Origin of the sequence: Streptomyces sp. NPDC048254 (assembly GCF_043201895.1) — a bacterium.
In the GTDB taxonomy this organism is placed as follows: domain Bacteria; phylum Actinomycetota; class Actinomycetes; order Streptomycetales; family Streptomycetaceae; genus Streptomyces.
Genome location: NZ_JBICZJ010000016.1, coordinates 157997 through 270962, shown reverse-complemented (window position 1 = coordinate 270962; position 112966 = coordinate 157997). Strand labels below are relative to the sequence as shown.

90 protein-coding genes and 5 pseudogenes are annotated in these 112966 nt (G+C 69.1%); 59 read left to right on the top strand and 36 right to left on the bottom strand.

Features of this window, described 5'->3' with window-relative positions; genetic code table 11:
• The coding region (locus ACGFZQ_RS37080; RefSeq protein ID WP_393844062.1) for a helicase associated domain-containing protein at positions 1-443 on the top strand (443 nt) is incomplete at its 5' end.
• Between the two features lie 611 nt (positions 444-1054).
• On the top strand, positions 1055-1579 hold the full coding sequence (locus ACGFZQ_RS37075) for a hypothetical protein (protein WP_393844061.1): 525 nt from the start codon (positions 1055-1057) through the stop codon (positions 1577-1579).
• 177 nt (positions 1580-1756) lie between these two features.
• On the opposite strand, the gene ACGFZQ_RS37070 is transcribed toward ACGFZQ_RS37075, so the two are convergent.
• A complete protein-coding gene (locus ACGFZQ_RS37070; RefSeq protein WP_393844060.1) occupies positions 1757-2086 on the bottom strand; it encodes a hypothetical protein in 330 nt (109 codons plus the stop codon).
• Between the two features lie 264 nt (positions 2087-2350).
• On the opposite strand from ACGFZQ_RS37070, the gene phoU reads away from it, so the two are divergent.
• On the top strand, positions 2351-3022 hold the full coding sequence (phoU, locus tag ACGFZQ_RS37065; RefSeq protein ID WP_393844059.1) for a phosphate signaling complex protein PhoU: 672 nt from the start codon (positions 2351-2353) through the stop codon (positions 3020-3022).
• 48 nt (positions 3023-3070) lie between these two features.
• On the opposite strand, the gene ACGFZQ_RS37060 is transcribed toward phoU, so the two are convergent.
• Positions 3071-3415, bottom strand: a complete 345-nt coding sequence (locus tag ACGFZQ_RS37060) for an ANTAR domain-containing protein (RefSeq protein WP_393844073.1) — start codon at positions 3413-3415, stop codon at positions 3071-3073.
• 268 nt (positions 3416-3683) lie between these two features.
• On the opposite strand from ACGFZQ_RS37060, the pseudogene ACGFZQ_RS37055 reads away from it, so the two are divergent.
• A pseudogene (locus ACGFZQ_RS37055) lies at positions 3684-4421 on the top strand (transposase); the annotation flags it as partial.
• Between the two features lie 473 nt (positions 4422-4894).
• On the opposite strand, the gene ACGFZQ_RS37050 reads toward ACGFZQ_RS37055, so the two are convergent.
• Entirely contained in the window at positions 4895-5083 is a 189-nt protein-coding gene (locus tag ACGFZQ_RS37050; RefSeq protein WP_393844058.1) for a hypothetical protein, read from the bottom strand.
• Between the two features lie 140 nt (positions 5084-5223).
• Between ACGFZQ_RS37050 and ACGFZQ_RS37045 the strand changes: the two genes are divergently transcribed.
• The 4 genes from ACGFZQ_RS37045 (at position 5224) to ACGFZQ_RS37030 (ending at position 7603) form a co-directional block, all read left to right on the top strand.
• Complete coding sequence (locus ACGFZQ_RS37045; RefSeq protein WP_393844057.1) at positions 5224-5409, top strand: hypothetical protein; 186 nt, start codon at positions 5224-5226, stop codon at positions 5407-5409.
• 440 nt (positions 5410-5849) lie between these two features.
• Positions 5850-6251 carry a hypothetical protein gene (locus tag ACGFZQ_RS37040; RefSeq protein WP_393844056.1) on the top strand — a complete coding sequence of 134 codons (402 nt, stop codon included), beginning with the start codon at positions 5850-5852 and terminating at the stop codon, positions 6249-6251.
• A 102-nt stretch (positions 6252-6353) separates the two neighbouring features.
• Positions 6354-7208, top strand: a complete 855-nt coding sequence (locus ACGFZQ_RS37035; protein ID WP_393844055.1) for an IS5 family transposase — start codon at positions 6354-6356, stop codon at positions 7206-7208.
• Positions 7205-7603 (top strand): hypothetical protein, encoded by a 399-nt coding sequence (locus tag ACGFZQ_RS37030; RefSeq protein WP_393844054.1) that lies wholly within the window; start codon positions 7205-7207, stop codon positions 7601-7603. Before ACGFZQ_RS37035 ends, ACGFZQ_RS37030 begins: the two co-directional genes overlap by 4 nt.
• Positions 7604-8113: 510 nt before the next feature.
• On the opposite strand, the gene ACGFZQ_RS37025 is transcribed toward ACGFZQ_RS37030, so the two are convergent.
• Entirely contained in the window at positions 8114-9319 is a 1206-nt protein-coding gene (locus ACGFZQ_RS37025) for a DUF4241 domain-containing protein (RefSeq protein ID WP_393844053.1), read from the bottom strand.
• Between the two features lie 489 nt (positions 9320-9808).
• Between ACGFZQ_RS37025 and ACGFZQ_RS37020 the strand changes: the two genes are divergently transcribed.
• Together ACGFZQ_RS37020 and ACGFZQ_RS37015 are read left to right on the top strand one after the other, a co-directional pair.
• Positions 9809-10453 (top strand): recombinase family protein, encoded by a 645-nt coding sequence (locus tag ACGFZQ_RS37020; RefSeq protein ID WP_393844052.1) that lies wholly within the window; start codon positions 9809-9811, stop codon positions 10451-10453.
• A gap of 161 nt (positions 10454-10614) precedes the next feature.
• A complete protein-coding gene (locus ACGFZQ_RS37015; protein ID WP_393844051.1) occupies positions 10615-10986 on the top strand; it encodes a hypothetical protein in 372 nt (123 codons plus the stop codon).
• Between the two features lie 102 nt (positions 10987-11088).
• Here ACGFZQ_RS37015 and ACGFZQ_RS37010 read toward each other — a convergent pair.
• A pseudogene (locus ACGFZQ_RS37010) lies at positions 11089-11694 on the bottom strand (PucR family transcriptional regulator); the annotation flags it as partial.
• Between the two features lie 88 nt (positions 11695-11782).
• Positions 11783-14908, bottom strand: coding sequence for a discoidin domain-containing protein (locus tag ACGFZQ_RS37005; RefSeq protein WP_393844050.1), 3126 nt, complete (start codon positions 14906-14908; stop codon positions 11783-11785).
• 488 nt (positions 14909-15396) lie between these two features.
• On the opposite strand from ACGFZQ_RS37005, the gene ACGFZQ_RS37000 reads away from it, so the two are divergent.
• Genes ACGFZQ_RS37000 through ACGFZQ_RS36980 form a run of 5 tightly spaced genes read left to right on the top strand, consistent with a single transcriptional unit; the run spans position 15397 to position 21303 of the window.
• Complete coding sequence (locus ACGFZQ_RS37000; RefSeq protein ID WP_393844049.1) at positions 15397-16728, top strand: ABC transporter substrate-binding protein; 1332 nt, start codon at positions 15397-15399, stop codon at positions 16726-16728.
• Positions 16725-17675, top strand: coding sequence for a carbohydrate ABC transporter permease (locus tag ACGFZQ_RS36995; protein ID WP_393844048.1), 951 nt, complete (start codon positions 16725-16727; stop codon positions 17673-17675). The genes ACGFZQ_RS37000 and ACGFZQ_RS36995 overlap by 4 nt, the downstream gene beginning before the upstream one ends.
• Complete coding sequence (locus ACGFZQ_RS36990; RefSeq protein WP_393844047.1) at positions 17675-18547, top strand: carbohydrate ABC transporter permease; 873 nt, start codon at positions 17675-17677, stop codon at positions 18545-18547. The genes ACGFZQ_RS36995 and ACGFZQ_RS36990 overlap by 1 nt, the downstream gene beginning before the upstream one ends.
• Positions 18548-18550: 3 nt before the next feature.
• Positions 18551-19162: a hypothetical protein gene (locus tag ACGFZQ_RS36985; RefSeq protein WP_393844046.1), complete on the top strand. Its 612-nt coding sequence runs from the start codon at positions 18551-18553 to the stop codon at positions 19160-19162.
• An 8-nt stretch (positions 19163-19170) separates the two neighbouring features.
• Complete coding sequence (locus ACGFZQ_RS36980; protein WP_393844045.1) at positions 19171-21303, top strand: hypothetical protein; 2133 nt, start codon at positions 19171-19173, stop codon at positions 21301-21303.
• Positions 21304-21655: 352 nt separating this feature from the next.
• Here the strand turns inward: ACGFZQ_RS36980 and ACGFZQ_RS36975 are convergent, their stop codons facing one another.
• Both ACGFZQ_RS36975 and ACGFZQ_RS36970 read right to left on the bottom strand, forming a co-directional pair.
• Complete coding sequence (locus ACGFZQ_RS36975; RefSeq protein ID WP_393844044.1) at positions 21656-23212, bottom strand: hypothetical protein; 1557 nt, start codon at positions 23210-23212, stop codon at positions 21656-21658.
• A gap of 101 nt (positions 23213-23313) precedes the next feature.
• The gene (locus ACGFZQ_RS36970; RefSeq protein ID WP_393844043.1) at positions 23314-24693 is read right to left on the bottom strand and encodes a glycoside hydrolase family 125 protein; all 1380 of its coding nucleotides are present in this window, start codon (positions 24691-24693) and stop codon (positions 23314-23316) included.
• Between the two features lie 151 nt (positions 24694-24844).
• On the opposite strand from ACGFZQ_RS36970, the gene ACGFZQ_RS36965 reads away from it, so the two are divergent.
• The 4 genes from ACGFZQ_RS36965 (at position 24845) to ACGFZQ_RS36950 (ending at position 29223) form a co-directional block, all read left to right on the top strand.
• Positions 24845-25852 (top strand): carbohydrate ABC transporter permease, encoded by a 1008-nt coding sequence (locus ACGFZQ_RS36965; RefSeq protein ID WP_393844042.1) that lies wholly within the window; start codon positions 24845-24847, stop codon positions 25850-25852.
• Positions 25836-26747, top strand: a complete 912-nt coding sequence (locus tag ACGFZQ_RS36960) for a carbohydrate ABC transporter permease (protein ID WP_266428836.1) — start codon at positions 25836-25838, stop codon at positions 26745-26747. The genes ACGFZQ_RS36965 and ACGFZQ_RS36960 overlap by 17 nt, the downstream gene beginning before the upstream one ends.
• A gap of 55 nt (positions 26748-26802) precedes the next feature.
• Positions 26803-28098 carry an ABC transporter substrate-binding protein gene (locus ACGFZQ_RS36955; protein WP_393844041.1) on the top strand — a complete coding sequence of 432 codons (1296 nt, stop codon included), beginning with the start codon at positions 26803-26805 and terminating at the stop codon, positions 28096-28098.
• A 93-nt stretch (positions 28099-28191) separates the two neighbouring features.
• Positions 28192-29223, top strand: coding sequence for a LacI family DNA-binding transcriptional regulator (locus ACGFZQ_RS36950; RefSeq protein WP_393844040.1), 1032 nt, complete (start codon positions 28192-28194; stop codon positions 29221-29223).
• Here the strand turns inward: ACGFZQ_RS36950 and ACGFZQ_RS36945 are convergent, their stop codons facing one another.
• On the bottom strand, positions 29224-30393 hold the full coding sequence (locus tag ACGFZQ_RS36945) for a glycoside hydrolase family 76 protein (protein ID WP_393844039.1): 1170 nt from the start codon (positions 30391-30393) through the stop codon (positions 29224-29226). It abuts the gene before it with no gap.
• Positions 30394-30635: 242 nt separating this feature from the next.
• Here ACGFZQ_RS36945 and ACGFZQ_RS36940 point away from each other — a divergent pair, with 242 nt between their 5' ends.
• The 4 genes from ACGFZQ_RS36940 to ACGFZQ_RS36925 all read left to right on the top strand — a co-directional run bounded on the left by ACGFZQ_RS36940 (position 30636) and on the right by ACGFZQ_RS36925 (position 36778).
• Positions 30636-32249, top strand: a complete 1614-nt coding sequence (locus ACGFZQ_RS36940) for a glycoside hydrolase family 27 protein (protein ID WP_393844038.1) — start codon at positions 30636-30638, stop codon at positions 32247-32249.
• Positions 32250-32269: 20 nt separating this feature from the next.
• Positions 32270-33748 (top strand): glycoside hydrolase family 76 protein, encoded by a 1479-nt coding sequence (locus tag ACGFZQ_RS36935; protein WP_393844037.1) that lies wholly within the window; start codon positions 32270-32272, stop codon positions 33746-33748.
• Positions 33749-33786: 38 nt separating this feature from the next.
• Positions 33787-35385 (top strand): FG-GAP-like repeat-containing protein, encoded by a 1599-nt coding sequence (locus ACGFZQ_RS36930; RefSeq protein ID WP_393844036.1) that lies wholly within the window; start codon positions 33787-33789, stop codon positions 35383-35385.
• 226 nt (positions 35386-35611) lie between these two features.
• Positions 35612-36778, top strand: coding sequence for a glycoside hydrolase family 64 protein (locus ACGFZQ_RS36925; protein ID WP_393844035.1), 1167 nt, complete (start codon positions 35612-35614; stop codon positions 36776-36778).
• 445 nt (positions 36779-37223) lie between these two features.
• Here the strand turns inward: ACGFZQ_RS36925 and ACGFZQ_RS36920 are convergent, their stop codons facing one another.
• Positions 37224-38192, bottom strand: coding sequence for a PDR/VanB family oxidoreductase (locus tag ACGFZQ_RS36920; protein ID WP_393844034.1), 969 nt, complete (start codon positions 38190-38192; stop codon positions 37224-37226).
• Positions 38193-38864: 672 nt separating this feature from the next.
• Between ACGFZQ_RS36920 and ACGFZQ_RS36915 the strand changes: the two genes are divergently transcribed.
• From ACGFZQ_RS36915 to ACGFZQ_RS36905, 3 genes are all read left to right on the top strand, one after another.
• Entirely contained in the window at positions 38865-39218 is a 354-nt protein-coding gene (locus ACGFZQ_RS36915; RefSeq protein WP_393844033.1) for a hypothetical protein, read from the top strand.
• A 762-nt stretch (positions 39219-39980) separates the two neighbouring features.
• The gene (locus ACGFZQ_RS36910) at positions 39981-40265 is read left to right on the top strand and encodes a DUF1778 domain-containing protein (protein ID WP_097227967.1); all 285 of its coding nucleotides are present in this window, start codon (positions 39981-39983) and stop codon (positions 40263-40265) included.
• Positions 40262-40666, top strand: coding sequence for a fic family toxin-antitoxin system, toxin component (locus ACGFZQ_RS36905; RefSeq protein WP_393844032.1), 405 nt, complete (start codon positions 40262-40264; stop codon positions 40664-40666). The genes ACGFZQ_RS36910 and ACGFZQ_RS36905 overlap by 4 nt, the downstream gene beginning before the upstream one ends.
• Before the next feature lie 98 nt (positions 40667-40764).
• Here ACGFZQ_RS36905 and ACGFZQ_RS36900 read toward each other — a convergent pair whose 3' ends face one another.
• Entirely contained in the window at positions 40765-41307 is a 543-nt protein-coding gene (locus ACGFZQ_RS36900) for an acetamidase/formamidase family protein (protein WP_393844031.1), read from the bottom strand.
• A 409-nt stretch (positions 41308-41716) separates the two neighbouring features.
• Here ACGFZQ_RS36900 and ACGFZQ_RS36895 point away from each other — a divergent pair, with 409 nt between their 5' ends.
• The 9 genes and pseudogenes from ACGFZQ_RS36895 to ACGFZQ_RS36855 all read left to right on the top strand — a co-directional run bounded on the left by ACGFZQ_RS36895 (position 41717) and on the right by ACGFZQ_RS36855 (position 55465).
• Positions 41717-44998: a S8 family serine peptidase gene (locus ACGFZQ_RS36895; protein ID WP_393844030.1), complete on the top strand. Its 3282-nt coding sequence runs from the start codon at positions 41717-41719 to the stop codon at positions 44996-44998.
• A gap of 354 nt (positions 44999-45352) precedes the next feature.
• The gene (locus ACGFZQ_RS36890; RefSeq protein WP_393844029.1) at positions 45353-45580 is read left to right on the top strand and encodes a hypothetical protein; all 228 of its coding nucleotides are present in this window, start codon (positions 45353-45355) and stop codon (positions 45578-45580) included.
• A gap of 21 nt (positions 45581-45601) precedes the next feature.
• Positions 45602-46099: pseudogene (locus tag ACGFZQ_RS36885) on the top strand (transposase); the annotation flags it as partial.
• 28 nt (positions 46100-46127) lie between these two features.
• The gene (locus ACGFZQ_RS36880) at positions 46128-46481 is read left to right on the top strand and encodes a winged helix-turn-helix transcriptional regulator (protein ID WP_393844028.1); all 354 of its coding nucleotides are present in this window, start codon (positions 46128-46130) and stop codon (positions 46479-46481) included.
• 449 nt (positions 46482-46930) lie between these two features.
• Positions 46931-47257, top strand: coding sequence for a WhiB family transcriptional regulator (locus tag ACGFZQ_RS36875; protein ID WP_393844027.1), 327 nt, complete (start codon positions 46931-46933; stop codon positions 47255-47257).
• Positions 47258-47777: 520 nt separating this feature from the next.
• Entirely contained in the window at positions 47778-50720 is a 2943-nt protein-coding gene (locus ACGFZQ_RS36870; protein WP_393844026.1) for a helix-turn-helix transcriptional regulator, read from the top strand.
• A 110-nt stretch (positions 50721-50830) separates the two neighbouring features.
• Positions 50831-51004 (top strand): hypothetical protein, encoded by a 174-nt coding sequence (locus ACGFZQ_RS36865; protein ID WP_393844025.1) that lies wholly within the window; start codon positions 50831-50833, stop codon positions 51002-51004.
• Between the two features lie 229 nt (positions 51005-51233).
• Positions 51234-54824, top strand: coding sequence for a S8 family serine peptidase (locus ACGFZQ_RS36860; protein ID WP_393844024.1), 3591 nt, complete (start codon positions 51234-51236; stop codon positions 54822-54824).
• A complete protein-coding gene (locus ACGFZQ_RS36855) occupies positions 54824-55465 on the top strand; it encodes a hypothetical protein (RefSeq protein WP_393844023.1) in 642 nt (213 codons plus the stop codon). Before ACGFZQ_RS36860 ends, ACGFZQ_RS36855 begins: the two co-directional genes overlap by 1 nt.
• A 557-nt stretch (positions 55466-56022) precedes the next feature.
• Here the strand turns inward: ACGFZQ_RS36855 and ACGFZQ_RS36850 are convergent.
• Positions 56023-56385: a hypothetical protein gene (locus tag ACGFZQ_RS36850; RefSeq protein ID WP_393844022.1), complete on the bottom strand. Its 363-nt coding sequence runs from the start codon at positions 56383-56385 to the stop codon at positions 56023-56025.
• 417 nt (positions 56386-56802) lie between these two features.
• Here ACGFZQ_RS36850 and ACGFZQ_RS36845 point away from each other — a divergent pair, with 417 nt between their 5' ends.
• From ACGFZQ_RS36845 to ACGFZQ_RS36830, 4 genes are all read left to right on the top strand, one after another.
• A complete protein-coding gene (locus ACGFZQ_RS36845) occupies positions 56803-58002 on the top strand; it encodes a cytochrome P450 (RefSeq protein WP_393844021.1) in 1200 nt (399 codons plus the stop codon).
• Between the two features lie 89 nt (positions 58003-58091).
• Positions 58092-58298: a ferredoxin gene (locus tag ACGFZQ_RS36840; RefSeq protein ID WP_393844020.1), complete on the top strand. Its 207-nt coding sequence runs from the start codon at positions 58092-58094 to the stop codon at positions 58296-58298.
• Complete coding sequence (locus tag ACGFZQ_RS36835) at positions 58295-59449, top strand: NAD(P)/FAD-dependent oxidoreductase (RefSeq protein ID WP_393844019.1); 1155 nt, start codon at positions 58295-58297, stop codon at positions 59447-59449. Before ACGFZQ_RS36840 ends, ACGFZQ_RS36835 begins: the two co-directional genes overlap by 4 nt.
• A 581-nt stretch (positions 59450-60030) precedes the next feature.
• Positions 60031-60624: a hypothetical protein gene (locus ACGFZQ_RS36830; protein ID WP_393844018.1), complete on the top strand. Its 594-nt coding sequence runs from the start codon at positions 60031-60033 to the stop codon at positions 60622-60624.
• 29 nt (positions 60625-60653) lie between these two features.
• Here the strand turns inward: ACGFZQ_RS36830 and ACGFZQ_RS36825 are convergent, their stop codons facing one another.
• Together ACGFZQ_RS36825 and ACGFZQ_RS36820 are read right to left on the bottom strand one after the other, a co-directional pair.
• Positions 60654-61031, bottom strand: coding sequence for a fic family toxin-antitoxin system, toxin component (locus ACGFZQ_RS36825; RefSeq protein ID WP_393844017.1), 378 nt, complete (start codon positions 61029-61031; stop codon positions 60654-60656).
• Positions 61031-61270 (bottom strand): hypothetical protein, encoded by a 240-nt coding sequence (locus tag ACGFZQ_RS36820; protein WP_393844016.1) that lies wholly within the window; start codon positions 61268-61270, stop codon positions 61031-61033. The genes ACGFZQ_RS36825 and ACGFZQ_RS36820 overlap by 1 nt, the downstream gene beginning before the upstream one ends.
• A gap of 16 nt (positions 61271-61286) precedes the next feature.
• On the opposite strand from ACGFZQ_RS36820, the gene ACGFZQ_RS36815 reads away from it, so the two are divergent.
• Positions 61287-61793 carry a hypothetical protein gene (locus ACGFZQ_RS36815; protein ID WP_393844015.1) on the top strand — a complete coding sequence of 169 codons (507 nt, stop codon included), beginning with the start codon at positions 61287-61289 and terminating at the stop codon, positions 61791-61793.
• Between the two features lie 125 nt (positions 61794-61918).
• On the opposite strand, the gene ACGFZQ_RS36810 is transcribed toward ACGFZQ_RS36815, so the two are convergent.
• The 3 genes from ACGFZQ_RS36810 to ACGFZQ_RS36800 form a co-directional block, all read right to left on the bottom strand.
• Positions 61919-62494 carry a hypothetical protein gene (locus tag ACGFZQ_RS36810; RefSeq protein WP_393844014.1) on the bottom strand — a complete coding sequence of 192 codons (576 nt, stop codon included), beginning with the start codon at positions 62492-62494 and terminating at the stop codon, positions 61919-61921.
• A 61-nt stretch (positions 62495-62555) separates the two neighbouring features.
• Entirely contained in the window at positions 62556-63965 is a 1410-nt protein-coding gene (locus tag ACGFZQ_RS36805) for a S8 family serine peptidase (protein WP_393844013.1), read from the bottom strand.
• A gap of 849 nt (positions 63966-64814) precedes the next feature.
• Positions 64815-65237, bottom strand: a complete 423-nt coding sequence (locus tag ACGFZQ_RS36800) for a hypothetical protein (protein WP_393844075.1) — start codon at positions 65235-65237, stop codon at positions 64815-64817.
• Here ACGFZQ_RS36800 and ACGFZQ_RS36795 point away from each other — a divergent pair.
• From ACGFZQ_RS36795 to ACGFZQ_RS36775, 5 genes are all read left to right on the top strand, one after another.
• Positions 65137-65478, top strand: coding sequence for a ricin-type beta-trefoil lectin domain protein (locus tag ACGFZQ_RS36795; protein ID WP_393844072.1), 342 nt, complete (start codon positions 65137-65139; stop codon positions 65476-65478). The two genes, ACGFZQ_RS36800 and ACGFZQ_RS36795, sit on opposite strands and share 101 nt — an antisense overlap.
• Positions 65479-65604: 126 nt before the next feature.
• Positions 65605-66141 carry a hypothetical protein gene (locus ACGFZQ_RS36790; protein WP_393844012.1) on the top strand — a complete coding sequence of 179 codons (537 nt, stop codon included), beginning with the start codon at positions 65605-65607 and terminating at the stop codon, positions 66139-66141.
• A gap of 470 nt (positions 66142-66611) precedes the next feature.
• Complete coding sequence (locus tag ACGFZQ_RS36785; RefSeq protein ID WP_393844011.1) at positions 66612-68051, top strand: dihydrolipoyl dehydrogenase family protein; 1440 nt, start codon at positions 66612-66614, stop codon at positions 68049-68051.
• 452 nt (positions 68052-68503) lie between these two features.
• Positions 68504-69544: a helix-turn-helix domain-containing protein gene (locus ACGFZQ_RS36780; protein ID WP_393844010.1), complete on the top strand. Its 1041-nt coding sequence runs from the start codon at positions 68504-68506 to the stop codon at positions 69542-69544.
• Between the two features lie 735 nt (positions 69545-70279).
• Positions 70280-74425: a carboxypeptidase regulatory-like domain-containing protein gene (locus tag ACGFZQ_RS36775; RefSeq protein WP_393844009.1), complete on the top strand. Its 4146-nt coding sequence runs from the start codon at positions 70280-70282 to the stop codon at positions 74423-74425.
• 96 nt (positions 74426-74521) lie between these two features.
• On the opposite strand, the gene ACGFZQ_RS36770 is transcribed toward ACGFZQ_RS36775, so the two are convergent.
• Together ACGFZQ_RS36770 and ACGFZQ_RS36765 are read right to left on the bottom strand one after the other, a co-directional pair.
• A complete protein-coding gene (locus tag ACGFZQ_RS36770) occupies positions 74522-74980 on the bottom strand; it encodes an acyl-CoA thioesterase (RefSeq protein ID WP_393844008.1) in 459 nt (152 codons plus the stop codon).
• A 402-nt stretch (positions 74981-75382) separates the two neighbouring features.
• Positions 75383-76363: a D-cysteine desulfhydrase family protein gene (locus ACGFZQ_RS36765; protein WP_393844007.1), complete on the bottom strand. Its 981-nt coding sequence runs from the start codon at positions 76361-76363 to the stop codon at positions 75383-75385.
• Between the two features lie 238 nt (positions 76364-76601).
• Here ACGFZQ_RS36765 and ACGFZQ_RS36760 point away from each other — a divergent pair, with 238 nt between their 5' ends.
• Positions 76602-77336, top strand: a complete 735-nt coding sequence (locus ACGFZQ_RS36760; protein WP_393844006.1) for a lysophospholipid acyltransferase family protein — start codon at positions 76602-76604, stop codon at positions 77334-77336.
• Between the two features lie 36 nt (positions 77337-77372).
• Here the strand turns inward: ACGFZQ_RS36760 and ACGFZQ_RS36755 are convergent, their stop codons facing one another.
• The 3 genes from ACGFZQ_RS36755 to ACGFZQ_RS36745 form a co-directional block, all read right to left on the bottom strand.
• Complete coding sequence (locus tag ACGFZQ_RS36755) at positions 77373-77801, bottom strand: hypothetical protein (RefSeq protein WP_393844005.1); 429 nt, start codon at positions 77799-77801, stop codon at positions 77373-77375.
• Positions 77798-78043: a hypothetical protein gene (locus tag ACGFZQ_RS36750; RefSeq protein ID WP_393844004.1), complete on the bottom strand. Its 246-nt coding sequence runs from the start codon at positions 78041-78043 to the stop codon at positions 77798-77800. Before ACGFZQ_RS36750 ends, ACGFZQ_RS36755 begins: the two co-directional genes overlap by 4 nt.
• A gap of 251 nt (positions 78044-78294) precedes the next feature.
• Complete coding sequence (locus ACGFZQ_RS36745) at positions 78295-79899, bottom strand: ABC transporter substrate-binding protein (protein WP_393844003.1); 1605 nt, start codon at positions 79897-79899, stop codon at positions 78295-78297.
• Between the two features lie 436 nt (positions 79900-80335).
• Here ACGFZQ_RS36745 and ACGFZQ_RS36740 point away from each other — a divergent pair, with 436 nt between their 5' ends.
• Positions 80336-82630, top strand: coding sequence for an FUSC family protein (locus ACGFZQ_RS36740; RefSeq protein ID WP_393844002.1), 2295 nt, complete (start codon positions 80336-80338; stop codon positions 82628-82630).
• Between the two features lie 285 nt (positions 82631-82915).
• Here ACGFZQ_RS36740 and ACGFZQ_RS36735 read toward each other — a convergent pair whose 3' ends face one another.
• The gene (locus tag ACGFZQ_RS36735) at positions 82916-83881 is read right to left on the bottom strand and encodes an alpha/beta hydrolase (RefSeq protein ID WP_393844001.1); all 966 of its coding nucleotides are present in this window, start codon (positions 83879-83881) and stop codon (positions 82916-82918) included.
• Between the two features lie 903 nt (positions 83882-84784).
• Between ACGFZQ_RS36735 and ACGFZQ_RS36730 the strand changes: the two genes are divergently transcribed.
• Entirely contained in the window at positions 84785-86107 is a 1323-nt protein-coding gene (locus tag ACGFZQ_RS36730) for an epoxide hydrolase family protein (RefSeq protein WP_393844000.1), read from the top strand.
• Positions 86108-86304: 197 nt separating this feature from the next.
• Here ACGFZQ_RS36730 and ACGFZQ_RS36725 read toward each other — a convergent pair whose 3' ends face one another.
• The gene (locus ACGFZQ_RS36725; protein WP_393843999.1) at positions 86305-88257 is read right to left on the bottom strand and encodes a LamG-like jellyroll fold domain-containing protein; all 1953 of its coding nucleotides are present in this window, start codon (positions 88255-88257) and stop codon (positions 86305-86307) included.
• Between the two features lie 330 nt (positions 88258-88587).
• On the opposite strand from ACGFZQ_RS36725, the gene ACGFZQ_RS36720 reads away from it, so the two are divergent.
• Entirely contained in the window at positions 88588-90585 is a 1998-nt protein-coding gene (locus ACGFZQ_RS36720) for a DUF5010 domain-containing protein (protein WP_393843998.1), read from the top strand.
• A 414-nt stretch (positions 90586-90999) separates the two neighbouring features.
• The gene (locus ACGFZQ_RS36715) at positions 91000-91155 is read left to right on the top strand and encodes a hypothetical protein (protein WP_393843997.1); all 156 of its coding nucleotides are present in this window, start codon (positions 91000-91002) and stop codon (positions 91153-91155) included.
• A 158-nt stretch (positions 91156-91313) separates the two neighbouring features.
• Here ACGFZQ_RS36715 and ACGFZQ_RS36710 read toward each other — a convergent pair whose 3' ends face one another.
• The 8 genes from ACGFZQ_RS36710 to ACGFZQ_RS36675 all read right to left on the bottom strand — a co-directional run bounded on the left by ACGFZQ_RS36710 (position 91314) and on the right by ACGFZQ_RS36675 (position 99176).
• A complete protein-coding gene (locus tag ACGFZQ_RS36710; RefSeq protein WP_393843996.1) occupies positions 91314-92450 on the bottom strand; it encodes a glycosyltransferase in 1137 nt (378 codons plus the stop codon).
• A gap of 62 nt (positions 92451-92512) precedes the next feature.
• Positions 92513-93058, bottom strand: coding sequence for a hypothetical protein (locus ACGFZQ_RS36705; RefSeq protein ID WP_393843995.1), 546 nt, complete (start codon positions 93056-93058; stop codon positions 92513-92515).
• Positions 93059-93144: 86 nt separating this feature from the next.
• Positions 93145-93978 carry a Bax inhibitor-1/YccA family protein gene (locus tag ACGFZQ_RS36700; RefSeq protein WP_393843994.1) on the bottom strand — a complete coding sequence of 278 codons (834 nt, stop codon included), beginning with the start codon at positions 93976-93978 and terminating at the stop codon, positions 93145-93147.
• 327 nt (positions 93979-94305) lie between these two features.
• Positions 94306-95163, bottom strand: coding sequence for a prephenate dehydratase (locus ACGFZQ_RS36695; RefSeq protein ID WP_294002365.1), 858 nt, complete (start codon positions 95161-95163; stop codon positions 94306-94308).
• On the bottom strand, positions 95160-96086 hold the full coding sequence (locus ACGFZQ_RS36690; RefSeq protein WP_393843993.1) for a hypothetical protein: 927 nt from the start codon (positions 96084-96086) through the stop codon (positions 95160-95162). The genes ACGFZQ_RS36695 and ACGFZQ_RS36690 overlap by 4 nt, the downstream gene beginning before the upstream one ends.
• 181 nt (positions 96087-96267) lie before the next feature.
• Positions 96268-97341, bottom strand: a complete 1074-nt coding sequence (locus ACGFZQ_RS36685; RefSeq protein WP_393843992.1) for a CU044_5270 family protein — start codon at positions 97339-97341, stop codon at positions 96268-96270.
• Entirely contained in the window at positions 97338-97958 is a 621-nt protein-coding gene (locus ACGFZQ_RS36680) for an RNA polymerase sigma factor (RefSeq protein ID WP_393844071.1), read from the bottom strand. The genes ACGFZQ_RS36685 and ACGFZQ_RS36680 overlap by 4 nt, the downstream gene beginning before the upstream one ends.
• A 249-nt stretch (positions 97959-98207) precedes the next feature.
• Positions 98208-99176, bottom strand: a complete 969-nt coding sequence (locus ACGFZQ_RS36675; protein ID WP_393843991.1) for a zinc-binding alcohol dehydrogenase — start codon at positions 99174-99176, stop codon at positions 98208-98210.
• A gap of 264 nt (positions 99177-99440) precedes the next feature.
• Between ACGFZQ_RS36675 and ACGFZQ_RS36670 the strand changes: the two genes are divergently transcribed.
• The 8 genes and pseudogenes from ACGFZQ_RS36670 to ACGFZQ_RS36635 all read left to right on the top strand — a co-directional run bounded on the left by ACGFZQ_RS36670 (position 99441) and on the right by ACGFZQ_RS36635 (position 104247).
• Positions 99441-100262 (top strand): Bax inhibitor-1/YccA family protein, encoded by an 822-nt coding sequence (locus ACGFZQ_RS36670; RefSeq protein ID WP_294002371.1) that lies wholly within the window; start codon positions 99441-99443, stop codon positions 100260-100262.
• 191 nt (positions 100263-100453) lie between these two features.
• Positions 100454-100678 (top strand): annotated as a pseudogene (locus ACGFZQ_RS36665) (AMP-binding protein); the annotation flags it as partial.
• Between the two features lie 8 nt (positions 100679-100686).
• Positions 100687-100761: pseudogene (locus tag ACGFZQ_RS36660) on the top strand (hypothetical protein); the annotation flags it as partial.
• A 56-nt stretch (positions 100762-100817) separates the two neighbouring features.
• Positions 100818-101447 carry an AMP-binding protein gene (locus ACGFZQ_RS36655; RefSeq protein ID WP_393843990.1) on the top strand — a complete coding sequence of 210 codons (630 nt, stop codon included), beginning with the start codon at positions 100818-100820 and terminating at the stop codon, positions 101445-101447.
• On the top strand, positions 101437-101628 hold the full coding sequence (locus ACGFZQ_RS36650) for an AMP-binding protein (RefSeq protein ID WP_393843989.1): 192 nt from the start codon (positions 101437-101439) through the stop codon (positions 101626-101628). Before ACGFZQ_RS36655 ends, ACGFZQ_RS36650 begins: the two co-directional genes overlap by 11 nt.
• A 273-nt stretch (positions 101629-101901) precedes the next feature.
• On the top strand, positions 101902-102831 hold the full coding sequence (locus ACGFZQ_RS36645; RefSeq protein WP_393844070.1) for a 2-hydroxyacid dehydrogenase: 930 nt from the start codon (positions 101902-101904) through the stop codon (positions 102829-102831).
• A gap of 213 nt (positions 102832-103044) precedes the next feature.
• Entirely contained in the window at positions 103045-103542 is a 498-nt protein-coding gene (locus ACGFZQ_RS36640; RefSeq protein WP_294002383.1) for a hypothetical protein, read from the top strand.
• Positions 103543-103791: 249 nt separating this feature from the next.
• Positions 103792-104247: a MarR family winged helix-turn-helix transcriptional regulator gene (locus tag ACGFZQ_RS36635; protein ID WP_294002385.1), complete on the top strand. Its 456-nt coding sequence runs from the start codon at positions 103792-103794 to the stop codon at positions 104245-104247.
• A gap of 27 nt (positions 104248-104274) precedes the next feature.
• Here ACGFZQ_RS36635 and ACGFZQ_RS36630 read toward each other — a convergent pair whose 3' ends face one another.
• The 4 genes from ACGFZQ_RS36630 to ACGFZQ_RS36615 form a co-directional block, all read right to left on the bottom strand.
• A complete protein-coding gene (locus ACGFZQ_RS36630) occupies positions 104275-104472 on the bottom strand; it encodes a nucleotide disphospho-sugar-binding domain-containing protein (RefSeq protein ID WP_393843988.1) in 198 nt (65 codons plus the stop codon).
• Positions 104473-104481: 9 nt separating this feature from the next.
• Complete coding sequence (locus ACGFZQ_RS36625) at positions 104482-105291, bottom strand: glycosyltransferase (RefSeq protein WP_393843987.1); 810 nt, start codon at positions 105289-105291, stop codon at positions 104482-104484.
• 323 nt (positions 105292-105614) lie between these two features.
• Positions 105615-109361 carry a S8 family serine peptidase gene (locus ACGFZQ_RS36620; protein ID WP_393843986.1) on the bottom strand — a complete coding sequence of 1249 codons (3747 nt, stop codon included), beginning with the start codon at positions 109359-109361 and terminating at the stop codon, positions 105615-105617.
• 495 nt (positions 109362-109856) lie between these two features.
• The gene (locus ACGFZQ_RS36615) at positions 109857-110339 is read right to left on the bottom strand and encodes an Lrp/AsnC family transcriptional regulator (RefSeq protein WP_294002395.1); all 483 of its coding nucleotides are present in this window, start codon (positions 110337-110339) and stop codon (positions 109857-109859) included.
• 173 nt (positions 110340-110512) lie between these two features.
• Here ACGFZQ_RS36615 and ACGFZQ_RS36610 point away from each other — a divergent pair, with 173 nt between their 5' ends.
• The gene (locus ACGFZQ_RS36610) at positions 110513-112840 is read left to right on the top strand and encodes a pyruvate dehydrogenase (protein WP_393844069.1); all 2328 of its coding nucleotides are present in this window, start codon (positions 110513-110515) and stop codon (positions 112838-112840) included.
• The last annotated feature ends 126 nt before the right edge of the window (positions 112841-112966 follow it).

Sequence of the window (112966 nt, the reverse complement as noted above, 5' to 3'; positions counted from 1 at the left end):
GGGAGATCGGATGGCAGCGCGCGTATCGGCTCACGCTCGCGCACGTGAAAGCAGGCGGCTCCATCCCGGCCCGCCCCGGTGAACTCATCGTCCAGGGCGAGGACCTGGGCGTGTGGGCGGCCGGGCAGCGGGCCGGATGGGAGCGGCTGATGCCCGCGCAGCAGTGGCTCCTGGAGACGGTCGGCATCGAGCCCCCGGCGGGGGGCGAGCCGGTGCAGGGTGCACCGCGGTCGCAGGATGCCCGGTGGGCCGCGAACCTCGCCGCCGCCCGCCAGTTCCACGCGCGGGAGGGACACCTGACCGTGCCCCGCAAGGCGGTGGAGATCGTGGACGGCATCGAGCACAAGCTGGGGGCGTTCCTCGACAACACCCGCCGCCGCGCCGCCAAACTCAGCCCGCAACGCCGCGCCGAACTCGACCAGCTCGGAATGCGCTGGTCCTAGAACGCACGCGGACGGCCCGCCCCGTGAGATCAGGGGGCGGGTCGTCGACGTGCGCGTGGTTGTGAAGGGCGGTCGCCTACGCGGCGAAAGGCTCCATAAGGCTTCAGCCGAACGATCATCCTCATGGGCAATAAGTGAGGCCCGGGGACACTGTCCCCTCCACAACCACACCTCCTCCAACACGGCGGGACGCCCAGGCATTCCCTCAGGCACGCGAGCACGAAGCAGACCTAACCACGTTCGGCGCCACGACCCCCAGCGTTCAGCGGAACACCTCCGCAAGCGCGGAACGGACACGAAGAACCCGCTGCCGGGGAACGGCTCGTACGGGACACCTCCGCGAGCGCAGAGCGGACATCGCGCTCGTGCCGATCGTCGCCCTGCCGCACGGGACACCTCCGCGAGCGCGGAGCGGACCGGGCCGCGCTTTTTCAGCGTCGCCACGGTGGCGGGACACCTCCGCGCGAGGGGAGGTGTCCCGGAGCTGATCCGCACCCGGCAGCCCGCCTGGGAGTCGGCTCCGCGCGAGCGGAGGTGTCCGCCAGGTCTCCTGTAGACAGAGGATGGCGGGCGACGGGGATCATGGGGCACCGGTCACATAAGGAGCGCGGGTGCGGCTGACGATCGACACCGAGACGGATACCTACGAGCGGGCGATAGCCGCCGTCCAGGCCGCGTTCGGGCTGCGCCCGGGCGTCTCTGTCGCCTGGCCGGACGCACCGGCCGCAGAGCCGCGTCCCGGCCCGCAAGACCTCGCCGACAACGACCTCGTCGACGGCTGGACGGACCAGCTGCTGTTCCACATGATCGCCTCTCTGGCGCCCGGGGCCCGGGCGGTCCTGCGCCGGATCACCGAGCTGGGCGGCACCGCCTCCTACGAGGACGTGCAGCACCACTTCGCCGACCACCCGACGAACCCGATCCCGCCGTCGAAGATCGGCGGCACTCTGACCAGCATCAAGGCGGTGCAGCGCCGCGTCGGCCCGGACGGCGCCGACCCGCTCCTCCAACGAGACGAACGAGCACGGCACTACCGCATCGACGTCGTGCTCGTGACCGGCCTCCAACGGGCCTTCGCCCTGGCCGACACCCGCCCCGACCTGCTGCGCGGTGAACCGTCCGGGCCGACGACCTGACCGGCCGCGTCCACCGGATCACCAGCATGCTCCGATGCCACGGACGGATCGTGGGGTTCGGGGCAGCGGCACGGCACCGGATCCGGTCCAGCGGATGCTGGCCGTGGCGATGGATCCGGTGCCGTTGAGGAGATGGTCTGGGACGGGTCGAGGTGTACGGCCCGCGGTGACCTTCGGTCAGCCGCGGCGCAGCAGGGTGATCTTCTGCCGGGCGGTGGAGATGGCCTGGGCCAGTTCGGCGCGGGCGGCTTCCTGCTTCATGGCTTGGACGAGCTGGGCCTCGTGGTCCTGGAAGGACACCTTGAGCGCAGGGGTCTGCGGGGGCAGGGCCGTGTTCAGGTAGTCGTCGACGCGTTCGACGACCTTGGCCAGCTCGGTACGGATGGCCTCGGTGTGGTCGGCGACGCCTCGGCGCCCCCGGGATCCGGAGGTCCGGTCCGCAAAAGTGCGTAACAGCCGCCGTAGTCCGAACGGGTGAAGCACCTGCGTGGCGACGGCGGCGACCACACATGGCTGTGGCCCGCACCGCGAAAGCACGGGACGGGCCACAGCCGGGTGAAGCGGCGCGGAGGACGCCATGGGCACATCACGTTCCGGACGTCCTCCGCCCGCGGAGCGTACGCCGCTCGCGGGGGCCGGCCCCGGCTGGTAACGGATCGGCGCGCCGGTGTGTGTCGTGGTCCATGCCGTTGGAATGCTCGGATTCGGGTGTGCGTGGTTGTGGGAGTCTTGCGGATGCAGACGGCGGACAACTGGAGAGTGAGGGCTGGAATGCGGGACGCGTATCACGCGGAACTGGACTCGATCGGCGAGGGCCTGGTCGGCATCGCGAACCTGGTCGGTTCTGCCATGGCACGGGCCACCAGTGCTCTGCTGGACGCGGATCTCGACCTCGCGGAGAGTGTGCTCGGTGCTCACGGCCGTGTCGAGGACCTGCAACGAAACCTGGAGGACCGGGCCATCGCCGTCCTGGCACGCCAGCAGCCGGTCGCGACCGATCTGCGGTTGGTGGTCACCTCGCTGCGCATGAGCGCGGACCTGGAACGCTGTTCGGTCCTGGCCCAGCATGTCGCCAAGGTGGCCCGGCGGCGGTATCCCGAACAGGCCGTGCCACAGGATCTGCGCCGCACCATTTTGGAGATGAGCCAGCTCGCCCAGCGCCTGATGGCACAGGCCGCCGACGTCCTCGTCACCCGCGATGTGGAAGCGGCAGCACAGATGGAGCAGGACGACGACCGCATTGACGAGCTGCACCGCGGGATCTTCCAGCACCTGATGGACGACCGCTGGAGCCACGGAGTGGAGACCGCGGTCGACGTCACGCTGCTCGGCCGCTACTACGAACGCTTCGCCGACCACGCCGTCTCCATCGCCCGCCGCGTGGTCTACCTCGTCACCGGCGAACACGCCGACACCGTGGCCGCCCCGCCCGCAACACCGTGAAGGCGCCCGGCTGCCCGGGCGCCCACGGGGTATGAGACGTGCCGCCCGTCAGGGGGCGCGTACATCCGTCAGGGCCTGTTCCAGCGCTTTGTGAAGGGCATCGGGAAGCGGCCCGCCGCCCGGCCAGTTCACAATCAGCCCGGCGACTTTCCGGAGCTTGGTGTTGGTGTGCCGGGAGACCATCCGCAGCACCTCGAACCCCTCCTCGGGAGAGAGTTTGCCCAGCGAGATGACCACACCGATGGCCTGGTCGACGACTGCGTGCGAGACAACCGCTTCCTGCAGCTGGTCAATCTCCTGCTTCAGCTGAGCCAACTGCCGGACAAGGTCCGCCTGCCGGACCGGACCCGGCACATCACCGGGCACGGGACGCCCGTCCCCCGAGTACTCCATCGCGATCACAACTCCGAGGGTTCTCCCCTGCCCAGGCAGCCGACGCCGCCAGGCAAATACATGCAGGACGACAACCATTTACCCCGGCAACCCGCAGGTCATCAATCCGTCCCCAGCCGCACGCAGTGACCCTCGCCACTGCGAGACGGGCCGCGTCACGCTCCGCGCAGCAGCCGGCAGGCCGCGCGGCGGATCGCGATGCAGCGGGCGAGGCCGGGTGCGGCGCACGCGGTGACGACCGGGATGGCCACGGCAGCGAGGGTGGCGAGCGGGCCTACCGAAGCAGCACCGGCGGGGCAGATCGACGCTGATTCGCACCGACTCGGCCGGAGGCACCCACGAGTTCCTGGACTGGCTCACCGCACGTGGCCGGTGGCTGTCCTACTCGGTCGGGATGACGATCACCGACGCCGTCCACCACGCCGTGCTGCAGATCCCGGCCTCGGCCTGGACGGCGGCGGTCGAACCCGGTGGGCAAGTCCGCGACGGCGCCTGGGTCGCCGAACTGGCCGGGGACGTCCTGAAGGGCTGGCCTGCGGGGATGCGCTTGATCGTGCGGAAGGTACGGCCGCATCCGGGTGCGCAGTTGCGCTTCACCGACGCCGACGGAATGCGGCTGACCTGCCTGGCCACCAACACCACCAGGACTCCGATCGCCGCCCTGGAACTGCGGCACCGCCAACGAGCCCGCGCCGAGGACCGCATCCGTCATGCGCGCGACACCGGCCTGCGCAACCTCCCCCTGCACCACACGGCGAGCAACCAGCTCTGGCTGGAGATCATCCAGCTCGCCCTGGACCCGCTGGCCTGGATGCCGATGCTCGCTCTGACCGGTCAAGCCCGTCGCTGGGAACCCAAAAAGCTCCGCCTGCGACTGTTCTCCGCCGCCGCCCGCCTGGTCACCACCGGCCGCCGACGCATCCTCCGCCTCGCCCGCCACTGGCCATGGACCCACGTGATCACCAGCGCCTTCACCGGGCTGCAAGCCCTGCCGAACCCCGGCTGACCAGCCGAACCCCCCATCCCGACGAGCACCCGAACGCTTCCGGAACCGTGGAACCCGGCGCCCACCTGACACGACAGTCGGGCCCTCGGCCTGCCCACCACCACTCAGACAAGCCGAAACGCCCACCAGGCAAATCGACGAACCATCACGAAAGATCGTGGTTAACCCCCACCCTGAAAGGGAAGCGGTGGGCTAATTCAGGTCATCCGGATGAGCTTTCTTTGTCGCTCCCCTGCTGAGAACTAACCCCGCGCTTTCATGAAGCGCGTTGTCCGACGGGTGGTCAGGTAAGCGAACGGCCTTGGGCATGTTTCTCCGCTGGAGGTAGTAGCCCTCCCCGATCCGCAGAACGTCGATGGACTTCCACGGCACGACCCGTGGATCTCCAAAGCCTTCGGCGTCGGCAGGTTGCTCAGATCCTCGTCCGAGATGGGCACGACCTGTATCTGCGTCAGCTCAAAGCCCTTGCCGCTCTAGTCCGAGCGGACCTCGCGGTCCTCGACCTCGCAGAACGTCCGCACCGTCACTCGGCTCATGTCCTCCACGTGGTAGTGGTGGAAGTGCACCGCATGGCCCTCGGTCGCACTCGATGCGGTGCGCTGCCGACACCAGCGCAGGGTGATCCACATCTCACCCAGATCGATGAACCTGGGGTTCCTCACACAGCGTTCCCACATTGAAGCGATCACTCGGTGATCAACGGCTTCAGGGCGCTGCGCTTTCGACCCGTGCAGTCTGGGTGGGGGTTTTCACCAATTGCCGTTGCCCGAAGCCATAAATTTCTCAGAACTCTGGAGTTTCAATGAAGTTCGGCAAGGCGCTTGCCGCCCTGGGGCTTGCCGCGGGTGCGCTGACGGCCACGGCCGCCGCGCCGGCGGTGGCAGACAGCACACCCACCACGCAGGGATGCAACACGGGCTCGATCTGGTACTCCCACGTTGAGATCCAGGTCGACAACTGCCCGGGCAGCGGCCAGAGCTGGGCCTGACTCTACACCCACCAGGGCGGCGCCGCTCCCTGGGCCGACACCGGCACGCTTTACGTCACCTTCAATGACGGCACCGGCGCCAATATCACCGCGAGCGTGGGCGAGAGCAATTCTGCGACGTACGGCAAGAAGATCTCGAAGATTCAGATCTGTGAGTGGGCCTGGGACGGCTGGACCCCGCTCTACCACTGCTCCAAGCAGGTTGGGATCTGACTCGTAGATCTGGCATACCTCGTGACTCGCGCCTGACAGTTGGGCACGAGTTCACGACTGGGCCTGATTGGGCCGGGAGCGGCTGGGAGCGGTCGGGCCACCGTTCCCAGGTCAGCCGAAGTGACCGACATCTCACATGGACTGCTGAACAAAAGTAATGCCGCGCTTCGTCCTTGCCTCGGAAGTGATCACTTTCGATGAAATTTTTACGCAGGTGGGAAGGCGGCATGAAGACTCTGCTCCGCAAGGCTCTGAAGGCAAGTACGGTTCTGGCGTTGGCTGTCGGTGCACTGACGGCCGGTACGGCCGCACCGGCCATGGCCGATGACGCAAGCACGGCCTCATGCACCCAGTACTTCGGATGGAGCGGCACACAGGTCCAGATCGACCAGTGCCCCGGAAACGGCGCACGCACCTGGACCTGGATATGGACAGACAGCAGTAACACCGCAGCCGTCCTGTACCTCAAGATCAACGGCCAGGAAACCTCCATCGGTACGAACTCCAACCTGAGTGCCTCGGCAAGCTGGGGAGTACGCGTCGATGAGATCAAGGTGTGCAACTACTTCACGGTCGGGAGCTTCCCTCCCATGCCGGGCTACTCCTGCACTGCGTGGAAAGACGTCTGAGTGGACGTTAAGTCCGATCTTCCTGGGTTCGTGATCGCTCGATCGTGGGACTGGTCGTCTCGCGGGCCGCATGCTGGGCATGTCCATGTTGAGATGCGGGGCATGGAGCGAGAGCCGTACCCCAGCGACTTATCGGACGAGCAGTGGCTGTTGATCGAGCCGATGATCACGGCCTGGAAGCGGGAGAGGGTGGCGCGGTCGGCGACCGGGGACCCCGGGTCCTGCGACCTGCGGGAGGTGGTGAACGCGATCTTCTATCAGAACCGGACGGGCTGCCAGTGGCGGTATCTGCCCCATGACCTACCTGCCTGGTCGGCGGTGTTCTACTACTTCGGCCTGTGGCGCGAGGACGGCCTTGACCAGCGGATCCAGGAGCTCTTGCGCTGCCAAGTACGGGAGAGGGCCCGGCGATTAGAGGGCCCGTCCCTAGTGATCATCGACACCCAGTCCGTCCGCGCGGCGGCGGGTGTCCCGAAGATCACGACGGGACTGGACGTGAACAAGAAGGTCTCGGGCCGCAAGTGGGGGCTGGCCGTGGATGTTCTGGGGCTGATCATCGGGGTTGTCGTGCTGGCCGCCTCCGCGCATGACAACGCCGCCGGCACCGCCCTGCTCGACCAGGCCGCCGAGAAATGCGGGATGCGCCTGGAGAAGGCCCTGGTCGACCAGGGCTTCAAGGACCAAGTCGTCATCCACGGTGCCCTGTTGGACATCGACGTCGAGGTCGTCCGCCGCAACCCTGCTGACCAGGGCAAAGGCTTCGTCCCACAGCCGAAAAGGTGGATCGTGGAGCAGGTCAACGGCACGTTGATGCTGCACCGCCGCCCGGCCCGCGAGTACGACCACCGCCCCGACGCCTCGGCTTCGCGCGTCTACTGGGCGTCCATCGCGAACATGACCCGCCGCCTCACCACGCCGAGTCCGGCCTGGCGCGACACCCTCGGACTGGCAGCGTGAACATCATCGAGCTCCTGGCAGACCTCCAGGCCCCGCACGACCAGACCGCAGCACGAGCCGGTGAACTACGCGACCAGATCGAGCACTTGACCGCCACCCTGCCCGAGACCGAAGCACGACTCGCGGACCTGGTCACTACCCGGAAGGTCATCGCCGAACTCACCCCGGCCAGAGATGAACCCGAGCAGCCCGAAACGAACTCCGCCTACCAGGCCATCGTGAACGCCTTCAACCAACACCCCGACCAGGAGTTCCGAGCCCGTGAGCTGCACGAACTCCTCGGCATGCCCACCGACGAGGCATCGGTCAACGTCACCCGTGCTCGCCTCGGACGCCTCACCCGCCAAGGCTTCCTCACCCAACCCGGGCGAGGCCGCTACCAGAAACGGACTTGACGTCCACTCAGACGAGCGCAGCCGTGACCGTGTTACGAGCTCGTAGTTCAGAGAACACGTCAACACACTGCTGATGCAGCAGGTCCTCGCCGACCCGAAGTGGGCCGACACCCTCCACGACGCGGACCGGCGCGCGCTCCCCACTGTTCTGGACGCACGTGAATCCGTACGGACGGTTCGAGCTGGATATGAACCGCCGCCTGGATCTGGACCTGGTCACCCGCGCCGTACCGAGCCCGCGGACTCTCCAGGAGGAAGGGGCTGCCGTGCCGGGGTGAGGTATGGGCCAGGTCCAGATGCGGGCCGCAAGGCAACCAGGGAGCCGTTGTAGGGCACGGCTACGTCGATGCGTAGTACCGCTGGCGAGCCCTGACGTCCTCCGGGAAGGCGTCCACCAGGCCGAAGTCGGTGATCGAGTTGTCGAGCTTCTCAATCGCCGTCTGTAATCTGGAGGTTCGCCGTGGTCCCAGTCTCGGGCAGCGCGGCCTCGCGCCGATGGTGGGCGGCTCCTCACTCTCCCCCGTCGGCGGAATGAAGCTGGAAGTCAACGACGACGCAACCAACCTGCCCGTCATCGGTGCGGCCGATCCAGACGGGGTAGGCCCCGTCGCCCCGGCCGGCACGGAAGGCGATAAGGTTCGGCTCGGTCTCCGTGCTGGGCAGTTCGACGCTGAAATGGCTGTCGAGGGGTATGAACAGGTCCTCGTCCAGATGGTCTTCGGTCACCGTCCGAGTCGCATCCATGAAAGCCGCTGTGCCGGTATCCACGCCAACCCCGTAGAACTGGCCCTCGCCGAGCACCCCCAAATCCTCGTCGGGCCTGAGGGCCATTTTCCAGTCGCGGGGAGGGGTGTCCAGGAACGTCACCCTGGCCGCGGCGACACCGGCCCCGCGTGTCGTGCGCAAAAGCGACAGCGTGACCGGGAACTCGCCCGGTGGCACGGCGACGATCCGCGGCGTCTCTCCGATCGAGCCGGGGTCCGAGACCGCCAGCTGCCCTGAGGTAATCCGCAGCAGGCCGGCGTCGACGGGCTCGACCACGGCCGGCCCATCCGAAGTGTCGCGCGTGCTCGGACTGAACAGTTGCTCGATACCGGTGGCGCGCAGCGGTCCCGATCCTTCGTCCACCGACGCGTCGCGCAGGATTACGGTCGTGGCGGGCTCGTGGCCCTGCTGGGCGAGGAACGGCGCGAACACCTGCCAGTCGCCGAATTCCGGTGCGGGGCAGAGGAAGTCCTCGACGGGCGCCGGGAACCGCCGCACGGGGTCGCTCGACGGGCCGGATGTCCGAGCGTGCAGTGGCTCTGTCGACGCTCCCCTCGGCCCGGCGAACTCGGACTTCACCTCGACCTGCCCGTCGGCCGAGACGGTCGTGGTCTCCTGGACAGTCCACTTCCTGGACGCGTACTCCTGCTCGTTGGAAAACTGCCATCGCGTGTTCCAGCGAACCAGCAACATCCCCGTGTGGTGCGGCGTGAGGTCGGTCATCTGCATGCGCCAGGACCTGTCGTCGAACAGATACACACGCCACTTCCCGCGCGGCCAGCGTTCGACCAGTGCCAGCGGTCGCTCGCGCGCGGACAGCAGAACCGCGTACTCCATCCCGGCAGCATGTCTGCGCTCCGCAACCGCGCGCGACAGCGGTTCCGGATGGGTCATTACCCGATAGGAACCCCACATCTCGCCGTAAGACACATCAAGACTGTCGAAGATCACAGCCGCACATCTCCCCCGTGGCACCAGCCACCCCCGAGCAGTGGCGCTCGACGGGTGACCCCTGCCGCAACGCCCTGCCCTTCCGAAGCTTCGTCGTGCCGCCAGTCTGCCACTGGGGTGTGACACAGAGGATTGTGGGAGGCCCGCAACCTGGGGTTACCGACGAAATGGGCCGCCCCAGATGACGAAACACAGTCGGTTCGGCGGGCCCCATCGGTGATGTGTGCGTTCGCGTCAGCGCCGACGCTCAGGGGCGGGGACGTGGGCACTCCTGCGCGGGAATCCAACCCGGCGGAAGCCACGTTACGACTGGTCAACGAATTCCGTCGGTTGCTCACAGAGGCGGAGCGACTGACCGCCTGGCTCGCAGGCATCCGCGTCCCCGCCGTCTACACATCACCCGCGATGAAATCCTGAACCCCATGGCCTACCGCAGCCGCCACCGCCTGTCGGTAAACGTAGGAATGACGACAGGCGCCGCGGCGTCCAATGAACCCGTACTTTCCGGGGCCTCACGAAGGCGCGGATCTAATCAGATCCGATGACGGCTGGCGACAGGGTTTTCAGAACCTCGTCCTGGACGAGGCTGACATCGAGGAGCCGGTGGTCTTTGAGGAAGAGGGTGGCACCTCCAGCCGCCTTCACCCGCTGGAGCGCCCGAAGTTCGGCGACCTGCTGACGTACGCGCGGCCGGGCGACACCGTGCACATCTCTGAGATGTTCCGCCTTGTACGCGGCACCCAGCACATCCTCGACGTGCTCGACGTCCTGCACCGCGACCGCCTCGCCCTGCGCATCCACGACGGCGCGTTCTCCGCCATGGATCTCACGGCCCGCCACCCGCGCACCGGAGAGCTCCTGTCCACCGTGAAGTTCATGGTGCAGACCCTCGCTGCTGCTGGCGAACTCCAGCGCGACCTCCAGCGCGAGCTGACGTACGACGGACTACGGGCTGCCGAGGCGAAGGGCAACAAGGGCGGACGCCGCCCGGCAGTCACGGCCGGAAAGACCGAGGGCGTGCGCGCCGCATACCTGGAAGGCCAGTCCATCGCCGCCCTCGCCCGCGATCAGGAGGGGCCTCCAGGCAGCCGAGCCGCGAATCCGACACGTCAGAGCGTATCGAACGATACGTAGCCACAGTATCGATCGATACGCCCCAGGGCAGGCAGCTCGTGCGCGCCAGCAGCCCGCATCATTGCCGGGGCGACGGCCCGCACCCACGGCGCGGTCATCCCTTGGAGGGGCACCCTCCGATCCCGCCCCGCACACTCCCCGCCGGCCTCTACGGTCGGCCCATGACGAACCATCGCCAGCGCGCGGCCCTGGACCTCCTGAACATCTGGACCGGCGAGGGGGCCGAAGACGGCTACGAACCGCTCGCTTGGACGGTCGACACGGACGGCCACGTCCAGGGCGAACTCCCGCCCGCGGACCGGTCCGACGCCGACCAGGCCGCCCTGCTCGGCGCATGGGCCCGCAATCTCAACGTCAGGCTCCAGCAGGACCCGGTCGGCTCCCTGCACGGGACGACGACGTACGACATGGGCGAGGCAGCCGTGAACGTCTCGCTGATCTCACACGCCTTCCGTCCAGCAGGCGTGCCGCCGCAGGGTTCGGCGACCGTGCGGGCCGCCGCAGCCGCAGCCCTTGTCGAGCAGTGCGGATAGCAGCAGCCACCGCCTGGCTACCGGTGCCGCCCGGGCGAGCGCCACCGGCCCGGCCCCAGGGGCAGGTTGTCCTGGGACACCGAACCTTGATCGCGTGTCACTCTCACGGATACGCTGCAGCCGGTAGCGCAGGGTGCTGCGGTGGACCGTCAGCGCGGCGGCCGCATCGTCGTAGTTGCCTCCGCAGTCGAAGTAGCGCGAGAGCGTCTCCACCAACTCCGTGTCGTGCCGTGCGTCGTAGTCGATCAGCTGGCCGAGCCACTCTCGCACGAAGCCTTCGAGCTCCCGGAGATCGTTGCCGGGCCTCAGGATCCGGTACAGCCCGAGATCGTCGAAGAATGTCGTCCCGCTGCGCTGGCGGGAGTTCTGACGCGCCTCCAGGGCCCGTAGTGCCTCGAGATAGCAGCGGGGAACGCCGCCCGGGGAGTCGCAGCGGGTGCTCACCCCGATCGCTCCGTCGGGCGTCCCCAGCTCATGGGCCAGCGCCGCGTGCACGGCATTGTCGTCGGGCCTCGCTTCGGTCAGCACGACCACCCGGTCGCCGCGACGGGTGATCAGCGGACGGGTCGCGGTGGTGGCCGTCACTTGCTCGACGGCACGGGTGAAGGAGTCGTCTGCGGCGTTGCCCGGCCAGTGCACCACGACCACGTAATCGGTACGTTGCAGGTCGTGGCCGACGGCTTCGGCCCGGGCGTACGCGCTCGTCTCTCGGACGGCGTACCGCAGCGACTACAGCCAGACCGTTCCTTCTGGTCTCCTTCCTGGCATCCCACTCCTCAGGGGAGCGCTCCTCAGGTCATGAGGTGATGTTGAGGGACGTGAGTGCGGTGTGGCCTCCGGCCGGGGCGGTGACTCGGAGTGCCACATAGCGGGCCGTGCTGTCGGTGCGCAGCACTCCCCGCCCCGTCAGCCGTGCCGCTCCGGTATATGTACGGCCGTCCCTGCTGAACTCGGCCTGGGTTGCCGGGATGTGCCCGCCCCGCCACTGAGTGCGGATCTCCGTGATGTGCTGCTCGGCACCCAGGTCGACGACCATCCGACCGTCCGGGCCGGGGGTCCACGCGGTGCCTTCGTCTCCGTCGACCGCGGCGTTCGGGTCCGTCATGCCGGGCGGCAACGGTGCGGTCGGGAAGGTGGGGCGGCCGAGTGCGAGATCGGCAAGCGGGTACGCCGTGGCGCGCGGCACGGTGACCGTGGTCGTACGGCCCGCACGGACCGTGGCGTCGAGGCTCTTGCCCTGAGCGGAGACATTGACGTGGCAGGAGGGCCCGCCGAGTCGCACCGTGCGGCCGTCGACCACCTCGGCGCGCAGACCGACGGGAACGCGCTCCCCGGAGAGGACGAAGCGCGCAGGCAACAGCACGGCGGAAGCGGCGGACAGTTCGGCTTGATAGGCCGTGCCCGATTCGGTGACGGTCTGCACACCCTCGTACAGGCGGATTCCGTCGGAGCGTGAACCCGCGATCGTCACTGTGGTGGTCACCGGATCCGAGGAGAGGTTGAACAGGCTCAGGTAGTCGTCGGTGAGAGCGGCCTTCACCTGGGCGGACTGCACCGAGGGGCTCTTCCGGGCGGCTGCGGCGCGCAGCCGCTCAGGCGTCGCGCCCGGGAGTCCCTCGACCAGAAGGCCCTCGGCCGGTCCGTCGGAGAGGACGACCGTGTCGCCGTACACCGAGATCGGGTTGGTACCGCCGCGCACGACGAGACCGGCACGGCCGTCTATGTCCAGCCAGCCGGCGCGGCTGGTGAGGTCCGCCTGCGGCCAGGCGACCAGGTCGGCCCACTTCTGCCCGTCGAGCGATCCCTGCATCCGGTACGCGCGGCCTGCCGCGGTCTCCCAGCGCAGCGTCACCCGGTCCACGTCCAGGGCCGCGCCCAGGTCGACGGTGATCCAACTGTCCACGCGGGGACGGTCCGCACGGGACACCGCCCAGCGGGTCGAGCCGTCGCCGTCGACCGCGAGTGCGGGCTCCTTGCCCGGGTCGAAGGAGGACGCGGAGGCCGTCGCCGCGGCGCCGCGCGCCAGGTCGGCGCCCGTGGCCCCGTCGCGTATCTCGAAGGCGTACAGCGAATAGCCGTACGAGGGGTCGGGGCGTGCCCCGAGCATCCGCAGATGGCGGAACCGGCCGCGAGGAAAGGTGAGTTCGTCGACCCGGGGACCGGCGGGGGGCGAGGTGTCGGCCTGTGCCGCGATCGCCGTACTTCCCTCGGCCGTCCGGTACGTGCGGCTTCCGTCCAGCCCCGGCATTCCGGGCATGTCCAGGTTGTGCACCTCCAGGTGGCCTTCCCCGGCGGCCGTACCGGAGGTCGCGTACACGACGGCGCCGGACGGCAGAGTGGTGAAGCCCGCGTACCCGGCGTCCAGCCTGAGCAGGCTCGCGCTGCCGTCGAACCCGTCCCGCAGCCGGGAGTACGCGACGACCGACCGTCCGGTGACCTCGGCCCCGGAACGCGGCAGGAACATCGGCGTCGTACCGCTGAGCGCGAACAGCCAGTCATCATGGGCCGGTTGCCAGGCGAACTTCACGAAACCGGCCTTGCTGACCACACCGGCCCACGCACCCGGCGACTGATGGGAGACGAGGCCGGGACCCGAGCCGTAGTCGGTGACGCCGCTCGCCTGCTCGAAGAGCTCGCGCTGTGACAGGGGACGCACGCGTGCTCGCCCCGACCGGGCCCGCCACTCGTGGAGCAGATAGCTGATGGCCAGTTCCGCGCGCGCCTCAGGTTCGTACTTGGGCTCGCCCGAGAACTTCGCCAGACGGTACTGCGGCGGGTACGCCTGGTAGGCCTCCAGCCGCTCGGCCAGGGCGAGTTCGCAGCGGGCCGCGGCGCGATCTCCGACCACCTGCGCGAGGAAGGCGAGCGGGATGACGTCGCGGCCGTAGAGGTGTTCGCGGTCGGCGACCATCGGCATCAGGGGCTCTCCCGCATCGCTCATCACCCCGAGCAGGGTGCGCCACAAGGGCGCGGCATTCGGCTGCTCCGTGAGCACCTCGGGCAGGGCGCGGCCCGCGACGAGGAAGTGGGCGCTGTTGCGTCCCGAAGTTCGCCAGAGTTCTTCCTGGTAGTGCGGGCCGAAGGAGCCGTGGTTCTCGACGATGAACGTGTCGTACAGGTTCTGCGCGGTGTTCGCGCTGACGGCGATCCCGTCCACGCGGGCCGGGTTGGCGAGGTCGGCGGCCGGCAGGCCCGCCTCGTTGCGGCTCCACCGGCCGAAGGCGGCGCGCCATGCCTCGTAGCGGGGATCGTCGCCCGCCCAGGCCAGGCCGGGGGCCAGTGACTGGGCGTAGACCCCCATCTCCTCCAGCTTGGTGTCGCCTTCGAAGCCCCCGCCCAGGCCGTGCGGAGTCCAGCCGCCGGAGTCGGGGTCGTCGGCCGTGCCCAACTGCGCGGTGTACTGCGCCTGTTCGCGGGCGATGGTGTCGACGTTGCGGCGCGTCACCTCGTCGAGGTCGTCCCACATCAGGCGGGCCGCCAGGACGAAGTAGGACTGGAAGGTGGTGTCGAAGAACAGCTTGCGTCCCCACTGGGTGCCGCCGGTCAGCCGGTTGGATGCCGCGAAGTGCTTCAGGGTGGCTAGGGTGCGGGCGCGCAGGGTGTCCTTGTCGACTCCGGCGCGCTCGGCGTCGTACGGGCCCCGGGTCAGCAGGACTGCGTTGCCGAGCACGACCGCGAAGCCGAAGTCCTGGTCGGTGTAGTGGCCTTGGGCCGCATCCCACTGCTGTTCCGACCAGCGGGTGTGGGTGAGGAGGACGCGGTAGTACGTGTCGGAGACAGGGTCCGCTCCTGGAGTGGAGGTGGTTGTCGCGGCCGAGGCCCGGCCCGAACCCAGGGCGAGCGGGAAGGCGGCCATGGTGCCGGTGGCGCCGATCAGTTGTATGGCCTGACGGCGGGTGAACCTCACGACGTGCTGCGACATCGGCGATACCCTTCGACAACGTTGTCAGAGTGTGCGGTCATTCTGTGGCGGCACTGTGTGCACGTCAAGGCTCTGGGGCCCCTTGTGGCACTTGTCGGATCACGCGTGACGATCGAATGCGCCTGTTCACCTGGTCCGATCAGGCATTTCCTGCAGCCCCATTGACCGACTGGTCGAACGCCGCTTAGGTTCCCCGGAGGCGAAAGCGCTTGCTGTCACCTACCGTTCACCCCGTGCAGCCCCATCGGCTACCTTCCCGCACCTGGCCTGACCCGCCTGATGGAGAACTCCTCGCGATGATGCGCACACTCCGATCTTCCTCCCGGCGTCCGCTCGTCGTGATGGCAACGTTGTCATCACGTTCGGTCGACGACCACCGTCAACGGCGGTTCGTGGGCTCTTGGTTGCATACCTCGCACCCTCGGCCGGAGGACCACCCTCCTGAGTTCTGACAACGATGTCGACACCACGCCCCAGGGGGCACCGCCATGACACGACCCAGCATCCGCCGGAGGCGAGGCAGGCTCGGCGCCGCCGCAGGCACCGTACTCGCCCTGCTCCTCGCGGGCCTCACCAGCTGCTCCAGCGGCAACGGCCAGAGCACGGAAGCGGGCGGGAAAGTCACGCTCACCTTCACCTGGTGGGGCAACGAGGACCGCGCGCAACGCACCAACGAAGCCGTGGACCTCTTCGAGAAGAGACACCCGGGCGTCACGGTTCGCACCTCCTTCGCGGGCTACGAGGCCTATGTGCAGAAGCTCGCCACACAGGCGGCGGGCGGCGACCTGCCCGACGTGGCGCAGCTCGACTACCGGCAGATCTCCCAGTACGCGGGCAGCGGCACACTCCTGAACCTCGGCCCCTACATCAGGAGCCGCACGCTACGGACTGCCGACTTCGACAACGGCCTGACCCGCACCGGTGCCTACGAGGGCCGGCAGTACGCGCTCCCCATGGGCCGGGGATCGACCGGATTCGCCTACGACTCCGCTGTGTTCAGGAAGGCCGGAGTCGCGACGCCCCGGCCCGGCTGGACCTGGGACGACTGGGTCGAGGCAGGCAAGAAGGTCAGCGCGCTCGGAATGAAGGGCCCGGGCGGCCACGCCTACACCGGCCTCACCGACATCGGCGTGAACGAGGACGCCTTCGAGAACTGGCTGCGCGGCAAGGGCAAGAAGCTCTACGCCTCCCAGCACCGGATCGGTTTCACCGCCGACGACCTGGCCGGGTTCTGGACCTTCACCGACAACCTGCGCCGCCGGGGCATCGCCTCGCAGGCCAAGGACACCGCCCAGATAAGCGGCGCCGTCGAGGACAGCCCGATGGGCCGAGGGCTGGCGGCGACCGACTTCAACTGGGACGGCCCGTTCCTCGGATATCCGCCGCTGCTCGGTGAGAACGTCCACTTCGCGCCCGTGCCCACGACCGACGGCAGGGCCGGCCAGTACTTCAAACCGACCATGCTCGTCGGCGTGGGCGCGGCGACCCACCATCCCAAGGAGGCCGCCGAGTTGATCGACTTCTTGCTCAACGACCCCGCTGCGGGCACGATCCTCGGCGTCACCCGCTCCACCCCTCCCAACCAGAAGATCGCCGCAGCGATCGGCAAGGGCCTCACAGGGGCGGAGAAGGAGGTCTACGACTACGGGCGCAAGACAGCCGCCTACGGCACGGAAGCGCCGCCCATGGCACCGCCCCGTGGCGACGTCGTCCTCCAGGTCTCCTTCACCCGCACCTACCAGCGGGTGATGTACGAGATGCAGAGCCCGCGGCATGCCGCCGACGAGTTCGTGGCCGAGGCGAAGAGGGAGCTGCGATGACCACCACTGCCGCCCCGCCCGTTACCGCACCTGCCTCCGCGTCATCGCGAAAACGGCCTGGGCGCGGTGAACGACACGGGTCCGCCTACGTCTTCCTCTCCCCGTGGATCCTCGGGGTCGTCCTCCTGACGCTCGCGCCCATGGCCGTGTCCTTGTACCTGTCGTTCACCGACTACAACCTCTTCGACGCCCCCAGGTGGGTGGGGCTGCGCAACTACACCGACATGTTCACCGCGGACCCGCGCTATGGGCGGTCGGTGGGCACCACGCTTCTGTACGTCGTGGTCGCCGTCCCGCTCAAACTGGCTCTTGCGCTGGGCGTCGCGCTGCTGCTCAGGAGCACGCACAGGGCCAAGGGTTTCTACCGCTCGGCCTTCTACGCCCCCTCACTGCTCGGCGCGAGCATGTCGATCGCGCTGGTGTGGCGAGCGCTCTACAACGACGGCGGCACCGTGGACGAGGTGCTGTCCTCCATCGGCATCCACACGGGCGGCTGGGTCGCCGACCCCCACCTCGCGGTGTTCGTCGTCGCACTGCTCTCCGCCTGGCAGTTCGGCGCCCCGATGGTCATTTTCCTGGCCGGGCTGCAGCAGATCCCGTCCGACCTGTACGAGGCTGCGGCACTCGACGGCGCGGGATGGTGGCGGCGGTTCGTGTCCGTGACGCTGCCCATGCTCTCCCCGGTGCTCTTCTTCAACCTCGTCCTGGAGACCATCCAGTCCTTCCAGGTCTTCACACCCGCTTTCGCGATCAGCGGCGGCAAGGGCGGCCCGGCCGACTCGACCATGTTCTACACGCTCTACCTCTACGAACGTGGCTTCTCGGCCTCACACATGGGCTACGCCTCCGCCATGGCGTGGGTCCTGCTCCTGGCCATCGGCGCGGTGACGCTCGTCCTTTTCAGGACCTCGCGCTCCTGGGTCTTCTACACCAACGAGGGGGCCTGATGACCACGACCGCACCCAGCCTCAAGAACCACGACCGGCGGGCTCGTACCGGGACCGTGGTGAAGCACATCGGACTGCTGGCCGTGCTGCTCGTCCTGCTCTACCCGCTGATCTGGCTGCTCGCCACCTCTCTCAAGCCGGCGGACGAAGTCCTCACCAGCCTGAAGCTGCTGCCGAGCCGCTTCGCGTGGGCGAACTACACCACTGCCCTGGATGGTGTCAGCGGTGTCACCGTGTCCCGGCTCCTGATCAATTCCCTGCTGATCAGCGTGGGTTCGGTCATCGGGAACGTCGTGTCCTGCTCCCTCGCGGCCTATGCCTTCGCCCGGCTGCGTTTCCGCATGCGTGGCGTGATGTTCGGCTTCATGATCGCGACGATGATGCTGCCGCACCACGCCGTGCTGATCCCGCAGTACATCATCTTCAACAGGCTCGGCATGGTGGACACCTACTGGCCGCTGATCCTGCCCAAGTTCCTGGCCACGGAGGCGTTCTTCGTCTTCCTCATCGTCCAGTTCATGCGCGGCCTGCCACGTGAGCTGGACGAGGCCGCCCGCATCGACGGGTGCGGGCCGTTCCGGATCTTCTGGTCGGTCGTCCTCCCGCTGACCCGGCCCGCGCTGATCACCACCGCGATCTTCACCTTCATCTGGAGCTGGAACGACTTCTTCACCCAGCTGATCTACCTCTTCGACCCGGAGAAGTTCACGATCACACTGGCCCTGCGTAACTTCGTCGACCAGTCCAGCAGTTCCGCGTACGGCCCGATGTTCGCGATGTCGGTGATCTCGCTCCTGCCGATCGTCCTGTTCTTCTTCGCCTTCCAGCGCTATCTGGTGCAGGGCATGGCGACGTCCGGGCTGAAGGGGTGAGCCGTGCGTTCTCTCGTGCACGAACGCCGGGAGCCGGGTGAGCTGTTCGGACCGCGCTTCTCGCTCTTCGCCGACATGCTCGCCGTCGGCCTGGCCGCAGCGGTCGCTTCCCTTCCGATCATCACGGCTCCGGTGGCGCTGGCCGCGGCCGGCGCCGTCCTGCGGCGCGCGATCCGCGAGGAGCGTCCGGTGACGCTGGGGGAATACGTCGCCGAGTTCCGCGCCTACGGACTCCTGCGTTCCCTGCTGGCGGGCGTGACGGTCTTCGCGGCTCTGACCCTGATCGTCCTCGACCTGATGCTCGCCAGAGCCGGCCTTCCGGGCGCCCGCCCGGTGTCGTGGGCACTGACCGCTCTCGCGGCAGCCGGACTCGTCCTCGCCCTGCGCACCGCCGTGGATCCGGAGGCGGCGCACGGCTGGCGTCCGGCCCTGCGCCGAGCGGTGACACGCTGTGTTGCCGATCCGGCGGGTTGCGCCCTGATCGCGGCCGCCGTCGGACTGTGTGTCGCGTTCCTGTGGATGCTCCCGCTGCTCGCCCCCCTCCTGCCCGGGCCGCTGGCCTTCGCCATCACGGCCGTTGAACTCCGTAACGAGCCTCCCTTCGACGAAAGGTGATCTCCGCCATGCCCCCTGTGAGCCGCCGTCTCTTCCTCGGCGCGACCTCGGCCGCCTTCCTTGCCGCAGGTGCCGGACCCGCCGCCGCGGTGTCGGACACCATTCGGCACAGATCCAGGAACTGGACCTTCGAGAACGACTCCCTGCGTGCCACCGTGGCCTACCGGAACGGCGGGATCCACCTCACGCGGATCCTCAACAAGCGTGCGGGAAGCGACTACCTGAGTGGCCCCTCGTTGCTCTTCGCCCATGAACTCGACGGTCGCGAAACCGTCCGCGCGGACGACGGAGGCTGGCGTCTGGGCGAGGCCACTACGGAGCCCATCACCGTGCGTACGAAGGAGAAGACGTCGAGGGCCGGGGAGCGAGTCCGTATTCCCCTGCGCCGAACTGAGCCGCGCCCCTTCCGCGTCACCCTTGTCTTCGAGATCTACGACGGCTCTGCGGGCCTGCGCTACTTCACGCTCGTACGAAACGAGGACCCAGCCCGCGAACTCACCCTCACCCGCTCCACCGTGATCGACCTGCGGCTGCCGGACGAGCCGCACACCCTCCACTACGTCCCGAACATGAAGTGGTTCAGCACCCGGGGGTCGTTGAGCACCGAACCCGTCGGCAGGTCCTGGCCGAAGAAGGCCCTCACCGTGTACGACGCCGGGCACGGCTGGAGCGTGAGTCCCGAGCTCAACTGGAAGACGCAGCGTGGCAACGGCAACTACCCGACCGACTACATGCTGCCGCCGTTCGCCGGCATCAACGCCTGGCACGAGCAGGACACCGTCTCCGTGGACACGCACCCCGAATCGCTGCAACTGACGCTGCTGCCCGGGGAGGAGTTCGAGTACCTCGCGGTGAACCTCACGGTCTTCAAGGGCGACGTCGTCGACGGCAAGATGGCCGACGAACTGCACTTCCGCAAGCGCTTCAAGTACCACCACACCACCACGCTCTTCCACCAGAACGACTGGGACTACCGCGGCGGCCCGGGCCACGAACTGCCCGCCGGCTACTACTACGACACCGTCATCCCGCAGACCAGGCGGGCGGGCCTCGACATGGTGATGCTCGACGACTACTGGAACACCACGCGCGACTCCATCGAACCCAGCGACTCCATGACGAAGTCCATCACCAGCCTGGCCACGCTCTCCAGGACCCTCAAGGACAACGGACTCGGCTTCGGCCTCTGGTTCTCCCTGACGGGAGACGGCCACCTCAAGGGCCGCGACCTCGCCGACCCGGTCCAACTCGCCTACAAGAGAGGCCAGATCGAGACGCTGCTCAACGACTACGGCGTCACCCAGCACATGATCGACCTCACCGAGTACTGGCAGAACGAGCAGACGACCGCCTACTCGCACCCGAGTGACAACGTCTACCGCAAGGCCGTCCTCACCCGGACCATGCTCAACGACCTGGTGACGAAGAACCCTCAGTACCTGCCCAAGCTCACCAGCGAACTCGACATCGCCCCCACCCAGGGAGACCGCAACAACGGCCTGCTGCACATCGCGTACAACGGCTGGAACACCTCCAACGGAGGCATCACCGGAGAGGACCTGTCGCTGCGCACGGCGCTCACCGCGTTCGGACACCTGCCGATGGGCGCCACCTACATGAACGGCGGCAAGATGACCGGCCGCATGGAGGACTACTACTCCTATATGGCCGTCCGGGCGGTCAAGTTCGGCCAGGATCCGGGCGACCCGAGCAAGTGGCCGGAGGCGGCGGTGAAGCTGATGGGCGTCTTCAACGCCTGGCGCAGGCGGCCCGAGGTCACCGCGCTGACGGACGGTCAGTTCCTGCCCGTCCACCTGGGCCAGGGCTGGGACACGACGGAGTGGGACAGCAGCAAGGGCCCGTACGTGTGGATGTGGACGGACGCCCCGTGCCGCACCGCCCTCCTGATCGCGACCGCGGCCGGAACACCCCAGACCACCGTCGACGCGAAGGTGCGCTGGCTGAAGGGCCGTACGACCTATGCCGTCACCGACATCACGATCGATGACGACGGCAGCCAGGCCCACGCCGCGAAGGGGGAGTTCACGGGCGAGCAGCTGCGCACCGAGGGGCTCCGGGTCGACCTTTCCGAGAACACCTCGAAGGGCAAGGCATTTTGGTTGGAGGCGGTGGTGCGGTGAGGCGTGGGGACCAGGGTCGAGCGAAAGTCCAGGAGCAGCAGGATCAGGGCCAGGCCGACGACCACTCCTGGGTAGGGGATCAGGGCGGCGTTGAGCTCGTCGGACATGTCGATGTTCAGGGCGGTCGTGCTGGTGACACTCGATTCGGCGCCGGTGTCGTCCTTCAGGGCGAGGCCCCGGTCGCGGATCTCGGTGACCAGGTCTACGGTGGCCTGCCTGCTGGGGGAGCTGTTCGGCACGACGGAGAGCAGGGCCACGTCGCCGCTCTGGTTGAACACCGCGGGCATACGGCGGCAACGTCGGACATCTTGCCCAGCAGGGTGACCGCGTCCTCCGCCGCGGTCTCGCGCACTCATACCGGCAGGGGCGTCGCTCCCCAGGCTTCGGCCCAGTCGTAGACGAGGGTCTCCGCACCGGCCCGCCAGCGACGAGGAGCCGTGGTGGACAGCCAGTCGAGGGGTTCGACGCCACCGGGTGTCCCGCCGTCCAGCGCGATACTGATGGCTGCGGCAAGGTCGGTGTCCGTGCGGTCTGTGCGGGCGGCGGGGTCCACCGAGACGAACAGGGCGGTACCGGAGCGCGCCACGAGGTCCAGGAACTGCCGGTTGAGATTCCAGTCCGTCTGCGGTGTGCAGGGCACGCAGTCCGCGTCCACGGTGAAGAACCTGTTGTGCTGGGCCAGCCGGAAGGCGAGTGTGTTCACGCCCATGCGCCGGGTCCGCTCCCAGCTGCGGCCCGAGGTGTCGTCACCGGACCGTTGTACCCGCACCAGGCCCGCGGAGAGATGGCCGACCGTATTGCAGCCGATCACCACCGTGTCCCCGGCGGCCTCGGCGATCGTGCGATACAGGCGGACCAGGATCTCGGCGCTCGTCAAGGACCGGTCGGCCAACGACCAGCCTGGCGAGGCGAGTTCGGCCGGGGATCCGGCGGCGAAGCGGCCGAACACGTCGTACGTGGAGAAGTCGTGCTTGATGAGTTCGTACCCCCATCGCCGGAACCGGGTCACGTCCCCGGCGACCGTCTCAAGTGCCACGTCCAGTGACGGGTCGAGGGGGAAACCGGCATCCCTCCGTATGCCGGGCCGGACGGCGGCGGTCTCGGTCCGGGAGAGCAGCGGTCGGAACCACAGGCCCGGCCGGGCACCGGTCTCCGTGATCCGGGTGGCCATGTCCTCCATGTCGTCGAACACGCCCGGCAGCCCGGTGTCCCAGGGGCCGCCGGGCGCGGATCCGCCGCCCTCGGTCCAGCCGTCGTCGATCACGCAGTACGGGCGAACGGGATGCCCGTCGGCGTACTCCACGACCGTCCGCGCGTCCCTCAGTACCGCGTCGGGGCCGAAGCCACGTCCGTAGGCGTAGTACCAGTTGTTGCTGCCCACGACGGGGCCTGTGGAAGGCAGTGGGTCCGGGCTCATGACGGTACTGAGCGCTTCGTGTGCGGCGAACGGTGTCGGGGCCGTAGCGGTCACCACCGTGGCCACGTCCAGTACTCGCTCACCCGACAGCACCGGCAGACCGCCACTGCGCACATCCGCCCAGAGGGTGATGCCGTCCTCGGCGACCGTCCAGGAGCACAGGGCGCCGGCTCTGGTCCGCACCCCCCACCCGGTCGTCGTTCCTCCGGACGCACCGGCGATCAGGACGTACCAGGGCAGCGCGCGATCCGGCTGAAGAGTCCGCCACTGAAGATCGCCGTACCCGCGCTCCCAGGCATCTCCGAGAATCCGTGCGCCTTCGGGTGTGTTGTGCCTCCATCGCAGCACGATCCGCGACAGGCCCTCGGCGCCCGCGCGGGCGCATACCCGCAGGCCGTCGGCCGTCCGCTCGGCGGTGACCTGGGTGCCGCGCACCGTCCAGACACCTTCGGTGGCCGGAGCCGCCGTGTGCGGCCGGGTGTCGTCGGTCATGACGTGGACGGTGTGGGGGAGGCACAACACAGCGGGCTCCTCGGGGTGGTTGCGGTGACGGCGCCGGTCCCGGCGGTCGCCGTCTCGGTCACTGACGCAGGTCAGGCGGGTCTGCTGCCCGCGCTCGGCGCAGCGGGCAGGGTCCGCGGGTGCACGGGAAACAGGTGCCGCACGCCGCCCCCGCACAGGTCGAGGGCGAGTTCGCAGAACATGGCGTTGGCCCAGCCGAACCAGTCCCGGGTGAACCGGCCTGGGTCGTCGACATGGAAGCTCTCGTGCATCAGGCCGGTGCCGGCGGTCGTGGCCGCCAGTGTGTCCAGGGCCTGCGCGGCGGCGTTCGCGTCGCCGGTCAGGCCGGCGGTGGCGATCGCCAGCGGCCAGACGTGACTGTCCGGCGTATGCGTACTGCCGAGGCCGGACGCGTAACGGCCGCTGAAGAACGATGGGTTCGCCGTGGAGAGCGCAAGACGCCTGGTCGCCTGATAGAGCGGGTCCTCCGGTGCGCACCAGCCGCTCAGGGGGAGGCTCAGCAGACTCGGGAGGTTGGCGTCGTCGCCGAGCAGCGCCGTCCCGAGGCCGTCGACCTCGTAGGCCAGGACGGATGCGCCGTCGACCTCGACCACCGCGTGCGCCAGGATTCCGGCGTCAATCTCGCCGGCCAACTTCCGGGACTCGCCGGCGAGTTCCGCGTCGCGGAGGGGGGTCGCGGCCAGTTCGGCCAGCCCGTGCAGGCTCGCCGACGCCAGCGCGTTGGCCGGGACGAGGTAGCCGTGCCGGCAGGGATCGTCGCTCGGCCGGAAGCCCGACCACGTCATACCGGTCCGCCGGACACTGGCTCCGCGTCCGCCCTGGGGAAGGCTGTCAGCGGCGAAGGGGCCGGACGGCCGGACGAACCAGTAGGGCGAGTGCGTGTGGGACTGCTCCGCGCGCCACAGCCGTACGATCGTCCAGGCGGCGCGGTGAAAGGCGTCGTCGAGGTGGTCCTCGCGACCGGTCGCCCGCCGGATCGCGTACGCCAACTGCAATGGCGCGCAGAGGGAGTCGAGTTCGTACTTGCGCTCCCACACCCATGCCCCGGGCGTGGGCCGGTCGACGGGCTCGCCGTGCGCGCCGGTGGGGCCGTCGTTGAAGGCGTTGGCGTACGGGTCCAGCAGGACGCAGCGGATCTGACGGCGCGATACGCCGACCAGGACGTCGCCGACCTCCGGATCCGTGGCCACGGCGAGGTAGGGCCGGACCTGGGCCGTACTGTCACGCAACCACATCGCCGGGATGTCTCCGGTCTTGACGAAGACTTCCGGGGCGTCTGATGGCGGAGTGCCCCAACTCATCGATGTGGTCCACGTGTTGGTCAGGCAACTCTCAACGATGTCCGCTGCCGGGCTGCCCCGCAGTTCGGTGGTCAGTCGTCGTCCGAGTGTCCTCAGCGACTCCGGAGCCGCCCACAGTGTTCCGGATGTTGATCCGGGAAACGTTACCATCGCGCCTCTTGACTCCCTCATGTGGCGTGCGCCACCGTGTGATCGCCAGGGAATGGAAACGTTACCTTGAGCGGGCCGACGACCACCAGACGGTCGGGTCGGCCCCGGTCCAGGTCCTCGCCAACTCCTCGGAGGAAGAAGGTGAGCGCGTGTGACAGCCGCTCCGCACCAAGAGACGCGAACCGCCGTACCGCCCGTGGCCCTGCCGCCCGACCGGGGGAGCCCGGGGCTTCTCGGACGACCCTGGCGACGGCGACGGAAGAGGTCCTCGGACACTCTGGCCGCCTACGTCTTCCTGGCACCGGCTCTCATCGGCTTCACGGCGTTCGTCGTCTATCCACTGATCCGGTCGGCCTACTTCGCGCTGACCAGCTACAACGGCTTGTCGGATCCGAAGTTCATCGGCTTCGACAACTTCCGCAGGATGTTCAGCACCGACCCGTCCTTCTGGCCCTCGGTGCGCGCCACGCTGCTGCTCGTCGTCCTGTATGTGCCGTTGTCGCTGGTCATCGGGCTGGCCCTGGCCGTGTTCTGCAACCAGCGGATGCGGGGTGTCAGCCTGCTGCGCACCCTGTGCTACCTGCCGGTCGTCCTGCCCGTGGTGGCCACGATCACGCTCTGGAAGTTCGTTTTCAACCCCCAAGTCGGCCTGGCCAACCAGGTGTTGAACTGGCTCCACCTGCCCACCAGCGAATGGCTGTCCGGGGCGGACTCGGCCATGCCCTCGATCGTGATCGTCATGCTGTGGAGCGTCGGCTCCACGATGATCATCTTCCTCGCCGCGCTCCAGGCGGTCCCCACCGAGCTCTACGAAGCGGCCAGGCTCGACGGCGCCGGCCCCCGCACGGTGTTCTTCAGGATCACCCTGCCACTGATCAGCCCGATCATGATTCTGCAGGTGGTGCTGCAGATGGTGACGGCCCTTCAGGCGTTCAACCAGCCGAAGATCCTCTCGCCGGACAACCAGGGCGGTCCCGGGTTCAGCACCCGGACGATGATGCTGTCGATCTACAACAACGGCTTCCCCAAACTCGGGCAGGTCTCCCAGTTCGGCTACGCCTCCGCCCAGGTGTGGGTGCTGTTCCTCGTCATCGTCGTCGTGATCGCCGCCACCGCCCGCTTCTCGTCGATTTGGACCTACAGTGACCACGTCTCCTGACGTCACGAGGGCGCCGACGACGGCGCCGACGACAGCCCCGGCAGCCAAGCCGCGCGGCAAGGCCGTACGGACGGCGTCCTGGTACGCCGTCGCGCTGCTGATCAGCTCGGTGATGATCCTGCCCATCCTGTGGATGCTCACCGTCGCGCTGAAGGGCCCCTCGGCGGTCTTCGAGGTCCCGCCTCGACTCCTGCCCCACCAGTTCCACTTCGAGAACTTCGTCAATGGGCCGAAGGTCATCCACTTCCCGCGCCTGCTGCTGAACTCCGTCGTCATCACCGGCCTGTCGGTGATCGGCGGCGTGATGACCTCGATGATGGCCGGATACGCCCTGGCCCGGCTGCGCTTCCCCGGCCGGAAGGTGTGGTTCTACGTCTTCGTCGGCAGCATGCTGCTGCCACCGGTGGTCGGCATCATCCCGCTGTTCCAACTGTTCAAGGACATCGGCTGGTACGACACCTGGCTGCCGCTGATCGTCCCGGCCTTCCTGGGCGGCAATCCGCTCTTCATCTTCCTCGCCCGCCAGTACTTCCTGTCGATCCCGCACTCCATCGACGAAGCGGCCAAGGTCGACGGCGCGGGACACGTCCGCATCTTCGTCAGCGTCATGCTTCCGATCACCAAGCCGGCCTGGATAACGATGTCAATCCTGGCCTTCCAGATGTCCTGGAACGACTACCTCAACCCGCTCATCTACCTGTACTCGTCGCAGAAGTGGCCGCTGAGCGTCGGCATGGCCTCCTTCGTCACCCAGTTCGCCGGCCAGACCCCGGACTGGAACCTCTACATGGCCACCAACCTGCTCTACATGCTCCCGCCACTGGCCGTGTTCTTCGTCGCCCAGCGCTACTTCATCCAAGGCTTGAGCGCCCTGGGCACCGTCAACCAGCGCTGATCCGTACCCCGACCCACCTACGAGCCGTGTACCAGCCAGGTATCAGGAGGCCATGATGAAACGATTGATCCGGCTCGCCGGAGCGTTGCTGACGGCGGGGGGACTGCTCGCGACGGCGGCCTGCGGCGGCTCGTCCGGGAAACAGTCGGACGGCAAGGCCACGGTCACCCTCATGACCTGGGAGTCCGCCGCCACCAACAAGGCCATCGACCAGGCCCTGACCGGCTTCCACGACCCGAACATCACGGTCAAGCGCGTCGACAGCCCCAACGGCAACTACAGCGACAAGCTCGCGGCCCTGACCCAGGCCAAGAAGCTGCCCGACCTGTTCTGGTGCGGCAACGACACCGAGCAGCAGTACACCAGCCAGGGCCTGCTCACCGACTGGGCCTCCCGGCTCTCCGGCTCCAGCGACTTCGGCGCGAGCAGCTTCGTCTCCTCCACCATGAAGAACTGGAAGACCGCCGACGGAAAGATCGGCGGTGTTCCCTCGCTGATCAACACCTACGGCATCTGGTACGACATCGACGCCTTCAAGGCCGCCGGCATCACCGTGCCGGCCGCCGGGTGGACCTGGGACCAGATGTTCGACGCCGCCGCCGAACTGCATGCGAAGGGCGCCAAGTACGGCCTGGTCGCCGACGCGATGACCTCCACGGACGGCCCCTTCTCCCTGAGCACGTACTCGCTGTCCGCGGGGGGCGCGCCCTTCGCCGACTCCATGCACCAGCCCACCAAGGCGACCATCGACGCGACGTACACCGAAGGCGTCCGCAAGGTCGCGGCCGGCATCAAGAGCGGTGCCATCGCACCGCCCGGATACGACATCAGCAACCAGCAGGGGCTGTTCGCCGCCGGACAGATCCCGATGCTGTGGAGCGGCCAGTGGCTGGCCGCCGCCTTCCTCACCGACAAGCCGAAGATCAAGTACGGCTTCGCACCCCTTCCCCAGGTGAACAAGCCGGCCACCCTGTACGACGCCGTGGGCATCTGCACCCCGTCGTACACCCAGAACGCGGACGCCACCTTCAAGGTCCTCAAGTACCTCGACTCCACCGTGTGGACCAAGGTGCTGCCCGACTCCCCGGTGGCCGCCCCGGCCTATCTCTCCGCCCAGAGCACCTACTTCGGCGCCCTCGACAAGGCCGGCCAGACGACCGTCGCGTCCACCGTCAAGGCGGGACTGAACACGTCGTCCACCATCGGCGTGCGCTTCACCACCCAGTGGGCCAGCCAGTCGAACGACCTGATCACCGCCTACTGGCCGGACATCCTCAACGGCAAGAAGCCGCTCTCCGACCTCCAGACGATGACCGACAAGATCAACGACGTGATCAAGAGCAACAGTTAGCCACCCGGGCCGAACGGCGGGCCGGGACCCGAAACGTATCCTGAGGGCGGTCCCGGCCCCCGGCACGCGATGGAAGGTTGGTCTTCGACTCACGTGAGCAGTCGTCCCCCGCACCACCAGAACGCCAGGCCCACGATGCGCGATGTCGCGGAGCGGGCCGGAGTCGCCGTCGTCACCGTCTCCCGCGTCGTCAACGGCATCGGAACGGTTCGTGAGGAGACGGCCGAGCGTGTGATGGCGGCGATCAACGCCATCGGGTACCAGCGCAACGAGATCGCGCGCTCGCTCCGACCCGGGCAGAACTCCATGACCATCGGGCTGCTGCTCGGCGACCTGACCAACCCGTTCTACGCGTCCCTGGCCAAGGCCGCCGTCGAAGTGGCCAACCGGGCCGGCTACGCAGTGCTCCTCAGCACGGCCGACGAGGACCCGGAGGTCGAACGCCGCGCCGTGGGCGAGCTCATCGGACGACGCGTCGCCGGGCTCATCATCGTCCCCGACCAGGGTGACCACGCCTTCCTCAACGAGATCAACGGCCACGACCACGTACCCATCGTCTTCGTCGACCGGCCGGCCACCGGCGCCGAGGCCGACGTCGTCCTCGTCGACAACGAGGACGGCGGACGCAAGGCCACCCAACACCTCATCGACCAGGGCCACCGCCGGATCGCCATCCTCGTCGCCCCCTCCTACTACAGCACCGGCCGACGGCTGCGCGGCTACCGCAAGGCCCTCCGCCGCAGCGGCATCACCCCCGACAACGACCTGGTCGTCACCCTGCGCCGCGGCACCACCGAGGAAGCCTCCGCCGCCACCCACACCCTGCTCACCTCCGAGCAGCCGCCCACCGCGGTCTTCTCCACCACGGGCTTCCTCACCGAGGGTGTCCTGCGGGCCTGTCGTGAGCTCCAGGCCTCCGTTGCGGTCGTCGGCTTCGACGACTTCAAACTGGCCGACATGCTCCCCACCCCGGTCACCGTGGTCACCTCCGACACCGAGGAACTCGGCCGCCGGGCCGCCCACATCCTGCTGGACCGCATCAACGGCGACGACGCCCCCTCCCGCCGCACCGTCCTCCCGGTCCGCCTGATCGCGCGCGGCACGGGAGAGATCGGGCACCCGTAGTCAGTAGAGCGTCCGCCACTTGGCGCGGGGCCACGCGAGCACGGCGTAGATCTGGGCGAATGCCGCCTGCTGGATCGCTTCCGTACCGCCGGCCGCATTGAAGTGCACGAGGCCGGTGGCGGGATCGCGCATCGTGGACCACACCTGGTCGGCGTAGTCGGCCATCGCCTGATGGTACTTGTCCTTCTTGGTCGCGGACTCCAGGAGCAGCAGGTTCTTGAAGAAGATCGAGTTGAAGTACACGGGCTGCGTGAACAGCCGCCTCCGGGTGACGTAGTGGTCGTACGCCGCCTCGGCTATCCGCTCGGCCCGGCGTAGATAGGTGCGGTCCCGGGTGACCTCGTAGAGGAGAACGTTGACGCCGACCGGCACGCCCTGGTTGTAGGACCAGAAGGTCTTCTCGACGGTGCCCTGCAGGTCGAGGTGGTCCCAGAACAGGCCGCCGGGGCTCTGCAGATGTGTGTTCGTCCAGTCGTAGAAACGTCTCGCCCAGCCCAGATAGTCGGCCTCGCCGGTGATCTGATGGAGGCGCAGGGCGAGTTGGGCGCCAGGCATGTTCGAGACGGTGTTGCGGTCCCGGCTCCAGCCGGCCTGGGTCCAGAAGACGCCGCCGGGGGCGGCGTGGCTCGCGTCGGTGTCCCAGCCGGACCTGACCAGGGCGAAGATCTCCTTCGCGCGTGCCAGGGCGGCGGGGTCCCCGGTCTGCAGATGGCGCTGGACCTTCGCCAGGCCGACCCATTCGTTGTCGTCGTAGAACATGTCGCCGCCCGAGCCGTACGGGGCGACGGGGTAGGAGTCGTATCCGGGAAGCCCGGTCGTGCCTCCGCCGGTGTTCCAGAAGTGCTCCTGCGCCGTTGCCCTGTGGGCCAGATCCGACTCGTACGTCGCGTCCACGGCCGTGAGGTCGAGAGCGGCGATGTGCACCTGTGAGAAGGGCCATTCGTACGAGTACGCCTTGTCGTCGTCGGCCGCCGGTACTTGCTCGCGGACCAGCCCGGAACCGTCGTTCGTATCGAAGTGTCTCTCGAGCGCGGAGTACGCGGCGACGGCGCGCGACAACGCCCGGGCCGGGCTGGAGCGTTCCGCTGCGGCCGCCGGTGTGGTGGCCACCGCTGTCATCGCGGCCAGGCCGGAACCGACCATCACTCGCCGAGAGGGATACATGGGCATGGGAGGGCCTCCGGGGATGGGGTGATGGAAACGTTCCCACTGAGCCGTGGGATCGTCAACGCTCCCCGCAGGCATGGGTACTCAAGCCCGACGGCAATCTGGTACGGACCATTGACGCCTGAACCTGGCTGATGGGATGTTCTCGATGGTTACGTTTCCAAGATGCTCCGCCCCCCGACTGGACAACGTTGTCCGGCATGTGAGTTCGTCCGGCCCCGCACGGCGAAACAGGAGACATCGACATGACTGTCCCGTCACCCCTCATGAGACGCCTGAGCGCCGCCCTCACGATGGTGCTTCTGCTGGCCCTCGCCCCGGCTCTGCTGGTGCTCCGCGCCGCACCGCCCGCGCAGGCCCTCGAAAACGGTCTGGCCAGGACGCCCCCGATGGGCTGGAACGACTGGAACGCCTTCGGCTGCAACGTCACCGAGCAGCTGGTCAAGCAGACCGCCGACTACCTCGTCTCCTCCGGTCTGAAAGACGCCGGGTACCAGTACGTCAACATCGACGACTGCTGGATGACCTCGGCCCGCAACTCCGCAGGCCAACTGGTGCCCGACCCGGTCAAGTTCCCCGACGGCATCAGCGGAACCGCCGCCTACGTCCACAGCAAGGGCCTCAAGCTCGGCATCTACGAGAGCGCCGGCACCGCCACCTGCCAGGGCTACCCCGGCAGCCTCGGCCATGAGCAGTCGGACGCCAACAGCTTCGCCGCCTGGGGCGTGGACTACCTCAAGTACGACAACTGCAACCACCAGAACGTGCCCGACCAGCAGCGCTACACCGCCATGCGCGACGCCCTCGCCAACACCGGCCGCCCGATCGTCTACAGCTTGTGCAACTGGGGCCTCGCCGACGTGTGGACGTGGGGCGCGGGGGTCGGCAACAGCTGGCGCACCACCGACGACATCAACGTCAACTTCTCCACGGTGGTGTCGATCTACAAGGCCAACGTCAAGCTCGCCCCGTACGCCAGGCCCGGCGCCTGGAACGACCCCGACATGCTCGAAGTCGGCAACGGCATGTCGTTCACCGAGGACCGTTCCCACTTCAGTCTCTGGTCGGAGATGGCCGCGCCGCTGATCGCCGGGAACGACATGCCCAAGGCCTCCGCCGCCGCCCTCTCCCTCTACGGCAACAAGGACGTCATCGCCGTGGACCAGGACTCCCTGGGCAAGCAGGGCACCGAGATCTCCTCGTCAGGCGGTCTGCACGTGATGACCAAACCCCTCGCGAACGGTGACGTGTCGGTGGTCCTGTTCAACGAGAACTCGAGCGCGGCCACGATCACCACCTCGGCCTCCGCGGTGGGCCTCCCGGCTGCCTCGACGTACCGGATCGACAACCTCTGGACGCACGTGATCAGCAGCACGAGCGGCAGCATCGCGGCCAACGTCCCGGGGCACGGCTCGGTCATGTACCGGGTGTCCGTCGGCAGCGGAACCAGCGTCGGGACGACGCACCCGCTGATCGGCGCCTCCTCCAACCGCTGCCTCGACGCCTACGACGGCCAGACCACGCCCGGCACCAAGATCGAGATCTGGGACTGCGGGGGCGGCACCAACCAGGCCGTGACCCTCACCGCTGCCGGTGAACTGCGCCTCTACGGCGGTACCCAGTGCCTGGACGTCAACGGCAGCGGGACCACCGCCGGCACGAAAGTGCAGCTCTGGACCTGCACCGGTGGCGCCAACCAGCAGTGGCGCTTCAACGGCAACGGCACCATCACCGGCACCCAGTCGGGCCTCTGCCTCGACGTCACGGGCGGCGACCAGGCCTCCGGCAACGTCAACGGCACCGCGCTCGAACTCTGGACCTGCAACGGCGGCGCCAACCAGCAGTGGCGCCTGGGCTGACCGACCTCGACGGAGCTGACATGCAGTCAAAGGTGGCAAGAACACGTGTGCTTGGGACCGGCCTGCTCGCGACCGCGGTGTCCCTGGCACTCCTGATCCCGGTATCCAAAAGCGCCGAAGCAGCGACCACGGCAGTCCAGGCGACCGTCTGCAACAAGTACTGCGACGCGCGGGACCCGGCCCTCAGCGGCCAGGACCGCAAACCCGTCACCGCCACGCTCTTCTCGCGCACGTTCGTGCTGCACCTCGACGACGCCGACGCCATGGGCTGGGCGTCCATAGGCAACGGCAGCCCCGGGGACGAGGTGTGGATGGACCGCTCGTTCGACGGCGGGCGCACCTGGTCCTCGGGCAGCAGGATCGGCGCCACCACGATCCCGGCGGGCCAGACCGGCTGGCGGACCATGATGTACAACGTCGACGACTGGGCGAACCACGGCGTCGGCGCCCTGCGCGCCTGCGGCAAGGCCGCCGACCGCACCGACATCGTCTGCACGCCCTGGGCCCGCTCCACCTGGAACGCCGCCGACCGGCGCACCGCGGCGGCCACCGCGCAGATGCAGTTCTACGACTACGGCACCGGCCTGTTCGACACCACCGGCTGGTGGAACTCCGCCAACGCGCTGCACGCCGTCATCGACAACGCCCGGGTGACCGGCATGCAGAGCTACACCTACGCCATCGGCCGCACCTACGACCTGCAGGTCAACGCCCAGGCGGGGCAGTTCCGCAACGACTACATCGACGACACCGGATGGTGGGGCCTGACCTGGATCGCGGCCTACGACCTGACCGGCGACAGCCGCTACCTGGCCACAGCCCGGGCCGACGCGGACTACATGGCCTCCTACTGGGACGGCACCTGCGGCGGCGGGGTGTGGTGGAGCACCGCGAAAACGGTGAAGAACGCCATCCCCAACTCCCTCTACATCGAGCTCAACGCCGCCCTGCACAACCGCATCCCGGGCGATACGGCCTACCTTCAGCGCGCGAAGGCGGACTGGACCTGGTTCCAGGGCACCGGCATGGTCAACTCCGACCAGACGGTGGGCGACGGCATCAGCCTGAGCACCTGCAAGAACGGCAACGCCACCGTGTGGTCGTACAACCAGGGCCAGCTGGTCGGCGGTCTGACCGAGCTGTACAAGGCCACCAGCGACTCCTCCGTACTGACTGCCGCCCGCCGGATCGCCGACGCCAACACCACCTCAAGCAGGCTCAACACCTCGGCGGGCATCCTCAAGGACCCCTGCGAGAGCGGTGACTGCGGTGCCGACGGACCCTCTTTCAAGGGCGCCGACGTACGCGGCCTGGCGAAGCTCAACACGGTCCTGTCCGACCGCCCCTACACGGCGTACCTCAGCAAGCAGGCGGCACAGGCCTACGCGTCCGACCGCAACGCGCTCGACCAGTACGGCGTGCATTGGTACGGCCCACTGGACACGACCGATGCCGCCCGCCAGCAGAGTGCCCTCGATCTGATGAACGCCGCCTCCTGACCCCCACCCAGCCGCCCGCGCGGCAGAGGAGAAGCTCCATGGCCATTCGCCGCAGAGGCTCACCCGTGCACCCCGAGACGCGAATACGGTGCCTGAAGCGGCGGGCGGCCGCCGCAGCCCTCGCCGCCGCCGGCGCGGTCCTCCTGGCGCTCGTGCCGGCAGGACCGGTCTCCGCTCAGACACCCGTCCCTCAGTTAAGGGTCATGCCCCTGGGCGACTCGATCACCTGGGGCGTGGGCAGCGCCACCACGTCGTCGTACCGGACGCCCCTCGCGAGTCTGGTGGCCGGCCAGGCCGCGTACACCGTGCAGTTCGTCGGCTCGGAGAGCTCCGGCACGCTGGCCGACCAGTCCAACGAGGGCCACAGCGGATACGTCATCTCCCAGATCCGCGACGGCGTCGACGGCTGGATGTCCGCGGCCCGCCCCGACGTGGTGATCCTGCACATCGGCATCAACGACCTCGACCGGGGCGTCGACGTCGCGAACGCTCCCGCCCGGCTGACCGACCTGGTCGACCGTATCTACGCCGACCGGCCGGGCACCAGCGTCATCATGCTGGGCCTCATCCCGACCACCCCGGACCTGGGCTCGCAGGTGGCGACGTACAACGCTGCGGCCAAGCAGTTGCAGAGCACCGAGCAGGCCGCCGGGAAGAAGTTCCTCTACGTCGACCCGCCCGCCCTGACCTCCGCCCAGTTCGCCGACGACCTGCACCCGAACGACGCCGGCTACCAGCGCATGGCACAGGCCCTCTCTCCTGCCCTCACCGACGTGTTCGACGCCGGATGGGCCGCCGGAAGGGGGCAGTTGGACGCGGGCACCGAGTCCGGAACCACCGGCAACGTGCGGTGGGCGGACTTCGACGGCGACGGCCGGAGCGACTACGTCCTGCTCAGCTCCAGCGGTGCGGTGTCGGTGTGGCTCAACCGGGGCGGTGACGGCCGCGGCGGCTGGTCGCCACTGGGGCAGGTCGCCTCGGGCCTGACGGCCGACGCGGGCCGGGTCCGTATCGCCGACTTCGACGGCGACGGACGAGCCGACTACATCGTCCTCGGCTCCACCGGCACGGTGACGGTCTACCTCAACCGCGGTGGTGACGGCCACGGCGGCTGGTCCGTCCTCGGTCAGATCGCCACCGTTCAGACCACCGACCCCACCCAGGTGAAGTTCGCCGACATCGACGGCGACGGCCGGACCGACTACGTCCTGCTCAGCTCCACCGGCGCGGTGTCGGCGTGGCTCAACCGGGGCGGTGACGGCCACGGCGGCTGGTCGCCACTGGGCCAGATCGCCTCGGGCCTGACGGCCGACGCCTCCAAGGTGCGCTTCGCGGACCTCGACGGGGACGACCGCGCCGACTACACGTGGCTGAGTTCCACCGGCGCGGTCTCGGCCTACCTCAACCGGGGCGGCGACGGCCGCGGCGGCTGGCTGGGGCTGGGGCAGGTTGCCTCCGGGCTCACGGCTGACGCCACCCGCGTGTCCACGGCCGACTTCACCGGCGACGGCAACGCCGACTACGTCCTCGGGGACAACACCACCAACGCCGCCACCGTCTATGCCTGGCAGGGCGGGGACGGCCACGGCGCCTGGAACGACCTCGGGCGCGTCGCCGGCGGCGCCACCATCGGCTGACCGCTCGCCTGCCCCGCCTTCCTCCCTACTTGCTTCCGTCCAGAATCCGCACGGCACGAGCGGGCCACAGCCCGGGAGCCGTCCCTGGCGACGCCGCCCGGGCCAGGGACGGACCGGAATCCCGATCTGGTCCACGCCGCCGGTCCGTCCTCTCCCCTCACATCTCTGTACCAGGAACAAGGAGAACAATGTGTCCATCTCTGTGACGTGAAGGACGCTGGCCGCCGTGCTGGCGGCTCTGGACATCGGCCTGGGTACCACTTTGGCGGGCACCGGCAGCCAGGCCCAGGCCGCCGTGCCCAGCACCATCCCGCCGACCATCAGCAACAACTCGGGGCGTGGTGACCAGGTCTACGTCTACAACATCGGCACCCTGCTCAGCACCGGCCAGCAGGGCTGGGCCGACGCGAACGGCACGTTCCACGCCTGGCCCGCCGGCGGCAACCCGCCGACCGACGCGCCCGACGCGTCGATCGCGGGACCGGCGAGCGGCCAGACCATGACGCTCCAGATGCCGAAGTTCTCCGGCCGGGTCTACTTCTCCTACGGCCAGAAGCTCGTCTTCAAGCTGACCACCGGCGGACTCGTACAGCCCGCGGTGCAGAACCCGTCCGACCCCAACAGGAACATCCTGTTCAACTGGACCGAGTACACCCTCAACGACTCCGGCCTGTGGATCAACAGCACCCAGGTCGACATGTTCTCCGCACCGTACGCGGTCGGCGTGAAGGCCGGCGACGGCTCTGTGAAGAACACCGGCCACCTGGAGCCCGGCGGCTACAACGGCTTCTTCAGTGCGCTGCGCGGCCAGCCGGGCGGCTGGGCGAACCTCATCCAGACCCGTTCCGACGGCACGGTCCTGCGGGCCCTGGCACCGGGGCACGACATCGAGGCGGGCGCGCTGCCGGCGAATGTGCTGGACGACTACATCAACCGCGTGTGGCAGAAGTACAGCACCTCGACCCTGACGGTCACGCCCTTCGGCGATCAGCCGAACACCAAGTACTACGGACGGGTCTCCGGCAACGTCCTGAACTTCACCAACACCTCCGGCGCTGTCGTCACGACCTTCCAGAAGCCCGACGCCGACAACATCTTCGGCTGCTACAAGCTCCTGGACGGACCGAACGACCTGGTACGCGGCCCGATCTCCCGCACCTGTGCGCAGGCTTCAACCGCTGCGACGCTGCTGCCGAACCCCACCCAGCCCGACACCAGCAGCTCCGGCTTCCACGCGGACGTCGTCACCAACCACTACGCCCGCAAGATCCACGCGCAGATGGCCGGCGGCATGGCGTACGCCTTCGCGTTCGACGACGTGGGCAACCACGAGTCGCTCGTGCACGACGGGGATCCGCAGCCGGCGTACATCACCCTCGACCCCTGCAACTGACCCCGGGATCGCGGGTCCTGTCCGGCGGCGCGCGCGAGAGTGACGGCCTCGCGCAGCCGCTCCGGGTCGGGCACCCCACCCTGCCCCGGCAGGATCGGTACAGGCAGCGGGCGCGCCCCCACGAGCCGGGCCTGCGCCGCGTAGCTGACCCAGCTCGGTACGGGCACGACCACGTCGCCGCCGATGGCGAGCAGCAGCGCGAGCAGCAGCGGCTTGCTGTCCGGGCCCGCCACGACGAGTCCGGGGCCGAGTAGTCGTACGTCGACGCGGTGGGCATCATGCCCTTGTCGCGGTCGCGGGGAGCAAGAACACCGACAGCCGCCGATGCTTCCTCGAATGTGGGAACCAGGGCCGCGGCCACGTCGCCGATGTCGGGGGGCGGGGGCGGCCGACAGGTAGAGGGTGTTGACCAGTTCACAGATGACCAGGGCCTCGGGCACGGTCTTCACAGGTCGAGAACCAGTCGGCGCGAGCGAGAACGGGAGACGCACGGAAATATGACGTCTGCGGCGGCCTGCTCCTGCTCGCTGAGCAAGGTGTCGCGGTGGTCCGGCTTTCCCGCGAGGACAGCGGTCTCACAGGTTCCGCAGGTGCCTTCTCTGCAGGAGGACAGCACGTTCACGCCGGCTTCCTGCAGGACATCGAGGAGGGAGCGGTCCGCCGGAACGCTCAACGTCCGGTCCGAACGGGCCAGTTCCACCGTGAACTCGCTCGCACCTGGTGTGCCGACCCGTTCCTTCGGTGCGAAGCGCTCGACGTGCAAGGCACCACTGGGCCATGAGGCACACGCCTGCTCCACTGCGTCGAGCAGAGGCGCAGGACCGCAGCAGTACACGGCTGTGTCCGTACGCGGGGTGCCCAGCCATGTCCGCAGGTCGATGATGCCGGTCTCGCCCTGCGGGCAGAGCTCGACCTGGCGTGGATGGGCGTGCGCCAGTTGGCCGGCGAACGCCATCGTGGCTCGGCTGCGCCCGCCGTAGACCAGCCTCCAGTCGGCTCCGCGCCGCTCGGCGTCGGCGATCATCGGGAGGATGGGCGTGATGCCGATACCCCCCGCGATGAACAGATATCGGGGCGCGTCGATGAGCACGAAGTGATTCCGCGGGCCGCGTACTTCGACCGTGTCGCCCTCCGCGAGCGTGTCGTGCACGTAGCGGGACCCGCCGCGACCCTCCGCCTCCTTCAGCACGGCGACTTGCAGGGCGGTGTTGTCCGTCACGTCGCCGCACAACGAGTACTGGCGCACCAGGTCCTCGGCCAGAACGAGGTCGATGTGGGCGCCAGGATGCCACCCCGGAAGCCAAGCGGCGTGGTCGTCCTGCCACTGCTTCGTCGGCCGTATCACGGTCGCCGCCGACAGTCCCGCCTCCCGGCAGCCCCTCGTGGACCGCCTGGACAGTCCACGAGGCGTCATGCTGACGCTGCGGATCCCCCGCCCTGCTGACCCGGTATCCCCTACGCCACCGTTACTGCGGCAGGCGTGGCGTCACCTATGCCGGTTGACACGACGGCCGGACAGCGACGCTGATGTGCACCTCTGTCTGGCGTCCGTGATGTTGGCCATGGATGTCACATGGTCTTCTGATCCGTAACGTCGATGCGGAGCATCGCTGACGACGTACGCCACACCGCCCAAAAAACCCACGACGCCCTGCAGTGCCGTATCAGGTGCGGTGTCGGTCATATCTCTTTCGGAGCGGCGGTGAGTAGTACGGGACGTCAGAAGGCCGGGTCCTCCCCCTGCCGGTCATCGTCTACTGACCAGGGTCCGGCGGCAAAGGACGGGCAGGTGGGCAGGGCGGTTCGGCAGCTGCCGCCGAGGCCGGGGGCGATCGCGAACAGGCACGGCCGGTCCACGACGGCAGACGGGTGGGCCGGTTGACATGGCACAATACTTGCAGACGCCTGTTAACCGTTTCCACTGATAGATTGCGTATGCATATTTTTGGGGGCCTTGCCCTCGCGCCCCTCCGAAGGCGGCGTAGCGCAGCGGCAAGGGCGCCGCGGGTGACGCGAAGGCCACGAGCCGTCGTGCACTCATATCCGGAACCTGGTTCCGATTGCAGTCGTGGCAAGGGGAGTCGGGTTGACGGGCGACGAGGGGGACACGGCGCGGCCCCGTCGACTCCTGCGAGCCGACGCGCTGCGCAACGAGGACCGGCTGTTGGAGGCAGCGGCAGCCGCCCTCGCCCGCGAGGGTGCGGGCGCCTCGGTCAAGGACATCGCCCGAGCGGCCGGTGTCGGTGTCGGCGCGCTCGGCGAACTCGACCGCGGCACCGCCGGGGCCGCTGAGCAGCGCCATCCGGACACCGACGAGTGGCCGTCCGCGACCTCGGTCACACCGCCGGCAATCTGCCGGCGGATCCCTTCGGGCCCTGCTCGACCGATTGCCTTGGTTCCGAAGGGCGGTGAGGAATCGGGCCGCCATCACGATCGCTGACGGACGGCGGGTATGAGCCCTCATCGAGAAGCCCGTAGTCGCGCCAGCCCTGTAATCGGGTCGGGTCCCGGTTACAGCTCCGGCCAGGAATTTGTGCCGGTGGTGTGCGGTGCCCGCCGGGCACCGGCGAGAACACGGCGGCGAGCGCCACCACCACCCGCTGGCCGGGGCCTCTCCGCCGCGACGGATGTTCACAGGACGGACCGAGACCCCACGGTCTCGTCGGCACCGGTGATCCCGCCGAGGAGGATGGTCGTCGGCGAGCGACTTCCGCTGCCCCTGGTGACGAGCTGTCGGAGGCACACGTCTCGGTGACATGCGCGGCGAACCCCTTCCAGCTGACGATGTGCCCGTGGCGGACGTAACGCGCCGTGGTGTCGTAGGGAGAGACGACTGCCGAGGCGGAGGGCGGTAGCCCGCCGTCGTCGGCGATGCGCCAGCGCAGGCAGCCTGCCGTGTCGCGGGAGTAGTTCTGCACGACGATCTGCCGCAGCGCCTCGGCCTGTGGCCCAGGCCTGCAACCCGGTCCGTGCCGGTGGAGGCATTCGGCACGGCCGACAGCGACCGAAGCGACTGGCCGTCCTGGTGAACGGCGTCGCCGGTGCGCCGGTGGCGACCGGGATGAGCCTTGCGGTCGGGATCGGGGCGACGTTCACGGGCACGGCCGACCGGTTCCGCGTCGGCGGGCGGCCCGAACGGATGCTGGACACAGGGTGTGGTACCGCCGGTATCATCGGTGCCATGTCAGTAGAACCGAAGGCGATGAACCTCCGCTTCCCCGACCCCGAGCAGCGGACCGCGATCGCGGCTGCGGCGCGGCAGGAGGGGGTCAGCATGCAGGAGTACATCCTCTCGGCCGCGTACACCCGGGCGACCGCCGTGGAGCGGCGGTTCCTGGAAGGGTTCAGGGAGTCGATGGCCCGAAGCGGTGCGGCTTTCGCGGCGGAGCTCAGCACGCTGGATCCGGACCCCGAGCAGCGGGCGGCCGAGATCCAGGCACGACAGGAACTGGAAGGGCTGGCGCCGGGGCGGGGAAACGCCGCGTGAGCCGGTCGGCGCCGCACCCGCTCGACGTCACGTTTCTCCTCCATGCTGCCGAACTGCTCGAAGGTGACCCCCAGGTCGACGACCTGGGGCCGCTCTACGCAGCCGTGGCCCGCGTCAACGCGCGCGCGATGGAGCGTGACATCTACGGGTCCCTCCATCTGAAGGCGGCCGCGCTTTTGCAGACTCTGGCGAAACTGCCCTGCCTGGAGCACTCCGGCGAGGCCTTCGCCTGGCACGCCACCGAGGCGTACCTGCTGCTCAACGGGGAACAGCTCGACTATCCGCCCAAGGCGGCCGTCGCACTGGTGCGGGACGCCGTCTCGGGTGCGCTCGGCGTGGCCCGCATCGCCCGGCAGCTCCGGGACTGGGCCGTGGACCAGGAGGGGACCGGGGGAGACTAGGGGGGCCTCTCCTGGATCAGGTCGGCGGACAGCGGCGGTGCTGTGTGGGCAACCCGCTCGCCGGCGCCGATACAGGCGTCCGAGAGCGCTGACGTAGGTCAGCTGAAGATTCCGCGTGGCAGGGTCATGGAGACGAGCCACTTCGGGAGGTCCACCGTCTCGTTGATCTTCAGATCTCCGGCCACGCTGCACAGGGCGTACGCCTCGTGCAGGCTGACCCGCTGGTCCTGGACGAGCCAGTCCACCATCTCCCGTACGGCCGTCTTGGCGTTCTCCATCAGATCGGGCCCGGTGCCGGTGGTCTGGTAGTAGCCCTGCTCCAGCATCTGGGCGGGCATGGCCAGTTGGGTGGGGTCCGCGGCGGGTACGACGGCTCGGGTGGAGGCGATCACGGTGTGCCTGTGCAGGGCGAACCGCAGGGTGACGGACATGAGCGTTTCGACGGCTGTCCCGGTCACCTCGCCGTCGCCCTGCGCCATGTGCCCGTCCCCGGCGGAGAACATGGCTCCCGGCACGTACACGGGCAGCTGTACCCGTGCTCCCTTGACGAGCTGCCGGATGTCGGTGTTGCCGCCCATGCCTCCGCTGACGTCGGGCGGGAAGGTGCGGTACATCCCCCTGCGCAGCGGAGCGACGCCCATGATGCCCTTTCATCACTCGCGGATCAGTGGAGTACCCAACCTGGCCGGGTCCGCCTCCAGCTCACTGCGCGAACTCCGCCTGGGCCTCCTCCGCCTAGCAGGTGAACCACGCACCGCACACGCACCGCACACGAGTGGCCGTTCGTGACGTTGTCTCTCCAGCGAACCAGGTAACACCTGGTTCACGCCGCTCAGAGGCAGTCTTACATGATCAGAGTCACACCGATCTTCTTGAAGTGTCCCGCATGACAGGGAACTCGGGCGCGGCTGCGGCCAGGTAAAGGCGAGGCCGCATCCAGGCGGCCCGTTCTCGGAAGGACTCCGCATGCGGGTCGGAAAACGGTGGCGTCGGACAACGGTAGCCGTCGCTGCCGCGTTCGGCGTGAGCGCGGCCATAGGAGCCGCTGACATGGCCCACGCGGGGCAGTCGCAGGCCAGCACCGCAACGGATACCCCGGCTTCGGCCGCGCGGATCTCTGATTCGGTCACACTGATCACCGGTGACAAGGTGAGCCTCGACGCCGCGGGCCATGTGGTTCGGGTGGCGGCCGCCAAGGGCCGTGCGGGCATGAACTTCCAGGTGCAGCAGACTCATGGTCACACCTATGTGATGCCGTGGGACGCGGAGGCGCTGGTCAGCCGTGGCACCTTGGACCGGCGGTTGTTCGATGTCGGGGAGCTGGTCGCGGACGGGTACAGCGACGCCAGGCGTGCCGACTTGCCGCTGATCGTGTCGTACGCCGCAGCCGAGCGCTCCGCGGCGCGGCCCCAGGTTCTGTCGCAGGCTCGGGCGGGGCGGAGTCTGCCGAGCATCGGCGGCGATGTCCTGTACGCGCGGAAGTCCGGCGGCAGCGCGCTGTGGGACACCCTCACCGAGCGCGGCGGAGCGTCGGCGGCACGCGGCGCGGCACCGGGGATCGCTCATGTCTGGCTCGACTCGAAGGTCCGGGTGGCGCTGGACCGGAGTGTCCCGCAGATCGGTGCCCCGGCGGCGTGGAAGGCGGGTTATGACGGCAAGGGGGTCAAGGTCGCCGTCCTGGACACCGGTGCGGACGACACCCATCCGGATCTGAAGGACCGTGTCGTCGCGGAGAAGAACTTCAGCGACTCCAAGGACACCGTCGACCGTTTCGGTCACGGCACCCACGTGGCGTCCATCGTGGCAGGCTCCGGCGCGAAGTCGGGTGGCCTGTACAAAGGTGTGGCGCCGGGGGCCGACCTGCTGATCGGGAAGGTACTCGGTGATGACGGCGCCGGAGACTACGCCTCGATCATCGCCGGAATGCAGTGGGCCGTCGGGGAAAGCGCACGTGTCGTCAACATGAGCCTGGGGCAGGACGACAGCCCGGGCATCGACCCCGTCGAGGAGGCGGTGAACACGCTGTCCGAGCAGTCGGGCACCCTGTTCGTCGTCGCTGCCGGCAACTCCGGCCCCGGTGAGGGCACCATCGGCACACCCGGCAGCGCGCAGGCGGCGCTGACCGTGGGAGCGGTCGACAAGCAGGACGTCATCGCGTCCTTCTCCAGTCGTGGACCGACGGCCGACGGCGACCTCAAACCGGACATCACCGCGCCGGGGGTGGACATCGTCGCCGCCAAGGCGGCCCAGGGGGGCATCGGCACTCCGGTCGCCGACGGCTATGTGTCTTTGAGCGGGACCTCCATGGCCACACCGCATGTGACCGGCGCGGCGGCGCTGCTTGCCGAGCAGCACCCGGACTGGACCGGTGCACGTATCAAGGCCCAGCTCACCGCCTCGGCCAAGGCGGCTCCCGATCTGTCGGCGTTCGTGCAGGGCACCGGACGGGTGGACGTGTCCAGGGCCCTGGACCAGAACATCACCACCGGCCCGACCTCGCTCGGGTTCGGCATCCAGCGTTATCCGCACAGCGACGACCAGCCGGTGACCAAGCAGGTCATGTACCACAACAGCGGGGACACCCCGGTGACGCTGGACCTGTCGGTGGAGGCGTTCGGTTCCGACGGCAAGCCTGCCGCCGCCGGTATGTTCACCGTCTCGCCCGCCAGGTTGACCGTGCCGGCGGGAGGAGAGGCGAGCACCTCGGTGACCGTCGACACCCGCGCCGGCTCCGCCGACGGCACCTTCGGCGGTTCCCTGGTGGCAACCACGGCCGACGGAAACACCAGCGTGCGCACCGCGGTCGGCGTACAGCGCGAAGTGCCGTCCTTCGACCTGACCCTCCGTCACCTCGACCTGAAGGGCAGGACCGCCAAAGACGCCATGACCTACGTCTACGGCCTCGACAACAGCCTGCTGGACGGCGTCTCCGGCTCCGACGCGGGTGCCGACGGCACGGTGACGATCAGGCTGCCCAAGGGGCGGTACGGGCTGCAGAGCCAGATCGGCGCGGACCGCAAGAACATCCTGCTGCAGCCGGAGCTCACCCTCGACCATGACACGACAGTGGACCTGGATGCCCGCCGAACGCACCCGGTGGACATCACGGTGCCTGACAAGGCGGCGAAGAACAACGACGCCGTAATCTTCTACCGCAACACTGCCGGGACCGTGCCGCAGCACACCACGTTCGGGTACGACGACTACCGCGGCGTCCGCGTGGGCATGCTGGGCAAGCCGGTCCCGGCCGCCAAGGCCACCGCCTACTACACCGGCACCTGGACCGACTCGTCCAGGAAGGGCCACCCCGTCAACTACCGGCTCGGCTGGCCGCGCACCGGTGACCTGTCGGGCTTCACCGCACACCTCACCGCGCGGCAGCTGGTCAGGGTTCCCGTGACCATCGGCTCCCCCGCGCCCGGCAAGAAGGCCACCGTGTCCGTGAGTCCACTGCTGCCCGACGGCAACTGGTACGACGGAGCCCCCGACGATGTGAAACTGCCTGAGACCGCCACCGACTACTTCCTGCCCAACGACCTCAAGTGGCACTACACCGTCTACCAGACCACCGGTGACGCCTCGGAGACGACCGAGGCGGAGTTCGAGTCCAAGCCGCTGTCCTTCGCCGCTCACCGAAACCACAGCCTTCGGTTCGACGTGGGTGTCTTCGGGCCGTCGCTGCCCGCCGGCAGCCCCTGGCCGGGCGCCGGCCAGCCTGTCGGAGCCGGTGCCACCCGTGCCGGTGACACCCTGCGCGCGTATCTGCCCCTGTTCGGTGACGCCGCCGACCACCTGGGCACCTCCGAGTACACCAAGGCCCGCAGCACCCTGTCGGCGGACGGCAGGCAGATCTTCGCCACGGACACTCCCCTCGTCGGCTCCGCGTATGCCCTGCCCGCGAAGAGCGCCCTGTACCACCTGACCACCGACGTCACACGCGCCCGCGGGGTGTCCGCCGTGTCCACCCGCGTCACCGCGGAATGGACCTTCCACTCGGCGCACGTCGACGGGGACGCGTCCGCACGTCTGCCACTGTCGGTGGTCCGTTTCTCGCCGCAGCTGGCCGCGGACAGCAGTGCCAAGGCGGGCAGGGTCTTCACCGTGCCGTTCACGGTCCAGGGAGCGGCTACCGCCAGGACCCTCGGACACCTGGACTTCCACGTCTCCTACGACCACGGCAGGACCTGGCACGCGGTCACGTCCCGAAACGGTGCGCTGAGCCTGCGGCACCCGGCGGCGGCCGGCACGGTCTCCCTGCGGGCCCATCTGGTCGATGCGCACGGCAACACCCTGACCCAGACGATCTACGACGCCTATCGCACCACCAAGTGAGCGGTGTGATCGGCATCACAGGAACCCGTTCTCCGTCGCGAACAGGTCATTACGAAGGCCACCACACGGAGCGCCTCCGGCAGACCAGGGCTTCCGAGCGGTGACGGACGACTACACGAAGAGGAACACTGTGCGGACCCACCCCCTCCTCATGGCCATCACCGAGCAACGCATTCCCCCGGTGGCGCTGAACGCCGTCACCGTGTTCGTCGTCGCGGTCATCGTGATCGGTGGCGTTGTCCTGGTGCGACGACGCCGGCGATAAGGCGATCGGCGCGGGGCGGGGGCGCCCCCCCCCCCCGGGGGGGGCGCCCCCCCCCGGCGCGTTGTGCGCAGCCGGCTCCGGCCGAGCACGTGGTCGATGCCGCCTGCATCACCCCGGCCCATGTCCAACGCGCCCAGCAGGTCCACGGGATCACACTGCTCGGCCCGATCGTCGCCGACCACAGCCGCCAGGCCCAGAGCGGCGAGGGCTTCGGGAAGTCCGCGTTCGCGATCGACTGGGACCTACGGCAGGCGACGTGCCCGCGCGGCAAGACCAGCTCCCAGCCGGGGACACTTCCCATCAACGGCCACGAGTAGCTCCAGTTCCGCTTCGCCAAGGCCGACTGCCTGGCCTGCCCGGACCGTCACCCGTGCACCGCCTCGGCCACCCGGCCCCGCTCGATCGCCTTGCTCCCACAGCCGTTGCACGAGATCCAGGTCCGTAACCGCCTCGACCAGCAGACCGAGGAATGGCAACGACGCCATGCCGTCCGCGCCGGCATCGAGGCGACGCTCTCCCAGACCGTCCGGAGCAACGGCCTACGCCGCACCCGCTACCGAGGACTCGCCAAGACGCATGTTCCACACGTACTCACCGCCATGGCCTGCAACCTCACCCGCACTGCCGACTGGATCGCCGAAACACCCCGAGGGCGTACACGATCAAGCCGATTCCACACTCTCTGCACTGCAGCCGCCGGACAACCCCTGAAGATCACCAACAGAGTCACGGCATTGGCCCTGGAAGGGCGGTGGCGTACTCCGATGGCGGTTCCGAGTGTTCAAACAGGCCCACCCCAGATGGCGACATACAGATGCATTTCTCATTCATCCTGATCCTCACACCAAGCCGTACTCTGACTCCATGGCGATGGAACAGACCCACGATTCCGAACAGTGCAGGGCGGTAGACGGCGGCATCACACGTGTCTTCGAAGTGCTCGGAAAGCGCTGGAACGGGCCGATCCTGTCCGTCCTGATGGGGCAGCCGGCCCACTTCGCCAGCCTGCGCCGGGCCATCCCCGGCATCAGCGAGCGCATGCTCTCCGACCGGCTTGCCGAACTCGGCGCCGCAGGACTCGTTGTGCGTGAGGTCGACGAGGGGCCCCCGCTACGGGTCTCCTACGGCCTCACCGAGAAGGGCGCCGCGTTGGAAGTCTCACTCAGAGAACTCGGCGAGTGGGCGAAGCAGCACATGCCGGAAGAGCCGGGCTGCTGACCATCCACGAAGGGCTGCGCGCTCGCTTGTCGGCGGACACAGTTCTCTCCCCAGCCCCGTACAGGCGAACGTCCTCGGCTACCTGGCCGTCGTACGGCGGGGCCAACTGATAGTCAGCCGGCCCCTGCACAGGGCGGTCTGTCCAGGTGGGTGCAGCCCCATGGCGCAGGGGCTCCTGTGCGGCACGCCCTTGACGGACCGTTGCCCCACAGGAGAGGTCGGGCGGGCGACTCCTGTCCCGAAACTACCGCAAAGCGATCATTTTGGAGCAAAAACGGAGTCAATAATCGCACATAGCGAACGGCCGCCAAGATTGTGCCCGTGTTGTCAACCATGCGATCACCCGATGGAGCCGAATCCGGGAGCGGTGAGTTCTCTCTTACGCGATGGGCATACGGTCTGCACAAGCCCCTACGTGTGGGGGACAGAGCCTGCACAGGGGCGGTGGCATGTTCGTGGACGAGCGAGAGTGGGAATCACGGGCGAAGTGTCGCACTGTCGACCCTGAGGAGTTGTTCGTCGAAGGTGCGGCCCAGAAACGTGCGAAGGCCGTGTGCGGAGGTTGCCCGGTCAGTACCGAGTGCCTCGCCTGCGCCCTCGACAATCGTATCGAGCACGGCATCTGGGGAGGCATGACCGAGCGCGAACGCCGTAGCCTGTTGCGGCGGCGCCCGATGGTGACCTCCTGGCGCGTTCTGCTGGAGACCGCCCATACCGAGCACGCCCTGGACCGACCGGTATCGGCTGAGGCCGCCAACCGTGACAGGACGGCTTGAACGCGCCTTTCCGTATCCCTCGCGCGGGCCTGATGGGTTGATTGATCGCTGGGGCGCTGTTCCGGCGCGAACACATGGCGAGTCACCCGTCACGTCACCGCAGGATGGTGAGTGCTTCGGTTCGCGGTGCCCGACTGCGGCCGGACATGCCGCAACCCGGGCGGGTGTGTACGCCGCGCAGCGACCGACAGCGACCGACCGCTCGACATGCCGCGACCGGCGTGCCTGACTGGGCAGCGGAGTGCGCGGTGACGGAGACAATGCCAATTTCCCTGCCGGACAGCAGCGTTGACCATTCGCGACTGTTCTCTGTGGATTGCTTGGGAGGTGCGGTGGTCTCGTACTCGTTGCCGGCCAGGCGCGGCCACGCACCGTCGCGCCCGGAACTCTCCTGGCGGAACAGGACACAGTGGAGCGACTCGAACGGTGTGCCGGAGTCTCGCTGGGGAAAGCCACGGCGTCACCACTGTGAATCAGGGATAAAGTCGGCGCTGGTGTAGTGGGGGTCGGCTGAGGGGACATGGCAGTGGTTGGGGGGACGCGTAAGGACGGTGGTCGGCTTCCGGCACTGTCCGCGCCGCGGTTCGTCGGCCGGGATCGTGAACTGGACACGCTTGGATCGGCGCTCCAACGGGCCCCCGTGGTCGTGCTGATCGAGGGTGAGGCGGGCATCGGCAAGACCCGTCTGCTGCGTGAGTTCCTGGCGTCCCAGGCGGAGCAGGGACGGCATGCCCTGATCGGTGCCTGCCTGGAGTTGCGGGTTCCGTACACCCTCGGAGCGGTGGTGGACGCGGTGCGCGACGGCGTCGACAACGTTGCCGGGTTGGGGCTCAGCGGGCTGGGCGGGGCGCTGAGGCCGTTGTTCCCCGAGTGGGCCGCCGACCTGCCTCCGGCTCCGGAGGCTCTGGAGGACGCCACCGCCGCCCGGCACCGGTTGTTCCGGGCATTCGTCGAGGTCCTCGGCCGACTCGACGTCGCGGTCCTCGCGCTGGAGGACGTCCACTGGGCCGACGAGGCAACCCTTGAGTTCCTGCTGTTCCTTGTCTCCCGCCGACCGCAGCCGGTAAGCGTGGTCCTGACCTTTCGCCGGAGCGAAGTGCCGTCCGCTTCGCTGCTGCTGCGGCTGTCCTCGCGGCTGCCTCCCGACGCGCATCTGGTCAGACTGACGCCAGGGTCGCTGGATGTGGGTGAGACCGCCTCGTTCGTCTCGTCGATGCTGGCCGGCGAATACGTATCGAACGAGTTCGCGGCCTTTCTGCACGCACGCACCGAGGGCGTACCACTGGCGGTGGAGGAATCGATACGGCTGATGCACGACCGCGCCGATCTGGTCCTCCGGGACGGCGGCTGGGCACGACGACGGCTGGAACGCATCGAGGTACCGCCCACGATCCGCGACGCCATGCTCGAACGCGTCCAGCGGCTTCACGACGACACCCGCACCGTCCTCTACGCGGCGGCAGTGCTCTCCGGCCCGGCCGACTACACGACGCTGCTCGCGGTCACGGGTCTGGCGGAGGAGCGGTTCGCGGCGCAGGCGGCCGAGGCGCTCGCCAGCGGGCTGCTGCGCGAGGACAGATCCGGGCAGTGGTCGTTCCGGCATCCGCTGGCGTCCTATGCCGTCTACGACGCCATCCCGGCCGGCGACCGGCGCGCCATGCACCTGCGGGCGGGCCGGACCATGGAACAGTGGGCGGTGCCCCCCGTGGCGCAGTTGGCGCGGCACTTCCGGCCGGCCGGCGACGTCGAGGCCGCGTGCCGGTACACCGAGGAAGCGGCCGACCTCTGCACCCAGTCCGGCGACGTGGCCACCTCGGCATTGCTGATACACAGCCTGGTCGCCACCGTTGCGCTCCCCGCCGCAGCGTTGGTACGTCTGGTGACGAAAATCCAGTTCCAGGCGCTGTCCGGATCCGACCCGCACTCGCCGATCGTCGAATCGCTGCGTTCGGCTCTCGCAGGGCAGGTCCTCACGCCGGTGGAGCAGGCGTTCGTCCGCTACCAGGTCGGCCGGGCCCTCATGGCGGGAGGTGAGATAGACGCGGGCCGCGGCGAGATCCTCCTCGCGGTGCCTCATCTGCCGCCGGGATCCGCGGAGATGGCGCGTGCCCGCATCCTGCTGGCTCTGCCCCTGGGGAGGAACCCGCGGCCGGTCTCGGAGCACCTGCGGTGGCTGCAGGAGGCGCCGCCGCCGGCGCAGTCGATCGCCTCCCTCGACCGTCTCCACCTGTCGGCCGATCGCGCGTTCGCGCTTCTGTCGCTGGGCGAGGAGGCGGGATGGGCCGCGGCCCGGGAGATCCCGGACGACGTACCGGATCCGCGGGCGGCGTCGATTGTCACGATAGGCCACGCCAATATCGGCGAGGAGGCTGCGCGGTGGGGACGGTACGAGGAGGCCGGTGCCCGACTCGCCAAGGCCAGGACCCTCGCCGAGCGCCACCTGCTCTTGTCCCATCTCAGCAGCATCGCCTCCTCCCGGGCCCACCTGGACTGGTTCACCGGCGCCTGGTCGGGACTCGCCGAGCAGACGACACGCCTGCTCGACGACACCAGCGGCGTACGGCTCAAGGACCGGTGCGAGGCGGCGCTCGTCGCGGGCTTGCTGCAGGCCGCCGCCGGAGACCGGGAAGCGGCCAAGGAGCAGCTGCGTTTCGCCGGACGCGACGATCAGCAGCGCATCGAGGCCGCGGCCGCGCTGGCCCAACTGTGCCTGCACGACGGCGACGTGGAGGAGGCGCTCCGTCTGACCGACGAACTCGCCGAGATCGCTGTCGGGGGCGGTCTGTGGTCCCGTACCGTCGAGTTCGCCCCGGTGCGTATGGCAGCCCTGGCCGCGGCCGGTCGGCTCGGCTGTGCCTCCATGGTGGTGAACGCTTTCGCGGGGGCATTGGGCGACCGGGACGCGCCGGCACCACAGGCGTCTTTGACGTTGTGCCGCGCGATCCTGGCTGAGGCCGACGGCCGCCTCGCGGACGCCGCCACGCTGTTCGACCGCGCGGCCGCCCTATGGGTGACGCTGCCGCGCCCGTACCATGCGCTGCTCGCCAAGGAGCGCTCCGCCCGCTGCCAGCTCGCGGACGGCCGGGATGAGGCCGCGCTGCCCGTGCTGGCGGACCTGGCGCGGGCGCTGACGGAACTCGGCGCCCACAACGACGCCGACCGGATTTTCCGGTTCCTCGCCGGGCGGGGAGGGAACGCCCACACCGTGACGCGCGGCCGGGGGCGTCCCGGCTATGGCAACCGGCTCTCGCCGCGCGAGCTGGAGGTGGCCCGGCTGCTGGTCGAGGGGCTGACCAACCGGCAGATCGCCGACGTTCTGATGGTGTCGGCGCAGACGATCGCCAGCCAGGTGAAGTCGGCGATGCGCAAACTGGATGTGACCTCGCGCACGGCACTCGCGGTCAGGGTCGTCGAGTCGGGCCTCGTCGGCAACCTGACCGCACCGTCCCTGAACGACGAGTGAATTCCGCAAGCCGTGAAACGGACGACGAAAAATCGGGAACCGAACGGCCGGTTTAAATCCCGTATCTGACTGATCGTGCCGGTAGCCGGCGTGATCGCACACTCGGTGCCATGCCTTCCGCTGAACAGCCGACGCACGCGCCGAAAGACGACCAGCCCGAACCGGTACTCCGTCCTCAAGACGAACCGGTGCCGGCCGAAGGGCCGTCCGACGCGGAGGGCGTCACCACCATCCGCAGCGGCAGGGCCGGTGCCGACGACGACGCCGAGTACGAACCGCTCTGACGTGTAAGCCCACGGCGCGAGTCGCCGAGTGCCCCCAGTCCGCTGGAGGGGCTCGGTGTCCTCGTATGCACAGGGAGCCCGAACCTGACGCGCCGCAGACCTGCGGCCCGAACCTGTGCCCACGTTCCATGTCGTTCCTCGCAAGGGAGACTCATAGATGAGGTCAAGCGCAAGAAGGCGCGTCAACAGACGCTGGGGCGCGGTGACCGTCGGCCTGACCGTCTTTGGCATGCTTACGACGTCGACGGCCAACGCCGCCGACCCGGCCCCGCAGACGGCGCCATCGGGTGTCGTGAAGACGAAGAGCCCACAGACTTTTGCCGCCAATGACGACCTGGCGCGGGTCGTCTCCGCGGCCGGCGGATCCGTCCCGGTCACGCTGGTCACCGGCGACACGGTCGACGTCGGTGTCGACGACGACGGCAAGCCGGTGGTCCGCGACACCCACAGCACGCCACGGCCCGACGGACTGCCGGTCGTGTTCCACACCCTCACCCGCCAGGGCAAGGTGTACGCCGTGCCGGACGACGCCCTCGACCTGGTCGGCCAGGGACTGCTCGACTGGTCGCTCTTCGACCTTGAGGAGCTGGTGACGCTCGCCGCGACGGGCAAGAGCGACACGGTGCCGGTGCTCGTCACCTACACCGACACCGCCGCGACCGACACGACACGGAAAGTCGCCGGGGCCTCGGGCGGCAGGGAACTGCCGAGCATCAACGGCCGCTCGCTGAAGATCGCCGACAACGGGCAGTGGTGGCAGGGAGTTCGGGGCAAGACGGCTTCCACGCCGGCCACCGCCCGGTCCGCCGGCTCCCTCACCGGGGTCAAGAAGGTCTGGCTCGACGGCATGTCCCACATCGACCTCGAGCAGTCGGTGCCCCAGATCGGCGCACCCGTCGCCTGGAAACGTGGCTACGACGGCACCGGCGTGAAGGTGGCGGTGCTGGACACCGGTATCGACGCCACCCACCCGGACCTGTCCGCGAGCATCGCCGGGCAGGTCGACTTCACCGGCAGTCCCAACGGTGCCAAGGACGGGCACGGGCACGGCACCCACGTCGCCTCCACGGTCCTGGGCAGCGGCGCAGCCTCCAACGGCCTGCGCAAGGGCGTCGCACCCGGCGCCAAGCTGCTCGTGGGCAAGGTCTGCGACGACCAGGGACAGTGTCCCGACGACGCGATCATCGCGGGCATGGACTGGGCCGCCCACTCGGGGGCCAAGGTCGTCAACATGAGCCTGGGCGGTGAGCCCACCGACGGCACCGACCCCCTGAGCCAGGCGCTCAACGAACTCAGCCGGTCCACCGGAACCCTGTTCGTGGTCGCGGCCGGCAACTCCGGTTTCGTCGCGCAGAAGGTCGTCGCCCCGGGCTCCGCCGACGACGCACTGACGGTGGCGGCCGTCGACAAGAACGACGCGATGGCGACGTTCTCCAACCGCGGACCGCGTATCGGTGACGGCGCCGCCAAGCCCGACATCGCGGCCCCGGGCGTCGCCATCACCGCGGCCCGCGCCGCGGGCACGTCCATGGGTACGCCGGTGGACCAGTACTACACCACCGCCGACGGGACCTCGATGGCCACGCCCCATGTGGCCGGCGCCGCGGCCATCATCGCCCAGCAGCATCCGGAGATGACCGGTCAGCAGATCAAGGCACTGCTGATGGACACCGCCGCCGACCTGGGACATGACCTGTACGCCCAGGGCGCCGGCCTCGTGGACCTCGCGACCGCCACCAACCCGCAGATCATCCCGCGGGGGAACCTGAACTTCGACCGCCTGACCTACCCGCACTCGGCGCAGACGAAGAAGATCACGTACACCAACAGCACCGACAAGGCGACCACGCTGCATCTGACGCTGCCGGTCTCCTTCGGCGACGGCAGCCCGGCCCCGGCAGGACTGTTCACCCTCAGCACAGACACAGTGGTCGTTCCCGCCCACGGGTCCGCCGACGTGTCGGTGACGCTCGACGGCAGGGTACTGGGTACGGCCGGGCCCTACGGCGGCTACAACGGGCTGCTGAGCGCCCGTGACGACTCCGGCGCGATACAGGTCAACTCCAGGATCCACACCTTCGTCGAGGCACAGAAGTTCCCGCTCACCCTGAAGGTCGTTCCCCCGGCGGGCGCCACAGACGTCCACTACGGCGTCGCCACCTTCACGCCGGTCGACGACCAGGTCTACCTGCACTCCGGCCAGACCCTCACACCCGGCGCGGACACCGTGACCGAGCAGCTCTTCCGCGGCGCCTACGCGGCGCAGATACCGGTCACCTGGCGGAACGCGGACGGCGACCTGCAGCAGGCCACACCCATGGCACCGGAGGTGAGCCTCACCAAGGCGAGCACGGTCACGCTGGACCTGCGCAAGGCCCAGCCGCTCACCGTGCAGTACCCGGAGACCACCGAGACCTACAACGCGACCGACGTCATCAACCGGGTCTCGAAGACCGGGGCCTGGACGATGGGCACAACGCTCTCGTTCGACTACAAGGCCGCCGAACCGAACTGGTGGGTGCTGCCCACCGGCAAGGTGAGCCAGGGCACCCTCACTCACGACTTCTACAACGTGGGAACGACTCCCGTCATCACCATGCGCGCCACCGGCGGCGGTTCCTCCTCCATCCTTTCCGCCCGTTACGTGACCCCGGACGCAGCGCTGTCCGAGTCGCAGGGGTGGCTGCGCGACGACGGGGACCCGAGCACCCGCGAAGCCTCGATCCCGGTTCCCCGACTGCCGGTCAAGGGAGACCTGCCGGTGGTGTACGCCGGCTCCGGGTCCGCCGCCGAACTCGCGGACGCTGACGTCCGGGGCAAGCTCGTACTCCTGACGCCGACCGACATCTGTCAGGGCACCTGTGACTACGCCACGCTGCGGGACGAACGGGTGGCCGCCGCTTCCGCCGCCGGTGCCGTCGGCGTGCTGGTCGCGGCACCGGACCTCACCTCGCTGGGCAAGCCCTCGGGGTTCGACCAGTGCCTGGACGGGCCGCAGAGCTGCCCGGCGATCCAGCCGTACGCCGCGCTGCCCATCGTGAGCGTGCCCTACGCCCAGGCCGAAGCCCTGATCAAGCGGATCAAGGCCGACGGGCGCCACGTCCGGATCCGCCTCGGCGGCAACGCCGTGCCGAGGGCGTACACCGCCACCTACCACGAGAACGGACAACTCCAGCAGAACGCCTACCGGCTCGGGAAGGACGACCTCGATCGGGTCGACCTCTCCTTCCACGCGGCACGTCCCGGAGTGGTGCACCAGCTCAGCTGGAAGCAGTCCATCCAGGGCGTCACCGCCTCGTCGCTGGTGTCCCTGCCGCAACCGCCCACCCAGCAGACCATGACCGTTTTCGCCAAGCAAGAGAACAACGCCATCAGCCGGTTCATCGCCTCCTGGGCCGAGACCGGAGCGGACCACTTCCTGACGCACAACCGCCAGGAGATGAACGACATCGTCCTCACCGGCACCGACGAGATCCACTGGAACGCGGGACCGTCCGTACCGGGGGCCGCGCAAGAGGTGCGGACCAAGTCCGGCTTCTCGGTCTCGACCGGACCGTGCTCGGGCTGTCGGCAGGGCGACACCTTCTACCCCACCCTCTTCCTCACGGACAGCGGCGGCGGCCGCCAGGCCCTGATCGGCATCGTCGACGACGAGCTCCTTCAGCACGACTTCAGCGAGCTCCCCTCCTGTGGGACAACTCCCTCCGCCACCGTGCCGAACCTCGACTTCACCTGCGACGTCAACCTGCTGAACGCGTCCGGTGACGCGATCGAGCGTCGCACGGAACACCTCCCCGACGAGGACTGGACGACCCTGTGATGGCACCCGACACCGCCAAGGAGACCGACACGATGAACACTCCAGTGCCGTCGACGCGGCGCCGCAGAGGGGCCCTCCTGCTGCTCGCAGCCGCGGCGATGGTCGCGCTCTCCGGCTGCAAGGGCGGTGACCTCGTCTCGTACGACCTTCCGGCCAAGTCCGCCCGGTACACGTTCGAAACGCAGACCAACGACGTCAAGACGGTGTGGCAGTACACCTCCGCCACGGCGACCAAGGACGACGCCCCGACGCAGAGTCCGTGCATCGGTGAGTCGGTCGGCAGCAACCAGGCGGCGTGCCGCCCGGAGCCGCTGATCTTCCTGCGCTACGACTTCGGCCTGGCCCTCGACAACACCGCCAAAGCCGGAGAGAACCACGAGGTCACCATCGTCGGCTACTACCAGCAACGGCTCACCGACCTGCCCAAGGTGACCTCCCTGAAGGCGGAGACCACCTTCGACGGGGGCAGCACCTGGTACCCGGCGACCACGAAGGCGACCGGGAAGAACACGTTCACCGCGACGATCAAAAACCCCCGGCGGGACCAGGCCGTCCAGGGCGTCGGACTGAGGATCAGCGCGACCGACAGTCAGGGCAACACCGTCAGGCAGACCATTCCCACGGCGTACACGCTGCGCTGACGGCGGCCGCCACCCGCGGCTCGACAGGCAGGGGGCGGGACCGCGTCCCGCCCTCTTGTCGATGCCTGGGCGGGCCGGCCGGGTGTGAGGACCAGGACGGCTTCACGTTGTGGGTGATACGGGTCGCGCTGCACCAGAGCTTCCGCGGCAGGCGCCGCTGCTCCAGGGCAGCCCAGACCTGCTCGCCCAGCGCGCGGATACCCGCATGGGAAAGGTTGACGGCTCGCTGACCGGCGGTGAGCCGGGGGCTTGGCCCAAGGCCGGGTAGTTGGCGTTTCGCCACCACCTGATCAACGTGCCGGCTCGGCTGGCACGTTCGGCCGCCGCCTCACGCTCCATCTGCCCGAACGCCGGCTCAGACGGGACGACTTCACCAAGTTCTTCGACCTCGCGCCCGCGCCACCATCCGCCGTCGAGAAGCCCTGACCACCCCGCCCGCAAGGGCCTGACATCTCCGAGCAGGTGGAAAAGCTGGGCAGCCCAGCGCCCACCCCATGCCCGAATCCGAAGTTCAACCTCGGACCGCCCCCGAACCACCCGAAACGATCACTCCGAAATCAAGCCGGTGGATCCGGGGTGAACCACTCGCGGGAGCTGCGCTGGTGGAGCAGCACCAGCATCGCTGTGCCCAGGACCACACCGATGACGGCCCCCGGGCTTCTTTCCATCACCATCGCGCAGAAGGCGCCGACGACGTACACCGACAGTGTCACGGTGAGAGTGATGCGCAGTACGCCGCGGCCTCGCTGTAGGTAAAAGACCTGGACAACACTGGCCACAGCAGGCAGTAGCGACAGCAGCTGCACGACCACAGACCCGGGGTAGTACTGCAAGGCGATGCCCACCACTGCGATTGCCACAAAGGCCATGAGCACGTAGAGCAGTATGCGCAGCGCCCTGACTGCACTTGGAAGCGCCATCGTGATCTCCTTGGATTCTTGCCGCGAGGCCCACAAGCTTGCATGGTTTAAACGGGCCACACGATGGCAGGGGTTCACTTGAGCTTGGTCTGCTTCGTCCAGCTACTGGCGCGAGGCTCTTTGAGGTTCAGGTCAAAGCGCGCGTCTTGTGGGGTCCGCTCCACGACCAGGCAGCAGGCGAGTTCGAGGAACGCCAGGCCCAGCTCTGCCGCCAGACCCAACTAGCTTGACGGGTCAATTATATTGCTGTTGGATTCTTCGTGCACCCACGATCTCACCACGTTTCCCTTCCCTCACGGGCGCAGAGCGGGCGGCAGCATCCGCAAGCCGCACACGCCGCCGACGTGGGCTCCCAGCGGCGCCGAAGGGTCTCGGCCGCCTTCACGCTTGCGTTTCATCACTTCCCTGGAGTTCACCATGACCGAACAGCTCACGCGCGGGTTCGTCGCCACGGACCGTGATGCCCGATGTCCGTTCGATCCTTCCGAGCGACTCGCGGAGATGGCCCGCCGAGAAGAGCCCACCCGCGTCAGGGTGTTCGAACGGGAACACGGCGAGGTCGAAGTACTGACCTTCCACGGGTACGCCGATGTCCGGGCTCTGTACAACGATCCTCGTCTCGACCACAGCTTCATCCCCGCGCCCGACGGAGCCCTGGAGACAGCGCAGCCGGGATTCTTCCCCCGCTATCACGGGGCGGACCACGCCCGGCTGCGCCGCATGGTCGCGGGTTCCTTCACTCCCAAGCGCGTCGCACAGCTGCGGCCGAGGATCGACAGCATCATCTCCGACCTCCTGGACGAGGTGGAGGAAGCGGGACCTGGCGTCGACCTGGTCACGGCGTACGCCCTGCCCCTGCCCTCCATCGTGATCGGCGAGATTTTGGGTATCCCCAGCGCCGAGCACCGGGACTTCGACCGGATGTGCGCCGGGATCGTCGACCTCTCGCTGCCGCCCGAGGAGGCGTTCAAGAACTTCACCCGGCTCAACGACTATGTCGGCGGCCTGGTGGCCCAGAACCACAACAGCCCGACCGACGGCCTGATCGGCGCGCTGGTGGAGCAGCGGCACGGCGAAGTCAGCGACGAGGAGATCGTCGGTATGGTCAGCGCGCTGGTTCTCGCGGGCCACGAGACATCGGCGTCCACGATCGCACTCAGCACACTGGCGCTGATGCAGCAGCCCGATCAGCTCGCCGTCCTCCTCGACGACGCCAACTCGACCGCCGACGCGGCGGAGGAACTGCTCCGCTACATGAGCGTCGCGGGTGGCTTCCCCCGGATGGCGACCGAGGACGTCACCATCGGCGGACATACCGTGAAGGCCGGCGAGTGGGTCGTCGCCTCCCCGCTGAACGCGAACCGTGACCCCCAGGTCGTCTCCGGCGACCCGAACGTCCTCGACCTGACCCGCGCGCCGATCCAGGTCATGACCTTCGGGTCCGGCATCCACCAGTGCCCGGGCCAGCACCTGGCACGCGCGGAACTGCAGATGGCTTTGACCCCCCTCTTCCGCCGGTTCCCCGGCCTACGTCTCGCCGTGCCGGCCGAGGAACTGTCCTTCCACCGCTTCGGACCGAACGTCTACGCCCTGGACGCGCTGCCCGTCACCTGGTGAGCTCCCGCCCGACACTCCCCCGGGGACCCGAGCCTCCGCCCCGCGGGGCTCCTCACCGTCTCGACTCAAGAAATCTCGGAGATGAGTTCATGATTGTCACGGTTGAAGAAGACAAGTGCGTAGCCGCAGGACAGTGCGTCGTGGCAGCACCCGAGGTCTTCGACCAGCGGGATGACGACGGTGTCGTGATCCTGCTTCAGGAACAGCCGCCCGCCGACGAGTTCGAACGAGTGAGGACGGCCGCGACCATCTGCCCCGCCGCCGCCATCCGGCTGTCGGAGTCGCTGCGCACATGACCGCCGACGTTCTCGTGGTCGGGGCCTCGATCGGCGGACTCACCACCGTGGAGACGCTGCGCGCGCGGGGCTTTCGCGGCACCGTCCAGGTCGTCGGCGCGGAGACCCGGCTGCCCTACGACCGGCCGCCGCTGTCCAAGAAGGTCCTGTCGGGCGCCTGGGGCGAGGAACAGATACGCCTCCGCGGTCCGCAGGAACTGGAAAGGCTCGACGCCGAGTTCCTGCTGGGCCGCCGGGCGGTACACCTCGAGACGGACGCTCACACCGTCCGTCTCGACGACGGGCGCACCCTCGGCTACCGCCGGCTCGTCCTGGCGACGGGGTTGACGCCACGCCCGCTGCCCGGCGCGGACTCCCTGCGCGGAGTGTGGGCCCTGCGCACCTTCGAGGACTGTGCCGGGTTGCGTACCGACCTGCTGACCGCCCGCAGTGTCGCGGTCGTCGGAGCGGGGGTCCTCGGGTGTGAGATCGCCGCGACAGCACGGCAGATGGGCCTGCACGTCTCACTCATCGACCCGTCACCGGCGCCCATGTTCCGTCAGACGGGCGCCACCCTAGGCCAGTTGCTGTACCAGCTCCACACCGAACAGGGCGTGCGGGTGCTCACGGGAAGCCGCGCCACCGGCCTCGTCGACGACAACGGGCGGGTCGTCGGGGTGACCGTCGAGGGCGGTGAGACCATTCCCGCGGACGTCGTCGCGGTGACCATCGGTTCCACTCCCGCGACCGACTGGCTCATCGGCAGCGGACTGGCCCTGGGCGACGGGATCGTCTGTGACGAACGCGGCCGAGCGGCGGCCGACATCCACGCCGTAGGAGACGCGGCCCGCTGGTCCGACGGCACGACCGGCGGCAGCAACCGCCTGGAGAACCGGACCAACGCCGTACACCAGGCCAGGTTCGTAGCAGCAGACATCACCGGCGCCCAGGAAAGCTACCAGCAGATTCCCTACTTCTGGACAGACCAGTACGACATCAGGATGCAGGTGTGCGGGGCTCTCCCGGCCGATGCCGACGTCCGGCTGATCGAGGGCACCCCCGAATCCCGCAAGTTCGTGATGGTCGCCGAGAAGGACGGGCGGCCGGTGGCCGTGGCCGGCTGGAACAGCGCCAAGGCGGTCATGGCCGCCAAGACCGCCTACCTGAGCTGACACCACCGCTTCCCAAGCGCCGTCGCCACGCCATACGGCCCGGACGGCGACGCCCCGCAACGACCGCGGCCCCCTCGGCCCCCGCCGTGCCGGCGGTAGCCATGTGTCCCGTGGTGCCGGACCGCAGTCCGCTCGCCGGGCTCAGGGTGCATCCGCAAGGGCCCAGGGGCTCTCCGGACCACCCGGCATCAGGAGCGACGCGGCTCGGGAGGACACGATCGGTCGATGCCACCGAGGGCCGCCTCGTGGACGGCGGCCAAGTGGCCGCCCGAACAACGGGATCGACGTGACACCAGGTTCACTGCGTGCGAACATCGGCGCGAACGCTGCGACGGCGCCCTCTGACACGTGTGCCAGCCAGGCGCGACACCTTTCCGTTACATCAATCTGACACGAATCTGATCTCCAGCGGTTTCCGTGGGTGTGACTGATCAACTTTGTCCGCACGAGACGAGTTGACGACGAGCCATGTCGGCGACCTCTCGCCCCTCAGGCTGGCACGGAACCGGCAGAGCCCCGCGTGGGCACCTGTCCCGGCGGCGCTGAAGGCGTCCGACATTCGTCCGTGACGGAAAGGCACCATGAGACAACGGAGAACAGCGGCGTTGCTGCTCGGAGTCGGCACCCTGGCGGGAGTGCTCGTCGCGCCGGCCGAGGCCACGACCGAGGCCACGGCCGTTGAACGGGCTCAGACGACGCCCGCCGGAAGCATCGAGAAGTTCACCCTGATCACGGGTGACACGGTCCGCTACCGCCGTACCGGCGACACCGTCGAAGTGATCGGCAGCACTCCCGCCGCACAGCGGCCCCAGATGGCGTTCGGCCGGTACACCGAGAACGGCCACGAGTACGTCATCCCCCAGGACGCGTGGGGGGCGGTGGCGCGCGGGCAGGTGGACAGAGAACTGTTCGACATCACCGCGCTCGTGGCCCAGAAACTCGACGACCGGCACACCGACCGCATCGGTGTGATCGTCACGGGCAAGGCGGGTACCGCACCGAAGGCGGCGGCACCGTCCACCGCGAAGGCCACCCGGACCATGCCGTACCTCGGCGCACGGGCGTGGTCGACGGCGAAGTCGGACGCGGCCTCCCTGTGGGCCTCACTGACGAACGAAGAGTCATCGGGCGGGTGGGCCCGGAGTCCGCGAGGCGTACGACGGCACCGAGCGTGAAACTGTCGGTGGCGTCCACCACGGGTTCCTCAGGTGGCGGTCGGCCACGTGCACAGCAGGGTCGCGATCTTCCCGGCGGTGCAGGCGGGGTCGAGGAGCAGGTCCTTGAGGGCGACGGCGTCCTCGCGGGCGGGCTTGACGGTGATGCCGACGGCTTCGAGGTACATGACCCCGGACGCCGCGGCCACGGCCAGATTGGAGCGCTCCAGCCAGCGACACCGGCCCAGCGTGTGCACCAGGGCGGCCGCCCTGGCGTAGGGCCCGCCGTACACGGGCTGCTCGAACAGCTCGGCCCGGTGGCGGGCGACCGCGGAGACGGGGACGCCATAGTCGTCGGGGGCCGGATCGTCGGCTCCGGCGGCCTCGGCGACCTGGAGGATCCAGGGAACGTCGATGTTCAGATCCATCAGGCGGCGCGCACTCCCCGTCCCGACTGCTGCGCTTCCTCGGCCTCGTCGAAGACGTCCTGGTGCTCGGCCAGGAAGCGGGCGGCCGCGTCCACCGCGCGGGCGCGCAGCCCACTGGTGTCGTCCTGTACGAGCCTGGCGAGGTAGTCGCCGATGCTCAGTCCCAGGTCGGCGGCGCGTTTCCGCGCGAGTTCCGCCACGTCCTCGTCCACGCGCGCGCCCAGCTGTGTCTTCGTCATGGCGCCATGGTAACAGTTGTTACCGCATCTCGGTGGGGGCAGTCCGCCGGGCGGTAAATCAGTCGCTGCAGCGTTCGCCGCCCGACGCGCGTTCGACCCTTCCCGCGGATCCGCACGAGGCTGGCTGTTCGGTCTGGACCGCCTGGACACGAACCCCGCGCTGCTGCTGCGGCAGATCGAGACCACGACCAAGGCCTCCGCGGACGAGGACGAGGACGCGGGAACGCTCGGCTTCGTGCAGGCCGGCGCCCTCCTCGCCGACGCCCCCGCGAGTCCGCGGCTGTGCAGCGGCCTGTTCAGGGCACCGGGCCGTCTGAAGGGAGTGAGCGTCGTCGGCACCGTCAAGGACAGCACCGGGCGCACCGGGACGGAACTCGCCTACCGCGGAGGCGTCGGCACCACCAAGGTCATCATCGACCCGAAGACCAGCACCCTCCTCGAACTCGTCGAACCGTGGCGCAGCGAGAAGGACCAGCGCCGGCAGACCTACCTGTCCGTCGGCCTGACCGACACGATCGGCTGAGCAGCCGAGCGGTGGCGATGTCATGACGGCCACCGGTCTGCGCCCCGGCACCGGCGCCGGGGCGCACTTCACCGATCCGGTCCGCCGCGGAACGAGAGGTGGCCGCGTACGGGATCAGCGAGGGCTCAGTAGGACTCCTCGCCCTGCCCCAGTCCGATCCCGGTGCTCCAGGAGCTGAACGTGACGCCCGCCTGGTAGATCTCGGTGTCACCCGGCGCGTAGAAATACGTGCTGCGGCTGGTGTGGTCGGGCATGGCCAGCGTCATGGAGCTCACCTTGAGGGTGTGCTCGGTGGCGTCGGAGACGTTGTAGACCGCGGTCGTGTGCAGCGGGGAGTCGGGCCTGAGCACGAGGGTGCCGCCCCGGCCGTTCACACTGACCGGGACCGGCTTGTCCTCGTCGACGGCGCCCTTGACCGTGATCAGCGGCGTGTCCTTGAGCGTGCAGACGACGCCGTCATGGGCGAGCAGCGTCACGTCGAAACTGCGTCGGCTCAGACCGGCGGTGTAGCCACCGAAGTAGAACGAGACGTCGTCCATGGTGCACGGACGCGGTGTCGCCGCCCTCGCCGGCGCCTGCCGCACGCCGGCGGTGACGGCCTTCGCGCTGTCGCCCATCGTCGCGTTCGCCACCGCCGTGCCGCTCAGCAACGTCGCTGCGACCACTGCCCCGACAGCCACCGCACGGGAATTGAGACGCATGAGGTACCTCCACATCATGTAGGAATGGCCGAGCTGACATGCCCCCGGGGGACTCGCCTGGTCAGAAGGCGCCCAGCCCGTGCGGGACACCGAGACCGGTGGGTCCGTCCCAGCCCGGTCCCGCGGTGCACAGGGCCGAGCTGATGTCGGGGTAGGAAGCGCACTGGTGGTAGACCTCGTTGTTGCCGCTCGTGATGTCCGTGAAGTCGCTCTTCGGCGCCCGGTAGAGACTGCGGGGTCCGTCGACCGCCGAGAGGTGCCCCGCGCGGGCGAACAGCCCGGCCACGTAGGGCGCCGACGCGCTGGTGCCGCCGGCCACGACCCAGTTGTAGGGGTCGTCGCTGCTGGGTGCGTAGGTGTCGTACACGGCCACACCGGTGGCGGGATCGGCGTCCGCGGCGATGTCGGAGGCCGCCCGGCGACCGCCACAGGCGGACGTGGCCGCGGACGGCTGACCGACGGCGGCGGGAAATGCCTGTTCACAGCCGCTTCCCGCGGCCCACCACGCACTGGGCTGCTCCGTGTCGGCGGGCAGGGTCACACCGCCCACGCTGATCACGGACGGCAGGGCGGACGGCCACAGCTGGTGAACGCCGCTGTTGAAACCCGCATCGCCCGTGGACGCGGTGATGGCCACACCCTTGTGGTCGAGGGCGCTACGGCGGAAACCGTGCGTGTTCTGGACGTCGGCGCTGTAGCCGTAGCTCAGACTGACCGCCGACGCACCCGCGTCCACGGCGGTGTTCACCGCTCGGGCGAAGTCCGCGGTGGACACGTCGTTGTCGTCCTGCGCGTCCTGCCAGGGGATGGAGACCTCAAGGAGACGGCAGGAGGGGCAGGCGGCGGAGGCCATGTCGAGATCGAGGGCCGTTTCGAGCGCGACCTGCTCCTCCAGATAGCTGCCCTGGGCCCCGGTCTGCGGAGCCGGCTGCTTGCCGCCGTCGTAGTTCATCAGCGTGAGGCAGCCGGAGGCCGTGGTGCACGCCGGCAGCCCGAACGTGCTGCGGTAGACGGCCAGGTCCTGCTCCAGCGTCGGATAGACACCCGCGTCGATGATGGCGATCGTGCGAGTGCTGCGGGAGACGGCGGGCAGCCCGTAGGCCGCCTGCAGGTCGGCCGGGCCGTAACCGGCCGGGGCAGTGGACCGCAGCAGCGTCTTCCCGTCGGCGTCCTCGGTGACGACCTTGGCTTGACATCGAGGGCAGACGTCCCGTGTCCCGTGGTGGTCGAGCAGTGTTCCGGCGATCACCTCCTGGTGCAGCCGGGCGACACTCTCACCGGAGCTCGCCTTCCCCGTCGGCTGGGTGACAGGGGGCTGGGACGGGCCGGAGTCGTCCAGCACCGGGGCCGCCGACGACGGGGCCGTGTTCGCGACCGCCGAGCACACCAGCGCGGTGACCGCCGCGGCCGCGGCAGCCCACCGACGCCCGCGCGACGCCGTTCCCGTCCGTATCCATGTATGACGTCTCACACACACTCGATCCACTCGATGGGTATGCGGCTTGCCATGTGTGAGCATGACGAGCCCTGACCGACTGCAACCGCAGTCGCACGGGCCCATGTTTCACGACGCGTCAATTCCTGTCATCACCGGGGTACTTGGCGCGTTAAGGTGTCGATGCCATCGTGCGGAGACACGACCCGGCCCCGAGGGATCCGGGAGCGGCCGCGCCTTCGAGGCGGACGCGTCGGCGGAAGCACGTGAGAGGCGCCGCGAACGCATCCGGTGAACCTTCCAGCACGATGTCTACGTGAACCACACGTGGGCCCCTCCCACCGCAATGAGGTGCACGGCAGCGAGGAAGGGCAACACCTCCTACGGACTCGTCCGCCGGAAAGGAATCATGAACCCGCCACGCCCGCCCAAACCGGACAGCGGTCTGCCCGTGAGGATCCCGGGCGGCGCCAAACCCGTCAGCCCTCCGTCCGCACCAGGCGGGAACGACAACTCACCCGCCGCGGTACAGCAGGACTCGCCGGATGACACCGGATCCCGTACGGGCATCACCGTGCCGCGTCTCACCCAGTTCTCGTCGCTCGGGTCGCGAGGGGGCATCGGCCGTGCCCCTTCGTCGGCGCCGGCGCCGACGGGGGCGGACACCGGCGTGTTCGCTCCCGACACGGGCCCGGGCGGTCTCGGGAGCAGGGACAACACGGCCACCTCCTCCGACGCGGGCCCCATCGTCACGATCCGACCGGCCGAACACCGTCCCAGCCCCAGCCTCCGGCGAGCGGGGTCGCATGGCGCCCTGTCCGTCGTCGGCGTCGTCGGGCTGCTGGCCGCCGTAAGTGTCCTCATCACCCTGGGTGTGACCGGACGTCACCATGGCGAGCATCGCGACGGCACGTCGAAAGCAGCCGGTTCCCAGGTCTCCGGCATCGCCGGCGCCGACGGGCTCGGACACTTGCCGCACCCCTCGGCAGAACCCACCGGCAACACGGCCGGGAAGCACGGCACGAAGCCCACGAAGCCCAGCTCGTCGCCGGACAGCACAACCGGCAGCACGCCGAGCGGCAAGCCGACGGCACCCGGCGAGCACCCGACAGCTGCCGAGTCCTCCCCGGTGCGATCAACCACTACTCGCCAGCCGCCGGCGCCAGGGGTGAGCGTGTTCAGCCATGCCTCGAACCGCTGCATCGACGTGGTGGGCGGCAAGGCCGTATCAGGTGCACGACTGATGATCTGGGACTGTTCGTCGGCCGACGCGTCGCAGCACTGGGTGTTCCCGTCGAACGGCACCATGCGCGGACTCGGCATGTGCGTACAACTCGCCGACGGCTCGACGGCCGACGGGACCGACCTCGAACTGGCCCCCTGCGACGGCAGCCCCGCACAGCGGTTCACGCTCAACACGAGCCACGATCTGGTCAGCCGCCTCGCGGACAAGTGCGCCGACGTACGCGACCAGGGCACGGCGAACGGAACCCGGCTCCAGCTGTGGTCCTGCGCAGGCAGCGACAACCAGAAGTGGTCCACGTCCTGAGCGGTCTGCTGGACCAAGCGGCACCCTGCCGCTCACGCCTGTCGCTCCGACAGCGGGGGAGGTCTCGGGCCGCGCCGCACAGCACCGCGCCGGCGGGCACCACGACTCGCGCCGAGCCGGTCGCTTGTGACCGACTTCCTCCAGGTCCCAGCCCTCCGACACCAGCCGCAGCACGTCGACCTCGCGGCTGGTCAGACCGTAGGCGGTCAGACCGTTCGGCACCAGGATCTCGTCCTTGGTCCGGCGCATCTGGTCGATGAGTCTTCCTTGCAGGTCGTGGGGGAAGTCACCATGCCCCTCGTGCACCCCGGCGATGCACTCGCCGAACTTCTCCGGGGTGAAGTCACGCCGCCACAGGATCGCACGGACTCCGTACTCCACAGCCGCCTGGGGGTCGACTTCCCATTCCTGGCCGACGATGACCAGGACACCGGAAGCCGGAAATTTGGCGGACAGCTGTTTCAGGAGGTCAAGAGCCGACACGTTCATCCGTTCGACGGCCACCACCACGACGTGGGTGTCCCCCGTCTCGCCGCCGGTGCGCAGAATCAGACCGGACTGCTGCCTGACGTATGCGGCCAGACTCAGCCTGGTGATGGGATCCGCCGCGTGGACGGCCACGCCGATGGGGCTCAATGTCGTCTCCTGGGTTCGGAGGCGTGAAGTCGGTTCGCGTTGCGGCATGCCCACACGCGATCTCATACTTGTACCGTCAAACACTTGCTTCGGCGTCATGGGTTTGTCAAGTCGGTCTTCGGGTGCGCAAGTACCGCGATGGACGCCTCCGACGCACCCCCTCACGGCCCTGGCATCAACCACCGACAAATCAAGCCGAGTTGGTGACACAGGAGCAGACGGCGGCGCAGCTGTGCAGCCGCGCGGCCTCCGGGTGTGAGAGTAAACCATGACACATGTCGACCGCTTCGCAGCACGGCACGTGCCGCCCTTGGGTCCTGCCACGGCGGCGAGTCCCGAGCCGGCCGGCTGTGGGCCGAAGCTCCCGACGGCCTCGCGCGCCTCAGTTGTCGGCCACGGCCTTGTGCCTATCGTTCAAGCCCGAGCCTTCACAGCGGTCCCACTGCACCCGCCGGCGGCGCCACCGACCACGCGGCCAGAAAGACAGAGGAACAGCCATGAGCGACACCTCCCGCACCTACGACGTCGTCGTGCTCGGGGCAGGTCCCGTCGGCGAGAACGTCGCTGACAGGACCCGTGCCGCGGGACTGAGCACGGTCATCGTGGAAAGGGAACTGCTCGGCGGTGAGTGCTCCTTCTGGGCATGCGAGCCGAGCAAGGCACTGCTGAGGCCGGTACTGGCACGCGCGGACGCCCGACGCGTGCCGGGACTGCGGCACGCGGTCGACGGTCCCCTTGATGTGGCCGCCGTCCTCTCGCACCGCGACGACATGGTCAATCACTGGCATGACGAGGACCAGGTGGAATGGCTGGAATCCGTGTCGGTCGACCTCGTACGGGGCCACGGACGACTCGACGGACCACGCCGCGTCGTGGTGAGCACCCCCGACGGGCAGACGGTCCGCCTCGACGCCCGCGTCGCCGTGGCCGTCTGCACCGGTACCGACACGGCGTTGCCGGACCTTCCCCACCTGGACACCGTGCGCCACTGGACCAACCGGGAGGTGACCGGTGCCGACACGGTACCCGCCCGTCTCGTCGTGGTCGGCGGAGGCGTGGTGGCCGTCGAAATGGCGACCGCCTGGCGTGCTCTCGGTTCCGAGGTGACCATGCTGGTGCGTGGCGAGGGGCTGCTGGTGCGGATGGAACCCTTCGCCGGTGAACTGGTCGCGGACTCCCTGCGCGAGGCCGGTGTCGACCTGCGATTCGGTGCCTCCGTCACCTCCGTCACCCGGCCGAGCGGCCCTGACGGCGACGTGCACGTCGTGCTGTCCGACGGAGGGCGGCTGGAGGCGGACGACATCCTGTTCGCGACCGGCAGGACACCCCGGACCGGTGACATCGGTCTGGAAGCCGTCGGCCTCACTCCGGGCGATTGGCTGACCGTCGACGACACGTTCCAGGTCACCGCCATCGAGGACGGCTGGCTCTACGCGGTCGGCGACGTCAATCACCGAGCTCTGATGACTCATCAGGGCAAGTACCAGGCACGTATCGCAGGTCCGGTCATCGCGGCCCGTGCGAACGGGGAGCCGGTCGACACCGGCCGCTGGGGAAAGCACACCGCGACCGCCGACAGTGCGGCACTGCCTCAGGTGGTCTTCACCGACCCGGAGGTCGCGTCCGTCGGGCTGACCGCGCGCGAGGCCGAACATGCCGGCTTGCGCACCAAAGTGGTGGACAACGACTTCGGCAGCGTGGCCGGTGCGTTCCAGTACGCCGAGGGGTACCAGGGCAGGGCGCGCCTGGTGATCGACCTGGACCGAGGCGTCGTCGTCGGGGCCACCTTCGTGGGGCCCGGCATCGCCGAACTCCTCTACTCGGCAACCGTTGTGATCGTCAGCGAAGTGCCCGTCGACCGGCTGTGGCATGCCGTACCCGCCTTCCCCACCATCAGCGAGATCTGGCTGCGCCTGCTGGAAACCCACCGGGGGTAGGGGCTCGTCCGACGTGCTCAGCGCTGCACGGCCGGGCCGCCGCACGCCTTCGGGGCCGGCTCGGTCGGCGCCCTGTGATCCGTGCGGCCCGGCCGCATCAGGGTGGATCTCGACGACGCATGTGTTCACTCGATTCGTCACATGCATCTCTTCTCGGTGACCACTGCGGCCGGTAGCGGGTGTGGGTCCACGGTCCGAACGGAGAGCTGCGCAACCCCCGATCGGACCTGTGCCTGGACGGCACGCCCCTCACCCTCCAGGACTGCACCGGCGCGGCCGGCCAGCGGTGGACGATTCCCGCCGGCTGATCCAGGCCTCGTGACCGTCGCCGCTGTCGCACTGCGGTGCTCGTCCGAGACCGGGCCGCCTTGGCCGAGAGGTGACCGGAATCAGTGATCGTCAGCCATACGATCATGGGCCTGTCACAGGCTAGGTTGTGGTCGGAGGTGACCATGCTGGAAGTTCTCGGGCTGGACCAGCCTGCCGAGGCGCTGTACATCATCCTGGTCGACAACCCGCCCATGGCCGTCGGGGAGTTGTGCCGCCGCACCGGCATCGAGCCCGATGCCGCGGTCGCCGCCCTGGTCCGGCTGGAGGACGGCGGCCTGATATCGCGGCTGACCGGAAGCCCGCCCCTGTACACCGCACTCCCGCCCGAGCACGCCCTGGAGGTGCTCCTGCTCGCCCGCGAGCGTGACATCCACAAGGTGCGCGCCCTGACCGGACAGTTGACGGAACGGCATCGCGAGGCCCGCCGCAGCCGCGACTCGACCGCGCTGATCGAGGTGGTCACCGGCCGCGACGGGGTCGCACGCTGCGGGCAGCAGTTGTTCAAACGCGCCGAGCGGGAGCTCCGCGGCATCGACGCGCCTCCCTATGCCCAGGCGACGGACGGCGAACGGGTCAGCTCCGCCACCGCCGTGGCCGGACGCGACGTCCGAAGCCGCTTCATCCACGCACGTCACACCCTCAGCATGCCGGGTGTGGTGGCACGGCTGGAGGTCGACATCACCGCGGGCGAGGAGGTCCGGTTCCTGCCCGAGGCCCCGATGAAACTGATCATCGCGGACGACCAGGCGGCGCTGATCCCGTTGCTGGCCACTCCTCAGGTTCTGGACGCGTGCATCCTCGTCCGGCCCTCCGCTCTGCTGGACGCGCTGTCCACCCTCTTCGAGTCGCTGTGGGCGCAGGCACAGCCCTACATGCCCGGAAGACCTGTGCCGATCGGTCCGAACGAGTTCGTCAGCGACGAGGAGCGGCGGATCGTCTCCCTGCTGGCCATGGGTATGTCGGACGAGGCCATCTCCCGCCAGCTGGGAGTCGGCCACCGCACCGTGCAGCGCCGGGTGCAGGCGCTGCTCGGCCGGCTGGGCGCGACAAGCAGGTTCCAGGCGGGGGTGCTCGCCGCCGGCCGTGGCTGGTGGCAGCCGGATCAGGAGCGGGCGGACGGTCCCCTGGCAGCGAGCCGGGGGCGCGCACCGATCAGTCCCTGAACCGGGCCGCGGGTCCGGTCGAGCCCCGGACGACCCGACTCCTGCATGGCTCAAGTAGGCTCTGTCATGGGACAGTTCGCGCACGACGTCGCTGTGGCCGTACCAGGAGCCGGTGAAGTGGCGCGCACCCGGCAGGACGGCGGTGTCCTCGGCTTCGCCGGGCTCGGCAACGGACGCCGGCACCAGCGAGCCCGCCCACGACGCACCCCGAGCGGGTTTCCGCACATGTTTGCCCGGCCTCGGGCGGTACGACGAACGCGGCGGGAGCCTTCTTCGGCGGCGCCGTCACCCGGGTCCGGCGCGCGCTGCGCGGGCAGGAACGACTCCAGCCGGGGGCGGAGCCCGGCGTCGTTCGGCACAGACATGCTGACCAGCACAGAGATCCAGCCAGGACCAGGGGCCGGTCGACGCGGCGGAGTGGCGGTTTGCCGCCGTGTCGTGTTCACGCCCCTGACACATCCCGATGCGCACGGGCCCTCACCCATTGGCATCGCGTCCGCTCAGCGAACGCACAGAATCCCTCATTCCATACGGAACACCCGTCAATCGCGGACCGAGGACACCCTGTCGACGCCTCAGTTCTGACACTCAGTCACCGTGGTCACAGAAGGCAACTGATTGACACGGGAAATACACAACCCGCTAATTGGCCCCCGGTGAACACACCAGAAGTTCACCGTCGCCCGAGAGCCGTGTACGGGTCGACCCCTGCACAAAACGCACGGGAGTCACACGTTGCGCACACCAGCGAGAACCAAGTTCCGTCCCAGACGACCGATATCCACCGGCCTGGCCGTCCTCGGCGCCACCGCCATGGCGCTGCTCGGCCTCCAGGCACCGGCGTCGGCCGCCGCGCCCGCGACCTCCTCCGCCTCCGCGGACGCCACGAGCGCGCATCCGCTCCTGGAGCCCGCCTGCGACGTCCCCAAACGCAGCCACTTCTCCTGCTTCGCCCTGCGCCGCACCGACGTGAAACCCGTCAAGGGCCTGATGCGCGCGGCCGACACCCCCAACGGCTATGGCGCCACCGACCTCCAGAGCGCCTACAACCTGCCCGCCGACGGCGGCAGCGGGCAGACCGTCGCCATCGTGGACGCCTTCGACGACCCCAACGTCGAGACCGACCTGGCCGTCTACCGCCAGCAGTACGGGCTGCCGGCCTGCACCACGGACAACGGCTGCTTCCACAAGGTCGACCAGCGCGGCGGGACCGACTACCCGGCCCCCGACCCCGGCTGGGCTGGCGAGATCTCGCTCGACGTCGACATGGTCTCCGCGGCCGCGCCCAACGCGCACATCCTGCTCGTCGAGGCGGACGACAACAGCTTCGAGAGCCTGTCGGCCGCGGTCGACGAAGCGGTCGCGCTCGGCGCGAAGTTCGTCTCCAACTCCTACGGCACCGACTACCGCGGCGGGGAGGGCGAGGATCCGTCCGAGACCACCACGCTGGACGCCCACTACAACCACCCCGGCGTGGCGATCACCGCGTCCACCGGCGACTACGCCTACGGCGTCGGCTACCCGGCGGCCTCCCAGTACGTCACCTCGGTCGGCGGCACCACCCTGACCCGTGACGCCTCCACCCCGCGCGGCTGGACCGAATCCGCCTGGAACCTCGCCGGTTCGGGCTGCTCCCAGTACGAGCCCAAGCCCGCGTTCCAGCACGACAGCGGCTGCGACCACCGCGCACTCGCCGACGTCTCCGCCGTCGCCGAGGACGTAGCGGTCTACCAGACCTATGGCAGCGGCGGCTGGTCGGTGTACGGCGGCACCAGCGTCTCCGCGCCCCTCATCGCGTCCGTGTACGCCGCCGCCGGCACCCCCGTCGCCGGCACCTACCCGAACTCCTACCCGTACACGGCGGGCGGCGGGATCAACGACATCACCACCGGTAGCAACGGCAGCTGCACCCCGTCGTACCTGTGCAACGGCACCGACGGCTACGACGGCCCCACCGGCCTCGGCACCCCGGCCGGCCTCTCCGCGTTCCGCAGCGGCCCGCACGGCGTGATCTCCGGCACCGTGACCGACAGCGCCACCGGCAAGGCCGTCGCCGGAGCGACGATCAGCGCGGGAACCAACACCGCCCACACCGGCTCCTCCGGCGCGTACTCCCTGACCGTGCCCACCGGAACGTATGACGTCGGCGTCGAGGCGTTCGGCTACGCCAGCGGCTCCGCGAGCGGAGTCGTCGTCGCCGACGGCGCCACCCTGACCAAGAGCTTCTCCCTCGACCCGGTGCCCAGCCAGACCGTCGCCGGCAAGGTCGCCGACGGCTCCGGCCACGGCTGGCCGCTCTACGCCAAGATCACCGCGGAGGGCGTGCCCGGCTCCGTGTGGACCGACCCGGCCACCGGCTCCTACAGCCTCGACCTGCCCGAGGGCCACGCCTACACCCTGCACGTCGCGACGACCACCACCGGCTACCAGCCCGTCACCAAGAAGATCACCGTCGGCGACTCCGCACAGACCGTTGGCTTCTCGGTCCCCGTCGACTCGTGGGCGACGAGTGCACCCGGATACCAGGTCCACGAGAGCGGCAGCACCGAGCCCTTCGACGCCACCGACGCCCCGCCGGCCGGCTGGAGCGTGGTCAACGCCGACGGCACCACCGGCGGCTGGGAGTTCGACGACCCCTCCAACCGCGGGAACGGCACCGGCGGTGACGGAGGGTTCGCCGTCGCCGACAGCGATCACTTCGGCGGCGAGGCGTCCCAGGACACCTCGCTGATCAGCCCGGTCTACGACTTCACCGGCATGGACAACCCGGAACTGGCCTTCAACACCCAGTACCAGCAGTTCACCAACCAGTCCGCCGAAGTCGACGCCACCACCGACGACGGCAAGACCTGGACCAAGGTCTGGGCCGCGGGATCCTCCATCTTCCCGGGCCAGCGCATCACCGTCCCCCTCGCCGACTTCGCGGGCAGATCCGCGGTACGGCTGCGGTTCCACTTCACCGCGCACTTCGGCTGGTGGTGGTCCGTCGACAACGTCTTCATCGGCAACCGCGACGTCACGACCGCCCCCGGCGCCCTCGTCGTCGGCAACGTGACCGACGCCAACACCGCCACCGGCGTGGTCGGCGCCACCGTCACCAGCCAGGACAAGCCGGCCGAGCAGGTCACCACCGTCGCCACGCCGGACGACCCCAACCTCCCCGACGGCTTCTACTCTCTGTTCTCGACCACTTTCGGCAGCCACTCCTTCACCGCCGCCAAATCCAAGTACACCGCGCTGACCAAGGCGGTGAAGGTCGGCGCCGACAACACCGTCGCCGCCGACTTCGAACTCAAGGCCGGCCAGATCACCGTCACCCCCGCCGCGGTCGACGCCACCGTCGCCTGGGGCGGCTCCAAGTCACAGAAGCTGACCGTCAAGAACACCGGCGGCGCACCGGCCACGGTCCAGATCGGCGAACAGTCCGGCGGCTTCACGCAGCAGGGCAAGGGCGCCCCGCTGCGCACCGTCAAGGGCGACTACACCGCGCTGTCGAGCAAGGCCCACGCGGCGAAGAACACCGCCAAGCCCGCGGCCGTCCCCGCCGACGACGCCTGGCAGGCCGCACCGGACTTCCCCGGCGCACTCATGGACAACGCCGTCGGCACACAGGGCGGCAAGGTCTACTCGGCCTTCGGATTCACCGGAACCAGCGACAGCAAGGACATGTACGTCCTCGACCCGGTCGCCGGCAGCTGGACGAAGCTGGCGAGCGCCTCCGACACCCGCGAGGACCCCGCGCACGGCTTCATCGACGGCAAGTTCTACGCCGTCGGCGGCTGGGGAACCAGCGGCAACCCGGACCCGAAGCTGGAGATCTACGACCCGAATTCCGACAGCTGGACCACCGGCACACCCGCGCCCAAGCCGTACGCAGGCTCCGGCAGCGCCGTCCTGGGCGGCAAGCTCTACATGATCGGCGGCTGCGGCGCCAGCTCCTGCGGCACCACGGACGCCAGCGTCTACGACCCCGACAGCGACACCTGGTCCGCGATCGCCGCCTACCCCGAGCCGATCTCCTGGCAGGCCTGCGGCACCGTCGACGACCTGCTCTACTGCGCCGGGGGCCTCGGCGCGAGCAACAACGACGTCTCCCACACCTACGTCTACGACCCGAACACCGACACCTGGTCCCAGCTCGCGGACATGCCTGCCGCGCAGTGGGGTTCGGCCTACACCGCGGCCAACGGCAAGCTGCTGCTGGCCGGCGGCGTCGCCAACAGCGCCCTCAGCAACCGCAGCCAGGCCTTCGACCCGAAGGCCGGCACCTGGAGCGCGCTGCCCAACCCCAGCGTCCCGACCTACCGCGGCGGTGGCGCACCCGGCTTCTTCAAGGTCGGCGGGGGCGTCGCCCCCTCCACCCCGACCTCGAAGGTCGAACTGCTGCCCGGCTACGACCAGACCGGGTCGGGCGACGTCTCCTGGCTGAACGAGAGCACTCAGCAGTTCACCCTCCAGCCCGGCGCCGGCACGACGGTCACCGTCTCCCTGGACGCCTCGGTACCCGAGGTGACCCAGCCCGGTGCCCTGAACGCGGCCCTGACCGTGGGCACCGACACGCCGTACTCCGTACCGCGCGTCCCGGTCACGCTGCACGTCAACCCGCCCAAGACCTGGGGCAAGATCACCGGCACCGTCCTGGGTGCCACCGCCTCCGGCGGCACCGCGCCGCTGGCCGGGGCGACCGTGCAGATCGACAGCTGGGCCTCCGCCTTCACACTCACCACGGGCGCGAACGGCACGTACGCGCTGTGGCTCGACACCCGTAACAATCCGCTGACCGTCATCGTCGCGAAGGACGGCTACCAGCCGACCGTGGCGACGGTGAAGATCCAGAAGGGAGCGACGGTCACCAGCAACTTCACCCTGAAGCGCAAGTAGCACGAAGAGCAGCGCGCAGGCTCTGTCGGCGGTGTGGCCCACCACACCGCCGACACCCGCGCGGTACCGCCTGAACTCCGTGCCATGGCACGGAGTTCAGGCGGTGTGCGGCCGCTGGATGGTCCGGGCGATCTCCCGTACCTTGTCGGACCAGGGCGTCGGCGACAGCGTGGTGCTGTCGACACGGACGACGGTACGGGTGCCGTGTGCGTACGTCGCCTCACCGTCGGTCGAGCACACGCGATAGTGAACGGTGGCCGAGGTCCTGCCCATCCGTTCCGTCCACAGGTGCACGGCGTATTCACCGAAGGCCGTGATCGGCAGGTCGTAGGTGATGGTGAAGGCCTTGACGACGTTGAAGGCGTCATCTGTGAGGCCACCCGCACGGATCAGCCCCTGATCCCGCCAGAACGCGACCCAGGCCCGCTCGACCAGTACCTGGTAGCGGCTGTTGTGGAGCAAACCCATCTGGTCCAGGTCGTCGAAATGAACAGTCACGGGTATCAGAACGCCGACGTCAACGGTCGGCGTGCTGCTCTGGGCGGTCGCGGTCATCGTGCTTCTCCTCGGTCGTGCAGGTCATCGGCCTCCATCTCGCGAAACGGACCCTCCGGGTGCACGGGTTCGCATCTGTGACACGTGACACTCGGAAGAGTCCGTGAGGAGCTGTGGGCCGTCCACGGCCCGCCCGGCCATGTGACTTCGGGCCGCGGGGCCACCCGGGCCCCGGACGGTCCACCCCCGTCCACGGCGACGCGGTCATCCCGGCCGGCTCGGCGACCGATGGATTCAGGGGGGCGGCCACGAAGCAGACAGCGGCGACGCCGACGGGATCGGGGCCTTCCCAGCCGATCGCACCGCACGCCGGTGGCCACCACGGCGGCGGTCAGCTCGTCCTGCCGCACCGGATGCGGGCGGCGCAAGTACCGCAGGACCGGGTTCGGTTGTCCGTGAAGATCAGCCGAAGGTGACCGAGTCCAGTGCGGCCACGCTGCGCCGCACCGTCTGCGTGTGCCCGAAGAGACCGGGAAGCCCGCCCGTGTGAAGGAACACGGTGCGCTGGCTCGGACGGATGTCGCCGTCGCGCACCGCGGCCATCAGGCCCGCCATGGCCCGCCCGCTGTACGTGGGGTCCAGGACGATGCCCTCCGCTCGCGCGGTCGCGTTCATTGCTTCCATGACGGGCTCGTGCAGCACTCCGTACCCGGGGCCGACCTGGTCGAGGCGGATGCGCAGCGATGCGGCCGTGACGTCACGACCGGTGAGCTCGCTGGAGAGCGCGGCGACGACATCGGCCGGTTCCGCCACCGCCCCGCAGTCGACACCGAGCACGCGGTCCTCACCGAGGGCGCCGATGAGCCCGGCCATGGTGCCGCCGGAGCCGAGCGCCACGACGACATGCTCCACATCGGGCAGCTGCATGCCGATTTCATCGCCTGCCTCGACATATCCTCGCGCGGCCAGCGCACTCGATCCGCCGAAGGGAATCACATAGGGACGCGCACCGCGCTCACGGAGTTGTGCACACACCTCCTCGGCGACGGCGCCCATGGTGCCGGGGTCCGTCTCCCCCGACCAGAAGACGCTCGCGCCGAAGAGGCTGTCGAGCACCAGGTTCCCGGAGCCGGCCGCCGCGCTGTCCGCCGTCCCGGGAAATACCAGAACGACTTTCATGCCCAGACGGGCACCGGCAGCCGCCGTCAGACGGGCGTGATTGCTCTGCGCCGCACCTGTCGTGACCAGTGTGTCCGCTCCGGCGGCGAGGGCGTCGCCGACCGTCCATTCCAGCTTGCGTACCTTGTTCCCCCCTCCGCCGAGCCCGGTCAGATCGTCCCGCTTGACCCAGAGTTCGTCACCGTTCAGGCCGAGCGCGACCGCCAGGCGCGGCATGGGTTCCATCGGTGTGAGCCACGTCGAAAGGGAATGCTTGGTGCTCATGGATTCTCCAACGAAGACAGTCATCCGCGGTGCGACACAGGAGATACGGGAAGCGATGTGCCGTGCCGGACGATTGCAGGACGCGCACGGGCGTCACTCTACTTCCCGGTCAGGGGCATTCGATGCATGGCGTATATACACCAAACCGTACCAAAGGATACATATCCGAGTTTCAGTCCATCAGCGGATGATATACAAAGCTACCGTGCTCCTGAACATGTCTCATGCGAGGAAACATATGCCACGCCGCAAGATCGGAATCACCTACCGGACCATGGCCTCGATCGCGCGGCCCATCGTGTGGGTGCTGTTCAGACGGGACTGGGCGGGTGCACGGCACATTCCCGCGGACGGTGGGTTCATCGCGGCGGTCAACCACAATTCCTATGTCGATCCGTTGGCCTACGGTTACTTCCAGTACACCACCGGACGCCCACCGCGCTTCTTCGCGAAACAGACGCTGTTCAAGGGGACGTTCGGCCGACTCCTGCACGCCATGAAGCACATCCCCGTCGCCCGCGGAGGGGCGGGAGCGCTGGCGGCGCTGGAAGCGGCGGCGACCGCCGTCCGGGCGGGCGAGGGCGTGGTCTTCTACCCGGAGGGCACACTCACCCGTGACCCTGACATGTGGCCGATGAGCGGTAAGACCGGCATCGCACGGGTCGCGCTGGAGACCGGGTGCCCGGTGATACCCGTGGCACAGTGGGGCGCCAACCTTCTGCTGCCACCGTACGGAAAGATGGGCAGGGTCTTTCCCCGTAGAACCCATCAGGTGCTGGTGGGACCTCCCGTGGACCTGTCACGCTTCGCCGGCAGGGAGCCGGGTCCGGAGGTGTGGCGGGAGGCCACGGAGGAGATCATGGCCGCGATAACCTCGCTGCTGAGCGAGATACGCGCAATCCCCGCGCCGACGGCCCCGGTTGCGCCACAGTCACCGGCGAACCCGGACGACGTTCCTGCGGCGATCGCCTGACCCGCGGCGACGCGCCGGCCGGGCACCCAGCCGGCGCTAAGCGTCCTGCACAGAACGCTTCTGCAGCAGCCGGTTGATGGTTCCTCGGGCCACTGAGGTGATGTCGTGCACATCGGTGCGGGTCATCCCGGCCTCCCGCACCGCCCAGGTGATCAGCGGGCCGCGGAGGTCACGGATCCCGGCCCAGGCGCTGAGAAGCTCGCGCGCCATCGTCTGCGCCGTACCCACCCCGCCGGCCGGCAACGGGGCGGGCTGCTCCCAGGCAGGACTGATCTGATGGGCCGTCACCTCGGGAGCCGCGGCCAGCAGAGCACGGTGCCGCGACGCGAGTTCGCCCCGCCAGTGCGCCGCGCCAGGCGTGTCGCCACTGCCGTAGCTCCGGGGTTCCCACTCGTTCTCCTCGGCCTCCGCAGCCCCGACCACCACGGGAACCAGCTGGGCCAGCCCACTGCGGACGTCGATCACAGCCGCCAGCTCCCTAGCGCTCGCGCCCACGGCTCAAGCTCCTGCGCCGCCATGCGGGACCAGTCCTCGGCCAGCCGAGGCGGTACCGCCAGCTTGCACCGAGTGAGCCGTCGCGGGCCGTCCATGAGGTCGAGCCGCACGCCGTGGGCCTGCCAGCTCCCGTTTTCGTCGGCCCACCGCTGCATGCCGATCCGCTGGACGAAATGCAGCCCGCTGCCGCGGGGCTCGGTGGTGATGTCCATGCTGCTTCCGTTCCGGGATGAGAGGGCAGCGGGTATCTGCTCGGCGAGGCCGCCGACTTCGTCGCCGTGACGGCGGGATGTCGTCGCGGCCCATGACAAGAACACCCGGGACACAGGGGAACGAGAGCGGGGCCCGTCGCGCCGCGCCGGGAAACCTCACCGCTCGCACGTGACCTGCGGGGGGACGCCCACCACCCGGCCTCAGGGGCAGGGCGCGCTTCCCGATCTCCCCCGGGTCCCGGTTGTCCGTCTCACCCGTCCGACACACCGCGGCCCAGCTCCCACACCTGGAGCACCGAGGAGGAGTTGATGGCGTACGCGACGCCCGTGATGTCGTCCCGGGCCGCGATGTACTCCTTGCCCTGCCACAGCGGCAGGACAGGTATGTCCTCGGCGACGGTGTCCTGGATCTCGTCCAGGGGCTTACTGGCGTTGAGGCGGTCGGCCTCGCGCCGGGACTCCGGGATCAGCTTGTTCTGGATCCTCGTGTTCGAGTAGGGCGAACCAAGGAAGTTGTGCTTGTCGAGGAAGGGCGCGACGAAGTTGTCGGCATCCGGGAAGTCCGGGAACCAGCCCATGCCCCAGACGTCGTACGCCCCCTTCTGTTCGGCGGGGCGGAAGGTCGCCCAGGGATGGCCCTGGATGGTGACGTCGAAGAGACCGCTGTCATTGAGCTGCTTGCGCAGGGTCTCGAACTCCTGCTTGGTCGCCGAACCGTAGTGGTCGGTCGTGTAGTGCAGCGTCAGCTTCACCGGGGCGGTGATGCCGGCCTGCGTGAGCAGGGCCTTGGCCTTCGCGGTGCTGGGGTCGCCGTACTTGTTGAAGAACGAGTTGATGTGACCGGTGAGAGAGGCGGGGACCAGCGAGTAGAGCGGCTTGGCCTGGGTGTTGTAAACCTTGGCCACCAGTGCGGCGCGGTCGATGACCTGGGCCATGGCCTGGCGGACGGCCTTGGACTCCACGGTGGCCGCCTTGGTGTTGAAGGCCAGGTACCGGATCTCCAGGCCCGACAGCTCGAGGAGGTCGACGTGCTTGTCGGTGCCCGCGTCGAGCTTGGCGATCTGGTCCGGCGAAATGGTGCGGGCCATCACATCGACGTCGCCCTTTTCGATCGCGGCGGCCATGCTGTCGGCGTCCGCGAAGACACGTATCACGACCTTGTCGTTGTTCACGTCCAGGCTGCCCCGGTACTGGGGGTTCCTGGTGTAGGTGACGCTGGCGATCGTGTTGTCCCTGACGACGGCCTTGAAGGTGTACGGGCCGGAGCCGTCCACGTCGAAGCCGTCCCGCAGCTTGTCCCCGGCGTAGTTCTTGGGGTTGACGATACCCGCGACCGGGGTGGTGAGCTTGTAGGGGAACGTGGCGTCGGCCGACTTCAGATGAAAGACGATCTCGCGGTCGCCCTGGGTTTCGATCGTGTCGATCGTGTTCAGCAGGGCGGAGACACCCGTGTCGGCGTTGATGCGCAGGGATCGTTCGATGGAGCTCTTCACGTCGGCGGCGGTGATGGCGTCCCCGTCGGCGAACCGCAGGCCCTCACGGAGCTTGCAGACGTAGCGTTCGCTGCCCTTGTCGGTGAAGGAGCAGCTCTGCGCGGCCTCCGGCACCGGATCGCCGTCGCCCTTGGGCTGGATCATCAGGGTCTGCACCGTCGGACGCAGGAGGTTCCAGGCGCTGGTGTCATACGTGTAGGCGGGGTCAAGTGGCGCCGGCGCGTCCTTGGTGGCGGTGAACTGGTCGGTGGTGGCGACGACAATGGCGCCGCCCTTGCTTCCGGTGTCGGCTCCACCGCACCCGGCGAGCGCCGGGGTGAGCAGGCCGGCCACGGCTGACAGCGCCAAAGTCTTGCGGTTCATGCGGAGTTTCTCCAGGGGCGTTCCGACCGTGTACCCGGCATGCATGAGGGGTGCGTCAGGGTGACGGGGGGTGGTGGCGGTGCAGTTGCGACGAGACTAGTCCGCTCTCACAAGTGGGCAGGCAGCCCATGTGAGTCGAGTCCCGATCGCTCAGCGAGACCGGGCGTGGAATCGCCAAGAACCCAATGCCGACAGGACTAGCCACTTGACCGGTCAACGGTATTGAGGAGTTGATCAACTGTCAACGTATCGGACGTCCACTTCGACACCTGTCGTATAGGTATCTCGCTGTCCTTCATATGCACGGATCCGCCGCCTCGTGACGGCACCGCCGGACAACTCGCCCCCAACGGTCAGGAGCGGCGTCGTGATCCTGTGCCATCGTCTCTGCCAGAGGCTCCTGGCCAGGCGGGTGCCCTGTCAGCAGGAGGAGCCGTTGGTACAGACCTCTGCCCCCGGCAGCCGTCTCGGAGCTGCCCTCTCATGGCTTCGCGCACACGACCCGGACCTGGCGGCGACCCGGCGCGCCGGACGCGCCGCCCTGGTGATTCCCAGCCTCTACGCCCTGTGCAGCCAGGTGATCGGCTCGCCCACCGTGGCCACCTTCGCCTCCTTCGCCTCGTTCTCGATGCTGCTGCTCGTGGACTTCAGCGGCCCCATGACCGAGCGCCTGCGCGCACACCTCGGCCTGACCGTCGCCTGGGCCGTCCTCATCTGCCTGGGCACCCTCGTCGCCCACCAGATCTGGCTCGCGGTCGTCGTCACCGTCGTCATCGCATTCCTCGTGCTGTTCTGCGGAGTCGTCAGCTCCGTCCTGGCAGGCGCGTCCACCGCGATGCTCCTGGCCTTCATCCTCCCGGTGGCCACCCCGGTACCGCTGTCCCAGCTCCCGGAACGACTGGCGGGAGCGGGACTGGCGGCGGCGACCGCCATGCTGGCCATCTCCCTGCTGTGGCCCCGGCCGACGAGGGATCCGCTCGGCGCACCGGCCGCCCGTGTGTGCCGGGCCGCCGCGAGACAGCTGTCGGACGAGGCGGATCTGCCGGCCGGAGTGCCACACGCCCCGGGCATCCGCTGCCGCGCCACCGCGATCGAGACCACCGCCGCGGCGGACGACCTGCGCACCGTCTTCAACGCCACCCCTTACCGGCCCACGGGACTGTCCGCGGGCTCACGGGCGCTCGTCCGCCTGGTCGACGAACTGACCTGGCTCAGCCGGATCCTCGCCGACAGCACGCCTCCGGCCGCAGGCCGGCCCTGCGACGTGAGCGCACACCAGGTACGGCGGGCCGCCGCCGCGGTACTGGACGAGGCGGCCGCCCTGCTCGACGCCCCGCGCAGCTCGCCCGCGGCGCTGCGCTCCGCCGCGGACCACCTGCGCGCGGCCCTGGACGACATGGAACGCAGCGCCAGCGTCCGGCTTCCCGTGCACGAGGAAGGCACCGGCACGCCCTCCCGGGCGCATCCCGTGATCGGGTTCCTGGATCTGTCGTTCCACGCGCAGAAGGTGGGGTTCGCGACGCTTCAGATCGCGAGCAACGTGGATCGTGCCGCGGCCGCCGAACGTCGTTCCTGGACCGATCGCCTCCTCGGACGTGAACCCGGAGCCGTCACCGAGCCCCTGGCCTCCGCACACGAACGGGCCGCCGCCCATCTCCGGCCCCAGTCCGTGTGGCTGCACAACAGTCTCCGGGGAGCGCTCGGCCTCGGTATCGCGGTCGCCCTCGTCGATCTGACCAGCGTCGAGCGTTCGTTCTGGGTGCTCCTCGGCACCCTGTCGGTGCTGCGTTCGAACGCCCTCAGCACCGGGCAGAACGCCGTCCGCGCGGTCGCCGGCACCGTCGCGGGGTCGTTGATCGGAGCCCTGCTGCTGAAGCTGATCGGGCATCACGGCGCGCTGCTGTGGGTCCTGCTGCCCTTCGCGGTCCTGCTCGCCGGCACCGCCCCTTCCGTCATCTCCTATGCCGCCGGTCAGGCGTCCTTCACCATCACCCTGGTCGTCCTGTTCAACATCGGCATGATCCCGGACTGGCACATCGTGCTGCTGCGGATCCAGGACATCGCCATCGGCTGCGGCGTGAGCCTGCTGGTGGCCCTGTTCTTCTGGCCCCGCGGCGCGACGGCCGCGGTGAACCGGGCGCTCGCCGACGCGTACACCGACGGCGCCCGCTACCTGACCGGCTCGGTGGCCTACGCGCTGGGCCGGTGCGGCACCGGCCCCGCCCCGTCGGCGGATGCCGCTCTGGAGGAGGGCCGTACGGCAGCCGCGTCGGCGCGGCGTCTCGACGACGCCTTCCGCAACTACCTCGCCGAACGCGGCGCGAAGCCGGTGCCGCTCGCCGACATGAGCACCCTGGTCACGGGCGTGGTGGCGCTGCGGCTGGCCGCGGACTCGGTGCTGAGCCTGTGGCAGTGCACCGAGGAGCGGGACACCGAGGCGGACCGGGTGGTGGCGCGGCTCGTCATCCTGAGCGCGGCCGGTCGGGTGAGCCGCTGGTACGGCGACCTGGCGGACGGTCTGATCCGGGCCGCCGCCATTCCGGATCCACTGCCCCGCAATCCCGTGGCCGAGGACCGGCTGGTGGAGTCCCTGCGCCGTGATCTGACCGACGAGCGCGGTCAGGCCACGGCCACGGCGATCCGCATCATCTGGACGGCCGACCACATCGACACCGCCCGGCGCCTCCAGCCGGGTCTGGTCGAGGCCGCGGCGGCGGACATCGCGTCGTGAGGTCGGCCGGGACCGGTCGTCCTGCGCCGTCGGCCGGGAGTGCACCGCGGCCTGGTCACGGGTGTCCGAGCGGACGGTGAACCATCCCGGTACCGCAGGGATGTCGGCCGGTCCGACTGCCCGATGTCGCTGCGCCGGCCCGGCGGCCGGTCACCGGCGCGGAGCCTGCCGCGTCGGCCTCGGCACGGCACACCGCCGCCGGACGCTCCGTGGAGCTCTGGGGCGCAGGCCCGTCCGGCGCGACGGTCACGCCGCGTCGGACGGTCAGGATCAGCGAAGGAGGTATCAGACCGACGGGCTGGACGCGTCGCCGTGCAGGCCCCGTCGGAGCGCGTCGAGCTGTCCGGCGATCATGCGGCGGCTCACCTCCGCGTCGGGGTTCAGTTCGGACACACCGTGGGAGGCGCCCGGGAAGTGGCGCAGCTCGGTGGGCACCCCCGCGGTGATCAGCCGCTGGGCGTACGCGAAGCCCTCGTCGCGCAGCGGATCGAACTCGGCGAGCGCGATATACGTCGGCGGCAGCCCGGCCAGGTCCTCGGCGCGGGCCGGAGCGGCATAGGGGCTGACATCGTCGCCGCGCTTCGTCTTCGTACCGCCGAGATAGCTGTCCCACATCACCTCCGCATTGCGCCGGTTGAACCCGGGAGTGTCGACGAAGGTGTTCATCGAGGGCGTTTCGAGGCGGTCGTCCAACACCGGCAGACCGAGGTACTGCATCGTCAGCCTCGGTCCGTTGCCGTCTCGTGCGGCCAGAGCCACGGCGGCGGCCAGGTTCGCACCGGCGCTCTCCCCCGCGATGCCGATCCGCTGGGGGTCCACGCCGAGTTCCTCCACGTGCTCGACCATCCATTCGAGAGCGGCGTAGCCGTCCTCCATGCCCGCCGGGAAGGGAGCCTCCGGCGCGACGCGGTAGTCCACAGAGACCACCACGGCGCCCACTTCGGCGGCGATCCGGGTGGTCTGGCTCTCGAAGAAGTCGACAAGGCTCAGGATGAAGGCGCCGCCGTGCAGGAAGAGCAGGCCGGGCAGCTTCCCCTCGTGGCCGGTCGGCGTGTAGACCCGAACGCGGAAGTCCGGAGCACCGTGCAGTCCGGGCACGCTGACGTCCCGGATCTCGACCGGCGTCGGCGGCTCGTAGGGCGGAGCCGGCAGGACCGCGCCGGCCGCCCGACTGCCGGCCACGAAGGGATGCAGGGTGCCTGAGCTTCCGGGGTCAACCGGGGCGGCTTCCGTGGCGAGCGGATCGGTCATGGTGCTGCTCCTGTCGTCAAAACGTGGGGATGGGGCTGTCGGTCAGCTTCCGGACGCGGTGGTGAGGAGATCGGAGCTGTGCTGCGGTCCGGTGAGCCGCGAAGTGTGTGTGAATCAGGTTGTTCCGCGTACGGTGACATCACGACGCGGCACGTGTTTCTGATGTCGTGAGAGTCTGCGGCAGACCGCCGCAGGACTCAGCAATCCTCGGAGAGCGGCTCGTCGGATCCTGCCCGGCTGACCGGAACCCGCAGAAGATCCTAAACACATATTACTTGTTCAGTCAATTAAAGGGCCGTTCGTCGGTATCAGGGGACCTGACTGGCGCCCTCCGTCGCGGACTTGACAGCCACGAGCGATTGCCGGGAGGGGCGGGTGCGCAGACCCGTCAGCGAGATCAGAAGACCGGTAAGGGCGATTCCGGTCCCGACCACCCAGGGCGCCCGTCAGCCGTCGACAGCCCGAGCCCGAGGAGCAGGCCCGCCGAGCGCCGCTCGACGAGCATGAGGCAGTCAGCAGCACCACGATGGCAGCGAAGGACAGCAGCGCACGCGGTGCCGTCCAGCCGACCTGCGGTGCCTGCACGACGGTGAAGACGAGCAGCAGCAGCCTTCCCAGGGCGCGTCCACCCGAGCCCATCGACAGAAGCCGCGCGAGTTGCGCACTCACACAGAGAAAGATATCGTTACAGATAGTAATGACCCTTTTGAGTCGCACGAGCGCCTCGGTGCCACGCGAATCCAAGCTCGAAACCGCGAGCTTGGCTCGGTTCACCAGCGGTGAAGCAACTCGCTCAGCGCGAACCCCAGTTCGCGCCCATGAGCAGAAGGCTCATGGAGGAAGCGCGCCCTCCCCCCACACTCCGCAACTCCGAACTCAGGAATGATTGCAGGGAGATCCGTCATGCCCGAATGTCTCAGCTCGTACTCCCGTCGGAAATTCCTCTCCACGTCGGCCGCCGCGGTTTCCGTGGCGGCCACCGGAGCTGTGGGACTGCAAGCCTGGGACGACTCGGGCAAGCCGGCCTCGGCGAGCGAGAGGCAGAGCATCCGCCCTTTCCGCGTGAACATTCCGGAGCAGGACCTGAGGGACCTGCGCCGGCGGATCATGGCGACACGCTGGCCCGACCGTGAGACCGTCAAGGACCAGTCCCAGGGCGTCCAGCTCGCCACGATGAAGGAACTCACCCAGTACTGGGGGACGAAGTACAACTGGCGGAACATCGAGAACACGCTCAACGCCCTGCCGCAGTACATCACCGAGATCGACGGACTGGACATACATTTCATCCACGTCCGCTCCCGCCACGCGAACGCCCTCCCGATCATCCTGACCCACGGCTGGCCCGGCTCCATCCTGGAGTTCCTGAAGGTCATCGGACCGCTCAGTGACCCCACGGCACACGGAGGCCGCGCCGAGGACGCCTTCCACCTCGTCATCCCCTCGATGCCCGGTTACGGCTTCTCCGAGCGGCCGACGACCACCGGGTGGAACCCCGACCGCATCGCGCGCGCCTGGGCCGTGCTGATGGACCGGCTGGGGTACGACCACTACGTCTCCCAGGGCGGCGACTGGGGCGCCGTGGTCTCGGACAAGATGGCGGTGCAGAAGCCCCCGGGGCTGCTCGGCATCCACGTCAACTTCCCCGCCACCGTGCCCCCGGACATCGCGCAGAGGCTTCAATGCGGCTACTCCGCGCCGGCCGGTCTGGACCCCGACGAGCTGGCCGCGTACAACAAGCTCGCCACCTTCTACAAGACCGGCTCCGGCTACTCGGCCATGATGGTCACCCGGCCCCAGACCGAGGGATACGGGCTGACGGACTCCCCCGCCGGACTGGCCGCCTGGATGTACGACAAGTTCGCGGCATGGACGTACAGCGGCGGCCACCCCGAACGCGTACTGACCAAGGACGAGATGCTCAACGACATCACCCTCTACTGGGTGACGAACACCGCGGTCTCCTCGTCCCGGCTCTACTGGGAGAACAACGCCAACAACTTCAACGCCGTGTCGGTGTCTCTCCCTGCCGCCATCACGGTCTTCCCCGGCGAGATCTACCAGGCCCCGCGCAGCTGGGCGTCACGCGCCTACCACGACCTCTTCTACTACCACAAGGCCAGCAGCGGCGGTCACTTCGCGGCCTGGGAGGTCCCAGGCATCTTCACGCAGGAACTCCGGGCCGCGTTCTCGTCTCTGCGTCCGCAGAAAACTGCAGGAAAGTAGGCGAACCGCCCGAAGACTTGGGCACGCGTCACCCGCCGGCGCGACAGCGGCCGTCGGGTGACGCATCCTCTCGCCCGCCTGAGCGATGGCCGGCTCCGGGGCTGACCCAGACGTCACCCAGCGGGACGACCGACCATCCATGGAAACGGATCGACGTCCCGGCTCCGGTCGTCGGGCCGGAGCCGGGAGGCGGTGTCCTACTTGGCGGTCAGGAACTCGTCCTCGGACAGGGGACGGTTCACGATCCGGATGTCACCGACGTTGCCGTGGAAGACCACGTCAACGGCGCCCGCGTACTCGTGACCGCCCACCAGCCAGGGCAGCCCGAGCGAGGTGAGCCCGACGGACAGGCGCTTCGGGTTGTCGACGACCGGCGCGCCCTCGACGTACAGCTTCGTGAACCGGCCGTCGTTGACCACGGCCAGATGCCACCACTTGAGCTCCACCAGGCCGTGACCCCAGTTGGTCGTCGGGTAGGTGTCGTTCGTCGGGTAGTGGTTGAACTGCGGCTCACGGCCGTTGTTCGTAATGGCGAACTGGGCCAGCGGCTCATTGGGGTCGGTGTTCTTGCCGTGCTTGCCGGCGGCACCGGCCGAACCACGGCGGCTGAGGAACGACGCGTTGCCGTTCTTTCCGGCGTCCCAGTCCAGCGGCATCCTGACGAACGCCTCGATGGTGTAGCCGGTCTTGAACGTCTCGGCGTTCAGCGGAGCCTTCGCCCCGGTGGTCAGATACGCGCCGTGAACGGGGTTGCGGCCGCCGACGAACTGGAGGCTGGCGTGGCCGGGCTGGTCGGGGTGATGGTCGGCGGACCAGGTCAGCGCGTCGGCCGCGCTGCCCGGGACATTCACCACCGTCAGGTCGTTGCCCTTGCCCGACAGGTCGTGGATCCGCTGGCCCTCGGCGAGTGCCGTGCCGGGGGCACCCTGCCCGTCGAAGCGCCAGTACGCCAGCGTGCCCTTCACCAGTTCCCGTGCCGCGGGGCGGGCCGGACGCACCGGAACGGGGTCGAAGCCGGAGAACCGCTCCTTGAAGTCGATCGGCACCGAGAAGTTGTCGACCGGGCCGCTGACCCGGGCGAGTTCGGCCGCCAGCTCGTTGCGGGACTCCGGGTCCTGGGCCAGGATCCACGGGTTGATCGTCTCGACGTCGATCGTGTTGCGGACCAGGTCGAAGTGGTAGAGCCGGATCATGCCGCCACCGCCGAAGTAGCGGTTCTGGTAGTTGGCGATGTGCATGTGCACGTCGTTGCCGGCGGCGTTCTTCTTGGTGGTACGCCCGGGCGGCCAGTAGTGACCGTTGACGGTCAGGAAGACCTGGTCGTTGTCCTCGACCAGCTTGTCCCAGACCGTCTGGCCGTGGTCGGAGAGCCCGGCGTTGTTCTCCGGGTCCCCGGACTCGTAGGGGAAAACGTTGTCATCGTAGGTCGACCACACCATGTCGTGCGTCGTGATGATCACGGGCATCTTGGGGCGGGCCTTGATGACCTCGTCGGCCCACGCGAAGCCCTGGTCGGTGGTGCGCCAGTCCAGGGCCAGCAGCAGCCAGGAGCGGCCGGCGGCCTGGAAGATGTGCGCGGTGTTGTAGCCGGTCGCGTCCGCCCCGGCGAACGTCTTCGAGTGCTTGAACCGGCGCGGGCCCATGGTCTGCAGGTACGTCGTGTCGCCACGGGTGTCGTCGCCGCTCAGGTCGTGGTTTCCGGCCACCACGCTGTACGCGGCGCCGTGCGCGTCCAGCAGGGCGAACGCCCTGTCGACCTGCTCGAACGACGACGGGTCGGCGTCCTGCGTCATGTCACCGAGGTGTGCCATGAACACGATGTTGAGGTCGGGGTTCCCGCTGTTGTCGATGATGTAGCGGAACGACTCCTCCTGCGGCGTCCGGTTGACGCTGTCCTGGCTGCCCCAGTAGAGGAACTGCGTGTCCGGCATGACCGCGACCGTGAACTGGAGGGAGGTCGGATCCGGATTCCACTTGCCGATCCTGCCGGTCTTGGTGGCGTCCGCGGCGGACGCGGGCGACGCACCGATCACGGAGACGCCGGTCCCCGCGACCGCCGCCCCCGCACCGGCCAGTGCGGCATTGCGCAGGAATCCTCGTCGGTTGTGCCCGGTCGGTTCTGCCGTCGGGTTGTCACCGTTGTTACACATGGGAGCTCTTTCGGATTGATTGTTCAAGCAACAACGACGCTAAGCAGCGGCGCTTCCGGCCGGGCAGACACGAAGTGACAAACGAGGATCAAGTGTCTGTCCAGGACTGAACGCGCAGGTCAAGTCGCGACACGAAGCCGATCTCCCGGTGAACCGGCGGTGGACGGACGGCTTCGCCGACGCCTGGGAGCGCACACTCGGACCGGCCAGTCGCCGACGGCATGGCAAGATCACATGTGTCTTCCCCGCCATCTGCGCGGCGACGGGCGAGCCCCTTTCCGAGAGGGCGAATCGCCCTCTGGAAACCCACTGCTGAGAGAGCTTGCACACATGGGCATACGTGTTCGGAGCGGCCGGCATCGCAGGAAACTCCTGTCGTCCCTCGCGGTCATGATGACCGCCGCCGGAATCGGCCTGGCGGCCACGCTGACCGGTTCTGCCGGGGCCGCCACGACATCCGTGGTCATCGACACGGGCGGGTCCGTCCTGTCGCACCGCGCCGCCGGCAGGACCGGATCGCTGGGCGTCACCTTCGGCTTCGACACCACGACACTGGCCGGTGGCCCTTACGAGAACCAGGGCAGCCAGACCTACAACTTTCCCCTCTACGAGGCGGCCCGGGGCACGACCCCTCAGTTCTGGGACAACTATGTCGAGGAACTGGTGTCCGCCGGCGTCGACTTCGTGGCGGTGGACACGCGCGGGTACATCCCCGGCTCCGCCGTCCCGAACCAGGGCGGAGACCCGCGCGCACTCGCCGGTCTGGTGGACGCGATCAACCGCGGGGGTTACGCGGACAAGCTGAAGATCGCCGCGTTCGACGACATACCGGCGTCCATGACCGACAAGAAGAACCAGGTCAAGCACCATGCCGGCGGCTACTCACCGCTCTTCGACATGGGAGACACGGACGGCTCCGGCGAAGGCGGCTACCAGTACCTGTGGGACGACGACCTGAGGTCGTACTTCCAGACCGTGCCGGACAACCTCCTGTACAAGGTGAGCGGGCAGCCGGTCGTCTATTTCTGGTCCGACAACACTTACGCCTTCACCGACCAGGGCAACGGCAACTCCGCGAGGATGCTGCAGTACGTCCGCTCACAAGCGCAGTCCGAGTTCGGCCAGAACCCCTACTTCGTCGTCGACAACAGCTGGCTGAAGAACGACTCCGCGGTGTCGGCCGTCGCGAACGGGGCGAACAGCTGGTTCGGGGTGCCGAGCCCGTCGTACACCAACCAGACCTTCAACGGCGCGTCCTACGGCGTCGCGGTGCCCGGCTTCCACTTCGTGACGGGCACCACCAACATGGTGATCGACCCGAATCACGGACAGACCCTGGTCAGCAACCTCGAGTCCACCGTCGACGGCGGTAACAAGATCACGTTGGTGGAGGGATTCACCGACTGGCAGGAGGGCGCGGGCCTGTGGCGTACCCGGAACGCGCCGTACGCCACCACACAGCGCGACTACCCGAACCAGAACATCAACATCCTGCGTCGCTACTCGAACGCCCCTTTCCCCGACGACATGGTGGTCCAGGCCGAGTCGGCGGACACGGTCAACGACACGACCGCGGGCAACCTGTGGAACGTCTACCGCAGCGACGACCTGGACGTACAGCCGGCCACTGACACCGGCGGCGGATGGAACGTCGGCAGTGTCGCCGCGGGCGAATGGCTGCAGTGGAAGGAGGTGCCGATGCAGGGGACCGAGAACCTCACCGTCCGCGTCGCGACGCCGAACAGCGGCGCCCAGATCCGCTTCGTCGTCGACGGTGTCGCCGGGCCCGTCGTCGACGTGCCCGACACCGGCGGCTGGCAGACCTGGCAGACCGTGGACGCGGGCTCCTTCCAGTTCTCGTCGGGGACGTACCACACCGTGCAGCTCCAGCAGGTGACGGGCGGCGAGAACATCAACTGGTGGCAGGCCAAGCGAGCTGCCGAGCCGACCGGACGGATCGTGGGCTACGGCGGCAAGTGCGTCGACGACGCCGGAGCGAGCACGGCCAATGGCACCGCCATCCAACTGGGCACGTGCGACGGCAGCGCGGCGCAGAGTTGGACCAGGGCGGCCGACGGCAGCCTCAAGGTGCTGGGCAAGTGCATGGACGTCAGCGGCGCCGGCACGGCGAACGGGACGAAGGTACAGCTCTACACCTGCAACGGCACCGGATCCCAGCGCTGGCAGCCGGGAACCTCCGGCACACTGGTCAACCCGCAGTCGGGGCGCTGCCTCGACGCGACGGGCCCGAGTTCGGCCGACGGAACTCGTCTGCAGATCTGGGACTGTGCCGCCAGCGCCAACCAGAAGTGGACGCTTCCGAACTGACACACCGACGCCGGCGGCCCTGTCGTGGGATATCGGCAGACATCACGACAGGGCCGCCGGCGCTGTGGCTGACGTGAGCCCGGGGGAGGCGTACGCCGCGGCACGTAGGAAGGCCCGCACCACCACAGAAAGGGCGGGACACCAGCCCCCCACCCGCTGTCCGTTTGTGGCCGGACGGCAAGAGCCCTTCATTCAGGAAACGAAGCGGCGCCTCGCCAGGTTCACTTGCGCGGGTACCCAGTCCGAGGCCGCGGGATACGGGCCCGACATCACGTCCGCCCGCGTGACACGTACCGTCACGAGTCCTCCGCGAGATATGTACCTCATCTGCACCTCGTAAGGTATGCACTCACGCGTGGCAGCGCCGACCAACGGTGACTGCCCGACCCCCGCCACAGGAAGAAGAGGGCAACCATGGTGTCGAAGAGCGAGCTGACGGAACAGGCACGTCTCACCCACGAGGCACATGTCGAAGCCTGCAGGTCCTGCAAGACCAACAACAAGCCGTACCAGGCGGCGAAACTCCTCAGACTCGAGTACAACAACCTGTTGAGATCGACGAGGCGTTGACACCGCCCACCGCTGCGGCCTGAGGTCCGTCGGCGCCTTCGGCATTCCCTGAGGCAGCGGCTGCGTGGCGCCGCGCCAGTACTCGACGGGCGGCCGCGGTCCGTGGTGCTGCCGGCAAGAGGGCGGGGTGGGCCGTGCCGGCCATGTCCCGCCGCCGGTCACCCGGCCGCGGCGACGAGTTCCTCGGCCACCTGGGACGCGGACGGCATCGCCGCTATCTCCTCACGCAACCGGTGCGCTTCCTTGGCGTAGACGGGATCGGACAGCACCAGCCCGACGGCGGCCGTGACGGCTTCCGGGGACGCCTCGTCCATGGGCAGGGCCCGTCCGGCTCCCGAGGCCTCCAGGCGGTGGGCCTGGCGCAGCTGACCGGGGGTGCTCGGTGCGACGACGGCGGGGACACCGCGCGCCGCCGCGCCGAACGTGGTGCCCGAGCCACCGTGGTGCACGACGACCGACACCCCGTCGAGCAACTCCGCGGCGGGCAGGAAGCCGACCAGTTCCACCCGGTCCGGATCCAGCCCGAAGCCCTCGACGGACGCGTCTCCCGACGCCGTCGCCACCAGGTCGACGTCCAGCGTACTGAGCGATCTGAGCAGCGAACCGAGCTTCTCCGGCTCCCGCTTGGAGGTGCTGAAACTGACCAGCACCCGAGGCCGGCCGGTCAGCGCCGCTCGCCGTGCGCACGGGGTCCCCTCGGGAGCCTGATGGGGCTCGGGCCGCAGCGCCCTGTGTTCCATTCCCGGCAATGTGCCGTCGCGGCGCAGGCTGGGCGGACAGAGGTCCAGCAGCCAACGTCCGGAGGGCGCGTGGGCCGGCGGTTCGATGCCGCGTTCCAGATAGCGGGAGCGCGCGCTGGCGGCCAGGGCGTCCAGTACGTCCGGTTCCAGCGCCGGGTCGATGGCCATCACCGCCGACGGCAGGTCGAGCGCCGTGGCGACGAACTGCCCCACGTAGTCGCAGTGTTCCGAAACGATCACATGGGGCGCCCACTGTCTCGCGCCGACGAGGGCCTCGTCCACACTGAGGTCGAGGCGAGCGCCGGCGAAGTACTCACCGACGAATGCCGGCGATCCCACCCCGGCCCCGCGGGTCCGGCGGACCGCCTCGGCGACCATGACCTCCTGCGACGGGCCGACGGGAATCAGGGCGAATCCCTCGGACTCGACCGGGCGCGCGAGCTGCGCGGCCGCGGCGAAGGCGACGGTATGTCCCTGCTTCCGCAGTGCCCGCGCCAGGGGCAGCATCGGCAGGACATGCCCCAGCATGGGGGTGCTGAACATGAGAATGCGCATACGCGAACGCTACTACATTGTTGCACGGTCAAGTATTTTGGGTGGCTCGACCCGACCTGCCGTCAGGCGACCGACACGACCTGCACGGAACCTGCACCTGATTTAACAGAACCCAGCAGAATATCGAAGAAGAAATTCTCCTCCGGGCGCATGCTCAGTGTCACGGTTTGACCAGGAGTGACCTCAGAGGCCGGAGAAATACGCCGGTCCCCTTCATGCCGCCCGCTCACCATGGCGACCTTCACGGGGTTGCGGCCGATATTCCGCAGGGTCACGGCCGTCGTCCGGGGGCACTTGCCGAGCGTGCCCTTCGTGCAATTGAACCGGAGGTCACCGAACGCGGTCGTGCCGCACGAGACCTCGTACCGCCGATCGGACAGCGACGTGCACACGGTGCCCGCCTCGACCGCCGCCGGTATGTCCCGCTGGGGCGCGGCATCGGAGGAGGTGTGCGCGGCCATCGCCGCGAGGACGGCCGCGGCCGCGAGCACGGCGGCCGCGGCACCCATCAGGAGCCCGCTGACGATCCGCAGACGGGCGTCCTCCTCGGTCGAGCGCAGAACCACCGCCGTCGCGATCCGGAATATCCGAATCAAGCGCGAAAACACTTGCCTGACCAAATCATTTCCCAAGTGATTGTCGCGTCAAGAACGATTTTCAGCTTAGCCGATCCCGATTCTCCCGGGAGTCCGCGTCAGACGTCCTCCGCGGGAACGAGCGTGATCAGCCGCAAGGTCTCGACATAGAGCCACACCAGTGTCAGGGTCACCCCGAAGGCCGCCGCCCACGATTCCTGCCGGGGAGCGCCGTGGGTGATGCCGTACTCGACCTGTTTGAAGCAGACGGCGATGAACGGCGTGGCCACGACGATGCCCATGACTCCGAAGGTGACACCGCCGAACACACTGCGGAAGCCCAGGCCTTCGGCACCGAGGAACGGGGCGAGCAGGACATCGGCCACGATCAGCATGATCACACCCAGTACGGCGGCACAGACGAAGCCGTGCCCCCGGTCGGGCATACGTATCCAGCGGGCCGGGTAGGCCACCAGCACGCCCGCGAAGGCGGCCATCGTCCCCAGGACCAGCTGGACGAAGACTCCGGAGACATACGTCGAGGCCGTTTCGGACAGCACACCCAGGAACACGCCCTGAGCCATCCCGTACCCGAGGGTCAGGACGGCGAAGGGTCGGCTCAAGCGGCACTGGAGCAACACCAGAACCGCGACGACGACAGCGGCACCGCCCGCGAGGACGCAGGCCCGGCCCGGATTCGCCGGCGGCACCGGCGACAAGGCCCACGACAGGACCGCCGTCACCACCGTCAGACCGAACACCGTCGTCGCTCGCGCCACCACCGCCTTCATCGTCATGAGGTCGGCGACGAGCCACGACAAGGGTGTGGCGTCCGCAACGTCCGCCCCATGACCGGCCCGGACCCGGTGCCGCACGAGGACTGCCTGGGCCGACGGGTCCATCGCCGCCGTCTTGCGACCGCTCTGACGTCTGAACCCCCTGCTCAGAAGCACCGGGTTACTGCTTTTCAACGCGAGCCCTTCGACGGACGGTACGGCAACATCGACACCGGCCGACCGGTTCGGAAACCGGTCGCGGGATGCGGGACCCAGTGGGGCGGCCGCCGAAGCGCATTCGGCTGCGACGGCCGCCCCGGTCCGCCGCGGGGGTGGGGCGGCGGGAGCTTGTCACTCAGGAGAGGGGACCCGGCACGGCTCCGCCACAGAGCCGCCCACCCCACCGCACTCATCGGCAGTGGAGCAGGGCCCCGTCACAGATAAGACGTGTTCTCCCCGGCCGGAGGTTCACGCTCCCGCCGGGCGCCGGTAGCGGACGTTCCCTCACCGGGGACGCTGGGCCGGCCGCTCTCCCAGCCGGTACGGGTGCGCCGGGTAGACACCGAGAACACGCACCTCGGTGGAGAAGAAGCGCAGTTCCTGCAGGGCGAGTCCGACCCTGTCCTCGCCCGGGTGTCCCTCGATCTCGGCGTAGAAGCGGGTGGCGTTCAGCCCGGCTCCCAGGTGGTAGCTCTCGATCTTGGTGAGGTTGACCCCGTTGCCGGCGAACCCGCCGAGCGCCTTGTACAGCGCGCTGGGAATGTTGCGCACGCAGAAGAACAGGCTCGTCATCATCGGCACGCCCGTCGTCGGCGGCGCTGCGGCCTCCCGCGAGAGGACGACGAACCGCGTGGTGTTTTCGGGGTCGTCCTCGACTCCGGGCCTCAGCACCTCCAGACCGGACAGCTCCGCCGCCGCGGGCGGGGCGAGGGCCGCGTGCCGGGGATCCCCCAGCTCCGCCACCTCACGTGCCGCCCCCGCCGTGTCGTCGCTGACCAGCGTGCGCCAGCCGCCCTCGCGCAGCACCTTGCGACACTGCCCCAGCGCGTGCACATGGCTGCGGACGAACTCCACCTCACCGAGCGAGGTGCCGGGCAACGCCATCAGGTCGAAGCGGATCGGCAGGAAGTACTCGTCGACGATGAACAGTCCCGACGTCGGCAGCAGATGGTGTACGTCCGCGACGCGTCCGGCCGCGGAGTTGTCCACCGGGATCACCGCGACGTCGGCGAAACCGAGCGTGACGGCGTCGAGAGCCTGCTCGAAACTCGTGAAGGGCAGCTCACCGCAGGCCGGATACAACTTCCCGGCGACCGCGGCAGAGTTGGACCCGGGTTCACCCTGATAGGCGACAGTCGTCACTGTGTCGGACCTTCCACCAAATCGCCGACGGGAGGCATGCGTTCGGTCGCGAAGCGCATGCACTGAAGGACCGGAGCAGCGTCCTCGACGAGCCGCACCACACGGTCCGCCTGTCTCACGCCGTCCCATCCCGTCAGCGGCAGGGTCTGTTCGTACGCGGCCACGACCACGTGCCGCACCCTGGTACCGACCTGGGCCAGCAGGGTTGCCGCGGGCTCCGCCACGGCAGAAGCGCGTGCGTGTCCCGCAGCCGGGATGCCCCGCACCGCGGCCGCCAGGACGGTCCGTTCGTCGTACAGTACGGCGGCCAGTTCGGCGGCCACGTCGGCAGTCGCCATGGCCTCCGGGCACGCGTCGGCCGTGGCGGCCGGCACGAGCGCGGCCACCACGTCGGTGAGGCGGCGGGCCGCACCGAGCGCCATGGCCGTGACGGCGACACGGACGAAGCCCGCGTCGCCCGCCCGCAACGCCGTCCCGGCCGTGTGTGTGGCCAGCCCCGTCCGCACGTACATGTCGGTGAGTTCGAATGCCTCGGACTCGTACGTGCCCGCCGGGCCGGGAAGCGCGCGCGGGAGTGCTTTCACCGGGACGACGAAGAGGTTCCGGTCGCCCTCCGCCGAACACTCCCGCCACTGGCGCCGGTCCGCACCGAGCGGCAGGGCCAGCCATTCGGAGCTCCCGCCCGTCGGCCGCCGCCATCGTCCGGACAGCAGGAAGCCTCCCGCCACGGACCGGACGGCGGGACGGGGGTCACCGTCGGCGAGGACAGGAGCGGTGTCGAGAAGTGCGGCCCAGTTCCAGGTGCCGGTGAAGGCGTTCCAGGCGGCCGCGGGGTCGCGGTGACCGGCGTGCTCGAAGCGTTCGAGCACCTGGGACAGGTCCGCGTCCGGGCCGGGCAGGCCGCCGGGCGTGGCCGTCGTCATATATCTGGTCGGCTCGCTCACCGTTTCACAACCCGTCACCGTACGTCGTCCCACTCCTCGTCCTGCTCACTCCCGATCACGTCGTGGGCCCGGAGAAACGTTCACGTGAGTCCTGCCACAGAGAGCCGGAACTGCCTGGACGCCCGGTTCCCAAGGGGGCGGTGAACGCGGGACCCGCGGTTCAGCCGGCGGTCTTCGCGGGTACCTCGCCGTGCCGGTCGACCACACCGCGTGCCATGACGGCATCGATACCGAACAGCACGTCGCCCGTCGTACCCCTGGCATCGGCCTTGGCCCGGCCGTTGGTGAAGTAGTCCTGCGAGCCGGTGTAGGCGAGGGTTTCCTTGTTGAAGATCAGCACGGACCGGGTCGCGGAACCGGCGGCCCTGAGGGTGATGCCGATGCCGTGGCGTCCGGCCGCGTCGGCGGCGTCGGGGATCCAGGTGATGCCGGGAATCCTCGCGACGGACTTGTACAGGGCGGAGGCGGTCGCGGGCGGCATGATCGCGCTGCCCAGGAGGTCACCGATCGTCCTGAAGACGGCCTCGTCCTTCGAGTCGCCCTTGTCCACCGTGGTCTGGGCGTAGAGCACCTTGAGCAGAGCGTCCGGGTCGGTGGGCAGCGAGGCCAGCCACGCGTAGGTGGGGTACCACAGACCGGGTCCCACGGGAGACGCGGTCGTCATGGGCCCCAACTCACCAGGCATGGAGGCGTCCTTGCCGCTCGACCGGAGCCAGCCGACGGTGCTCACGCGACCGGGCTTCTGAGCCAGCCAGACCTCGTCCTTGTGCGCCGCACCGAGCACCACCGGACCGCCGAGGGTGCCCTTGTTCTCACGCACCAGGCGCTGGACGTAGACGAACTGGTTCTCCTTCACCGGCGTCCTGTCCGTCTTCATGGCCGCGTCGGCGATCCGGCCGAGGGTGACGGTGGCGCTGTCGGCCGGGGCCGGTGCGGAACCGGTGGACCCGGTCGCCGGGGCGGAGCCGTGGCCGCCGCCGGAGAACGTGACGACCAGAGCACCGGCCAGGGCCAGTGACACGGCGGGCAACACCAGGGCCGGGCGCGGCAGCCGGCGGCGGGAAGGAGTGGGCGACGTCTCGCCGGAGGGGCTCAGGTCGTGGTCGATCTGCTGCATCAGAATGTCCTTGTAGTGAAGACGGCGGCTCGGCGAGAGGTCCCAGTCGGCCGAAGCTGCCAGCAGTTCTTCTGCCTCACTACGGGCAAAAGCGGCGTGCCGGCGGTCGGCGTTCATCGGGTTTCCTCCTGCAGGAAAAGGGCCGCGAACGCGGCCTCACTCTCTTTCTCTCCGCGACGGCCACGCCGTTCCACATCCTTTCGAGGCACTGGACCGGAGCTGGCCCGGGCCAGTCGCGCCCGGGCCCGCGAGAGCCGCGACCTCACGGTGCCGACCGGGATGTCCAGTGCCTCGGCGGCCTGCTGGTAGTCCAGCCCGGCGCCCACGCACAGGGCGATCACCTCACGGTCCGCGCGCCCCAGTCGGCGCAGGGCGTCATGGACCAGGGCGAGGCGGCGGGCGTCGTCGACCCGGCCGGCCGTCTCGTCCGAGAAGTCCTCCACCGGCCGGGGCTCCGGGCTGCGCGCCAGAAAGGCGAGACGCCGGCGCAGACCGCGGTTGGCGTTGTGCGCCTTGTGCGTCGCGATGCCGAGCAGCCACGGTGTGAGCGAACCGCCCTCCGGATCCACCGTCTCCCGGGTCCGCCAGGCGCCCAGGAAGGTCTCGGACATCACTTCCTCGGCCTCCGGCCAGCTGCCGGTCAGCCGCAGCGCATGCCGGTAGACCGCGCGGGCGTTCTGGTCGTACAGGTCGGCGAACGCGTCACGGTCCCCCGCCCGCACGCGCGCCCGCAACGACTCACTGGGTTCTGTATGCCTCACGCTCTTTTTCTCTCCGCCGCCCCGGGCCGGTTCCCGTGTCCTGCGCCACACCGCCAGGACGGGCACGAGCGGTCGGCGGCGGCCGAACCGACGGGCGGAACGCGGCCGCCCGGATCGGGGCGGGCGGAGAGCGGCGGCCGCCCCGCGGTGGCGCGCGCCGCCGCGCTCGGGACGCCTGCGGCGTCTCGGTGGCCGGGCGCTGCCCGGCGCAGGCGGCCGGTCTCAGTAGCGGATGCGGTGGCACAGGGCCGGTACCTCGCCCGAGGCGAGACGCGGCATGAGGGCGGGGAGTTCTTCGAAGCCGCTCTCGCCGGTGATCAGGGCGTCCAGGGCGGAATCGGTGAGCAGGTCGAGGGCCAGGGCGAGCCGGTCGGCGTAGCTGCGGTCGGCGCGGGCCGGGGAGACGGTGCCGACCTGGCTGCCGCGGACGGTCAGGCGGCGGGAGTGGAAGGCCTCGCCGAGCGGGAGGGTGACCTTCCGGTCGCCGTACCAGCTCAGTTCCACGACCGTGCCCTCGGGCCGCAGCAGTTCCAGGGAGCGGGCGAGTCCGGCCTCGGTGGCGCTGGCGTGGACCACGAGGTCGCAGTCGCCGAGGGCGTCGGCGGGTGCGGCGAAGCCCGCGCCGAGCGCTTCGGCGGTCTTCGCGCGCGCCGGGTCGGCGTCGACCAGTTGCAGGCGTACGCCCGGGATACGGGCGAGCAGCGCGGCGACCGAGCATCCGACCATGCCGCCGCCGACCACCGCGATCCGGTCGCCGATGAGCGGCGCGGCGTCCCACAGCGCGTTCACCGCGGTCTCCACCGTCCCCGCGAGCACGGCCCGTTCGGCCGGCACCCGGGAGGGCACCGGGGTCACTGCGCTCGCCGGTACCACGTAGCGGCTCTGGTGCGGGTACAGGCAGAACACCGTGCGGCCGGTCAGTTCCGCGGGACCCTCCTCCACGACGCCCACGCTGAGGTAGCCGTACTTCACCGGACCGGGGAAGTCCCCCTCCTGGAAGGGAGCGCGCATCACCTCGTACTGGCTGTGCGGCACACCGCCGCGGAATACCAGCGTCTCGGTCCCCCGGCTCACGCCGGACCACAGTGCGCGCACCACCACGTCACCCTCGCCGGGCTCCGGCAGGGTCACCTCACGTATTTCACCGTGGCCCGGCGAGCGGAGCCAGTACGCGTGGGCGGAGCGGTTCATTCTCGTCCTCCTGAGGGATCGGCACGTGTGCACCCGCAGCCGTACGAGGGCGGTCGCCACGTGTTCCGGCGGCGGGAACTCCCGTGTGCTCGGGGAGCAGAAGCTACCGCAGGCGCGCGTCGGTTCCCTGCCGCCGCGAGATTGTCGTCACCTTTCCGAGGGGTGACATCTGCTTGCTCCCTCTGTCGTCACCGGTCAGAATGGTGACGCACTCCCCCGGCGGGTCCCTCCGCGACCCGCGGTGGACCGAGAGGAACGAGCCACGTGAAGAGCAGCAATCCGATCTTCTCCCGCCGGGGTTTCGACCGTCCGGCCGACGCCGCTCCCGCGGGCGATCTGCTCGTCAACCCGTACGCCCGAGTTGGTGGTCCGAGCCTGCGCAAGGAATCCCCGGCCGGCCGGCCCACGATGACGATGGACGACGTGATCGTCCGCACCGCGGCGACGCTCGGGACCGTGGTCCTGACAGCGGCACTGTCCTGGGCGGTGCTGCCCGTCGACCCGGACGCCCTCGGCCGGTCCTACGGGATCGCCGTCGCCGCCGCCGTCACCGCCTTCGTCCTCTCCCTCGTCCAGGCCTTCCGGCGCACGCCGTCCCCGGCCCTGATCCTCGGCTACGCGGCGTTCGAAGGGGTCTTCCTCGGCGTCATCTCGGACGCGACGTCGACATATGTCGCCCCCGGTGTCATCGTCCAGGCGGTCCTCGGCACCTTCGCCGTGTCCGCGGGTGTGCTCATCGCGTACCGGATGCGCTGGATACGTGTCACCCGGAGGTTCTTCGGCTTCGTGCTCGCCTCCGCCACCGGCTTCCTCCTGCTGACGGCCGCGGACCTCCTGCTGTCCGCCCTCGGCGCCGGCAACGGACTCGGACTCGGCAGCGGCGGGCTCGGAGCCGTCTTCGGCATCGCCGGCGTCCTGCTCGGTGCGTGCTTCCTCGCCCTGGACTTCCGGCACGTCGAGGACGCGGTCGCCTACGGCGCGCCGCGCGAGGAGTCCTGGCTGGCGGCCTTCGGCCTCACCGCGACCCTGGTGTGGATCTATCTGGAGGCCCTGCGGGTACTCACCGTCCTGCGGGACGACACCTGATGCGCCCGGGTGTGCCGCACCGGCAGACTCACACGTAAGATCACGTCGGCGGAGACAGGGTGTGCCCGCCCGGAGTCACCGGGTCTGCGAGCCCCCTGTGCGCGAAGGTCCCGGGCCACGACGCCCGGGACCGAGGTCTTCGACCGGCCGAAACCCCGCACTCCGCTGCTGTCGATGCTTACGGAGTTGTGATGCGCGCTGAGACCCTCCCCCGGATGTTCATCGAGGTCGCGGCCGAACACGGCGCGAGTGAGGCCCTGGTGGACGGAGCGGTCCGGCTCGGGCACGCCGAGGTGCTGCGGCGGGCGACCGCCGCCGCGGGCCGGCTGCGGGACCTCGGTGTCGCACCCGGTGACCGGGTCGCCGTCCTGCTGCCCAACTGCTGGCAGTACGCGGTCGGGTACGTCGGCATCCAGCTGTCCGGGTGCCGCGGCGGGCGACCGCCGCCGCGGGCCGGCTGCGGGACCTCGGTGTCGCACCCGGTGACCGGGTCGCCGTCCTGCTGCCCAACTGCTGGCAGTACGCGGTCGGGTACGTCGGCATCCAGCTGTCCGGGTGCTGCGGCGGGCGACCGCCGCCGCGGGCCGACTGCGGGACCTCGGTGTCGCACCCGGTGACCGGGTCGCCGTCCTGCTACCCAACTGCTGGCAGTACGCGGTCGGGTACGTCGGCATCCAGCTGTCCGGCGCGGTCGCCGTGCTGGTCAACACCCGGCTGACCGGCCCGGAACTCGACCACGTCCTCACCGACAGCGGCGCCAAGGTGATCCTCACCGACGCCCTCGACGGCCCGCTCGGCGCCCGCGTCCCTGCCGCCGTCGCCGAACGCGTCGTCCCGGCCGGCGTGCTCGTCCCCCGGACGGACACCGGGGCGGCCGAGACCGATCCGGGCGCGCTGCCCGGCCTGCGGAGCCGGCCGGCGGACGTGGCACATCTGCTCTACACCTCGCGCACCACGGGCAGGCCCAAGGGCTCCATGCACACCCGCGCGAACCTGCTGGCCAACGCGCGGACCGTGCGCGAGCGACTGGGTGCGGGACCGGCCGAGCGGACGCTCATCGCGGCTCCGATGTTCCCCGCGACCGGTGTGGTCTCGCACCTTCATCGGGTTCTTCACCGGCGGCGGATGCTGTGTGTTCACCCCGGAGTTCAAGGCGGAGACCGCAGTCGAACTGATGGTGCGTGAGCGCATCACCTTCTTCGCGGGCGTCGCGGCCATGCTCAGGCCGATCCTGCTCAAGGCCGAGGACACCGCCTCCGACCTGTCGTCCCTGCGCCTGTTCGTCATGGGTGGCTCGCCGGTCCCCGAGGGCTTCACCGCGGAGGTCAGGAGGCGCCTGCCCGGCATCAACCCCGGCAACGTGTGAGTCAACCGAGGCCAGGGCGCGCTCAGCCAAGATGACCGCACATATTAGACTCCTGAAGTCGCACAGGGGTCCTGAGGTTCTCTTCCTCACCCCCGCGCCGCGGACGTCAACCGGGCCCTGCCAGGACCGTGATCGCGGCTCCCGCCGTCCAGGCCGACGCGATGCCCGCGCACCAGGCTGTTGGTGCGGCACGTCCCGCAAGGAGTGAAGACAACCGTGAGCCCAGTCACGTCCATCGCCCCCTCCGGCGCGACCGTCCACGGGGGTGAACGGATGCTCGCGTGGCTTCCCGTGCCTCCCGAGGATCTCGACGGCCTCCCGGACTGTCTGGACTACGCGCACTGGGACGGCCAGGGCGGATTTCCCACGGACCCGGCCCGCGTCACCTTCTACGCGCCCCCGATGACCAAGGATCCGGACGTGATCCTCCGGCCGCTGCCGCACATGTCACGGCTCCGGGTACTTCAGGCGCTGAGCGCGGGGGTCGACTACCTGTTGCCGCACCTTCGCCCGGACGTCTTGCTCTGCAACGCTCGCGGCCTCCACAACGGCGGCACCGCGGAGTTGGCCCTGACCCTGACCCTGGCGGCGCTGCGCGGGGTGCCGGACCTCGTCCGCAACCAGGCCGCCGGGCGCTGGCAGGAGGGCATACGCCCGTCGCTGTCCGGCGCGACGGTACTCATCGTCGGGTACGGCTCGATCGGCGCCGCCATCGAGGAGCGCGTACTCCCCTTCGACTGCGAGGTGGAGCGCGTGGCCGGCTCGTCACGCTGGTCCCTGCGCGGGCCGGTCCACGCTCCGTCGGCCCTGAACAAGCTCCTGCCGCGGGCGGACGTGGTGATTCTCTCGGTGCCGCTCACCGAGAGCACACGGCATCTGGTGGACGCGGGCTTCCTGAAGACCATGAAGGACGGTGCCCTGCTGGTCAATGTGGCACGTGGTGCGGTGGTGGATACCGAAGCGCTGCTCGCGGAAGTACAGTGCGGCCGGCTCCAGGCGGCCCTGGACGTGACCGACCCCGAGCCCCTGCCCAGGGAACATCCACTGTGGACGGCACCGGGCGTGCTCATCAGCCCTCATGCCGGCGCGTTCACCACCGCGTTCGTACCGCAGGTCAAACGCATGCTCACCATGCAACTGAACCGCCTCGCCCGCGGACAGGCACTCCACAACGCCGTACTGGCCGTCCCTGCCGCAGGCTGAGGCGACTTCGCCCCCGCCCGGATATCGGCGATCGACACCGCCCCGGGCACCGCGCGCCTGTCATGTTTCACGCGGGCCATACCCGCCGCACAGACAACGGGACCCAATTCCGACGTCGTATTTTCATGTGGCAATGCCGCACACATCTGCACAATCGTGAATACCTCGGTACCATGCACAGCGCAGCACCATTGGTTAAAGGAGTGAACGGTTGTGACCAGCCAACCAGCCGCCACGCTCCGATCACGGTATGTGGAACAGGCCGTGTCGGATCTTGAGCGAAATCGTCAAATCCAGCTTCAACTTGCCGAACAGATCACGATGTTGAAGGAAGAGGAAGCTCTTCTTCAGGACATCCTGCAGCTCGCGGAGCGTTACGACGGTTTGTCGGACCCGCCACGGCTGTCCGAGCAGCCCAAGGAAACGCCCGTGCCGCGAAGCGCACGACGGGCTTCCGGCACGAAGGGGAAGTCGCGTCAACCGCTGCTCGGAGACATGTTGCTGGCCCTGCTCGCCGGACACGACGAGCCGCGGATGGCCAAGGAAGTACGCAAGGAACTCCTGCAGAAGCACCCGGACCGGAATCCGACACCCCAGGTCGTAAGGAACACCCTCGAATCATTGGTCGCCAAGGGGCACGTCAAGCGGTACCGGGAGCACCACTCGGTGAAGTACGCCCTGGCGAAGGCCCGGGAGGATCAGCCTCAGTGACCCGACCGGCCGGTGTGCTCCGTCCGGTGCGGACGCCCGGAGGGAGCACACGGGTACGGACCTCGACGACTTCCCGACACAGATACTCATATCAGGTCCGTATCCGTACGCGTGACGTGATACGTATTCGATGATCCGAGAAACACATGTGTATTCGGATCCAGGATTTCTCTCCGCGAATGGTGGCTGCCCGACGGAGTCCGCACGGCCGCCGACTTCGGCAGCGGAGTGCCATTTACACTGTGCCGCATGGCAGACGTGAAGAATATCAAGCCCCTCGATCACGACGAGGAGGCCTTCCTGCGGGCGCTGGGCAGGGTAATGATGCTTTTGCCGCGAGTCGTCGACGCGGACATGCTGGATGAACACTCGATCTCCACGGTTGAGTACATGGTGCTGGTGCACCTCTCCGAGGTGCGGCACCACCAGATGCGCATGAGTGACTTGGCAAATATGTGCGGGCTGTCGCTGAGCGGCATGACCAGGGTGGTCAACCGTCTCGAGTCGCAGTCGCTGGTCCTGCGGAAGAAGGCCCCCGATGACGGGCGGGCGTGGCTCGCCGTACTCACCAGTGCCGGATGGACCCAGCTGAAACAGGCCTGGCCCATCAACCTTGCAAGTGTCCGCCGCCATGTCTTCTCGCACCTGGACGGCTGCGATATTGCCGCAGCCGCGAAAGTGCTGGAGCGCATAGCGCCCTGCTGACACCGGAGCCCCCCGGCCCAGGAGGCGTCACCCGCCGTCGGCCGCCGCCGTGACGAGCCACTGCGCGACCTGTGCCGTTGTCAGCATTTCGGCTGTCTCGTCACGAATGCGCGAGGCCGCGGCCGTGAAGCCCGGATCGGACAACAGCCTGTGGCCCGCGGCGGCTGTCACCGCGGGATCCTGTTCCCCGGCCGGCAGTGCGATGCCCGCGCCGACCGCCGCCAACCGCTCCGCCTAGGGCCTGTCTGGCCTCTCGGGCACCACGCCGGCCGGGACACCATGTGCCGCAGCAGCGAAGGCGAGGTCGGGACCACCGTGGTGCAGCACCGCGGTGACATCGTTCAATTCTTCGGCGGCCGCGGAGCCGCGCACGGGATGTGCCCCGCCCGCCTCCCCGTCGAAAGCGTCGCTCTCCCTCCGGCGTGTGAGTGACAGCCGGGCGGGCGCCGGACCGGACTCCGCCCGCGTCGCGTCGTGCCGGCGGGCCGCTGCCGGCCACTGCGGGCGCAGGCTCGGCGGGGACAGATGCAGCAGCCGACGCCCGTCCGACGCCTGCGGGGGAGGCTGGAGTCCGCGGTCCAGGTAACGGGTGCGCACGGTCGCCGTGAGAGCGTCGACTTCGTCCGGCTCCAACGCCGTACCGGTGACCGCCACGACGCAGGGCACCTCGCAGGCGCTCGCCACCAGCGGCCCCACCAGGTCGCAGTGCTCGGAGACGATCAGATCGGGCATCCACCGCCCGGCCCGGTCCACTGCTTCGTCGGCCATGAGGTCCACACGCGCACCGGCGAAGTACTCCGCCATGATGTCCGTCGTGGGGCTGAGCAGGATGTCCACGCCGATACGGCGGGCCACCTCAGCGGTCACCTCGTATGTGGTGGGGCCGAAGAACATCAGCTCGAAGCCCTCCTGCTCCAGCCAGGGTGCCGCCTCCGAGGCGGTTGCGAGGGCGACCTCGTGCCCGTACTCACGCAGTGCCCGGGCCAGCGGCAGCAGCGGGGTGAGGCGTTCGGGCAGGGGATTGCTGAAGAAGAGGATGCGCACGGCGGGGACTTTCCTGACTCGACGTCGCCAGAGGCCGCTCTGGCCGGTTTCCGCCCATGACGGACGTCAGGACAGACCGCCCGTATGCCGAAGAGGCGGTGACATCACGAACATACCCACCCTTTAATTGCTCCGTCAAACATCTTGCGGCGACCGGGATCGTCGCAGAGGTGCCGCCGGGTTGCCGGTGACCGGCGGAGCGGGGCACGCCCCCACACGAAGTCGGCCTTCACCGCCCGTGTCCGGGCGGTGAAGGCCGATGTCACGCGCGGCCGGTCAGGGGGTCGAAGACACCCGTGAGCCGTTCCGCGCCGAATGCGGGGTCAGCGCAGGCCGGCGGCTCGGAGCACGGTCTGGCTGACCGTGTTCCCCGCCGTGTCACGTGCACTGGCCCGCAGCGACACGAACGACACCTTCCTCGGTGCGTCCAGCCGGAACCGTCCGTCGGACCCGCCGCTCGCGCGGTGCCAGGTCTTGCCGTCGTCGTAGGACAACTCCAGCGTCACCCGGCCCGGCGAGCCGGCTGCGACGGCTCCGGGCAGGGATTCGGCCTCGGCGGTCAGCGTCGCGTTCCGGTCGGCCCGGCCCGCGGCGTCGGTACTGAGCCAGTAGTCGAGTTGCAGCAGCGGCAGCACGGCCGACGGGGCGTCCACCGGCGCCTGCGAGGTGAAGGTCCAGTCCGTGGTGGTGGTCGACGAGTACGGGCTGTACGCCGCGTCCCGGCTGTTCTTGACTTCCAGGCGGTACGGAAGGCTGCCGGTGGCCGGAGCGTCCGCCTCGACCACCGCACCCGTGCCCTGTGCCAGCTGTGTCTTGCCCTGGTACAGAGTGACCGTCTGCTGGGAGAGGTCGGAATTCATGTCCATGCCGACGTGATCGCGGCTGCCGTACGCCGGCACGTCCAACGTCAGCGCGTTGCCACTTCGGCTTGGCAGCCGGTAGTTGTCGTTCAGGTAGGGACGCTGGATCGGCTTGAACCACTCCTGGGTCTGGGTGCTGCCCGCCCGGTACGTGGTCCTCGGCTCGATCTCGTAGAGCAGACCGTCGGCGAACGCCTCCTGACCCCAGGTGTTGGCTCCCGTGGTGGAGACCCAGTCGACGCGCTTGCCGTTCACCGGTGCCCGCTGCATGGTGGTGCCGGCGCCGTAGTTCGAGTACGCGGGCCAGTCGTAGCGGTACTCACCGCCGGTCACCGTCGGGTCCGACGCGTCGAAGGTGACGTCGACCCGGGCCAGGTTGTCCCGGCCGCCGCGCACGACCAGGTCGGCCGGAATCCGGTTGTGCCAGGTCTGCATCAGGTCGTACACGTATGCCGGCGAGGGCTCGGACGCGACGGCGAGCACGGCCTTTCCGGTGCGGGCCTGCCGGACGAGTTCCTCGCCCTGGTCCATGGTCAGCAACGCCACGTCGACGGCAGCGGGGGTGGTGAAGTCGCTGCCGTACGGACGTAGTTGCCGACCGACCACGTCGTTCTCGACCAGCAGCAGCCTGACCCCGGCCTGTACGGCCGCCGCCGCCTGGGCCGCGTCGGCGACCGTCTCGTTGCGGCGTACGACCACGGCCTTGCCGCGCGCGTTCAGGTTCTTGTAGTCCGAGGCACCTCCGTTGCCCGCGAAGACCACGGGCAGGCTGTAGTGGCCCTTGGGCAGCGGCGTGACAAGCCTCTGCCGCAACACGTCGGTGAAGTCGGTGGACTTGGTGGAGACGCTGAGCGCGGACTGCTGCTTGCGCCAGCGGGCGCCGAGGTAGAAGTCGCCGTGGGTGACGTCGTGCGTGGTCGGCTGAGCCCACAGACTGTCGTAATAGGTCTGGGTCTCCATGTAGTCACGGTACGAGGCACCGTCCATCGACCGGAAGTACTCCAGGCGCCGGTAGGTCGTCGCGGTGGGCTGCGGGACCGTCATGTCGACCTGGTGGATCTTGCCCACGTCGAGCGTCACGGTGCGGTCCTGGTCGAGATCGACCTCAGGGTCACCGAGCAGCGCCTCGCCCCTCGAGTGCGGGCCGTGCACACCCTGTACGTCCTTGAAGGACAGCACCGAGTAGATACCGGCGGCCAGATACTCGGAGCCGGTGCCGGAATCGTCGACGATGAGGAAGTCCGGGTCACTCTCGCCCTGCCTGATGACTTCGACGACGCCCGACATGGGCCGGCCCTGGGCGTCCTTGAAGGTCATGGTCAGTTTGTGGGCCGTGCTGCCCAGCGACACCGCGGTGTGCGCGAGTGCGTCGCCGTCGGCGTCGGCTGCCACGATCTGGCCGGTGAAGTGCCCGTCAGTGGTCGGCGCCGAGCCGTCGATCGAGACGGTGACGCCGGCGGTGCCGTGTGCGGGGACCGTGACGTGGTTCGCGGACAGACCGAACAGGCCCGCCGCGGAGCTGGGAGCGTCGACCGACAGGGTGAGGGTGATCGCCGCGTCGGTGAGGTTGGTGTAGGTCACCGGACGCTCCACCGGGGGCGACTCGGGGTCCGCGGTCCCGGTGGAGGCGGTGGACGTCGCGAAGACCTTCACGCGGGCGGCCGCCGCGACGTCCACCCGGCCGCTGCCGGCCTGGAAGGCGTCGTACGCCGGGGTCCGCAGCGAACTGCTGACCAGCAGGTCCTTGATCTGGCTTCCCGTCAGTTCCGGGTGCTGTGCCGCGATCAGCACCGCGGCCCCGGTTACGTGCGGGGCGGCCATGGACGTGCCACTGAGCGTCTGGTAGTAGCCCTGGCCCTCGCCGGCGTACTGGGAGCGTGCCGCGAGGACGTCCACACCGGGCGCGGTGATCTCCGGCTTGATCGCGCTGTCGCTGATCCGCGGGCCCTGGCTGGAGAAGATCGCCAGCGCGTCCTTCGAATCGACCGCGCCGACGGTCAGGGCGGCGTCCGCCGCCGCGGGGCCGCCGATGCTCCGCGCCCGGCCGGTGTTGCCGGCCGCGGTCACGAACAGGGCACCGGTCTGGGCGCTGAGCTGGTCGACGGCCGCGCTCAACGGGTCCGTGCCGTCGGACGGCGTGTTGGAGCCGAGGCTCATGTTGATGACCTTGGCGTGCTCGTCGACGGCCGCCCACTCCATGCCGGCCAGGATGTCGGAGTCCTGCCCGGTGCCGCTGTTCGACAGGACCTTGCCGATGTGGAGGCGGGCGCCCGGCGCGACCCCCTTCTCCGTGCCGTCGGAGGCGGCGCCGGTGCCCGCGATGGTGGAGGCGACGTGGGTTCCGTGCCCGTTGTGGTCCTGGACGTCCTCGTCCGGGACGAAGCTGCGGGTGGCGGCTATGCGCCCGGCGAGGTCGGGATGCCCGGTGTCGACGCCGGTGTCCAGGACGGCGACGTCCACACCCTGGCCGGTGTCGCCGCCGGCCCATACCTGGGGGGCACCGATCTGGGCGGTGGTGTCGGCGAGGTCGGCCTTCACCTTGCCGTCGAGCCAGATCCGCGCGATCCCGGCGGCGAACGCCGGCTTCACGGTGGCGGCGCGTCCCGCGGTGTCCGTGCCGGAGCGGGTGACCGCTGTCCAGAAGCTCTGCGACCGGGACCGGTCCTCGGTCAGGGCGGCGCCGCCGATGCCGTCGAGGCCGCGTACCCGGGTCGCTCCGGCGGGCTGGACGTCCGCCTGCCGGTCGGCGGCGCCCCGCACGTAGGAGACGATCAGCGGGAGTCCGTCGGTGTGCGCGTCGTCGTATCCGTCGGCGACCAGATCGCTGACGTCGAACAGCCGTCGGTCCAGGATGCCTTCGGCGATGTAGGGGACGACGGCATCGGGGTAGACGTAGAGGTCGCCGCCGTTCTCCATGACACGGGCGTCGGCCGTTCCGCCGTCCGGGCCGGTGACGACGACGGTGCCGCCCGTCTGGCCGGGTTGGGTCGGCTGCCGTGTGGTGACGGTGTCACCGGTGATCAGAGTGACCGAGTGGGTTCCGGCCGGAACGTCGGCGGCCGCCGTGCGGGAGGTGCCGGAGCCGGCCGCGGAACGTCCGGAATACGCGGACGGGACGTCCGCCGACGCGATGAGGGAACTGGACAGTGCGAGGAGGGACGCGCTGACGAAGGCCAGAACGCCCCAGCGTCTCGATGGAGTCTTCTTCACATGTTTTCCTGTGGAAACGGAAATCCGTGGACTGTTGTCCGGGATTCGCCTTGGGTTCACCCGGTTGGGTTGGCAGGAGTCTCCCAGTGAACATGTGACCAAGGGTGTGACAATGGCAGTGATCATTCCCACGAAACAGGACCGTCGCCGGACGGTCTATGAGCACAGCGTCCGAGCGCACACCATGCACGAACCAAGGATGAGCAGGTAGAACGCAAGGAGGGCAGCGGTCGGCGCCGTACCGGAGAAGCGCAGAAAAAGACAGGAAGGGCATGGCCGCTAATCGGCACGAAAATCGGCTCCGAGAAAGGAGAACCTATTCAGCTCCTGCTTTTTGGCGAGCGCGCAGAAACGACCGCGCAGCGCTTCACCTCAGGATCGACGGTACAGGACCCTTGTCGGATCGTCTGCCCCTCACCGCACAACACGTCCGGTTCGTATCGCGAAATCCGTTTTATTGCATAGTCAAGCATGAGCTCTTTTCCCGTCGCACTCTCAGCGGCCGTCCGCGGTGCGGCGCAGCAGCGGGGTGAGACGGTGCGGCACCAGTTCCCTCATGGCCAGGGCCGTGGCGGTGCGCTCGATGCCGGGGACGGCCAGGATCCGGCCCGCGACCCGGTACAGGTCCTCCGCGTCCACGGCGACCACCCGCACGAGCAGATCGGTCTCCCCGCTCAGCCCGAAGACCTCGACCACCTCCGCGATACCCGCGAGCGCCTCCGACACCTCCGCCAGCCGGTGCTGGCCCACCCGCGCGGTGACGAACGCCGTCAGCGGGTGGCCCAGCGCCTTCGGGACGATCCGGCGCTCGAAGGATCCGAGCGCGCCGCCCTGCTCCATCCGGGCCAGCCGGGCCTGGACCGTGTTGCGCGACAGCCCCAGCTGTTCCGCCAGCGCGACGACGGTGGCCCGCGGGTCGGCCGTCAGGGCGAGCAGGATCCGGGCGTCCGTGGCATCGAGGCTCCGCGCAGTGCTCATGTTGCTCGGTCCGCACCTCTCATCGGCACCGGGTTCTGAGCAGAATGCTCAGTTCGACATACATATCTTGTGCAACCGCAGAGCCGTATGTCTACTGAGGGCGCACAAAGCGAAGTGTCCGAGGCCGTGTGCCGGTGACGGAGGTGTCTGTGGTGACCACTGACCAGAAGCTGATGACGCACGGTGGCGGCCGGGCCCTAGACCGGACCGCGGATCTCGCCGTGCTGGAGGCGGTCGAGCGGCGGCTGCTCTGGCTGTCCACCGCGATCGTCGACCACGCCAACCGGGTACGGCCCAACCCCTCGGGTCTCAAGGTGGGCGGCCACCAGGCGTCGAGCGCCTCGATGACCTCGATCATGACAGCGCTGTGGTTCCACGCGCTGACCGCCCGGGACCGGGTGTCGGTGAAGCCGCACGCCTCCCCGGTGCTGCACGCGATCAACTACCTGCTCGGCGAACTCGACGAGTCCCGGCTGACGACCCTGCGCGCCTTCGGGGGCCTGCAGAGCTATCCCAGCCGGACCAAGGACCCCGACCCGGTCGACTACTCCACCGGCTCGGTCGGCATCGGCGCCACCGCCCCCCTGTGGGGCGCCCTCGCCCGCCGCTACGTCGAGGGCCACTTCGGCGGGGCGGGCACCGGACGCCAGTACTCCCTGCTGGGCGACGCGGAACTGGACGAGGGCGCCGTCTGGGAGGCCGTGCAGGACCCGATGGTGCAGGGCCTCGGCGAGGCGGTGTGGATCGTCGACCTCAACCGGCAGTCCCTGGACCGCGTCGTCCCCGGTATCGCCGCCGACCGGCTCCAGGGCATGTTCGCGGCGGCCGGCTGGCAGGTGATCACGCTCAAGTACGGGAGGCTGCTGGAGGAGCTGTTCACCCGGCCGGGCGGCGAGGCCCTGCGTGCCCGTATCGACTCCATGGGCAACCCCGAGTACCAGCGCCTGCTGCGCTGCTCGGCCGACGAGCTGCGCGATCGCCTGCCCGGCACCGGTTCGACGGCCGGACCGGTCGCGGGTCTGATCGCGTCCCTGGACGACAGCTCCCTGCTGGCCGCGCTGCGCAACCTGGGCGGTCATGACATCGGGGCGCTGACGGAGGCGTTCGACAGCGTCGACGACGCCTGCCCCACGGTCATCTTCGCGTACACGGTCAAGGGTCACGGGCTGCCCACCCAGGGCCACCCGCAGAACCACTCCTCCCTGCTGACCGCCGACCAGATGTCGGCGCTGGCGGACCGACTGGGCACGGACCTCGACCACCCCTGGCAGGCCTTCGCCCCCGGGTCGCCGGAAGCGGCGCTGTGCGCGGCGGCCTCCGCGCGGCTGCACCGCCCCGCACACGTGCCGCAGGAACCCCCGGCGATCCCCGCCGACCTCGGCCGTCCGGCCCCCACGGGTACCGGCAACACGCAGCAGGCTCTGGGCAGGGTCCTGCTGGACCTCACCCGCCGGGCTCCCGGGGCGGCGAGCCGGATCGTCACCGTCAGCCCCGATGTCAGCTCGTCCACGAACCTCGGGGGCTGGCTCAACAAGGTCGGCGTGTGGTCGCCGACGGAGCGCCCTGACTGGTTCGCCGACGACTCCGAGACGCTCCTGCACTGGCAGGAGCGGCCGACCGGCCAACACGTGGAACTGGGCATCGCGGAGACGAACCTGGTCGGCGTGCTGGGTGAGCTGGGCGCCACCTGGAGCCGCTGGGGACAGCCGCTGCTGCCGATCGGCGTGGTTTACGACCCCTTCGTCAACAGGGCCCTGGAACCCTGGTCGTTCGGGATCTACGCCGGCGGCCAGTCGATCCTGGTCGGCACGCCGTCCGGGGTCACGCTGGCCCCCGAGGGCGGCGCGCACCAGTCGATCACCACGCCGTCGCTGGGCATCGAGCAGCCCGGCTGCGTCACCTACGAGCCCGCCTTCGCCGTCGACACGGAATGGTGTCTGCTGGCGGCGCTCGGCAATCTCGGCCGCCCGGACGGGAGTTCGGCCTACCTGAGGCTCTCCACCCGTCCCGTCGACCAGTCCCTGGCCGCCGTGCCCGGGGACCCGGCCGCCCGGGAACGCCGACGGCGGCAGGTGACCGCCGGGGCCTACCGGATGCGCCGGCACGACAAGCCCGTGGTGACCATCGCCGCGATGGGAGCGGTGATGACCGAGGCGCTCGCCGCCGCCGACCGGCTCGCCGCCCTCGGCCACCAGGCCGACGTCGTGTGCGTGACCAGCCCGGACCTGCTCTTCCGCGCACTCCAGGCCCGTCGTGGCCTGGCGGACAGCCCGAGCTGGATCCTCGACCAGGTCTTCCCCGCCGACCGGGCCACCCCGCTCGTCACCGTGCTGGACGGTCATCCGCACACGCTGGCGTTCCTCGGCACGATCCGCAACACGCCCGTCACCACACTCGGAGTGACCGCGTTCGGCCAGTCCGGCTCGATCGAGGACGTCTACCGTCACCACGGCATCGACACGTCCGGTGTGGTCGCCGCCGCCCTGGACCTCATCGACTGACACGGCCGGTCCACGACGGCGGGGGGGGGGGGGGGGGGGGGGGGGGGGGGGGGGGGGGGGGGGGGGGGGGGGGGGGGGGCGGCGGGGCGCCCCCCCCCCCCGGGCGCCCCCGGGCAGCCGCCCCCG

Coding starts and splice junctions, on each gene's coding strand:
- ACGFZQ_RS37015 (WP_393844051.1), top strand. CDS start 10,615: ATGACGAACCATCGCCAGCGCGCGGCCCTGGACCTCCTGAACATCTGG.
- ACGFZQ_RS36690 (WP_393843993.1), bottom strand. CDS start 96,086: ATGACGACGGCCACGCCCGGCGGCCTGCCCGGCCCGGACGCGGACCTG.
- ACGFZQ_RS36920 (WP_393844034.1), bottom strand. CDS start 38,192: ATGACGCCTCGTGGACTGTCCAGGCGGTCCACGAGGGGCTGCCGGGAG.
- ACGFZQ_RS36780 (WP_393844010.1), top strand. CDS start 68,504: ATGCTGGAAGTTCTCGGGCTGGACCAGCCTGCCGAGGCGCTGTACATC.
- ACGFZQ_RS36935 (WP_393844037.1), top strand. CDS start 32,270: ATGCAGTCAAAGGTGGCAAGAACACGTGTGCTTGGGACCGGCCTGCTC.
- ACGFZQ_RS36730 (WP_393844000.1), top strand. CDS start 84,785: ATGCCCGAATGTCTCAGCTCGTACTCCCGTCGGAAATTCCTCTCCACG.
- ACGFZQ_RS36710 (WP_393843996.1), bottom strand. CDS start 92,450: ATGCGCATTCTCATGTTCAGCACCCCCATGCTGGGGCATGTCCTGCCG.
- phoU (WP_393844059.1), top strand. CDS start 2,351: ATGCGGGACGCGTATCACGCGGAACTGGACTCGATCGGCGAGGGCCTG.
- ACGFZQ_RS36970 (WP_393844043.1), bottom strand. CDS start 24,693: ATGGTAACGTTTCCCGGATCAACATCCGGAACACTGTGGGCGGCTCCG.
- ACGFZQ_RS36760 (WP_393844006.1), top strand. CDS start 76,602: ATGCCACGCCGCAAGATCGGAATCACCTACCGGACCATGGCCTCGATC.
- ACGFZQ_RS36855 (WP_393844023.1), top strand. CDS start 54,824: ATGGCACCCGACACCGCCAAGGAGACCGACACGATGAACACTCCAGTG.
- ACGFZQ_RS36880 (WP_393844028.1), top strand. CDS start 46,128: ATGGCGATGGAACAGACCCACGATTCCGAACAGTGCAGGGCGGTAGAC.
- ACGFZQ_RS36945 (WP_393844039.1), bottom strand. CDS start 30,393: ATGCCCATGTATCCCTCTCGGCGAGTGATGGTCGGTTCCGGCCTGGCC.
- ACGFZQ_RS36910 (WP_097227967.1), top strand. CDS start 39,981: ATGAACCTCCGCTTCCCCGACCCCGAGCAGCGGACCGCGATCGCGGCT.
- ACGFZQ_RS37035 (WP_393844055.1), top strand. CDS start 6,354: ATGGAGCGAGAGCCGTACCCCAGCGACTTATCGGACGAGCAGTGGCTG.
- ACGFZQ_RS36835 (WP_393844019.1), top strand. CDS start 58,295: ATGACCGCCGACGTTCTCGTGGTCGGGGCCTCGATCGGCGGACTCACC.
- ACGFZQ_RS36930 (WP_393844036.1), top strand. CDS start 33,787: ATGGCCATTCGCCGCAGAGGCTCACCCGTGCACCCCGAGACGCGAATA.
- ACGFZQ_RS36825 (WP_393844017.1), bottom strand. CDS start 61,031: ATGGATCTGAACATCGACGTTCCCTGGATCCTCCAGGTCGCCGAGGCC.
- ACGFZQ_RS36980 (WP_393844045.1), top strand. CDS start 19,171: ATGCCCCCTGTGAGCCGCCGTCTCTTCCTCGGCGCGACCTCGGCCGCC.
- ACGFZQ_RS36745 (WP_393844003.1), bottom strand. CDS start 79,899: ATGAACCGCAAGACTTTGGCGCTGTCAGCCGTGGCCGGCCTGCTCACC.
- ACGFZQ_RS36715 (WP_393843997.1), top strand. CDS start 91,000: ATGGTGTCGAAGAGCGAGCTGACGGAACAGGCACGTCTCACCCACGAG.
- ACGFZQ_RS36895 (WP_393844030.1), top strand. CDS start 41,717: ATGGCCCACGCGGGGCAGTCGCAGGCCAGCACCGCAACGGATACCCCG.
- ACGFZQ_RS36765 (WP_393844007.1), bottom strand. CDS start 76,363: ATGAGCACCAAGCATTCCCTTTCGACGTGGCTCACACCGATGGAACCC.
- ACGFZQ_RS37060 (WP_393844073.1), bottom strand. CDS start 3,415: ATGGAGTACTCGGGGGACGGGCGTCCCGTGCCCGGTGATGTGCCGGGT.
- ACGFZQ_RS36975 (WP_393844044.1), bottom strand. CDS start 23,212: ATGACCGACGACACCCGGCCGCACACGGCGGCTCCGGCCACCGAAGGT.
- ACGFZQ_RS36785 (WP_393844011.1), top strand. CDS start 66,612: ATGAGCGACACCTCCCGCACCTACGACGTCGTCGTGCTCGGGGCAGGT.
- ACGFZQ_RS37000 (WP_393844049.1), top strand. CDS start 15,397: ATGACACGACCCAGCATCCGCCGGAGGCGAGGCAGGCTCGGCGCCGCC.
- ACGFZQ_RS37040 (WP_393844056.1), top strand. CDS start 5,850: ATGAAGACTCTGCTCCGCAAGGCTCTGAAGGCAAGTACGGTTCTGGCG.
- ACGFZQ_RS36735 (WP_393844001.1), bottom strand. CDS start 83,881: ATGACCGATCCGCTCGCCACGGAAGCCGCCCCGGTTGACCCCGGAAGC.
- ACGFZQ_RS36685 (WP_393843992.1), bottom strand. CDS start 97,341: ATGAACGCCGACCGCCGGCACGCCGCTTTTGCCCGTAGTGAGGCAGAA.
- ACGFZQ_RS36615 (WP_294002395.1), bottom strand. CDS start 110,339: ATGAGCACTGCGCGGAGCCTCGATGCCACGGACGCCCGGATCCTGCTC.
- ACGFZQ_RS36990 (WP_393844047.1), top strand. CDS start 17,675: ATGACCACGACCGCACCCAGCCTCAAGAACCACGACCGGCGGGCTCGT.
- ACGFZQ_RS36870 (WP_393844026.1), top strand. CDS start 47,778: ATGGCAGTGGTTGGGGGGACGCGTAAGGACGGTGGTCGGCTTCCGGCA.
- ACGFZQ_RS36725 (WP_393843999.1), bottom strand. CDS start 88,257: ATGTGTAACAACGGTGACAACCCGACGGCAGAACCGACCGGGCACAAC.
- ACGFZQ_RS36800 (WP_393844075.1), bottom strand. CDS start 65,237: ATGGTGCCGTTCGACGGGAACACCCAGTGCTGCGACGCGTCGGCCGAC.
- ACGFZQ_RS37045 (WP_393844057.1), top strand. CDS start 5,224: ATGAAGTTCGGCAAGGCGCTTGCCGCCCTGGGGCTTGCCGCGGGTGCG.
- ACGFZQ_RS36875 (WP_393844027.1), top strand. CDS start 46,931: ATGTTCGTGGACGAGCGAGAGTGGGAATCACGGGCGAAGTGTCGCACT.
- ACGFZQ_RS37005 (WP_393844050.1), bottom strand. CDS start 14,908: ATGTCGCAGCACGTCGTGAGGTTCACCCGCCGTCAGGCCATACAACTG.
- ACGFZQ_RS37020 (WP_393844052.1), top strand. CDS start 9,809: ATGAACCCGTACTTTCCGGGGCCTCACGAAGGCGCGGATCTAATCAGA.
- ACGFZQ_RS36650 (WP_393843989.1), top strand. CDS start 101,437: ATGGTGCGTGAGCGCATCACCTTCTTCGCGGGCGTCGCGGCCATGCTC.
- ACGFZQ_RS36900 (WP_393844031.1), bottom strand. CDS start 41,307: ATGGGCGTCGCTCCGCTGCGCAGGGGGATGTACCGCACCTTCCCGCCC.
- ACGFZQ_RS36860 (WP_393844024.1), top strand. CDS start 51,234: ATGCTTACGACGTCGACGGCCAACGCCGCCGACCCGGCCCCGCAGACG.
- ACGFZQ_RS36675 (WP_393843991.1), bottom strand. CDS start 99,176: ATGAACCGCTCCGCCCACGCGTACTGGCTCCGCTCGCCGGGCCACGGT.
- ACGFZQ_RS36820 (WP_393844016.1), bottom strand. CDS start 61,270: ATGACGAAGACACAGCTGGGCGCGCGCGTGGACGAGGACGTGGCGGAA.
- ACGFZQ_RS36645 (WP_393844070.1), top strand. CDS start 101,902: ATGCTCGCGTGGCTTCCCGTGCCTCCCGAGGATCTCGACGGCCTCCCG.
- ACGFZQ_RS36610 (WP_393844069.1), top strand. CDS start 110,513: ATGACGCACGGTGGCGGCCGGGCCCTAGACCGGACCGCGGATCTCGCC.
- ACGFZQ_RS36850 (WP_393844022.1), bottom strand. CDS start 56,385: ATGGCGCTTCCAAGTGCAGTCAGGGCGCTGCGCATACTGCTCTACGTG.
- ACGFZQ_RS36770 (WP_393844008.1), bottom strand. CDS start 74,980: ATGACCGCGACCGCCCAGAGCAGCACGCCGACCGTTGACGTCGGCGTT.
- ACGFZQ_RS36750 (WP_393844004.1), bottom strand. CDS start 78,043: ATGGACATCACCACCGAGCCCCGCGGCAGCGGGCTGCATTTCGTCCAG.
- ACGFZQ_RS36720 (WP_393843998.1), top strand. CDS start 88,588: ATGGGCATACGTGTTCGGAGCGGCCGGCATCGCAGGAAACTCCTGTCG.
- ACGFZQ_RS36840 (WP_393844020.1), top strand. CDS start 58,092: ATGATTGTCACGGTTGAAGAAGACAAGTGCGTAGCCGCAGGACAGTGC.
- ACGFZQ_RS36955 (WP_393844041.1), top strand. CDS start 26,803: ATGAAACGATTGATCCGGCTCGCCGGAGCGTTGCTGACGGCGGGGGGA.
- ACGFZQ_RS36845 (WP_393844021.1), top strand. CDS start 56,803: ATGACCGAACAGCTCACGCGCGGGTTCGTCGCCACGGACCGTGATGCC.
- ACGFZQ_RS36995 (WP_393844048.1), top strand. CDS start 16,725: ATGACCACCACTGCCGCCCCGCCCGTTACCGCACCTGCCTCCGCGTCA.
- ACGFZQ_RS36810 (WP_393844014.1), bottom strand. CDS start 62,494: ATGCGTCTCAATTCCCGTGCGGTGGCTGTCGGGGCAGTGGTCGCAGCG.
- ACGFZQ_RS36830 (WP_393844018.1), top strand. CDS start 60,031: ATGAGACAACGGAGAACAGCGGCGTTGCTGCTCGGAGTCGGCACCCTG.
- ACGFZQ_RS36635 (WP_294002385.1), top strand. CDS start 103,792: ATGGCAGACGTGAAGAATATCAAGCCCCTCGATCACGACGAGGAGGCC.
- ACGFZQ_RS36940 (WP_393844038.1), top strand. CDS start 30,636: ATGACTGTCCCGTCACCCCTCATGAGACGCCTGAGCGCCGCCCTCACG.
- ACGFZQ_RS36865 (WP_393844025.1), top strand. CDS start 50,831: ATGCCTTCCGCTGAACAGCCGACGCACGCGCCGAAAGACGACCAGCCC.